The organism is Okeania sp. SIO2C2 (genome assembly GCF_010692625.1).
GTDB classification, from domain to species: domain Bacteria; phylum Cyanobacteriota; class Cyanobacteriia; order Cyanobacteriales; family Microcoleaceae; genus Okeania; species Okeania hirsuta.
The window spans coordinates 1-115,343 of record NZ_JAAHGM010000014.1 but is presented as its reverse complement, the minus strand read 5'-3'; the positions used below and the strand labels follow the sequence as shown (position 1 = coordinate 115,343).

84 protein-coding genes and 1 tRNA gene (1 of these 85 running past the window's edge) are annotated in these 115,343 nt (G+C 36.1%); 39 read left to right on the top strand and 46 right to left on the bottom strand.

Translation table 11 applies throughout. From position 1 onward, the window contains the following. Positions 1-1,756: part of a DUF4912 domain-containing protein coding region (locus F6K18_RS14180; protein WP_287521699.1), annotated on the top strand (this coding region is incomplete at its 5' end). The annotated region extends 225 nt beyond the left edge of the window; the window shows 1,756 of its 1,981 annotated nt. 550 nt (positions 1,757-2,306) lie between these two features. Beyond that, entirely contained in the window at positions 2,307-2,921 is a 615-nt protein-coding gene (locus tag F6K18_RS14175; protein WP_287521697.1) for a hypothetical protein, read from the top strand. 229 nt (positions 2,922-3,150) lie between these two features. Here F6K18_RS14175 and F6K18_RS14170 read toward each other — a convergent pair whose 3' ends face one another. Further along, positions 3,151-3,954 carry a calcium-binding protein gene (locus tag F6K18_RS14170; protein WP_287521695.1) on the bottom strand — a complete coding sequence of 268 codons (804 nt, stop codon included), beginning with the start codon at positions 3,952-3,954 and terminating at the stop codon, positions 3,151-3,153. Between the two features lie 90 nt (positions 3,955-4,044). Between F6K18_RS14170 and F6K18_RS14165 the strand changes: the two genes are divergently transcribed. The 5 genes from F6K18_RS14165 (at position 4,045) to F6K18_RS14145 (ending at position 7,532) form a co-directional block, all read left to right on the top strand. Next, on the top strand, positions 4,045-5,043 hold the full coding sequence (locus F6K18_RS14165; protein WP_287521693.1) for an ATP-binding cassette domain-containing protein: 999 nt from the start codon (positions 4,045-4,047) through the stop codon (positions 5,041-5,043). Positions 5,044-5,660: 617 nt separating this feature from the next. After that, complete coding sequence (locus F6K18_RS14160; RefSeq protein ID WP_275670379.1) at positions 5,661-5,786, top strand: hypothetical protein; 126 nt, start codon at positions 5,661-5,663, stop codon at positions 5,784-5,786. Beyond that, positions 5,755-6,384, top strand: a complete 630-nt coding sequence (locus F6K18_RS14155; protein ID WP_287521690.1) for a DUF1963 domain-containing protein — start codon at positions 5,755-5,757, stop codon at positions 6,382-6,384. Before F6K18_RS14160 ends, F6K18_RS14155 begins: the two co-directional genes overlap by 32 nt. A gap of 140 nt (positions 6,385-6,524) precedes the next feature. Further along, positions 6,525-7,313 carry an ABC-2 family transporter protein gene (locus tag F6K18_RS14150; RefSeq protein WP_287521688.1) on the top strand — a complete coding sequence of 263 codons (789 nt, stop codon included), beginning with the start codon at positions 6,525-6,527 and terminating at the stop codon, positions 7,311-7,313. 30 nt (positions 7,314-7,343) lie between these two features. Continuing rightward, positions 7,344-7,532, top strand: a complete 189-nt coding sequence (locus tag F6K18_RS14145) for a hypothetical protein (RefSeq protein WP_287239447.1) — start codon at positions 7,344-7,346, stop codon at positions 7,530-7,532. Positions 7,533-8,066: 534 nt separating this feature from the next. Here F6K18_RS14145 and F6K18_RS36615 read toward each other — a convergent pair. From F6K18_RS36615 to F6K18_RS14130, 4 genes are all read right to left on the bottom strand, one after another. Further along, the gene (locus F6K18_RS36615; RefSeq protein ID WP_353735078.1) at positions 8,067-8,330 is read right to left on the bottom strand and encodes a Uma2 family endonuclease; all 264 of its coding nucleotides are present in this window, start codon (positions 8,328-8,330) and stop codon (positions 8,067-8,069) included. After that, positions 8,305-8,532, bottom strand: a complete 228-nt coding sequence (locus tag F6K18_RS36610; RefSeq protein ID WP_353735077.1) for a hypothetical protein — start codon at positions 8,530-8,532, stop codon at positions 8,305-8,307. The genes F6K18_RS36615 and F6K18_RS36610 overlap by 26 nt, the downstream gene beginning before the upstream one ends. Before the next feature lie 615 nt (positions 8,533-9,147). Then, a complete protein-coding gene (locus tag F6K18_RS14135; protein ID WP_287521685.1) occupies positions 9,148-9,582 on the bottom strand; it encodes a hypothetical protein in 435 nt (144 codons plus the stop codon). A gap of 3 nt (positions 9,583-9,585) precedes the next feature. Further along, a complete protein-coding gene (locus F6K18_RS14130; RefSeq protein ID WP_287521683.1) occupies positions 9,586-11,013 on the bottom strand; it encodes a DASS family sodium-coupled anion symporter in 1,428 nt (475 codons plus the stop codon). A 244-nt stretch (positions 11,014-11,257) separates the two neighbouring features. On the opposite strand from F6K18_RS14130, the gene cysC reads away from it, so the two are divergent. Continuing rightward, on the top strand, positions 11,258-11,839 hold the full coding sequence (gene cysC, locus F6K18_RS14125) for an adenylyl-sulfate kinase (RefSeq protein ID WP_375341323.1): 582 nt from the start codon (positions 11,258-11,260) through the stop codon (positions 11,837-11,839). A gap of 668 nt (positions 11,840-12,507) precedes the next feature. Here the strand turns inward: cysC and F6K18_RS14120 are convergent. Further along, positions 12,508-13,677, bottom strand: a complete 1,170-nt coding sequence (locus F6K18_RS14120; protein WP_287521680.1) for a phytanoyl-CoA dioxygenase family protein — start codon at positions 13,675-13,677, stop codon at positions 12,508-12,510. Positions 13,678-14,564: 887 nt separating this feature from the next. Then, positions 14,565-15,683, bottom strand: coding sequence for a RuBisCO accumulation factor 1 (locus F6K18_RS14115; protein ID WP_287521678.1), 1,119 nt, complete (start codon positions 15,681-15,683; stop codon positions 14,565-14,567). A 622-nt stretch (positions 15,684-16,305) separates the two neighbouring features. On the opposite strand from F6K18_RS14115, the gene F6K18_RS14110 reads away from it, so the two are divergent. The 4 genes from F6K18_RS14110 (at position 16,306) to F6K18_RS14095 (ending at position 19,998) form a co-directional block, all read left to right on the top strand. Then, the gene (locus tag F6K18_RS14110; RefSeq protein ID WP_287521676.1) at positions 16,306-17,244 is read left to right on the top strand and encodes a response regulator; all 939 of its coding nucleotides are present in this window, start codon (positions 16,306-16,308) and stop codon (positions 17,242-17,244) included. 199 nt (positions 17,245-17,443) lie between these two features. Then, positions 17,444-18,145 carry a bifunctional demethylmenaquinone methyltransferase/2-methoxy-6-polyprenyl-1,4-benzoquinol methylase UbiE gene (ubiE, locus tag F6K18_RS14105; RefSeq protein ID WP_287521674.1) on the top strand — a complete coding sequence of 234 codons (702 nt, stop codon included), beginning with the start codon at positions 17,444-17,446 and terminating at the stop codon, positions 18,143-18,145. A gap of 72 nt (positions 18,146-18,217) precedes the next feature. Further along, complete coding sequence (locus F6K18_RS14100) at positions 18,218-19,444, top strand: DUF445 domain-containing protein (protein ID WP_124145081.1); 1,227 nt, start codon at positions 18,218-18,220, stop codon at positions 19,442-19,444. A 257-nt stretch (positions 19,445-19,701) separates the two neighbouring features. Next, positions 19,702-19,998, top strand: a complete 297-nt coding sequence (locus F6K18_RS14095) for a DUF3493 domain-containing protein (RefSeq protein ID WP_287521671.1) — start codon at positions 19,702-19,704, stop codon at positions 19,996-19,998. A gap of 522 nt (positions 19,999-20,520) precedes the next feature. Here the strand turns inward: F6K18_RS14095 and F6K18_RS14090 are convergent. The 3 genes from F6K18_RS14090 to F6K18_RS14080 form a co-directional block, all read right to left on the bottom strand. Next, the gene (locus F6K18_RS14090) at positions 20,521-20,751 is read right to left on the bottom strand and encodes a hypothetical protein (RefSeq protein WP_192901126.1); all 231 of its coding nucleotides are present in this window, start codon (positions 20,749-20,751) and stop codon (positions 20,521-20,523) included. Between the two features lie 230 nt (positions 20,752-20,981). After that, entirely contained in the window at positions 20,982-21,872 is an 891-nt protein-coding gene (locus F6K18_RS14085) for a hypothetical protein (protein WP_287521669.1), read from the bottom strand. Next, entirely contained in the window at positions 21,865-22,071 is a 207-nt protein-coding gene (locus F6K18_RS14080; RefSeq protein ID WP_287521667.1) for a hypothetical protein, read from the bottom strand. Before F6K18_RS14080 ends, F6K18_RS14085 begins: the two co-directional genes overlap by 8 nt. Before the next feature lie 164 nt (positions 22,072-22,235). Between F6K18_RS14080 and F6K18_RS14075 the strand changes: the two genes are divergently transcribed. Genes F6K18_RS14075 through F6K18_RS14060 form a run of 4 tightly spaced genes read left to right on the top strand, consistent with a single transcriptional unit; the run spans position 22,236 to position 23,120 of the window. Beyond that, positions 22,236-22,409, top strand: a complete 174-nt coding sequence (locus tag F6K18_RS14075; RefSeq protein WP_287521664.1) for a hypothetical protein — start codon at positions 22,236-22,238, stop codon at positions 22,407-22,409. Positions 22,410-22,451: 42 nt separating this feature from the next. Beyond that, entirely contained in the window at positions 22,452-22,697 is a 246-nt protein-coding gene (locus tag F6K18_RS14070) for a hypothetical protein (RefSeq protein ID WP_287521661.1), read from the top strand. Then, a complete protein-coding gene (locus F6K18_RS14065; protein WP_287521659.1) occupies positions 22,666-22,896 on the top strand; it encodes a hypothetical protein in 231 nt (76 codons plus the stop codon). The genes F6K18_RS14070 and F6K18_RS14065 overlap by 32 nt, the downstream gene beginning before the upstream one ends. Next, positions 22,881-23,120 carry a hypothetical protein gene (locus tag F6K18_RS14060; RefSeq protein ID WP_287521657.1) on the top strand — a complete coding sequence of 80 codons (240 nt, stop codon included), beginning with the start codon at positions 22,881-22,883 and terminating at the stop codon, positions 23,118-23,120. The genes F6K18_RS14065 and F6K18_RS14060 overlap by 16 nt, the downstream gene beginning before the upstream one ends. Positions 23,121-23,288: 168 nt before the next feature. Here the strand turns inward: F6K18_RS14060 and infB are convergent, their stop codons facing one another. The 8 genes from infB to F6K18_RS14020 form a co-directional block, all read right to left on the bottom strand. Beyond that, complete coding sequence (gene infB / locus F6K18_RS14055) at positions 23,289-26,408, bottom strand: translation initiation factor IF-2 (protein WP_287521654.1); 3,120 nt, start codon at positions 26,406-26,408, stop codon at positions 23,289-23,291. Between the two features lie 714 nt (positions 26,409-27,122). Continuing rightward, positions 27,123-27,386, bottom strand: a complete 264-nt coding sequence (locus F6K18_RS14050) for a YlxR family protein (RefSeq protein ID WP_124145084.1) — start codon at positions 27,384-27,386, stop codon at positions 27,123-27,125. A 1,016-nt stretch (positions 27,387-28,402) separates the two neighbouring features. Then, a complete protein-coding gene (gene nusA / locus F6K18_RS14045) occupies positions 28,403-29,731 on the bottom strand; it encodes a transcription termination factor NusA (RefSeq protein WP_287521651.1) in 1,329 nt (442 codons plus the stop codon). A gap of 215 nt (positions 29,732-29,946) precedes the next feature. Next, positions 29,947-30,105 (bottom strand): hypothetical protein, encoded by a 159-nt coding sequence (locus F6K18_RS14040; RefSeq protein WP_287521649.1) that lies wholly within the window; start codon positions 30,103-30,105, stop codon positions 29,947-29,949. Positions 30,106-30,112: 7 nt separating this feature from the next. After that, positions 30,113-30,574, bottom strand: coding sequence for a ribosome maturation factor RimP (gene rimP, locus F6K18_RS14035; RefSeq protein ID WP_124145086.1), 462 nt, complete (start codon positions 30,572-30,574; stop codon positions 30,113-30,115). 488 nt (positions 30,575-31,062) lie between these two features. Next, on the bottom strand, positions 31,063-32,511 hold the full coding sequence (locus tag F6K18_RS14030; RefSeq protein ID WP_287521648.1) for a hypothetical protein: 1,449 nt from the start codon (positions 32,509-32,511) through the stop codon (positions 31,063-31,065). A gap of 547 nt (positions 32,512-33,058) precedes the next feature. Beyond that, positions 33,059-34,447 (bottom strand): malic enzyme-like NAD(P)-binding protein, encoded by a 1,389-nt coding sequence (locus F6K18_RS14025; protein ID WP_287521647.1) that lies wholly within the window; start codon positions 34,445-34,447, stop codon positions 33,059-33,061. Positions 34,448-35,488: 1,041 nt separating this feature from the next. Next, positions 35,489-35,902 (bottom strand): hypothetical protein, encoded by a 414-nt coding sequence (locus F6K18_RS14020; protein ID WP_287521646.1) that lies wholly within the window; start codon positions 35,900-35,902, stop codon positions 35,489-35,491. Between the two features lie 521 nt (positions 35,903-36,423). Between F6K18_RS14020 and argS the strand changes: the two genes are divergently transcribed. Then, positions 36,424-38,181, top strand: coding sequence for an arginine--tRNA ligase (argS, locus tag F6K18_RS14015; RefSeq protein ID WP_287521856.1), 1,758 nt, complete (start codon positions 36,424-36,426; stop codon positions 38,179-38,181). 1,162 nt (positions 38,182-39,343) lie between these two features. After that, complete coding sequence (locus F6K18_RS14010) at positions 39,344-39,826, top strand: PleD family two-component system response regulator (RefSeq protein WP_287521645.1); 483 nt, start codon at positions 39,344-39,346, stop codon at positions 39,824-39,826. A 517-nt stretch (positions 39,827-40,343) separates the two neighbouring features. Here the strand turns inward: F6K18_RS14010 and F6K18_RS14005 are convergent. The 3 genes from F6K18_RS14005 to F6K18_RS13995 form a co-directional block, all read right to left on the bottom strand. Beyond that, a complete protein-coding gene (locus tag F6K18_RS14005) occupies positions 40,344-40,508 on the bottom strand; it encodes a hypothetical protein (protein WP_287521643.1) in 165 nt (54 codons plus the stop codon). Between the two features lie 465 nt (positions 40,509-40,973). Continuing rightward, positions 40,974-41,879 (bottom strand): glutaminase, encoded by a 906-nt coding sequence (locus F6K18_RS14000; RefSeq protein ID WP_287521641.1) that lies wholly within the window; start codon positions 41,877-41,879, stop codon positions 40,974-40,976. Positions 41,880-42,234: 355 nt separating this feature from the next. Further along, positions 42,235-42,384: a hypothetical protein gene (locus F6K18_RS13995; RefSeq protein ID WP_287521639.1), complete on the bottom strand. Its 150-nt coding sequence runs from the start codon at positions 42,382-42,384 to the stop codon at positions 42,235-42,237. A 321-nt stretch (positions 42,385-42,705) separates the two neighbouring features. Here F6K18_RS13995 and F6K18_RS13990 point away from each other — a divergent pair, with 321 nt between their 5' ends. Next, positions 42,706-43,386, top strand: a complete 681-nt coding sequence (locus F6K18_RS13990; RefSeq protein ID WP_287521637.1) for an SDR family oxidoreductase — start codon at positions 42,706-42,708, stop codon at positions 43,384-43,386. Positions 43,387-43,558: 172 nt separating this feature from the next. Here F6K18_RS13990 and F6K18_RS13985 read toward each other — a convergent pair. From F6K18_RS13985 to F6K18_RS13930, 12 genes are all read right to left on the bottom strand, one after another. Beyond that, positions 43,559-43,640, bottom strand: a tRNA-Leu gene (locus tag F6K18_RS13985). 493 nt (positions 43,641-44,133) lie between these two features. Further along, positions 44,134-44,304, bottom strand: coding sequence for a hypothetical protein (locus F6K18_RS13980; protein ID WP_287521635.1), 171 nt, complete (start codon positions 44,302-44,304; stop codon positions 44,134-44,136). 53 nt (positions 44,305-44,357) lie between these two features. Beyond that, positions 44,358-47,948, bottom strand: a complete 3,591-nt coding sequence (amt, locus tag F6K18_RS13975) for an ammonium transporter (protein ID WP_353735076.1) — start codon at positions 47,946-47,948, stop codon at positions 44,358-44,360. A 1,047-nt stretch (positions 47,949-48,995) separates the two neighbouring features. After that, a complete protein-coding gene (locus F6K18_RS13970; protein WP_287521634.1) occupies positions 48,996-49,793 on the bottom strand; it encodes a peptidoglycan-binding protein in 798 nt (265 codons plus the stop codon). 1,194 nt (positions 49,794-50,987) lie between these two features. Continuing rightward, positions 50,988-52,526, bottom strand: a complete 1,539-nt coding sequence (locus F6K18_RS13965; protein WP_287521632.1) for a carboxypeptidase M32 — start codon at positions 52,524-52,526, stop codon at positions 50,988-50,990. Between the two features lie 522 nt (positions 52,527-53,048). Further along, complete coding sequence (locus tag F6K18_RS13960; RefSeq protein ID WP_287521630.1) at positions 53,049-53,282, bottom strand: hypothetical protein; 234 nt, start codon at positions 53,280-53,282, stop codon at positions 53,049-53,051. A 688-nt stretch (positions 53,283-53,970) separates the two neighbouring features. Beyond that, complete coding sequence (locus F6K18_RS13955) at positions 53,971-56,571, bottom strand: tetratricopeptide repeat protein (RefSeq protein ID WP_287521628.1); 2,601 nt, start codon at positions 56,569-56,571, stop codon at positions 53,971-53,973. Between the two features lie 671 nt (positions 56,572-57,242). Beyond that, positions 57,243-58,556: an AAA family ATPase gene (locus F6K18_RS13950; protein ID WP_287521626.1), complete on the bottom strand. Its 1,314-nt coding sequence runs from the start codon at positions 58,554-58,556 to the stop codon at positions 57,243-57,245. Positions 58,557-59,192: 636 nt separating this feature from the next. Next, positions 59,193-59,720, bottom strand: coding sequence for a Ycf51 family protein (locus F6K18_RS13945; protein WP_124155654.1), 528 nt, complete (start codon positions 59,718-59,720; stop codon positions 59,193-59,195). Between the two features lie 570 nt (positions 59,721-60,290). Continuing rightward, on the bottom strand, positions 60,291-61,349 hold the full coding sequence (locus F6K18_RS13940) for an adenylate/guanylate cyclase domain-containing protein (RefSeq protein WP_287521624.1): 1,059 nt from the start codon (positions 61,347-61,349) through the stop codon (positions 60,291-60,293). Beyond that, complete coding sequence (locus F6K18_RS13935; protein ID WP_124145811.1) at positions 61,346-61,723, bottom strand: response regulator; 378 nt, start codon at positions 61,721-61,723, stop codon at positions 61,346-61,348. Before F6K18_RS13935 ends, F6K18_RS13940 begins: the two co-directional genes overlap by 4 nt. A 1,155-nt stretch (positions 61,724-62,878) precedes the next feature. Continuing rightward, entirely contained in the window at positions 62,879-63,988 is a 1,110-nt protein-coding gene (locus tag F6K18_RS13930) for an AI-2E family transporter (protein WP_287521622.1), read from the bottom strand. 24 nt (positions 63,989-64,012) lie between these two features. Between F6K18_RS13930 and F6K18_RS13925 the strand changes: the two genes are divergently transcribed. Beyond that, positions 64,013-64,258 (top strand): hypothetical protein, encoded by a 246-nt coding sequence (locus tag F6K18_RS13925; RefSeq protein ID WP_287521620.1) that lies wholly within the window; start codon positions 64,013-64,015, stop codon positions 64,256-64,258. 219 nt (positions 64,259-64,477) lie between these two features. Here F6K18_RS13925 and cysS read toward each other — a convergent pair whose 3' ends face one another. Together cysS and F6K18_RS13915 are read right to left on the bottom strand one after the other, a co-directional pair. Then, on the bottom strand, positions 64,478-65,947 hold the full coding sequence (gene cysS, locus F6K18_RS13920; RefSeq protein ID WP_287521619.1) for a cysteine--tRNA ligase: 1,470 nt from the start codon (positions 65,945-65,947) through the stop codon (positions 64,478-64,480). Between the two features lie 1,030 nt (positions 65,948-66,977). Beyond that, positions 66,978-67,154 carry a hypothetical protein gene (locus F6K18_RS13915; RefSeq protein ID WP_287521617.1) on the bottom strand — a complete coding sequence of 59 codons (177 nt, stop codon included), beginning with the start codon at positions 67,152-67,154 and terminating at the stop codon, positions 66,978-66,980. 490 nt (positions 67,155-67,644) lie between these two features. On the opposite strand from F6K18_RS13915, the gene F6K18_RS13910 reads away from it, so the two are divergent. The 4 genes from F6K18_RS13910 (at position 67,645) to F6K18_RS13895 (ending at position 75,467) form a co-directional block, all read left to right on the top strand. Continuing rightward, entirely contained in the window at positions 67,645-68,460 is an 816-nt protein-coding gene (locus tag F6K18_RS13910) for a sulfotransferase (RefSeq protein ID WP_287521615.1), read from the top strand. Positions 68,461-69,703: 1,243 nt separating this feature from the next. After that, positions 69,704-70,012 carry a hypothetical protein gene (locus tag F6K18_RS13905; RefSeq protein WP_287521613.1) on the top strand — a complete coding sequence of 103 codons (309 nt, stop codon included), beginning with the start codon at positions 69,704-69,706 and terminating at the stop codon, positions 70,010-70,012. Positions 70,013-70,707: 695 nt separating this feature from the next. After that, complete coding sequence (locus tag F6K18_RS13900; RefSeq protein ID WP_287521612.1) at positions 70,708-73,260, top strand: M48 family metalloprotease; 2,553 nt, start codon at positions 70,708-70,710, stop codon at positions 73,258-73,260. 1,733 nt (positions 73,261-74,993) lie between these two features. Then, positions 74,994-75,467, top strand: a complete 474-nt coding sequence (locus F6K18_RS13895) for an RNA-binding protein (RefSeq protein WP_287521610.1) — start codon at positions 74,994-74,996, stop codon at positions 75,465-75,467. Between the two features lie 157 nt (positions 75,468-75,624). Here F6K18_RS13895 and F6K18_RS13890 read toward each other — a convergent pair whose 3' ends face one another. From F6K18_RS13890 to pds, 3 genes are all read right to left on the bottom strand, one after another. Next, positions 75,625-75,747: a hypothetical protein gene (locus tag F6K18_RS13890; RefSeq protein ID WP_287521608.1), complete on the bottom strand. Its 123-nt coding sequence runs from the start codon at positions 75,745-75,747 to the stop codon at positions 75,625-75,627. A gap of 159 nt (positions 75,748-75,906) precedes the next feature. After that, entirely contained in the window at positions 75,907-76,845 is a 939-nt protein-coding gene (gene crtB / locus F6K18_RS13885) for a 15-cis-phytoene synthase CrtB (protein ID WP_287521606.1), read from the bottom strand. After that, positions 76,829-78,286: a 15-cis-phytoene desaturase gene (pds, locus tag F6K18_RS13880; protein ID WP_287521604.1), complete on the bottom strand. Its 1,458-nt coding sequence runs from the start codon at positions 78,284-78,286 to the stop codon at positions 76,829-76,831. Before pds ends, crtB begins: the two co-directional genes overlap by 17 nt. Before the next feature lie 649 nt (positions 78,287-78,935). Between pds and dnaK the strand changes: the two genes are divergently transcribed. Both dnaK and F6K18_RS13870 read left to right on the top strand, forming a co-directional pair. After that, entirely contained in the window at positions 78,936-80,951 is a 2,016-nt protein-coding gene (gene dnaK, locus F6K18_RS13875; RefSeq protein WP_287521602.1) for a molecular chaperone DnaK, read from the top strand. A gap of 239 nt (positions 80,952-81,190) precedes the next feature. Beyond that, positions 81,191-82,189: a J domain-containing protein gene (locus F6K18_RS13870; RefSeq protein WP_287521600.1), complete on the top strand. Its 999-nt coding sequence runs from the start codon at positions 81,191-81,193 to the stop codon at positions 82,187-82,189. 878 nt (positions 82,190-83,067) lie between these two features. Here the strand turns inward: F6K18_RS13870 and F6K18_RS13865 are convergent. Both F6K18_RS13865 and F6K18_RS13860 read right to left on the bottom strand, forming a co-directional pair. Beyond that, entirely contained in the window at positions 83,068-83,517 is a 450-nt protein-coding gene (locus F6K18_RS13865) for a glutathione S-transferase N-terminal domain-containing protein (protein ID WP_287521598.1), read from the bottom strand. A gap of 580 nt (positions 83,518-84,097) precedes the next feature. Next, positions 84,098-84,799, bottom strand: a complete 702-nt coding sequence (locus F6K18_RS13860) for a glutathione S-transferase family protein (protein WP_287521596.1) — start codon at positions 84,797-84,799, stop codon at positions 84,098-84,100. 865 nt (positions 84,800-85,664) lie between these two features. On the opposite strand from F6K18_RS13860, the gene F6K18_RS13855 reads away from it, so the two are divergent. The 10 genes from F6K18_RS13855 (at position 85,665) to F6K18_RS13810 (ending at position 94,188) form a co-directional block, all read left to right on the top strand. Continuing rightward, positions 85,665-88,157, top strand: a complete 2,493-nt coding sequence (locus tag F6K18_RS13855) for a dynamin-like GTPase family protein (RefSeq protein WP_287521594.1) — start codon at positions 85,665-85,667, stop codon at positions 88,155-88,157. A gap of 1,418 nt (positions 88,158-89,575) precedes the next feature. Further along, entirely contained in the window at positions 89,576-89,821 is a 246-nt protein-coding gene (locus tag F6K18_RS13850; protein ID WP_287521592.1) for an HNH endonuclease, read from the top strand. Between the two features lie 78 nt (positions 89,822-89,899). Next, positions 89,900-90,145, top strand: a complete 246-nt coding sequence (locus F6K18_RS13845; protein WP_287521590.1) for a hypothetical protein — start codon at positions 89,900-89,902, stop codon at positions 90,143-90,145. Positions 90,146-90,179: 34 nt separating this feature from the next. Further along, positions 90,180-90,317, top strand: coding sequence for a hypothetical protein (locus F6K18_RS13840; RefSeq protein WP_287521591.1), 138 nt, complete (start codon positions 90,180-90,182; stop codon positions 90,315-90,317). 78 nt (positions 90,318-90,395) lie between these two features. Further along, positions 90,396-90,641 carry a hypothetical protein gene (locus F6K18_RS13835; protein ID WP_287521590.1) on the top strand — a complete coding sequence of 82 codons (246 nt, stop codon included), beginning with the start codon at positions 90,396-90,398 and terminating at the stop codon, positions 90,639-90,641. A gap of 34 nt (positions 90,642-90,675) precedes the next feature. Next, positions 90,676-90,933: a cytotoxic translational repressor of toxin-antitoxin stability system gene (locus F6K18_RS13830; protein WP_287521588.1), complete on the top strand. Its 258-nt coding sequence runs from the start codon at positions 90,676-90,678 to the stop codon at positions 90,931-90,933. Between the two features lie 53 nt (positions 90,934-90,986). After that, positions 90,987-92,573, top strand: coding sequence for a glucose-6-phosphate isomerase (locus F6K18_RS13825; RefSeq protein WP_287521586.1), 1,587 nt, complete (start codon positions 90,987-90,989; stop codon positions 92,571-92,573). Between the two features lie 364 nt (positions 92,574-92,937). Continuing rightward, on the top strand, positions 92,938-93,612 hold the full coding sequence (locus F6K18_RS13820) for a response regulator transcription factor (RefSeq protein WP_287521584.1): 675 nt from the start codon (positions 92,938-92,940) through the stop codon (positions 93,610-93,612). Positions 93,613-93,753: 141 nt separating this feature from the next. Continuing rightward, positions 93,754-93,948: a hypothetical protein gene (locus tag F6K18_RS13815; RefSeq protein ID WP_287521582.1), complete on the top strand. Its 195-nt coding sequence runs from the start codon at positions 93,754-93,756 to the stop codon at positions 93,946-93,948. 6 nt (positions 93,949-93,954) lie between these two features. Continuing rightward, the gene (locus F6K18_RS13810) at positions 93,955-94,188 is read left to right on the top strand and encodes a hypothetical protein (protein WP_287521580.1); all 234 of its coding nucleotides are present in this window, start codon (positions 93,955-93,957) and stop codon (positions 94,186-94,188) included. Between the two features lie 945 nt (positions 94,189-95,133). Here the strand turns inward: F6K18_RS13810 and F6K18_RS13805 are convergent. The 4 genes from F6K18_RS13805 to murC form a co-directional block, all read right to left on the bottom strand. After that, complete coding sequence (locus F6K18_RS13805) at positions 95,134-95,610, bottom strand: low molecular weight protein-tyrosine-phosphatase (RefSeq protein WP_287521578.1); 477 nt, start codon at positions 95,608-95,610, stop codon at positions 95,134-95,136. Between the two features lie 1,091 nt (positions 95,611-96,701). Further along, positions 96,702-97,052 (bottom strand): YbaB/EbfC family nucleoid-associated protein, encoded by a 351-nt coding sequence (locus F6K18_RS13800; RefSeq protein ID WP_287521576.1) that lies wholly within the window; start codon positions 97,050-97,052, stop codon positions 96,702-96,704. 577 nt (positions 97,053-97,629) lie between these two features. Then, on the bottom strand, positions 97,630-98,601 hold the full coding sequence (gene murB / locus F6K18_RS13795; protein WP_287521574.1) for a UDP-N-acetylmuramate dehydrogenase: 972 nt from the start codon (positions 98,599-98,601) through the stop codon (positions 97,630-97,632). Between the two features lie 74 nt (positions 98,602-98,675). Next, complete coding sequence (murC, locus tag F6K18_RS13790; RefSeq protein WP_287521572.1) at positions 98,676-100,304, bottom strand: UDP-N-acetylmuramate--L-alanine ligase; 1,629 nt, start codon at positions 100,302-100,304, stop codon at positions 98,676-98,678. Between the two features lie 1,217 nt (positions 100,305-101,521). On the opposite strand from murC, the gene F6K18_RS13785 reads away from it, so the two are divergent. Continuing rightward, a complete protein-coding gene (locus F6K18_RS13785; protein ID WP_287521570.1) occupies positions 101,522-102,541 on the top strand; it encodes a type I glyceraldehyde-3-phosphate dehydrogenase in 1,020 nt (339 codons plus the stop codon). Between the two features lie 58 nt (positions 102,542-102,599). On the opposite strand, the gene thiL is transcribed toward F6K18_RS13785, so the two are convergent. Then, a complete protein-coding gene (thiL, locus tag F6K18_RS13780; RefSeq protein ID WP_287521568.1) occupies positions 102,600-103,625 on the bottom strand; it encodes a thiamine-phosphate kinase in 1,026 nt (341 codons plus the stop codon). A gap of 934 nt (positions 103,626-104,559) precedes the next feature. On the opposite strand from thiL, the gene F6K18_RS13775 reads away from it, so the two are divergent. Further along, entirely contained in the window at positions 104,560-106,257 is a 1,698-nt protein-coding gene (locus tag F6K18_RS13775; RefSeq protein WP_287275667.1) for a TrkA family potassium uptake protein, read from the top strand. A gap of 623 nt (positions 106,258-106,880) precedes the next feature. Here the strand turns inward: F6K18_RS13775 and F6K18_RS13770 are convergent. Further along, positions 106,881-107,180: a hypothetical protein gene (locus tag F6K18_RS13770; RefSeq protein ID WP_124143570.1), complete on the bottom strand. Its 300-nt coding sequence runs from the start codon at positions 107,178-107,180 to the stop codon at positions 106,881-106,883. A gap of 1,190 nt (positions 107,181-108,370) precedes the next feature. Here F6K18_RS13770 and F6K18_RS13765 point away from each other — a divergent pair. Beyond that, on the top strand, positions 108,371-115,343 hold a 6,973-nt coding region (locus F6K18_RS13765; RefSeq protein ID WP_287521567.1), incomplete at its 3' end, for a non-ribosomal peptide synthetase.

Genomic DNA, 115,343 nt, shown 5'->3' with positions numbered 1-115,343 from the left:
TGGAAATCAAACAACTCCAACAGATGGTATCGGAATAGGTCAAATATTAGGAGGATTAGGAGTCGCAGGGTTATTAGCAGCATGGGCAAATCGAAAACGGGAACTAAATAGTGAAATAAACCTGACATCTCATCATAATAAAAGTGCATCAGTAACTTGGTCAGTTCCACAAGCAGACAAAGATGCAGCTAAATTATATGGAGGTCAGCAATATCAACTGCGGGTTTATGATGTCACAAATATCGACCTGGACTCACAACCAGCTCACAGTACCAAGTATTATGATTCCGAAGAGTCAAATCAGCAGTGGCAAGTAGGAAATTTACTAGATGATTGCGAATATCAAGCAGAAATAGGTTATGCTACTGATGATGGTCAGTGGCTACCATTGGCTCGCTCTAACCGAGTTCGGATATCAGAATATCCTGTGGATGAAAATATAGATGTAACAAAAGAACCAGAATTATTAGGTAAAACACCAGTAAAATGGGTATTACCTCCCTGTAAAATTACTATTACTCCTGAGAATGAAGAGAATATGATGGTGGTTTGGGAAGTTCCTCAAACTGCGAAAAATGCAATCAAAGAACAGGGGGGAGAACAATACCAGTTGCGAATTTATGATGTTACAGGTATTGACTTGGATACACAGCCAGCATACAATGTACAAGCCTACGATTGTGAGGAATCTACTCAGCAAATGCAAGCACCTGTTTTTGTAAAAGAACGCGAATATCAAGCAGAAATAGGCTATGTCACTGATGATGGTCAGTGGTTAAAATTGGCTCGTTCTCATCGTATCTGGATACCTGTACCTAACTTTACTGTAGACAGTGATGAAGTAAAAAGTACACAATTAGACACAACTCCCACCACAGTAACTATTCCAGAGGAAGCATTGAAATCCAGTTGGATTACTATAGTACCTAATGATAATCAGAGTGCTTGTGTTCATTTAGTAGTTTCTCAAGTTGCTAAAGATGCAGCAAAACAACAAGGTGGAAAGCAATACCAATTGCGGATTTATGATGTTACAGATGTTGATATAGACTCACAAAAAGCTCAAAAGATACAACAATACGATTGTGAGGAGTCTATCCAGAAACAGAAAATACCTATCAATGTTAGTTCTCTTAGTTATGTTGATTATTTAGCAGAGATTGGTTATGTCACTGATAATTTGCAGTGGCTAAGGATTGTTTGTTCTGACCCACTGCGAATACCTGTTTTGACTCGAACTGATGATATTGAGGCAGTAGGAACAGTTCTTCCTGGCGAAACAGCTATTGATACAGATGTAATATCTCAAGTATCAGAAAGTGAAGAAGAAACAGCGATCGTAGCAAGCAATATTACTCCTGGTGACTGTGAGATTCAGCATCTTGTTGTCCATAGTCATAACAATTGCTATTCACTAAATGATGCACAAATCAAGGGACTTCAAGAAACGGCCGTCTCTAAAACCCTTGAACCAGGGATTTATATTGTGCGGATTAAAAGTGGTACATTTGGTTACGGTTCTAATATTTGTCCCTCTGGTGAACCATTTGTTTTACTTTGGATTTTTGGTGGAAAAGTCAAGAATAAAAAGACAAATATTCCGGTTGAGCAAACCTGGTCAACTTTGAATGGGTATCACGAAACACTAACGTTAGAGGTTTTGGAGACCACTACTTTGTATGTCTTTTTTGTTGATACTTATCCTGATGACAATAACGGAGAGCTTACTGTTTCTGTAGCTAAGTTATATTCCTAAGTAATAGGGTGGGTAAATATCGCAATATTTATCCATCTACAATTATCTTATTAGGACTTACGCAGATACGCTATATATACTGTTCAAAACTATTGTCCAATAGTTAATTTACCCTATAAATAGTGCCTTTGCGTAAGTCCTGATTATATTAGATCATGTCCGGATGATCGCTAACAGCGGTTTTCATTTTGGTAGACCACAGTAGGAGCGAATGACCATAGGACTTACGCATGAACGCTATTGGTAGGGTGTGTTAGCGATAGCGTAACGCACAAAACCCTAAATCTATATGTCAGTGCGTAAGTCCTGGACCATTTGCTAACGTAGAAGCTCTTTGCTTTGCTCCGCGACCTGAAAAGTTAATGTACTCCCATGAAATTCACCATATCCGAAAACGTAATTATCAAGAAACCTCTCCCAGCAGCAGGTATTGTTTGCTCCAATCCTCAGCGCGCTCAACGTCTAGTCAACCGTTATTTTCCTTCAGCTCAATTACATACCGACAGTTGGGGCATAGTTATCTACACAGAGTAGTTACCAGGGGCACTATATGTTTGTTGCCAGTGTACCAATGGGTGCTGGTGGATCTGGCTTTGCTTTTCTGGAAATGTATGCTGCTGAAGCTAATTATATTGTTCGCTACGGGTCTAACGATCGATATGTAACTCCAGACAATCTTAGAGACATTAATATCATTGACGAAGCTAATAACCTTTATGGGTTGATGCGCGATTCGGGTCTTTCTGCTTCACAATTGGGTCAGAGTCTTTTTGCTTCTCCCTTGCTAGTAGACAGTCTTCGGCATCAGGCAGAATCACTGTTTTACCCAGTACAGTTAATGATTTGCCATCATGTTGAAGATTATCATGCTTATAATTACCCTGAGCTAATCGGAGAAAGGACTGATAATGTTAAAAGTCTGATTAATATCTTAGAAAGCAGTACCCAGAAAAATAGTGCCTGGGATATGGAAACTGGTGCTTTGTTTTGGCGAGCGACACAGTTTAAAAAACACGCAGTAACAGTTCTACAGTCCTTAATTAAGCATCGGGGTGAAACGACACCTTATGAAGGAGAGTATGGACGTATAGCAACAGAAATGGAACAAGTTTTTGGTCAGTTAATTTTAGACAGCTTAGTGGCAATCGTTTCTGTGGGAATTTAAGGCTGACAGAGACTTTAATGCTGCTGTCAACCTAGAAAACTATGTGCGTCTTCCTTGACATGCTCCCGACGCCCGTGCTTGAGCGACAACGCGGGATTCTTCAACCCGCAAAGGAGTTGCAGTTTATACAGAGGTGATGTCCTCCCCCTGTGTTCTTATATTATAACATGGTCGCTTTCCTATACGACGTTCCCTTGCACTAGAACGCGGGACTTCTCGCTATTTTTTGTTAAAAATTAACACTAATAAACTGTGACTCTGGCAACGCTGCTATTTCTGTCGAACTTGTGTTCAACACATATCCTAAAAGCTGATTTGTACCACTCATTTTAATCGCAGTACCCTCTAAAACACCATCATTATTTGGGTCTAAATCCTGTACTGAAATACCTGCTTTGGTTAATAGTTCAAGTTCATCACTGACAAATGGTAAAATCAAATTTGTATTAATCCCAAACTCCTCAAAACTATTAAAATCTTCAAATATCAAATCAGATTTTGTCATCCCTCCTGTTAATCCAATAACATCTTCAGTAGGATTAAAATCAGTAATAATTGCATTAGGCAATTCAACAGTACTGGGAATTCCTGGAAATAAAGAAGTAATACCACTTAAATCTTGTGTTACTCCTGCTAACTCCGTTCTGAAAACATATACATCACTTCCCAAACCACCTTTATAAATACCAACACCAGCATCACCAATCAGAATATCATTACCATCTCCACCATTTAATAGATCGGCACCCTTACCTCCATACAATGTGTCATCACCAAGGCCACCATTGAGCAAATCTGTATCCTTGTTACCATGCAAAATATCATTACCACCCTCTCCAGATAAATGATCTTTCCCTTTACCGCCAAAAATTAAGTCGTTGGCAGATGAACCAGTAATGATATCATCACCACTGAGAGCTAATACTCCCCCAGGAAAAGAAGTAGCTTGCTCTACTGTGAGAATCTCATTATCATCACCGTTTGTTCCCAATAAACGAGGAGAAGAGTCTGAAAAATCTGGAATAAGTACCATAACTTAGTATGCCTCCTAAAATATGCTAAATTTCTTGCTGTTCTATTTATGGCCAATGTTGCCTGTAACTCAAATTAATATTCAAAAGTTATGTCTATTATACTCGCTAAAAATCTGAGCAAAATCTACCCAGTAGCCATCAAAGAACCAGGAATTAAGGGAACATTAATTCATTTTATACGTCGCACCTACCAATATGTTAAGGCAGTTGAAGATATTACATTTGAAATAGACCCGGGGGAAGTAGTGGGATTTCTCGGGCCCAACGGTGCTGGCAAAACTACTACTCTGAAAATGCTCACAGGTTTAATTCATCCGTCTAAGGGTATAGTTAAAGTCGGAGATTATGTCCCCTTTGAACGCAAGAGAAAATTTTTAGAGCAAATTACCTTAGTCATGGGGCAAAAACAACAGTTAATCTGGGATTTACCAGTGTTAGATTCCCTGAAAATTAATGCTGCTGTTTATGGTCTTTCTGACAAAGAATATTACAGACGGTTGATGGAATTAACAGAGATGTTGTCCCTGGAGGGAAAGTTGAAGCAACCAGTCAGAAAATTATCTCTGGGGGAGCGGATGAAGGCAGAGTTGATGGCGGCGTTATTACATCAACCAAAAGTCTTATTTTTGGATGAACCAACTTTAGGTTTAGACGTAAATGCACAAGTGGCAGTGCGGGAGTTTTTGCAAGAGTATAATCAACGTTATCAGGCAACTGTGTTATTGACGAGTCATTATATGGCTGATATTACGGCTTTATGTAAGCGCGTGTTATTGATATATCAAGGTCAGTTAATTTATGATGGCAGTTTAGATGGTTTGCTTGATCGTTTTGCTCCTTATCGAGAGGTACAAATAGAATTACTTAATCCTGTGCCTACGGATGTAGATAATTTTGAGCAACATTTATCTAATTATGGGGAGGTGGAAATGCTGGAAGGTCAGTCAGTACATTTATTGGTACGCCGGGAAAATTTAACGGCAACTGTAGCTCAGATTTTGGCAGAATTAGAAGTGCAAGATTTAACGGTGACTGACCCACCTATTGAGGAGGTCATTGGTAGAGTTTTTCGTGCAGGAAAAGTTTAATTTAAGTCAAAAGTCAAAAGTCAAAAGTTTGAAAGGTTTCAATTTTTTAAATTAATTACTAAATATCAATTAGTATTTTCTTGGTTTAGCTTGTGAGGCGATCGCTAAACTACTAATTGATCAGCTAATGTAATAAATAATCTTAATCTTTACATTTTTTAAATTAATTAGGGTTTGCTGAAAAAGTCTTTTAGTAGGAGGAGACAGGAGACAGGAGACAGGAGAAATGGGAATTAAGAGGAGGTAGAAGTAAGAATTGTCAATTTGGGATTTTTCTGCCCAACTCTTACCTATGGTGCTTTCAAGGTGATTCTGCGTAAGTCCTGTTACTTATTAATTAGGGTTTGCGTATGGAAAGTATTTTGGTAGGGGTAGGAGACAGGAGACAGGAGAAATGGAAATTATAGAGGAGGTAGTCGTAAAAATTGTCCCAAGATTTTTCTGCCATAATCATCCCAAAATACTAGCTTTATGCAGCTGTTTAGACCGAAACAGGCGCACTTTTTTAGACAAAAAAAAGCTGAAACCCATATCTGTCAGTGCTTTGATATTTAATCAGCAAGCCCTAATTACTATCCTCCAAATAGTTGATTGAATTTTTTCTACAAATAAATATTATGACTAATATTCCGCTAGAAATTCAACCCTATAAACGTGAAGCTTGGAAACCAATAACTATCGATGGAGATGGTGCTTTAACTGCTTCTAAATTTGCTGGTAAACCAAGGTTTACCAAAAGATGAACAATGGCCGAAATATCCTCATTGCCAAAATCCTCTACAATTCTTTCTTCAGCTAAACCTTAATACCTTACCAGAAGCATTAAAAAATGAATTTGGTAGTGGTATTTTACAGATGTTTTATTGCACTAATGAAGAACTACTTTGTGATTGCGATTATGAAGAATGGGAACCATTTTCCGACATTCATTTAATTAGAATTGTTCAGCCAGAAACAGAAGCAAAAGATGTAAAAAATCCTGAAAATAAAAAAGTTTTTCCTCCTAAATTAATCGTCGATTGGCAACAACTAGAAGATTATCCTAACTATGCTGAAGCAGCAGAATTTGGTATAGAATTAGATGATGAATTATATGAAGATAATTTCTTAACTGAAGAGGATAGTTTCCCAATTGAAGGAGATAAATTATCCGGCTGGCCTTTCTGGATTCAGGGAATAGAATATCCTAATTGTCCGATTTGTGGTGAAAGAATGAGATTAGTTTTTCAGGTTGATTCTGACGATAATTTATCTTTTATGTTTGGGGATTCTGGTTGTGGTCATATTACTCAGTGCCAACATCATAAAAATCAAGTAGCATTTGCTTGGACTTGTTTATGATATAGCACTCAGCAGTTACCTTTTTGGTTTTTAAGTTATTATTTTACCTTACTCATCTACTGTTTTTTGATAGTATTATTTTTCCTGAAAACCAGTTAATCAAAGCTCCTGTTTAAATTAATAGTAAATAATTAAAAACAATGAAAAAAATTATCAAAATTGCTAAAGTTTTTCTATCTACTTACTACGCCTATATGTTAGAATATAGAGCTGAACTATTCTTATGGGTATTGTCATCTTCTTTGCCTTTTATTATGATGGGAGTCTGGATAAAAGCTTCAGTAGCAGGAGAATTTGCATTAGATAAATCACAGTTTTCTCATTATTTCTTAGCTGTATTTATTGCCCGTGCAATCACACCTGTTTGGGTGATTTGGGATTTTGAAAAAGAAGTAGTTCAGGGGAAATTATCTCCTAAATTATTACAACCGATAGATCCTGTTTGGCATCATTTCTTTGGTCATATTGGAGAAAGGCTTGCTAGAGGACCTTTTATTTTAGGTTTAATATTATTATTGTTGATTCTATATCCCCGGATATTTTGGTTGCCAAGTTTGGGTAATTTTTTGTTATTTTTAATTGTAGCAGTAATGGCATTTGCATTACGATTTTTAATTCAATATACAATGGCTTTGTTTGCCTTTTGGATAGAAAGAGCTAGCGCGCTTGAGCAGCTTTGGTTTTTACCTAATATGTTTTTATCGGGAATAACAGCTCCATTAGAAGTGTTTCCAGAATCAGTGTCTCAAATAGCATTATGGACTCCGTTTCCTTATATAATTTATTTTCCTGCTTCTATCTTAGTGGGATTGCCTGTGGATATTGGACGCGGGTTATTGATGATGTTTGCTTGGGGTGCGATATTTTTGGGATTAAATCGTTGGTTGTGGCGAAAGGGGTTAAAGCAATATTCGGGGATGGGTGCTTAATAATTAATAATTAGGGTTTGCTGAAAAAGTATGAGTGGTAGGGGTAGGAGACAGGAGACAGGAGACAGGAGACAGGATAAATTGGAATTTATAGGAGGTAGGAGCGGGCGTTTTGTAAGAATGATTTTTCTGCCCAACTATGCGCCTAAAATACGCTCCATGCATGAGCATAAAGAGGTGAAAAATTTGCACTGCAATTCGACTCCAAAAATTCTTTAGTCTTTATATGTCAATGCTTTTATATTTAATCAGCAAGCCCTAATTAATAATTAGTTATTAATTATTAGGGTTTGCTGAAAAAGTCTTTTAGTAGGGGTAGGAGACAGGAGACAGGAGACAGGAGAAACGGGGAATTATAGAGGAGATAGTAGGAAGAATAGTCCCTTAATTTTTCTGCCCAACTCTTGAGCAAAATCCGCTCCTAATTGAACCATTACCACCTAAAACCTCGCACTTTTTGATACTTAAAAAGGCTAAAACTTTTATCTGTAAAGACTTTTATATTTAATCAGCAAGCCCTAATTAATAATTAATAATTAATCATTACCTCTCCTTGAAAAGAAGATGATTGACGCTTATAGCGGTTTTCATTAACATAGAATACAACTATTTCTGTAGCTTATTAAACTTTAGGTATATCTATAATTTTTACTGTAGTCAACATCAGTGAAAACCGCTATAAGGAAAATGTTTTCTTCTCTTGGTTTTAACCAGAGGTGATTATCCATTATCAATTAATGAATCCTTCCTTCTTCAACCATCAAAAACTGTAGAAACTTTCAAATTAAGCCTTCTAAATCCAGGAGATAATACTAAATCATTACCAGAAAAACTACCTACTTCTGTATAACTTGTGCCGATTAATTTTAATATTAGAATAGTTTTAGTTTCAGGGTCAACAATCCAATATTCAGGAATACCACAATCTTGATATTGAATTCTCTTCGCAATATAGTTTCTTTCTCTTTGTATCTCTCCAGGATTAACGACTTCAACAACTAACAAAGGAGGAGACATAGAAAGGCGAATTATTCCGCTTTAATAATTGTTGAATATGTTCTTCTCGGATGATAGTCAAATCGGGATAGCGATTTTTCGGCTCTCCTCTAACCTCTAATTCTAATCCTTGACCCCGTACTCGACGATGACCTAAAAGTAAGGCAAATCTCAGCAACAAGAAAGTAGCAATTTCAACATTTAAACGTGATTCTGGAGGCATTTAAATTAATTCACAATTAAATAATTCACAGAGTTTTTCTGAATTGTTACTATATGATAAATATTCTTCAAAGCTTTGAAATTTATGTTTAACTTGTACCATCAGATTCACTTCTTTTGTCAAGATTGTGTGTCTGCCAGGAATCAGGAAAAAAAAATAGGAAAATATATATTTTGTCGCTTGATTCAGATAAATAAGTTTATCTAAAATAGTAAGTAATAGAAAATCCGGAGGGAGATTATTTATCAGCAAGAAGCTATGTTTTTTGATATAGCAGTTGAAGTAAAAGGCACAGACATCTCAAAAGCTTAAAACTAAAACAACGCCAGATTTTTCCTTCTTCCTTCTTTCTTCTGATATAACTGATTATGCAAATATAATATTATTGACCGAAAATTTTTAGTCTCAAGCCTCCCCTTTTAAGGGGATAAAAAAAGAGAATATTCCATATTTCAAGCCTCCTTATTGCAGAGGTACTGTTAACGCAGTTCCTCCGTTAGGAGGCTAACTGATAACTGAAATGACCTACACCAATTTTTAACTTGATGAGATAGATATTTTTAGAGCTTCATTGAACAAATAAATAAAATACTATAGGAATTAATTACATTGTTTTTAATCTTCCTCAATATACTCTGCTATACTTGGTAAATTTGCAACTCTAGTAGTCAGTAACTGAGGACCAGCAACAATAATTTTTATTGCATCTTGCTCTACAAGTTCAAACAGATATTTTTCTAAACTAGGTCTTTCTATTACTTCTTGAATGTCTAATTCTACTTCTTTTTCTTTAGCTTTACGCTTTACCCGCTTCAAAACATCACTAGCTAGAGCGCGATAACCCTCTAACATAGAGTCTTGAAGTTTATGCAAAGGATTAGACCCTAACCACCCAGTCTGCCCCAGTTCACCAATAACATCATTAATAGAGTTATTATTAATAAAAAACACAACTCTCAATTTAGCTTGATTTTGTTGAGCTTCTGAGATTCCTTTCCACATTGCTTTATCGTAAGCATAGGGATTTGCAACCACCAACCAAATATTCATATTTTACACCCCTAGCCCAAATAAAGGCCAATAAAATTTCGCCATTGCCAAGAAGATCAAAGTCCCCACTAATTTTAGCAATAAGCCACGCTTAAAAGCTTCAGCAGGCGACACATAACCACTACCAATGATAATGGCCATTACCGGGGTACTTACTGGCAACAGAAAAGCCAGACCTGATGGCAGAGTGATACCCAGTGTCATTGCTCTAGGGTCGATTCCATATTTAGCTGCTAAAGCAAGTCCAACTGGCATCAAAACTGCCACAGCAGCAGCATTACTCATTCCTTCTGTCAAGATAGTAATAATCAAAACCATTGCCACAAAACAAATTAAACCAGAATTAATCCACGATCCCAATAAAATTTCTGCTAATGCTTGTGCTGCCCCTGTATCTCTTAACACTGCACTTAGAGCAATAGCACTACCATACATTAAAAAAATACCCCAGTTAACATCTTCTTCTACTTCTTGCCAACTTGCCAACCCAAAAATGAAGCTACACATCACCCCAAAGAAAGCTATTGTATCTAGTCCCCAAGCTGTTCCTCGAAAAATCCACAATAAAACTATCCCTGCCACTAATACTAATGTACCAATTTCTCTTGGTGAAATTCCTCCCAGACTTTTTGACCTAATTTTGAGAAATTTTAGGGCATTTGGTAAAGACACAACTGTACCTTTTCCTATTTGGAGTAAGATAAAATAAGCTACTGTTAACAGTAATACGACTAAAGGAATAGACCAAATAAACCATTCCACAAAACTGACATCGTATTCTCCGTTAGTGGTGCTGCGAAGAACTCCTAATGCTAGTGGTGCTCTGGCACCTCCAAGTAAAGTTGCGATACCACCAATACCGCAACCCCAACCTAAAGCTAAAAATGCTGCTAGTCCAAAACGTCCACCGGGTTTAGCTCCTGCTGCTTGTATAACTTCTATCACTACTGGAAATAACATTGCCGTAACAGCGTAGGAACTAATAACAAAAGACATTATGGCTGAAAGAATTAAAATAGAGGCAATTAAAGTATTCTGGGTATTACCAAAACGGGAAACTACTGTTAATGCTAGACGGGTACTCAGTCCTGAGCGTTGAATAGGACTAGCTAAAATAAATGCTCCTAATACAAAAAATACTGCTTTGTTGCCGAAATAAGCATAAGTTTCTGTGGGAGACATACTACCACTGAGGGGGATTAAAAATAAGACCATTAAACCTGTGACTGCTACTGGTAAGGTATTAGTTGCCCACAGAAAAGCTGTTACCCCAAATACTGCTAAAGCTCCTTTTGCCTCTTTTTCTATTCCTGCCATTGGAAACAGGAGAATACTTACATAGATCAGTGCTGCGGCTACAAACCAAAGCCAACGATACTGAGGTTGACGAGATATGCGTAACCAACTACGAAGATGTCTAATATTTTCCATTTATATGAGTTAAATTGTGGAGATGTCTAATTAGCGATGCTATGAGGAAATTCAAATAATTTTTACTATATGGCTTTGATAACTAACTGAGATATTACATTTTACACTATTTTAACTTGTAGCAAGCTAAACAATTATGATATCATAGTAAACATCTTAAGTCAAGAAAATGATGAAACTTTAAATTCCTAAAATTCATATTTTTATTCGGGATTTAAACTTTGTTTTTTATAGGATGTTGTGAATGGAAAAAATCAATCAAACTGGTCTAACAGTATGGTTTACTGGTTTAAGTTGTGCTGGTAAAACTACTCTGAGTTTAGCTGTGGCAGAAGAGTTGCGATCGCTTGGTTATACGGTAGAAGTTCTTGATAGTACTGTTGTTCGTCAAGACCTTGGTAAAAGTTTGGGTTTTAGTAAAGTTGACCGAGATGAAAATATCCGCAGAATTGGGTTTTTAGCCCATCTTTTAACTCGTAATGGTGTGATTGTTTTAGTATCTGCTATTTCTCCTTATAATCAAGTTCGAGCTGAGGTTAGAAAAAGAATTGGCAATTTTATGGAAATATATGTTAATGCACCTTTAGAAGTTTGCGAAGCGCGGGATAAAAAAGGACTTTATCAACTTGCCAGAGCTGGAGGAATTAAAGAATTTACTGGCATTGATTCACCTTATGAAGCACCTCCTCATCCTGAAGTTGAATGTCTAACTGACTTAGAAACAGTTGCTGAAAGTAAGGATAAAGTTATACAGAAGATGAAGAATTTAGGTTATTTAGAACCGAGCGATCGCTCCCATATTAACGGTAATTTTGTGCGAATTTAGGAAATTTATTTAACTCAGTTTTATGACCAGAAAATTGATTTATTTGAACCATAAAACTGAGTTTTTTTACCAGACTGTATTAGATATCTCCAGAAAAGAGGGAATAGGGAATAGGGAATAGGCGAAAATAATTGATAATTTCTGTACGATAATTGATTTAATTTTTGATTTTTGGAGATGTCTATTGTTTACAGAAGATTCGATAGATTGTAAGCATTCAGCTATTAGCATTTCCTACGGAATGCTCCACAAACAACATTTCCGTTTGTCATGGTACGCAAAAAGATGCATAAACCTACAAGAAAGACTACAGATTTTCATTAATGGATAATTACCTTTCCCTAAAAGGGAGAGGATTGACTAAAAGGAAAAAATTTATTTTTTCCCCCTTGAAAGGGGAGGATTTTAACCTGAATTATTTAATTATTAATTACGGTTTGCTAATTCAATATAAAAGTCTTTACAGATAAAGGTTTTAGCCTTTTTAAGTATCAAAAACTGTGAGGTTTTAGGTGGTAATAGTTCAAAAATTTAGGATTTTGGTCAAGAGTTGGGCAGAAAAATCAAGGGATGATTCTTCCTACTATCTCCTCTATAATTCCCATTTCTCCTGTCTCCTGTCTCCTGTCTCCTACCCTTACCAATAATACTTTTTCAGCAAACCCTAATTAAGATTGATATAACTGAGTTCTTAACCTTTCTAATTCTGCCTCAATTAGCTGATTTTTAGCTTCTGATAATTGAAATTTTGTTTGATAATCATATAACTGAATACGTAACTTTTCTAGTTCTGACTCAACTGTTTGAAGTTGAGGTTTTAATACAGTCAGTTCATCCTGAAATTGCATTGCCATAGGTCGTAATTTTTCTAATTCCTCCTGAAATTGTAACAGTTGATATTTTAATCTTTCTACTTCATACTGTTCGGGATTAACCTCAATTTTCTCACCATTATAAATATGATCGACGACTTTTCCTGTCATAATATTTATCACTTCTTTCAGATGAATTCTATGTAAAAATGGATCTGAAAGTAAAGGAATATAATACATACAATCAGAGAAATAATAATGTGTTACTTGACTATATCTGGTGCGTTTTTTATCTATAACTGGACTACCCCCATGTAGTAAATTTGCAGCCCAAATTAAAGCTTGCCCTTTCTTGACATAAAGTTCTACTTTTTTTAAACCATTATGTTCAATTAATGACTGTAAAAACTCTTCATATATAGGATAAACATCATAAGGTTTATTTTGATAACTACCTGTAATTCCTAAGTCGTTTAAATCAAACATTGATAATTTATGACTGCCAGGATAATAATGTAGCGGACCGTTATTTGCGTCTATATCTTCAAGAGCTACCCAAACTCCACACATAAACCTAGCTGGCATTGAACTAAAATGTATACTGTCACTATGAGTAGATTGTTGAGTACCAAACTTAAAATTTAAGGTTTGAAATGGGATTGGTTCTCGCTGATAAAGTATTTTTAATAGGTTAATAATTTTGGGAGAAGTGGCAATTTTTTTTACATCTTGATTGAATGTCCAAGCATCCTGAATTCGATCGTGATAAATCCAAGCTGATTCTACTTTGCCTTTGTCTCCATATATGGGAGTTAAGTCTTTAACTATTCTATCTGTAGTTTCTGTAATATTTTCTATACCTAAGTCGTCTATGATTACATATCCTTGTTCGGCAAATTGTTTGACAAGTTTTTTTGTGTCTTTGTCTAAAGTTAACTGGCTAAAAATTTGTTCAAAAAATGGCGAATCTACTAAAGGTAAATTCATCAGAGAAGGAATAAACTTTTTATCTGTTGTTTTGCTCATAATTTGTGAATAAAGAAATAAGTAAGGAGGAGCAAAAGATTATAGCAATTTTCATTAGATATCTCCAGAAAAGAGAGAGTAGGGAGTAGGGGAAAATAATTGATAATTTTTGTGCGATAATTGATTTTATTTTTGATTCTTGGAGATGTCTATTTATAGCAGGGAACAGAGAATAGGGAATAGCGGGAAAAACATTTCCCCTGATTCAGATCATCATCCACATAAGTCCTAAACTGCCTGTCTTTTGGAATAGATAGTACCAAATTCACGCCAAGGTCGTTACATTTTAATCTGTATTTTCTGCCTTAAGTAGAGTAGAATAAAAAGTTTTCTCGCGCGCAGATATTGTAAATATCCGGACTTTAGTCAAAAACATCTGAAAAATACTATCAAAAGTTTACTTATGAAAAGTTTAACGTCAAATCAGCTTGTTTTTGATAGGTGTAGCTTTTAACTATTTTACCCTTTTGATGTATTTTCCTTGCTCTGTCTGTATAATTTTCAGCTATTTTTGTCCTCAAAAATATCAAAGTCTCGATATTTAACCTTTTTTTCTACTCTTCTAGAACCCTTATATAGTTATTCTGAATAAGACTGGAACACTTTTTTAGCTAAAACTCTTTCCAGGTAAGAAACCCTTGTCTCAATCTTAACTGGAATGACCATAGTATCTTTGCAGGCGGTATGTGCTTTTGGCATAGAAGTAGAGGTGAATGGCAGCTTCCCCCCCTACAGAATTCAGGAAATTTAGAAATAGAATAGGGGAAAAAGCGGATGCGACCCCGCGACGGTTAGTCGCATCTGGTAGCGCACCAAGCAAGTAGAGAAATACTCCCCACTCCCCTACTCCCCTACTCCCCTACTTCCCAATTCCTTTCAGTGAATTATTATTCCTCAAATTGCAAAAGGTCTTTCACAAATTCTTGATCGAGAATCTTTTTAGGTCTTAATACTAACAAAACCCGTCCAAGTAAAGGTATATTAGGTAATTCATCAAAGCACTGCATCTCTATCTTCCCAGCTTGGTCTATGATAAAATAACCATCCTCATACCATTCACGTTGAGACCTATCTATAATTAACAAAACTTCCTCAGTTGCTCCTGGTATTGGAGTAGGCAAGCGATCGCTATTTTCAATAACTGCTACAGGATCTTCTGCTTGCATGACAACTCGCCATCCAGGTATCCCTACCCAAGCACCTGCTCCACCAGAAAACTTTACTATTCCATGAGACCCCACTTCCTCCACCAGGGGTACAGCTTTTAAATCTTCTGTGTTCAGGGGTAATTTTCCAACTACTGGTAAGACACGGGGTAATTCTTCTTCTGACTCCATTCGATAAATTGGCAGACGGGGTGCTGGTCTCTGGGAAACAATAGTAAAATCAGTTAATAACTGTTCAAGTTGTTTTCTAGCTGTTTGAGAATCAGCTAATTTAAGACCTTTAGCAATGAGACGAGATCTTTGTTGTAAGTCGTTTTGTTGCCTAGCTAGTTTCCAACATTGATAAGCTACTATATCTCCAGGGCGATCGGAAAATCCTTCTGGTATTGTTTTCATCCGAGCAAAATCCTTAATGGCCTTTGCTAAGTCTTTAGCATCATCAACATCAAGATTATGCTCAACTATAAACTCAGTTGCTATAATTCTTTGCTCTTGAGTTAAAATTCTCAATTCGTAAAGAATATCACTGCCCGATCTCTCAAAGCGCGATAAAAAATCTGTTCCACTTTGCGACTGTACATTTTTTGCGGTTTTGGCATTGACAATACTTGTATATACTTGAGATCCTACTATCACCTGATTTTGCTGTACAGGTTCAAATCCTGTTGCTTCAAATATTTGCTGAGAAGTATATCCAGCTTTTTGTAGTTTTGCACAAGCTTGTCCCCACTCTACCCAGTTACTTTCTTTGCGACGTAGCAAACCAATTAAGTTTTCTATCTCTACTGGGTTTGTTGATTTTTCTTGAGAGTTGGGGGAATTTTCTGGTGTTTCGATCATAGTTGAGGGCGCACTTTTTTTATTTAAAATGAATGGATAAGCCTTTGACCATGCTACCTAAAAATATATCAGCTACGGATATAAGGCCATAAGTTAATTTATTTCTGAGATATAACACCAAAAATCAAGTGGAATAATTTTTGGCTATACAAGGTTTCGGTTGAATATTGACAACTTCTAAGATAGATAGTTGTTAGATGATACCAATTCACATTTAAAGTTTGTGACATCTTTAAAATGTGAAATAATTTCCTGCTTCTGAACCTATAAAATCTTACTTTTGACTTTTGACTTTTGACTTTTGACTTCCGTGAAACGGTATAAAGTAGTATTTCATGGATAATGCCTATTCCCAAAACAACACCACAATCTGTTAATATTATGGCACTTGGTGGACATTAAACAAATTGCTTCTAATGAGAGTTGGGCTTTTCTTATGCCTGGCCTAGTGTAAGACTGGATAAGATAATAAAATTAACAGGAAACTCTTAAGCATCCAATCACATCAGCTTTCCGTTTAACCTATCCTTGGCATCAATAAGTATTAAAAGTTTGGGGAAGATGTCGAAAATTGAATTAGTATTATGTTATTTTTGGGTTACAATTGCGGAGGTTTGTTTTAATGGAAGCAATTCCTCAACAGTTAGATAGCATAAAAAGCCAACTGATGAGCTTAACTAGAAGAAAAAAGCCTAAAATGCTAGTGGTAGATGATGAACCAGATAACTTGGACTTGCTCTACCGTACCTTCAGACGAGATTTTAGCGTACTAAAAGCTGAAAGTGGTATTCAGGCTTTGGAAATTTTGGCATCAGAGGGAGAGGTGGCTGTCATTATCTCCGATCAACGAATGCCAGAAATGAAGGGTACAGAATTTTTAAGTAAAACATTGCCCCAATTTCCTAATACTATCAGAATTATTCTCACAGGATTTACTGATATTGAAGATTTGGTGGAAGCAATTAATTCTGGACAAGTACATAAGTATATTACTAAGCCTTGGAACCCCAATGAACTAAAAGGAGTTGTACAAAAGGCAGCACATACTTATGAACTTTTGAATCAACGTACTGAAGAATTGCTAAAAGCTCAAAATCAATTGGAATTGTTGAGCAATGTGGTTAATATATCTCAAAATTCTGACAGAATAGAGCAAGCTTTAGAGGAAATTGCATCTGTCTACAGAGAGGCTTTTTCTTCTGATGTATGTATTTTGCAATTGATTGAGGATAATGCTCTAACTTCGATTCAAGGAGTTAGTAGTAATTTGGGTAAGGTGGACAATTGGTTGGCTAACGATCCTCTGGCAATTGAAGCGATCGCTTCTCAAAAGTTACAAGTTGTGATGGATGTATCAGAAGATATTGAGCTTTCTAATGTGGCAAATTATCAAATTTCAGGAATAAAGACTCATATTGTCATTCCAATTTCCTATCGGCAAAAACTTGTGGCCTTGATATCCTTACAATGGCAACAACCAAGCAAAATACGTCCAGAAGAACTTGATACAATTAATATCTGTACTCAACTACTGGCATTGGCTTTGAATAGTTTTGCATAGCTTCAGGCATACTATAAGCTTTACTTATAAAAATTAGGTAGGCCAAATATTTGTATTCCCATAAATTTATGTTCCTAGCTCCGCTTCTCTCTAACGACCCTATAAAGTGGAACACATAATCTCTATACTTAGCATAGCTGCCTCCTACCATTCAGCAAAAGTATCTATCAACTTACTATAAAAATGAAAACTACTACTTATGATTAATAATTCCACAGAAGTTCAGGCCATATTTAACAGAATTGCCCCAGTTTATGACCAACTTAATGATGCACTAAGTCTGGGACTACATAAAATCTGGAAGCAAATGGCTGTAATGTGGAGTGAAGCTAATGATGGCAATACCTGCTTGGATTTATGTTGTGGTAGTGGAGATTTGGCTTGGATGCTGGCCAAATGTGCGGGTAGTCAAGGTATAGTGTATGGAGTAGATTTTTCTGTACAACAATTGGCGATCGCTCGTAACCGCAAATCAACTTTATTTGGTCAGGTTAGTCCTATTAATTGGGTAGAAGCAGATGCCTTGAATTTACCCTTTGCAGATAATTATTTCGATTGTGCTACAATGGGATATGGTTTGCGTAATGTCTTGGATATTCCTCATTGTTTACAAGAGTTATATCGAGTCCTCAAGCCCAATTCTAAGGCAGCCATTCTCGATATGCACCGTCCTAGTGCTTCTTTAGTAAGAAGTTTTCAACAGTGGTATCTGGATAAAGTAGTAGTTCCTGTGGCTCGTAATTTGGAGCTAACTCAGGAATACGCCTATATTAGTCCAAGTCTGACAAAATTTCCCACTGGGGGAGAGCAAGTACTAATAGCACATAAAGCCGGATTTGTCAATGCAAAACATTACCCTATTGCTGGGGGTATGATGGGAATATTAGTAATTACAAAATAATTTTTCAACTGATAATCTTATATATAATTGTTATTAGTCTTGTCAAAAGTAGATAGTCTGAAATAATTAAAGTTGTCTAATATCTGGCTTTATTTTGTACCACCAATCGCAGGTGGAATTATTGGGTATTTCACTAATGATATAGCGATTAAAATGCTATTTCGCCCTTATCGTCCTTACTATGCTTTTGGGCAAAAGCTACCCTTTACTCCTGGATTAATTCCTGCGAACCAAGAACGTTTAGCAAAGCGAGTTGCTGATACTATAATGGGTTCTTTGTTAACTCCTTCAGAGTTGCAGAATTTAGCACGTCGTTTGTTGCAAACGGAGCGAATGGAGGCAGCTATTCTTTGGCTGTTACAAATGTCTTTAGAACAATTTAAAATCGATACAAGTAAGAAAACTGCTAAAATTCTAGCAAATATTCTACGGGATCTATTAGGTCAATCTTTACCAAGACTTCTCAAAGTTTGGGCAAAAAAAGAAGATTTTTTGGAAGCTCAACTCAACCAAATTTTTGACCAAGTCTTGCTAGAGTTTCAACTAACAGAAATGCAGGCAACTCAACTATCAGATTGGTTGCTTAAAATTGTACTACCACCAGATATATTAAGGCAGACTTTAATTGATTTTCTCACAGATCAAAATATTTCAATTATTGATGAAGATTTTCGCGAAAAAGCTAGTGGTACTTATTGGGTAGTAGCTAATTTGTTTGGGTTGCGTAATACTTTGATTAGATTAAGAACTTTCTGTTTAGATGATAAAGAATTAACTAATCAGCGTTTAAAAGAATTAATCAGAGCATTAGGTGTTAGAGAAAGAATTCAGGAATGGTTACAAAATCTTTCCATGCAAAATTTACCTGTTTCTACGGTACGCCAGTTAAGAAATACAATGGGTGATAGTGTACGTCTATACTTGCAAGAACGTGGTGCTGATTTAATTCAAGGTTTAAGTTTATCTATAGATTGGGAGCATATTGCCGATTTAATTATTAATCGCTTACAAGCTTCATCAATAATGAATAGTTCTCTAGAGTTGGTGAGTCAAGAATTAGCTTTGGTTTTAGAACGCTATTTAGAACGGGATTTAGAAAATATTGTGGCTCAAGCAATTCCAATTTTAAACATTGACCAAGTAATTATTGACCGTGTTAAGGGTACTTCTCCTGAAGAATTGGAAGTTGCTGTTAATGTAATTGTCAAAAATGAGTTGCAAGCTATTGTTAATTTGGGGGGTGTTTTAGGTGTTGTGGTTGGTTTATTTCAGACAATATTGTTGTTGCTACAAAGGTAAGTTCAAAATTATTGTTAATGTTTTTAATATATAGGTTTTTATTAATTGAATAAGTTGTAAATATTTGGCTGGAATTAATTTATTTTTGTAAATATTAACTACTAATTATGAACTAAGTAGTTAGGCACGAAAAAACCAAAGTATGTAATGAACAGTAAAGTTGCTCAAAAACTTCTTCTATTCCGTTTCCTGCCTGATCGTCACTATAATTTTTAATACTGACCTACTTACTTCTTCAAGTTTGTATCTAAAATACTATGTCAACTCCACACTCAAATAATAATTCCTCTCAAACTAAACTTAGCCCAGAAAAATATGCTCGCCTCAAAGGTGAACTGGATGCACCTTATCGAGGACTACGGCAATTTATATATATAGCTTTCGGAGCTTCTGGTTTCACCGGAGCTTTTATTTTTTTAGCAAAAATTATTGCCGGCCAAAATATTGCTTCTACTTTACCTAATTTTGCTTTACAAGTCGGAATTGTCATCCTGATGATTTTCCTATTTCGTTTGGAGCAAAAGGCCAGTAATCGGTCCTCTTCGTCTAAGTAACAAAAGTTTAAATTTTGTAATGTGGATATATATTTGGCCATAAAAATACAAAAAAATAAATAAAATATTACGAAATCCTTGATCCCTGTCAAGTTGTTGTTAAATAGTAAATGACTATAAATTGAGGTCAGCTAAAAATAAAGACCTTAAATATTTAAGTGGGGTCAGCTAAGATAAAGGCCCTAAATCTAAATCTAAATATAAAAAACCCTTTTTAAAAGCAAAACGCCTACTTCTAAATATATTAGGATTAGGCGTTTTGTAATTTGAGTTGTTTTCAGAATTATGGTATAGCAGAAGTGAAGAAGGAAAAATCTTACGTTGTCTGAGTTTTAAGCTTTTGATTTGTCCTAGCCTTTCCTTAGACTGCTATAGAACTAGAATACTTTTTGTGATGGTATAAGATAAAGTTAAATCTTACTATCTGTTTCCTGTCTGTAAGAGCAATGAAACCTTGTCTCTTATCAAGTAGAAAACTACTGTAAAAAATGAACAAGAAGATTTGTAATATAGACAACTGTTTTAATAAGCTAGTGTTTCTAAAGTTTCCCGTAAATATATACTAACTTGCCGATCTAAGGATATATTTTGCTGCTGACCTTCATTAATCTTACGCTCTAATTGCCATCTCTGAAAACCTGAACTTACAGCGATCGCTTGCTTCAAACTATCCCACATTCTAGATTCTGATTCATTTTTTGTAATTACTTTGGCTGAATTATTATTCCAAGAGGTAACATTAAATTTATTCATAATACTTACCTGAGTTAGTGATAAAGTTACTGAGATTTACAGCTTCTACTTCTTTAAAGATAGCTCACTATTCATAAACCAGGTATTAGTATGACTATATATGTCATCAAATCTTGACTTGTAGATATCATCTTTGGCATTGCTGAATCAAGTTATGAAAATAAAAACTGAAGAATCTCAAATATTTGTCATTCAATAGTTTACTGGACAGTACAAAGTTTTTGTATTCATCAAACAGTTGGTTTCATGTGACAAAATGCTCCAGATTCGACCGTCTCATGAATGGCGATCGAGTAGTTAAGAATTTTGTCACTCAGTAGACCCGATGTACTTTTAGCTAAAATACGCTTCCTCTGTTCGGCGAGTGTCAGTAGAACGATCTGTTCACTCGGATAACCATTGCAGGGTAGAGTACGAAACCAATGAGGAAAGTCCTTCCATATTGTCATGGGCATCTCTAAACTAACCAGTTGTAAAACAGCTAGGGCCATAGCAAGTATGAGTACAAACCTCTCCATTGCTTCGACTTTTGTTTGAACTTGTTGCTGATGTTTCTTTGGATATCGACTGAGAATTAAGTCTTTCGGCCACCCCTGAGTCGGGGTCATATCTTTGATCCAAAACCGATAGCTAAAACCAGACAATAGTTGAATTAAATTGCGGAAAGTGACTTCAATCTGAAAAAGCCAACTGTAAGCGGTTAAAATCTCTGTTGCGGATAGAGTGACATCAGTTGAAAGTAGAATTATTTGTTTGCCCTCCGGCCACACAGCGAGTACAAAGCGCACCCTTTGAAGGGGGCAATCCCAATGCAAATCTATGGCGCGATATCTGAGTGTCACCATCTTACCGTAAAGTAGTAGAGTTTCTTTCGTGAAGCAGTCTTTCTCGTCAAACAAATCGCGCAATTTGACTGATTTACCCCAGATGCGAGGTCTGCCACGACTGCGTTTGAGCGGTGGTGTTGGTAAAGGATGTTTGCCGAGTGGACTGATTCGTACTCTTGTAATTAATCGGAGATTGTGCTTCCTCAACTCTTCAATCAACTCTTTAGAGGCAAAGTAAGCATCAAGGATAATATAGCTACCAGCATCGATAAGTTCTACGCACAAACTAGACATTCGCTCTACTATTTACTATTGTAGTTTCATCATTCTCAGTCGTTTTGATACCATCTTGCCACCCCAAAGTCACAGGAACCGCTTTCAAACAAGAGCCTGCTTCTAACAGTAAAGTGAGCACTCCAAAATAATGACCTCGTATCCACTCTAACTTGGTCACGTTTTCTGATTCATTGTGTAGTTTTTTCACCGCAGGCATTTTTTTTCCTTCCTTACCGACTTTAATACCATCCCCTACATAAACTGCTTGACCTCTAAGACGATGGACTTTTGGGTGAGTAATTAACCATTCATATAGAATCCGGTTATTATTATATAGTGTATGTATATGTATGTGAGTAGGGATGAGCAGGCATTAAAGTAATGGGAAAGCGTTTAAGTATCAAAGAGCATATTTCTGTGCAAGAAATGGAGAAGCTCTATGGAGGCGCTAGGGATGTGGTAGAACGCTCTCAGTGGCAGATTATCTGGCTTTTGGCCAAAGCCTTGAAGAGTGAAGAAGTAGCTATAGTGACAGGGTATGGCTGGCAATGGTAAGAAGCGCTCGCCCAAGGGTTCAACTTTGGAGGACCAGCAGCAATGGGAGATGGTCGTCATCAGAATCCAGGAGCCAAGCCCTTGCTAGATGAACAGCAGCAAGCTCTACTTGTGCAAGCTTTAGAAGGAGAACCCCCAGGTGGAGGTAGATGGAGTGGCCCGAAAGTAGGGGTCTGGATGAGTGAGTTGCTCGGAGGTCCTGTGTCTTCCCAGGGAGGATGGGAAGATCTACGAGGGCTAGAATACGCTCATCAAAGTGCCTCGCCCCGCTCATGCTTTAGCTTCTGAGTTGGAACAGCAAGAATGGAAAAAAAAACTCCAACAGCGACTTCAGGAATTAGAAATCAAACTAGGTAAATCTGTACGACTGTGGACTATGGATGAACATCGTATAGGACTTAAGCCTGTAATTCGTCGAGATTGGTTCCCTTGGTGGGAAGTACCTATAGCACCAGTTTACTGGCGATTTGAATGGTGCTGGGTGTAGGTGCGAGAGTTGAACCTAGTAGTGGCCAGAGTGAATGGTGGCTGTTTGACAGAGTGGAAACACAAATAATGAGTCTGATTCTTGAAGCTTTTGCCCTACCCGAGGGAATCGATCAGGAGCATCCAGCATTACTGGTACTTGATAGAGCCGGATGGCAGATTACAAATAACTTAGAAATCCCAGGGGGTCTGTTTTTAGAGTTCCTACCTGCTCCCGCCTCCTGAACTACAGCCTGCCGAGAGGCTGTGGCCATTACTAGCTGTTAAATTGCCAAAATTCGATCGTCAAACTTTGTATTTCTTGTTATAGCTCCTTTCGGTGGAAGTTCAAATCATAGAAAAAACCGGAGAGTAACAAAAGAGGGATATTACTTCTGCCTGATAATGAGTATTTTAAATAGACAGTTTCCGGCGCTTAGTTACCATTTGGTAGCCTTCAACTATATCACCTTCAGCCCAATCACTAAAGTTGTCTAAGCTAATGCCACATTCATAACCTGCGTTGACTTCTTTTACATCATCCTTGATACGCCTTAGTGAGTCCAGTACACCTTGGTGAATAACTTCTCCTTTGCGACGTATTCGCACCTTACAATTACGGATAACTTTGCCAGAAAGCACATAGCAACCTGCAACAGCACCACGATTAATCGTAAACACAGCACGTACTTCTACTTCACCTAACGGTTCCTCTACTAGCTCAGGGTCTAATAGACCTTCCATTGCCCCTTGAACATCATCCAACAGTTTGTATATGACGTTGTACTCCCGCACATCTACTCCTGCCGCATCCGCTGCTTGACGTGCTCCTGATGCCATCGTTGTATTAAAGCCAATAATCACAGCTTCACTAGCAGCTGCTAAGTCAATATCTGTTTCTGTCACTTCTCCAGCTCCAGAGAATAAAAGCCTTAGTTGGACTTCTTTTTGAGGTAGTTGTCGCAGAGCTGCAACAATAGCCTCAACAGAACCTTGAACATCTGCTTTTAGTATCAAGTTTAGTTCTTTGAGGTCTCCTGCTTGGGCACGAGCTGAAACAGCACCAAGAGTTGTCCTACGCATAATCCGAGATTCTCTTTGAGCATCTGCTCTATCTGTAGCAATTGATGAAGCATCTTTTTCATTTTCAAATACATCAAACTCATCACCAGCTTGAGGCACGTCTCTGAGACCAAGAACTTCTACTGCAAAAGATGGACTTGCTTTTTCCACCCGGTCGCCTCGGTCATCAATCATTGCCCGCACTTTTCCGTAGACAGAGCCAGCAACTACAATATCTCCCACTTTCAAAGTCCCATTTTGTACTAACAAACTAGCTACTGGTCCTCTAGCTTTATCTAAGTGAGCTTCAATTATGGTGCCTTTGGCCAAACGTTCTGGGTTGGCTTGCAAGTCTTCTACCTCGGACACTAAAAGAATCATTTCTAGTAAGCTATCCAGATTCTGTTTCTTGATCGCACTAACTGGAACCATAATAGCATCACCACCCCATTCTTCAGGAACTAAGCCATGTTCCATCAATTCTTGCTTAACACGATCTGGGTTTGCTTCTTCCTTATCAACCTTGTTAATTGCTACTATAAGTGGTACTCCTGCAGCTTTCGCATGGCTGATAGCTTCTATCGTCTGTGGTTGTACCCCATCATCTGCTGCCACAACTAGCACTGCGACATCTGTAACTCTTGTTCCTCTAGCTCGCATTGCAGTGAAAGCTTCGTGACCAGGAGTATCTAAGAATACTACTTGTTGCATCTTACCTTCATGTTCAACATCAACATGATAGGCTCCAATATGTTGAGTAATACCGCCTGCTTCTCCTGCTGCTACTTTAGTTGCACGGATTGAGTCTAGAAGACTGGTTTTTCCATGATCGACGTGCCCCATAATTGTTACTACTGGTGGACGACGTTCCAGTTTTTCTAGATCGGCATCTTCTAGCATTTCAGTGGTTTTCTTCGCTGCTGATTCTTCTTCTAGGGCTTCTACAGGAATTCCTTCTTCTTCTGCTACCATTTCTATGGTGGCAATATCTAAGCTTTCTGTAATATTGACTGCTATACCTTTCATAAACAGTCTTTTAATAATCTCTGTTTCTGATACTGCCAAAGCTGTTGCTAATTCTTGAACTGTCATGCTCGAATTAATTACTAGCTTTTCTACAGGTTGAGCTTCAACAGATTGATTTTGTTCAGCAATTTCAGACTTGACAGGTTGCTGTGATTTACTAGATTTCTTTTTGATGCTGGGAGCGTTGTTACCAGAATTGGATTTAGTTTTGCCAGGACTACTGTTTGGTTTTGGTGGGCGAGCTAAAGATAAGCTCATTGTCACTGGTTCTGGCTTATTTAAAAGTTCTTCTAAATCTTCATCATCTTCTTCTAGGAGTGGTTTTGGACGAAGACGTTTAGCTTTTGCACTAGCTTTAGCATTTTTCTGAGCAATTTCGCTTGAATCTTCTTCTTCTTCTTCCCAAGTTGGACCTTTCTTTAATTTTGCAGATGGAGGCTTACTTGGAGATATTATTTTTCTTCTTGGTTTTTCTACCTCATTATAATCTAATTCTATTACTTTTTCTTCTGGCTCTTTTTCTTCTGTTATATCTAAATCAATATCTGTATCTTTTGGAGAATCAACTGATATTTTTAGTCTCGGTTTTGGTGCAAGTTGAGGTTTTTGTAATTCTTGAACTTGCTTTGGTTTAACCGTAGATCTATCTCGATGTTTTTGCTTTGACTGACTTGAAGTTTCAGGGCTGAGAATAGGTGGTCTTACACTTTCTTTTTGAGAAGTATCTTTGTTTTCCTTTTTATTAACAATTGCAGGCTTTTGAGAAGGTTTTTCTTCTCTATCTTTTCTTTTTTTACCTTCCTGCTTTGTTTTTTTATTTTTTTGATTAGGCTTTGTTATGGAGGGACTTTGTAGATTTCGATTTATGCTAGGAGGTGCTGGTCTTACAGGTGGTCTTACTAACTGGGGAACTTCTGTGACAGTTTTTTCTAATGATCTGTCTGGAGCTATATCTGTAGACTTTTTATCTACTGCTGATACAGATTTACCTTTTTCTCCCTCTAGCTTTAGGGACAGGTTTGGCCTTGGTTTACTGAGAGGTTGAATTTGCCGATCTAATGCTTCCGGTGCTGGAGGTTTTGGAGGAGTTGCCACTAATTGAACGTTATTATTATGGGTTTGGGTTTGATTTTTGAGTTTAGTTCTTTCTTCTAATGGTTTTGGTCTTGGTTTGCGTATTTCTAATATCTGCTGTTTTTTACCCTCGTTATGATTGAAAGTTGACTCTTGATTTTGAGAGTTACTTTTTTCTGGAACAGCAGACCTACTGGGAGAGTGGGGTAAGCTTTCTGCTGTTTTGCGGATTAGTTCTGCTTCTGGTTCTGTAATAGTACTGCTGTGACTCTTCACAGATATGTTGAGCTGTTCACAAACTGCTAGTATATCTTTGTTATCCAAATTCAATTCCTTTGATAATTCGTAAATTCTTACTTTTCCGTTGTTCATCCACTCTACCCTCTCTTTTACAAATCTATAATTTTACATTGTTATAATGTTTATTTAACGACTACACTACAATCATACTAGCTTTAGGCTCAGTTTAGCTACTTAAAAGCTTTTTTTTTATTTTCACTGCTTTCAGTTTATGAATTGTTTAGCTACTGTCTCGATTAAGTTTATATTTTACTTAAAACCCATCACTATTTAGATTGGAGAAATGAGTATTTCAGAGTAGTTCCCTGAAAGTCTACTTGCTCCATTTATTAACTAGACTTGATTTTTTGGTATAGGTTAAAAATTATACATAATAAGTTAAAGTTTTAAGCAATTTTATTGATTGCAATTTCACAATTTCAGTTTGTTATTTTTTATACATATAATCTTTGTGGTACTTGAGTCAAGGGTTTGACTTTTATAGATATATTGATTTCAATCATAGTTTAAGTTTCCTAAGACATTTATTGTCCTCGGAATATCTATCTATCTTAGCAGGATTTATAATTTTTCTGCGGTCTCAATGCTGTCTTAAGCTGTTCAGCTATCTAAAATTAAAATGCACCATAGCTCAGTAACTTATAGGTATATATTAATTTAGAAATGAAATATCTAACTGCTAGAGAAGATACACAAAATTAGTTGTGGTATTCGATTTATTTAGTAATTCAGAGTTAATTTGTGGATAATGCAAATCTTATTCTGTTGTACAACTATTTTCAGCGATCATTTTTTGGATGAAGAATTTTTCAATCTTTGCCATAATGCTTGATATATTTCTGGTGATACATGGGTTTTAAGTGAACGGCTTAATTTATTCTTTTTACGAGCAATTTGAAAACATTCTGTTTGTGGACAAATGTAAGCTGAACGTCCTTCTCCTTCATCTAATCTAATGGTAGAAGATTTTTTAATACGAATAACTCGCCAAAAATCTTCTTTAGGAGCAAGTTTTTTACAGCTAACACACCGACGGTAATTTGGCTTCATTTTTACTTTTTCGTTGATTAAAACTTTACTCAATTACTTTTTGTTTTTTTCAAAACAAATTGGCAAATATTAACCAATATATTTATAGATATTTTCCCTAATGTTTTTACTTAAAATTTTGATTTTCTCATACTTCAAAATTCCAATTAAAGTTATAAAAATCATTCACTTTACTCTTCATTAAATCCCATTGATTAATTAAAAATAATGACATTGTGCTGAAAACCTCTAATTTTGATATCTGCCAATAAATTATTGCACAAATTAATACTAAGAGTAGCTACTTTTATCAATCTAAAGTCAACAGTTTATCTGAATAAAAGCTTTCAATTATTTAATTCTATGATAGTAGATTAAATGAATTGTAATCATAACGGTTTGCGGATAAATTAATTATGAAAATTGGTACAATACCAATTTTCATTATGAATGCTATAGCAGTCGAAGGAAAGGGGGCGGACATATCAAAAGTTTAAAACTCAGATAACGAAGATTTTTCGGCCTTTAGGTCTTTTCTTCTTCCTTCTGCTATACAAACAATCAAAGTGAAGTAAGAACTTTACCCATAATGTATTAAAGAGCTAAAAATCAAGCCTCATTCCAAGAAATGCTTAAGACCTAACCTCGGTAACTACTGATTACTATCAACATTAAGTATTTGTAACAAACAAACATTGATCGCGCCTGGTATAGCAAAATCCAGATAACTTCTTAATTAGCAATAGTTAACAACTTACACCAATTTTATGTTATGTTGCACAAAATGAGGTTTTAGGTTTTATACCAATTTTATGTTATGTTGCACAGAATTATGAAATTTATTAATTCGTCTGTCTTAATCTATAGTCAACTCTGATTAAAATATTATTCTATGCAACTTCATATTAATTTTGTTTACAGTTTTATTTTTTTAATGCCATACAACTCTATGAATACTTGCTTTTTTTAAGTTGCAAACCGATATGATTTTGATTGTAAATAATTAACTCTATCTCTGAAATTATAATCTTTAATATTTAAGTTAATTCCACAGGATATTCAGTTTCATCAACTTCAGAATAATTATCTGGATCGTCAAAATCTGTATTTTCTAACTCTAATTCCTCAGTATTGTTTTCTTCTTGTTCAGCTTCTTCTTGTTCAGCTTCTTCTTGTTCAGCTAATGCTTGCCGATGAGAAACTTCAACTGCAATTTTGCTATCTTCTTCAGCATGATCGTATTTATAAGTGTCCTTAATATCAATTTTCCAGCCAGTGAGGCGAGCGGCCAGACGCACATTTTGTCCTTCCTTACCTATAGCCAAACTAAGTTGATCCTCAGATACCAAAATATGTGCTCTCCTTTCCTCTGGATCTATTAAACGAACTTCGTCTACTCTAGCTGGACTAAGGGAATTGGCAATATAAGTTGCAGGATCTGGAGACCAGCGAATCACATCTATTTTTTCTCCCCTCAGTTCATTCACAACTACCTGAATTCTCGATCCCCTCGCACCAATGCACGCTCCGACAGGATCTACATCTCTTTCTAGAGTATCAACTGCAATTTTAGTCCTCGGGCCAACATATCGGGATGGCGGATTTGCTTCCCTGGCTACTGCTACAATTCTCACTATCTCATCTTCTATTTCTGGGACTTCATTGGCAAATAAATAAACCACTAAACCAGCATCAGCTCTGGATACAAGTAACTGAGGCCCACGAGTTGAGCCTTCACATACTCGCTTGAGATAAACTTTGAATGTGGCATTAGCACGGTAGTTATCGTTGGGTAATTGTTCTCTCTTAGGTAGTTCAGCTTCTACTTCTGGTCTACCAAAACCACTACTTGCAGATAAGATAATTGATTGTCTTTCAAATCTTAGGACTTTTGCTTGAAGAACTTCGCCTTCTAAATCTTGAAATTCTTCTTGAATCATCTTGCGCTGCTGATCCCGTAGTTTTTGAGCTAATACTTGTTTGGTCTGGATAGCGGCCATACGACCAAATTCATTTTGTTCTGGTGTGACATCTAAGAATACGGTATCATTTAACTGGGCCTCTGGAGCTACTTCTATAACTTCTTTCAGAGCTATGTGGTGGTCTTGATTAGTTACTTCTTCAACAATGGTTTTAGTGGCCAATACTCGAAATCCTTCTTCTTCTACATCCAACTCTACTTCAAAGTTGTCAAAGTAATCATCTGTGAAATGAATTCCATCTAGACGTTGAGTGCGTCGGTAGCGTTCATATCCTTTTAGTAAAGCTTCACGTAAAGCAGCTTGAACTGCTTGTTTTGGTAAATTGCGCTCTTTACTAATACCTTCGATCATATCTTTAAGTCCAGGCAAATTAACCATTGACATAATTTTTATCCTCTATTATTTTTCTAAGTTTTTGTACTATGAGGCGAGTTTTTTTTTCATCCTTGTGAGATTAGGATATTTATTATTTGGGTATTCAAGTGAAGTATTTTTTGTTTTTTCGAGAGCTTAAACTTTGAGAATTGAAAAAACAAGAAAAGAAGAACAAGTACAGATAAAAGCTTCAGCCTTTTTATACTGAAAAAAAGTGCAACTTTTTAAGCTTGAGCTACCAAAAAGTTAGGATTTTGGGCAGACAAGGGTAGAAAAATCAAGGGAAAATTATTCCGACTACCTCCTCTATAATTCCAATTTATTCTGACTCCTGAGGACTTACTCCTGACTCCTACCCTTAACAAAAGACTAGTGAAGCGCAAACCCTAATTACCTTCCTTCCTGTAATTCAACAGTCATAATTAGAGAGCGTGGAATAGTTACTTGTCGTCCTTTTTGGTTAATGTAAATTGCTGTTTGATCGCGACCAACCAGTTGCCCTATCCACTGATTTTTACCTTTATAGGGTTCGGAAGTATTAACCGTAACGCTAAACCCTTTAAAGGCAATGAAATCTCGGTCATTATCCAAAAATTTAGAAATACCAGGACTGGATATTTCTAGTAAATATGGTTCAGAAATAATATTTGCTGCGTCTAGTGATTCTTCTATGGCATAGCTCATACGTTCACAATCATCTAAACCTGTGTCTTGATGAAAGTTCCGAATGTCCAAACGCAGCACTGGAGGATGCTGATTTGTATGAAATACTGCTCCTACTAATTCCAATCCTAGGGACTCGGCAATAGGGGTAGCAAAATTGATGATTTGTGGTATTAATGGATGACTCATAGGACAAATGCAACAAAAAAAGTGGGCTTCACCCACTCCCCGTTAACAATTGTTAACATTAACTTAAATCCTTTACAGATTATACAAATTTTGCTTAGACGAGGCTTTCTTGATTTTGCCTTGTCGAATAGCAACAACTGCTTTGTTAACTTTAAATTCTATTTCCTGCAAGAGTTATGATATTTTTTCATTACTCATTTTACAAGTTGAGAATTGGGATAGGTTTTCCCTACTAAATTAGCTCTATTAAACTATTAATTCATTAGTATATCATATTTTTTGTTGAGAAGCAAGTTAATTTTTTCTCCGATTGCAATTAACTTTTTATACCATTTCACTTTAAGGATGTCACAAATAGTTTCAAAGTTATCATGTCAAATAATACGTTTCAATACTTTAAACGTCAAAGTTTTCTGTCTATTAAATCTTACTTTTAACTTTTGACTTTTAACTTTTGACTTTTGACTTTTGACTTCCGTGAAACGGTATTAGCTTATATTATTTTGGGGTTGATTAGCTTTAAGCTGTAGTTGTCTGGTTTGTTCTAGAATTTTTTCGACATCTTCCTCGCTCATTCGCATCACATAGTTAATTTTTACTTCTTCAAGAAAAGCTGATGCTAAGGATTGAAGTTCTTCTAATGTGTGTTCTTGTTGTAATTCTGTACTTAGTGCTTTACCGAAGTTTTGAACTAGCTGGTTAGATAATTTTGTTCCTACTGGATCTGCCATTGCTATTTTAATTGTTTCATAAGCATTTTGGGGTCCTTCGGTAGCAATATTGGATAATTCTTTAATTAATCTTTCTGATAGTTGGTTTGCTAAATTTTCAGCTCCTGGTATTTGCTGAAATCTATGAAAAACTGGTAATTCTTCAATTATTTTTTCTACATTGTAACGAATTAGAGCTTCTATATCTGCTTGTAATTGAGGTATTACTTTGCAGACAGTTACTTGCACTAATCTAGTAGCGATCGCTTCGATTTCATTAATGTTATTTAGATCGATATAAGTTTTTTGTTGAGAGGAAAATATTTGCTTTGCTAATTCTCCTGTTTTGACATCTTTTTGCACTTGATTAATTACTTGTATTATTACTACTTCTGTTAGTTCTTGAGCAATAGAAGCAAGAAAACCTCGACTAGCTTGTGCCCTAATTGTTTCTAGGTCTATAATTTGAGCATCATTGAGGCGAATTGTTAGAGAAATTATCCGTAAAAACTGTAGAAATGGTAATAGTAGAAAAATATCGTACCAACGCCAGAGCATCGCTTCTGGCCAATTCACGCTAGGATAACGACGACTAATTAAAAATGTTCTGCCTAGAAATTCAATACCAAATATAATTATAAATGGTAGGTCGATTATGCCAAAATAATCAGCTAGTCCTCCACTTTCACCGATGCCACGATAATAGTTTTTAGCAATTAATGGTTTGATTTCTGTTTCAAACCATTCCAGTTCTTCAATCCATCCATTTTTTGTTAAGTATTCTTGACTCCAGAAGGTTTGAAATGATTCTTTTGCAGAATCTTCTGAATTAGGAATTCTATCCCTTATTCTATTTTTTATTTTTTCTAAAGAGCCACTTTTGTGGGCAACTGCGAAAGGATTTTGATCGATCATTTCTATGCTAAGTTCTCGTAATTCTGCCAACTCTTCTTGTACTATTAAAGAATCAGCACCTTGAGGTATTTTCGTTTCCAGTTCTTCCAAATGATCTAAGTATTTTTCTGTATCTCTATTAGATTCAATTCCCTTTATTGGGTCGTATCTTTTTGTGAGCATTGGGATTTGCTCAAAATAAAAATCACGAAAGGTAATATAGCTGATGTTAAATAGCACTAGAATAAAATTTACTAGGGCTAAAAATGCCATCATTCTTTCAAATATTGGAACTTTACGAGTTTTCCGACGAATCTTTTTTGTAGTTACCATTGATGATTTGATTTATTTATTTTGATATATAGCAAGCAATAAACAGGTAGGTTAGGGCATAGAGTGATGATGAGATGAATCGAAATAAGGGGAAATGTTTTTCCCACTGTTCCCTGTTATATTTTATATTTTTTCAGATTGGGATAGGTTTGAAACTGTTCTACAATATTTAATTTTTTGATAAATCACACTTTATATCAAGGGTGGAAAAAGAATGTTATGAATAATCAGAGCAGTTAAAAGACTTGACAGGAGATGTCCTTTGGAATACAAAGATAAATTCTGACCTAGTAAATGGTATCAAAGCTATTCATTCTGTACGTCGCCAATCCGACGGTTCCCCTACCACTGATTCCTCAAAAATAACCTAGTTATTTGCAGCAAATATTGATCAAATTGGTACTACTATTGGTAACTTTCTGAAAAAAAATAATCAAAAAAAATTCAAGAAAAAATGAGACCCTGGGGTCTCACTACTCACTATTTGGCACAGATAGCGATATGTTTAGTTCTTAAAGATATTTATATTTTAAAAATCCAAAAGCTTTTAAATGCTTACTCCTTCTTGGCGAGCAGCATGGGCAACTGCTCCTGCTACAGCAGTAGCTACCCTAGTATCAAAGACCGAAGGAATAATATGTTCTCTGTCTAGATCTGAAGCTTTGACTAATGAGGCGATCGCTCTAGCAGCTTCTAAATACATTGTAGATGTTAGAGTAGTGGCTCGACAGTCTAAAGCACCGCGAAATATACCGGGAAATGCCAAAACATTATTAATTTGATTTGGGTAATCACTGCGACCTGTGGCCATGACTGCCACATCCCCTGTAATTAATTCTGGTTGTATTTCCGGAATAGGATTAGCCATAGCAAATACTATAGGGTCTTTAGCCATAGAGCGGACCATTTCTGGAGTAACAACCCCTGGAGCACTCACACCTAAAAATACATCAGCGTCTACTAAAGCATCTGCTAGAGTACCTGAAGACTCAACAGCAAATTCTTGTTTTTCTGGGTTTAAACCTGTACGACCTTTTGATACTATACCTTTAGAGTCACATAACCAGATTGTCTTAGTTCCTGCTTTGCGTAACAAACGAGCGATCGCTATTCCTGCAGCACCAGCTCCATTAATTACAATACGAATATCTTCTATAGATTTTTTGACCAACTTTAAAGCATTAATCAATGCAGCTAAACTAACTATTGCAGTACCGTGTTGGTCATCATGAAATACTGGAATGTCTAATATTTGGCGTAGTTTGGCTTCTATTTCAAAACAACGGGGGGCAGCAATATCTTCTAAGTTTACTCCTCCAAATACAGGAGCAATATTTTTAACTGTTTCGATAATAGCATCAGTGTCTTGAGTAGCGAGACAGACCGGAAAAGCATCTACTCCAGCAAATTCTTTAAATAGCATTGCCTTACCTTCCATTACTGGTAAAGCTCCTCCTGGGCCTAAATTACCTAATCCTAAAACTGCACTACCATCTGTAACAATGGCAACTGTATTTTGTTTAATAGTGAGTTTATAGATTTGTTCGGGGTCTTCTGCAATTGCTTTAGATATTCTGCCTACTCCTGGGGTATAGGCCATTGATAGGTCAGATTGAGACTTTAATGGTATCTTACCTTGAACTGTTATTTTACCACCACGATGTAAATTGAAGGTGCGGTCGTAGACATCAACTACTTTTATTTCTGTTAATGCTTTAACCGCTTGGACGATTTTCTCCGAATGTTCGGTACTATAGGCATCGACTGTAATTTCTCTGAGTGTAATTTGGCGACTTTGCTCTAGTAAGTTAATGTGGCCTATATTGCCTCCTTCTGATGCGATGGCTTGGGTAACGCTGGCCAACATTCCGGTGTGGTTAGGAGTTTCGAGGCGAATTGTTAGACTAAATGAAGGATTAGGTGTTAGTTCTACCATGTTAGGTTTGTTCTAAGTTTTGAGTTCTAGATTTTAGTGTCATCGTAGTTAATATTAAGTTTTCAATGAGCATTTCTAGGCTTTAGGAAGGAATTTCTTTATGTCTTAGTTTTTTAATAGTTTTTTGGCAAGGGAAGAGGGAAAAAGGAGGACTCCATAGAAAAAAATACTACTCTTATTCTGTATTGATAGGTAGATTATTTTTTTTTATTGCTCTGATGTGAATATCGTTTCTATCAACTATTTTTTTGTTGGTTAAGAGTTTTGAATAATCCTTCTGGAAATTATTGATCGAGGTCGTAGAAAAAACTTATGCTTAAGTCTTGACTCAGAAATATTTATCAAAAATTATTCTTCTTTATTTCTCTTTATTTATTTATTTATTTCTTTCTTTCTTTTGAGATTTTTGATTGAATTTGATTTTGGATTTGAGAATTGCTGGAATGATTAATATTAGGTTTTTTTAGTCAAAGTCTAAACTAATTTTTGGCAATATCATTCGATAATGTGCAACCTCATTTCCCTAATTACTACTCCCTACTCCCTAAAACCAAAGAATTTTGTAAATCACGCTTCTTGGAAATTGCGATAATAATAAATAGTAATATGAAATATGACAAAATTTTTAACTACTCCCTCAGAGAAAATTATACTCAATCCAGTTTTTCGTATGCTAGTTATGAAGCTAAGGAACAGAGTATGTATAGGAAAATATATAAATTTTTTTCTTTGATCAAATGGATAGGGAATTATCTGTCATAAAATGATGTATTAAGAAAATACATTGTTGGCTCTAAATCAATTTTCACGATTAACTAAGCGTTTAATTAAATTATGATGCAGTTTTTTCTGTGGATAATTTTGTTGATTTAGAACCACTGTTTTAACAACATTACTTGTTGCTTATTCTTAGACCATTTCTCCATAAAGCAACACTTAATTTTTCAAATATAAATACAGTGCGTTTCTGTAGAAGAGGTTTCAAGTGTACTTACAAAAAAGAAAAATAAATGGTATGAAGTATGAAGATGGATAGAAAAATCAATCTAGATTTTTATCAATAGGAAAAATTTTACACATCATATACTGTGGTAAAAATTCTTGGGTTTGATCAAGACAGTCTCCAAATGTTTCCTCTTCGTGATTCTGAGAATTAGTATCTTCTTGCTCTTTCAATGGATTGACACAAATAGCAAGTTTGCCTACTCCTCCCATTAAAGAAATTACTCGATTTTTGATACTGTCAATATCTTGAATTAGTCGATCTGCATCTAATATAGAAGGAGCGATAACAAAAAAAGTTTTGACTCCAAGGGAGTCGGGAGCAAAGCCAAAACTACATTCACCTAATAAGGATTGAGTGGAAAGACTTAAAGATTCATAGAAATGATTAATGAGTGCTTGATAAAAAGATTCGCTTAGGGAATGATCGTCAAAAGTCGGCTTAGATAACATAATTAATGTCCTCAAGTATTATTACCTACCATCTTAACATTTCTTAAAATGGTACGCTTATAATTTTTTTATATTCATTATTAAAATTACAAAACTATAAGATAATTATTGCTAATCTAAATATCTCAAGTCAAATTGGAGATTCTACATCCAGAATCCATATAGATTTAATAACTACACTTATGCTACATCTGAAATACTAGCTGCCAAGAAAAATTAATTGGATTAGATAAGTCTCTGTGCCAAATTAATTTAACATTTAATCGAGGTATAAAATACTAAATCTGGGAACAGAAAATATATCTGAATACTAAATCTATTTATTATCCCCTAATTACCTAAATTTCAATTTTTTTGAAAATCACCCTAGTCTGGCATATTTTGTATGAGTAGTAAATCTACAAATGATTTTACCTACCTACTTAAATATTCAGAATGAGTCTATCAGATATCAGTACTTTTTTCCACAGCAGAAAGTTATTATCTATAAAAGTTTAAAATCTTCAACATTAAACATAATGATTAACTCTACTCTTGAACAACTCAAAAGTAAATTCGACAAAGCTATAGTTGCTGCTTTTGGTCAAGATTTAGCCAATACAGATCCAATGGTCGTTCCAGCTAGTAATCCCAAATTTGGAGATTATCAATGTAACGTAGCAATGTCTTTAGCTAAGAAATTAAAGGATAAACCAAGGGCGATCGCTACTAAAATTATCGAAAAGCTTGATATTACCGATATATGTAAGCCTCCAGAAATTGCTGGACCAGGATTTATCAATATTACCCTCAAACCAGAATATATAGAAGTTAATTTACAACAGATTATCAAAAATGAACGACTTAATATTCCCCCGACAAAAAATCCACAGCGAGTTGTCATTGATTTTTCTAGTCCCAATATTGCGAAAGAAATGCACGTTGGACATTTACGTTCAACAATTATTGGAGATTCTTTGGCAAGGGTTCTAGAATTTCAGGGACATGATGTACTTAGGTTAAATCATGTGGGAGACTGGGGTACTCAGTTTGGAATGTTAATTACTTATTTACGAGAAGCTTTTCCAGAAGCTTTAAAAACTGCTGATGTTTTAGATATAGGAGATTTAGTTGCTTTTTATCGGAAGGCAAAAAAAAGGTTTGATGAGGATGAAATTTTTAAGGAAAAATCGAGGGAAGAAGTAGTAAATTTGCAAGCGGGTGCAGAGGATAGTCGTTATGCTTGGCAACTTTTATGTAATCAATCTCGCCGGGAATTTCAAGTTATTTATGACTTACTTGATATTGAGTTAAATGAGCGGGGAGAATCTTTTTATAATTCTATGTTGCCTGGGGTTGTGGAAGAATTAAATAAGTTAAGTTTATTGGAGGAAAATAATGGTGCTCAATGTGTATTTTTGGAGGGATTTACTAATAAGGAAGGCGAGCGTTTACCATTAATTGTACAAAAATCTGATGGTGGTTATAATTATGCAACTACTGATTTAGCTGCTTTATGTCATCGGATTGAAAAAGAGGGTGCAAAGCGATTAATTTACGTTACGGATGCTGGTCAAGCTAATCATTTTGCTCAAGTTTGGCAAGTGGCAAAACGTGCTGGTTGGATTCCAGAAAATGTGGAAGTTGTTCATGTTTCTTTTGGTTTGGTATTAGGAGAAGATGGGAAGAAGTTAAAGACTCGTTCTGGGGAAACTGTCAGGTTAAAAGAGTTATTAGATGAGGCTATAAATCGGGCGCGGAATGATTTAAAAAAGAGGCTGGAAGAGGAGAATCGTTCGGAGAGTGATGAGTTTATTGAAAATATAGCTAAAGTTGTTGGTTTAAGTGCGGTTAAGTATGCAGATTTGAGTCAAAATCGGAATAGTAATTATGTTTTTAGTTTCGATAAAATGTTGGCTTTGAATGGAAATACTGCTCCTTATTTATTATATGCTTATGTGCGGGTTCAAGGAATTGCTCGGAAGGGAGAAATTGAGTTTGAAAAGTTGAGACAGAATGGCAAAATTATCTTGAAATATGAGCAAGAACTAGTGCTAGGAAAACATCTATTGTTGTTGAATGAAGTGTTAAATATGGTAGCTGTTGAACTGTTGCCTAATCGTCTTTGTGAATATTTATATGAATTGAGTGGAAAGTTTAATCAATTTTTTGAGAATTGCCCAGTGTTAACTTCAGAAGAACCTTTGCGTACTTCTAGATTATTGTTGTGTTACTTGACAGCCAGAACTCTAAAGTTGGGATTATCTTTGCTGGGAATTTCTGTTTTAGAAAGAATGTAATTTATCGGTATTCAGCTATCATTATTTCTGTTTTAGAAAGAATGTAATTTATCGGTATTTAGCTATCATTTATTAACTCTTAACTGATGATAGCTTTTGGCGAAATTAAGTTTAAATCAGTATTCAGAGACTGAATGATAATTGAAAGTCTGGATAAAAATACATCAAACTATAACAGGGAACAGGGAAAACCGAATCTGAGAACAGTGGGAAAAACATTGCCTAGTTTAAGATTCATCAGTCTATGTCTTAACCGCTCTGGCTATTGCTATAAATAATACCTATAGGACTACCTCTATATTTTTTCACCAAGAATTATATTGACTAATGTGCCAAATTCGTCTTTCATTTTTATGGCTGACTTCTAATATAGCGCTGTGCGCAGGCAACAGCTCATCTGGCAACAGCTCATCTGGCAACAGCTCATCTGGGGGAATAAAAAACCGATAATATCAGGCTTTTAGCTATTGGACAGTTACTGTAATTTGTAAATATGCCAGCGCACATTGCTATAACTGAATGCTGAATGCTTACTGTACTTCACAAACTTCGGTAAGATCTGATTTATTAACTGAGGTATTTGCGCAGCATAGCGCTGTGCGCAGGCAACAGCTCATCTGGCAACAGCTCATCTGGGGGAATAAAAAACCGATAATATCAGGCTTTTAGCTATTGGACAGTTACTGTAATTTGTAAATATGCCAGCGCACATTGCTATAACTGAATGCTGAATGCTTACTGTACTTCACAAACTTCGGTAAGACCTGATTTATTAACTGAGCTGTTTGCGCAGCATTCCGCAGGAAAACTCTTATGCTATCTAGGTCTCATAAATTTCTACTTTACTGGCCTACAATCAGAAATTCAGCTTCTTAATATTTACTTTATAAATCAGTTCTAAAACTTCTGATTTTCTATCTAAAAGGTGTATTATAATTACAGGTAGATACGATTGTATGCTCTACCAAAAAATCATGAAACTAGGTTAATAATATTAATCTTCTCTTAGTTAAAAGTTTCATTATTAACTGAATCGATTAATTTAACATTCTGCAATTGGGAAAACAGTCAGGAGTGCAAGTATTAAATAACCCTATTCATGGGTGCTAAATCTACACCTCAATTAAGTTTGGTAACTATACATTAGCTTCACTATATAATCATGGTAAAAAAAACAGTCTTAATCGTAGATGACTGCGAAATTGTCAGAAAACTCGGTTCACACTTTCTTACTAAGATGGGATTAAATATTATACTGGCAAGTGATGGTTTAGAAGCACTAGAAAAAATCAAACTAGAACATCCTGATTTAGTGCTTTTAGACATTATTATGCCAAAAATGAATGGCTATTCAGTTTGTCGTCAAATTAAATCAGAACCTAAAATTATGAATATACCTGTAGTTTTTTTATCTAGTAAAAACAAAGAAGTTGATGTATATTGGGCAATGAAACAAGGGGATAATGGCTATATAAGCAAACCTATAAAAAAATCTGAGTTAATGGCAATAATGGCAAGGTTTAATATCATTGCCAATGTGAATCCTAAATATAGTGACCAGTTTCTTTATAAACAGGGTTGTATCAGAATTTTATCCCCAGAAATAGAATCTAACTCTAATTGTTATGAATTTTGTACCACTTAATTTGCCAATAAGTTGCTCGAAAAATTGAAAGTTAATCAATTAAGCAAAGATTTATTCAGGATTTAGATTGAAAATATTAACAGTGAATTAAATCCTTGAGGGCATAAGAAACAAAGTAAGATAATTGGAGAGTTTTTATTGTTGAAAAATTATTTGATTACAGGGAGCGTCTCAAGATGAATATTCAAACTCTAAATTAATTGATATACAGCAATTAGCACTTTAAGTATAAGCTTTTTCGCTTTTCTAGACCGGGCTTGTTGGAGTGAGTTGGTTGATATACAGCAATCTTATTTGAGTTGTGAGATATTGTAGACTTTAGGGAATGAGAAACACCGAAGCAATAAAATTATTTTTTTTCTTTTGGGTTTAATACCCTGCCTTCTACACAGTGTTTATAATAGAGTTGTTGGGAATTAAGCTAAAAAAATGGCTAAAACCCTTATTAGTCAAAGTTTATAGCGTTTTTCAGTCCTAAGATACTGAAAACCTTATAGAATAAGCCTTTGAGCATTGTTCAATTTTTATTTCCCAACAACTCTAATTGCTTGGAGTTTGAGTCCCCATCTACTTTTTCCTTTTTCCTTCTTGCTTCTTGCCTCTTCAACAAGAATGATTTACAGCGCTTTTCATATTGATGAACCACATCGTCATAATCACGCGCTCTGTAGAGATGTTCCATGGAACGTCTCTACTGTGGTCTACCGTGCAGGAAAACCGCTGTAGGATTGCTATATATAGTCTTTTTCAGTTCAATGAGAGACAAAACTTAGAGTTTTAGGTAATAAAAATTTACTCCTCTACCTGCATGATATATTTCGATGAAACTTACTGTCAAAAAATGTACTGATATTTTAGTCGAAAAAAGCTTATAGAATAAAGCTTTAAGATTGAATATAATTTGGTCTTTTATCTATATATTGAAATTAGATAAAAGCAAAATTATACTAGATTAATAAGGTACTCGGTCATAAATAGATTCATTTTTTTATTTACGAAAAACTAATTAACCTGAATTCAGGATAAATTAAAAGCCTGATTCTATAGTTGCTAATTCTACCGATTCGCTCAACATTATTATATAGTTTCAGATTATTCCAGGTTAAATAACTGCTCTTAATCCGAACTGACATTAATTACACTTTTATTAGTAAAAGACACTTAAATGTAAATTTTGAGAAATTAGCTCTAAGAGAAATAAACCTACTACAGAATTTCCTTGTTTATCTAGAGGAGGACTATAGCAAACAATTATTCCTGTACTAGGAACTACTCCCAAAACAATTCCACTTACACCAGACTTAATTGGAATTCCTATTTTTACAGCATAACAACTTGATGCTTCATACAAACCACAGGTAGTCATTAGCGCTTTAACTGCACAACAGTGTTTTTTCCACTTAGAGTAAGGATATTTTACTAACAACATTCCTAGATTAGCAAAATCAAAAATTGTGCCAGATAAACAACAAATTTGATTATAAGTATCTAGAGCAATTTTCGAGTTTTGAATATAACCCGCTTCTACCAATTTTTCAGCTATAGCTTGATTATTATGATTAGGTAAAGACCTAACAGAAGTTAATATATTTGTATCTAAAAATAATTGACATTTTCCATACTTGTTAAGCCAAGAACAAAAATTTTCACAGCGCTCTTGAGCAGTATTTCCTGGTAGTAACGATGATAAAGCGATCGCTCCACTATTAATCATTGGATTTCTTGGCCATCCCCCATCAATTTCCAGTTGTTCTAAAGAATTGAAATGCTTTTCTGAAGGTTCTATTCCCACTCTTTTAAATACAAAATCACTACCAAACTCACATAATAAATACAAGAGTAAAAAAGGTTTAATTGTACTCATTAGAGGCAATTTTATTTCTACATTACCTAATGAGATAATCGGATTTTCAATACTTTGTAAAACTATGGCAAAATTATTAGGGTTAGCTTCAGCAAGTGAAGGAATATAAGTAGGTAAAGTACCTAATTTTGTTTGAGTTAATGCTGTTTCTATCCAGGCTGATAATTGTTGTTCGTCAATGGCTAACATTATAAAATTATTATCTAGTTTTATTATTGTTATTTTTTTATTTTGGGTGCATCTCAATATTTGTAAAAATACTTTTTTCTTATCTATTCCCTGTTGCCTGTTGCCTTTCGGAGCTGTTGCCTAAAAGCGATAATTTTTTGGCTTTATTCAAAATTGAGATGCACCCTTTATTTTGGGTTGAATTACCGAATAATTAAGGTTTAAAGCCTCTCCTTTAAAGAAAAAAAAAAGAACAAAAATTCCTTTTATTCAATCCTCTCCTTGAAAATAAGAGGTAATTTTTAATTGTTAATTATCATTTTCTTTGTGGGTTTAATACCCCACCGTCAACGGGGGTGTTCAAAATTACTTGGGGTTAGAATCCCCATGTAATTTTCCTCCTGTCTCCTGTCTCCTGTCTCCTGTCTCCTTCTTCAATAATTGTTGAACCGCAGTCTACACCGTGTTTGCAATTGGTTGGGGTTTGTAGACAGGAAGTGGCGTGTCGAAGACTATCCCTATACATTTTTTCCTTCTTGCTTCTTACTTCTTCCTTCTTACCGAATAATTAATAATTAATAATTGAATAATTCTGGTTTAAAGCCGACCCTTTTAAGGGTAAAAAAGCGGTCGATATTCGGAGCTTCCCGAAGGGTGGGATGGATGGGTTTCCTAAGCATATCCAATCGCCCAAAATAAGAAATAATATTTCCTTATGTTCAATTCCGTAACGGTTTTAACCAGAGGTAATTATCAATTATCCATTATCAATTAATGAATTCTTCCTTCTTCAATTAGAACAGAATTTAATTATAATAAGAGCTAAGTAAAAAAATATATATACCCGATGAAAAAGGTCATTGTTATTACAGGAGTTAGTCGTGGTTTAGGTAGAGCTATGACCGATGAATTTATTAGATTAGGTCATACTATTATTGGTTGTGCTCGTTCTGCATCTGCTGTTGAAAAATTAACTACTAAATATGGTAATCCACATCAGTTTACTTCTGTGAATGTAGCAGATGAAAATTATGTGCGAGAGTGGGTAACTAAAACATTAAGTCATTATTCACCGCCAGATTTATTAATAAATAATGCCGCTATAATTAATCAACCAGGGTCTGTTTGGGAAGTTGATAGTGAGGAATTTTCCCAATTAATTGATATTAATATTAAGGGTGTGGCAAATGTGATGCGTCATTTTCTCCCCGCTATGATTTCTAGAAAGAGTGGAATAATTGTTAATTTTAGTTCTGGGTGGGGACGTTCTACTTCTCCACAAATGGGACCTTATTGTGCTTCAAAATGGGCAATTGAAGGTTTGACCCGTAGTTTAGCCCAAGAATTACCGTCAGGAATGGCCGCTATTCCTCTCAACCCTGGAGTTATTCATACTGAGATGTTAGATATTTGTTTTGGGGAGGCAGCAAACTCCTGTACTCCTGTGCAGTCTTGGGTAAAGAAAGCTGTTCCTTTTTTGTTGAAGCTCAAACCTAGTGATAATGGAGCATCTTTAACAGTATCTTAAGTCTGATATTTCTAGAAAGTGACGTAGAGTTATTTCTGTACCTGAATTTTCTATAATTAATTAGCAGGTTCGTTTTTCTCAACTTAGATTAAACATGAGGAAATCCAAGTTTTTTTTCAGACTTTTCAGCCTTCTTCCTTCTTACTTCTTCCTTCTTACTTCTTAAATTCAATGCGGATGAAGGGACTTGAACCCCCACTTCCGAAGAAACTAGAACCTAAATCTAGCGCGTCTACCAATTCCGCCACATCCGCATAATTTTAATATAACACACAAATCAGAAATTTTTACAATGACTGACAATTTTTTATTATAGAACCCAAATGGGTTCTTTTCTTGAAATACAAAGGCTGACAGAAAGCCGTTTTCACCCAGCCTAACAACTATAAGGGTTGCTGGAAACTGAAAAATTATGAACTTAGGACTATAAAAGCCTGTCGCAACTTATTACTCTATTAACTTGTTCTCTGTCAATAGCCATAAAAACTTTAAGCATTTCTGCTTGTCTAAAATTTATCGTTTTGAGATTATTCACCAATGCCAAAAATGTAAATATTCTGGATGATATTAACGTAAATACTTGCTTGTAGCTTGATTCAATCCAGAATCTTTTACTTTTAAACACAATATTGGCACAATACTTTATGTACAAACTATGATACCAAATGCCTGAAATAACGCAAGTGCGTGAAATATTTTGTAATAATTTGGGGAAAATCGGAACTTGTTTGATTAAAATAAATAATTTTAATTACTAAGGTGATAAGTTAAATCTATAGTTTTCCCTTCTTGTCTAATTTTGAGGGGTGAAACTACTTTTGGATGATTGGCGATCGCCTGACTGACAAAAAAGAGAAAATTTAAAGATACACTTAGGGGTTCTATAAAGGAGGGAACAGGGAACAGTGGAAAAAGCATTTCTGGCGTCTCAGGTTCATTATCAATCTCTGTCCTAAGCAACTCTTTCCTTGCTATAACTTTTTTTTCTCCCGCAAAATATAAGCCTTCATGTAACCTTTGCCCTTAATATTAATAAGTCCCCGTTCCTTAAATAAAAATTTGTGCTGTAAAATCTGATAAGTTTCTTGTGTTACTTGAATCAAACCTGGTATACCGTGAGACTCCATACGACTAGCAATATTTACAGTATCACCCCATAAATCGTATATAAATTTTTTACGTCCAATGACACCAGCGACGACTGGGCCAGTATTTATACCAATACGAATATTAAAGTTTTGTTCCTGTTCATCAGCAAAATGGGCTACTTCCTCTAACATATCTATAGCCATTAGAGCGATCGCCTCAGCATGATTTTCCATTGGGTCTGGCAACCCACCCACGACCATATAAGCATCTCCAATAGTTTTAATTTTCTCCAAACCATATTTTTCTGCGAGTAAATCAAACCTAGAAAAAATCTCATTCAACCAATAAACTAATCTTTGAGGAGTAGCACGACCTGCTAATTCAGTAAACCCCACTAAATCTGCAAATAAAACTGTAACTTCTGCGAATCCTTCTGCAATTGTACTATCACCTTCTTTCAATCTATCAGCAATAGGTTTCGGCAGAATATTTAACAACAATTTTTCTGACTTTTCCTGTTCTAGGAGCAAAGCTGCTTCTGCTTTTTTACGCTCAGTTATATCACGACAAAGAGCCAATATTAATTTACCATTCCCTGCTTTTAATAAACCCAAACGTATCTCTACTGGAAAAGTTGTACGATTTTTGCGACGATGAATTCCCTCTATAGTCATTGGTGTACCAGGAATTAAATTTTGCCACTTTTCAGACATCTTTTCTGATAAAAAATTTACCTCAATATCTTCTATATATAAATTCAATAATTCTTCACGTTTATATCCCAAACTTTTACAGGTACTTTGATTAACATCAACAATTTTGCCATTCATTTCATAGATAATAAAAGCATCTGCAGCTTGTTCCATTACAGATCTAAATCTTTCCTCACTTTCCCGCAATGCTGCCTCTGCTAGTTTCCTTTCAGTAATATCTCTTAAGGCCGCTACTCTATTTTTATTACCACGATAAAAAAATATTTTAGCCTCTATTTCTAAAGGAAAAGTAGACTCATCCTTTCTTACTCCAACTACTTCATAAGGTTTTTCATATCCAGAAGCAATTTTTTCTAATACGAAATCCTGATATTCTGGGGTTATTAAATCAAAGGTATTCATTCCAATCATTTCTGATAATTCATATCTAAACATTTGGGCAGCAGCGATATTTATTTCTACAATTTTTCCTTGTTCCTGAATCATAATCCCTTCAAAGGTAGCTCTAGATAAACTCCGAAATCTTTGCTCATTTTCCTTGAGCTTTATTTCTGATTCCTTTCTATCTGTAATATCTCTAAAAGTTCCTGTGTAGAAAGTTTTTTGATTAAATTTTGCTTCTCTGAGTGCAATTTCCATGGGAAATAGGGAACCATCTGCACGGATACCAACTAATTCGTAAAGGTTCCCACTGTCAGCAATTTTAGATATCAGTTGTTCTATATAATAATGTTGTTTATCGCTTTTTTTTTGTAGCTCCGACTCTGTTTGAATATCTACTAAATTTTCCTCTAGTAAATGCAAAAAGCTAGGGAAAAAAGATTGCCAATTTTCCGGTTGAATATCTTGCAAATCAAACACATAACAATAATTTTTAATTTCTAAACTTTGATAAAATATCAAATCTGGATTAATCCATAGTTTTAATGTTTCTACAGTTAATTCTTCTACTTCAGTTAATAAATGTTTGGTATCCATTTTTTCCATAGTCAATGGATTAATAGTAAAGTCAAATATTTGATAAATAGACCTCCCTATTAAGTCTTGATTTTCATAGCCAAAAATTGCCGAGGCACTAGGATTTATACTAATAATCTCAAGCTCTGGGTTAGTAAAAGTAATAATTGCATCTGTTGCTACTTTGATAATGGCATCATTTCTCGCAGTAACTTCCTCCAAAATATCCATTACCTGATTGTAACGATTTGCAATTTGACCTACTTCTGTAAAAGGTTCTACAGGCACTCGCAAACTTAAATCTTGTGTACGAGCTTGAGAATCCATTACTCTAAATAAATCTAATATTTCTGTTTTAGCCCGATGCTCCGAAACATTTAAACCGATATGTTCATCTGCTTGTGAAACTCGGAATGAATGAAGTTTATTTGTAATGAATAAAATTGGATATACCAAACAAAATCCTAATAGAAAAGCTGAAAAAATTCCTAATAACTGAACAGTCAATTGTTGGCTAAAACCAAGACCAGTATCTAAAACCTCCGCCTTCCCAAAAAAAGCTACTGCTAATGTTCCCCAAATACCTCCACCAAGGTGAACTGGAATAGCTCCAACAGCATCATCGACTCGAATTTTTTCTAAAGCTTGCTCTACCAACATAGTGACTATGGCAGCAATAACACCAATGAAAATGGCAGAAAAAGCTGTAACAGCATGACAAGCTGCTGTAATGCCAACTAAACCAGAAAGAGTACCATTAATCAGTCCCTCAACACTGGGTATTGTCCTGATATACCAAGTTATACCAAGAGTAGTTAACATTCCTCCTACACTCGCAAGAACTGTATTAACAATAACCCCTGCTACTTGTTCGTTGAATTCCAGGGTACTACCACCATTAAACCCAAACCAACCAAACCAAATCAGCATTGCTCCCAAAACTGATAGGGGTAAATTAGAACCATGAATTTTTTCTGGTGGACGACCAGGAGGAAATCTACCTGTTCGAGGACCAATGATTAATATAGTCGCGAGAGACACCCACCCACCAATACTATGGACAACACTCGAACCTGCGAAGTCCACAAAACCATTACGTCCAAGCCAACCTGTTAATATACCAGTGTCAACTCCATTCCAAACCCAATGACCAAATATGGGATAGACCAGACCTGAAACTAGGAAGGCGACAAATAGATAGGAGGCAAACTTCATGCGTTCAGCTACTGCACCAGAAACGATAGTCGTAGCTGTGCCACAAAACATTGCTTGAAATAAAAAGAAGGCTGCGTCAAAAGGTTGTAGATTGGTTGCCAGGAAAAATTTACTATGGCCAATTATTCCAGAAGATGAAGACCCAAACATGAAGGCAAATCCAAAACTCCAAAAGCAGGCAACTGAAATACCAAAATCAGTGAAGTTTTTAATAGCAACATTAATACTATTTTTTGACCTGGTGAGTCCTGACTCTAAACACATAAATCCAGGTTGCATGATAAATACTAACCCAGAGCAAAGTAATATCCACAAGATGTCAATTATTTCATAGGTAGGTTGAGATGGGGAAGTTGATATATTTTTCAGTCTGGATTGATTTTTTCTAGGAATAACAGTTTGAGTATTATGGAAATTTTGGGGTTCTATAAACTGTAATTCTGGGGATTGATAAAAGTAAGAATTTTCTAAGTCTAAATTAGAAATTTGCTGTATTGTACCTTTTTTTATCTGATTTGATAATTGATGATTTTGTATATATTTATCTGTTAGTGACCCATGTAAAATAGTTAATGTCAGGGTCAGCAAGAATAAAATAATCCCTAAAATGGATTTTCCATGCATGACTTCGGGTTTTAGAGCTGATTTATCAAGTAAATATTAAGAGGCTGAATTCCTTGCAATACAAAGGTTTTTGGAGTTATAGCCCAATCATACCTAAATCCCTGAGAGTTAGATGAAATAAGGGTTTTAGCTAAGTTTAAAAATCAGCTCTTACAGAGTAGCGGGACTTTGATATTGTTGACGGTGAAAATGGCTTCAAATTCAACATTAGCAAGGAAAATACATCAACAGGTTAAAAATGGCTCTTTGCGTAGCATTCCGCAGGAAAACTTAGATATATCAATAAATAGGCTATTTTGACGTTAAAGAATTACACAGTAAGGATTCAAGGCTATTTTTAATTGATTTTTTGCTAAAGTCCCAGTAGCTAAAGCGATCGCCGACATATTTGGCTAGCATGACCTAGGAAAAAGCGGAGCTGCTCTACACTCTTCGGGTCTCCTCGCCATATCCAATCGACCAAGAGAACAGAAAAAAATCATTTTATTCAATTCTATAGTTTTCATGTTAAGGTAATTGTTAATTGTGAATTATTAATTGTTTACCACTAATTTAGAACAGAAAAAGTAAGTACTTGTGCCAAATGAATTTAATATTTGTAAGTAGGGAACAGAAAATAAAATACAGTACTTTTCAAGTAAGTAATGTCTAACGGTAGAATAATAATATTCATTTATTAAAATCATAATTGGATAATCTGTACATCATAAACCTGCAATATATTGTATTTTTGATGTAAAATTCAGTTATTAGCTACTAATTATTTCTATACTCAAGTCCTCTCTAGGCACATACCTTAATTTTTTAAAATATTGCTTTAGTAAATACGATTTGGTATTAGTTGTAAATATAAAAATCATTTTACCTACCTACTTAATAAATTCATACATAAAACAAAGCAATCAGCAATTTTTAGTTTTTCGCTGATTGCTTTATATAAAGTGGGCATATTTTTGATAAAATTATGGTTAGATAAGCAGTCTATTGCAAGACAGTAAAAGTTTGAGTATTTTACTTCTCGCTGAAAGCTTCCCAAGTCTTTCGATCCACTATACCACTAACCTTAATTCCTTTATATTTTTGAAATTCTTTAACTGCCCCTGCGGTTTTTCTTCCAAAAAAACCATCAATTGGACCCGGGTTAAAACCCATTGTTTCTAGACGAATTTGTAAGGTTTTAACTTTAGACCCCTTGTCTCCTTTTGCTAATATCTTTTCTATTTGGATGGGTGGGTTTTGCCTTGAGATTGATGGTTTTTCTCTTTGAGTGGGTTGACGAGAGGCAAATGAGGGTTTACCCAGAGATGTCCAAGTAGCTTGATTAACTATACCTGTTACACTTAAACCCACAGACTTTTGAAAAGCTTTTACTGCTTCTTTAGTGCGAGTACCAAACACACTATCTACAGCTCCAGGGTCGAAACCTCTAGCTTGCAAACGTCTTTGTACTGCCCAGACTTCTGCACCTCGAGAACCCTGTGATATATTCTTTTGATTATTCTGTTTTTGAGGTGCACCTGAATAGAATGGTTTAGAGAATAATTCAGGTTGAGCAGGTTTACCTAAAAATCTGATATTTCCACCAATAAAGGGTATCCGAAAGTTGTGATTTTTCTGTCTTTGCCACAGTTTATTTTTGTTAGTATTTTTTTCACCAGAAGTGGAAGTCTCTAAATTAGAGTTGCTAGTTAAATCTTCTTCTTTTTCTGTTACTAAAGATTCTGTTTTCTTGGAAGCAACAGCTTTGCCTTGAGTAAAAGTAAACAGAGCTACTAAACTTAATAGAGCAGTAATAGTAGGGATACGCATAATAATATTATTGTGATGATTACTTAGTTTTGGTTTGAAAATCCTGGTCTCTCTCCAATAACTTTGCTGATGTTTGCGGTTCTAGTTTTAGCTGAAATTGAGCGGGAATAAAAATTTAATCATAACTCTATAATTAGGGTTTGCTGAATAAAGTCTTTTTGGTGGGGTAGGAGACAGGAGACAGGAGACAGGAGAGAGGAGAAATGGGAATTTAGAAGAAGTAGGAGCTAAGTTTTGTCCCTTGATTTTTCGGCCCAACTATGCGCCTAAAATACTAACTTTTTGAGCGTTTTAGACGTGATACCAGGTACTTTTTAAAGACCCCAAAAAGGCACTTGTCTTTAATATGTCAATCCTTTTAGATTTAATCAGCAAGCCCTAAATAATATTAACATCTTTTATACTAATATCCAAAATTATTATTTCTTATTTGTATATAACAATTCCCATAAGGAGTGAGGTACAAAATTCGTTTGTGTTAGGGAGTAGGGAGTAGTAATTCGAGAAAAAGGGGACGGAAAAAAAGAAAAACAACTGTATCTCACTAATTTGAGAAACGCTATAGCAATTCCCAAGAAGCGCGAGGTACGCGCATTCGTTGTTTTTAGGGAACACCGGATCTGGGAACAGAGAACAGGAAACAGAAGACAAATTAAAGATAGGTGCACCTCATTAGGCTGAGAAACGCTATATTTTTTTGAACAAAAAATAACATCTCAAGTCTCCCCTTCCCTCGGGTCCCGAAGGGAACGCCATATCCATGAGACCAAGAGAAAAGAGAATTCCGTATTTTCAAGCCTTCCTATTACAGGAGATACTGATAATTGATAACTGATAATTGAAGTGGCAACAAGGAACTGTAGAAAATATAGCGTTTCTCAGTAAGCGTGAGGTACTTTTATCATTTTCTTTGTGGGTTTAATACCCCACCGTCAACGGGGGTGTTCACGCATTACTTGGGGGAGCGTAGACGCGGAGCGGCAGGTCGTTGACTATCCCCATGTAATTTTCCTCCTGTCTCCTGTCTCCTGTCTCCTGTCTCCTTCTTCAACTTTCTTCCCTGTTGCCTGTTGCCTGTTGCCTGTTGCCTAAAGCAAACGAATGCGCGTACCTCACTCTTTTTGGGAATTGCTATATTTCGATTATTTCCAAAATAATTTTAACTTCAATTCCTTATTTTAAATTTGCTTTCCCTCAAGCAACAAGAGCTAATTTAACAGAATATATATCACTATACTTATTTTGAATGTAACGAATAAATGGGTCAATACTTAAAGGTTTACCTGTTACTCTGTCAATTAATTCTTTCGCAGTATATTTGCGACCATGTTGATAAATATTATGCTTTAACCATTGATGTAAAAGAGTAAAATTACCCCGTTCAATAGCAACAGTAACTTCTGGATTAAATTTCACTGCAGTTTCATAAACTTGAGCCGCAATTAAATTACCTAAAGTATAGCCTTGAAACATTCCGCCAATCATTTCACCATACCAATGCACATCTTGCATAACTCCCTCACTATCATTAGCAGGAACTATACCTAAATCTTTTTTATAGCGTTCATTCCAGGCTTCGGGAAGGTCACAAACAGCTAATTTCCCTTCTAACATGGCCAACTCTAGATCGAATCGAATCATTACATGGAGATTGTAGGTTACTTCGTCAGCATCAGTACGAATGAGTGACTTAACAACCTTATTAATAGCCTGATAAAATTCTGAAACAGAAACACAACTAAGCTGTTTGAGAAAAATACCCTGTAGTTGGGGATAAAAACATTCCCAAAAGCATCGACTACGAGCTACCATATTTTCCCATAATCGGGATTGACTTTCATGGATACCGCTTGAGGTTCCTTCAGCAAGGGGCGTTCCCTCTAATTCTAGGGCAATACCTTGCTCATAGAGAGCATGGCCTACTTCGTGGACTGTACTGAATAGAGCTTCGGTACAGTTATTTTCATACACGCGAGTGGTAATACGAACATCCCCAATTGAAAAGCTAGAAGTAAAGGGGTGGGGCGTTTCGTCTTGTCGGCCTCTTTGAAAGTCGAAGCCAATATGCTTTGTCACAGTACGTCCAAATTTAAGTTGTTGTTCTTTTGGATAATATTGGCGGAGGTAAAAATCATTGATAGGTGGGCCGGAGGTAATGGCTTCTACTATGGGTAATAATTTTTGGCGTAGTTCGCGAAACAGAGGGCGAAGTATGGAAACTGTCATGCCTTCGTCTACAAAGTCAATGAGAGGATCGGCAATATGTTTGTGAGGGAAAAAGCAAGCTAGTTCTCGACTTAGGTCTAATGTTTTTTCTAAATATGGTTGTACTAGGGAAAAGTTTTTGAGAGATTTGGCTTTGACCCATGCTTCGTAGGCGGTAGCTTGATGTTGGCAAAATTTGGCCATGAATTCTGAAGGGACTCGGATGGCGCGCTCGTAGTCTCGGCGAGTAACACGGATCAGGCTAGCTTCGGTGGAGTCGTAGGGGAGGCTTTGTTCGTAAGGGCGGAGGTCTTGGAGGAGTTGACCTATGGATGGGTCGGTAAATTTTTCATGGGCAAGTTCTTTGAGAGTGGCTATTTGTCGTCCTCTGGCAGAAGTGCCTCCGGTGGGCATATAGGTGGTTTGGTCCCAGTTTAGTATGGAGACGGCGGCTTCTAGGTCTCGTATTTGGATTAGACTGTTTTTGAGTTCTAGATATTTTGGTTCACAAGGACTGAGGGTTGACATGATGACTAGATGATATTAAAATTTTATATCTATTTAATGTTTTTACTTATTCGGTGGGGTATTATATATTAGCCAATCATCAGGAGTCTTTTAGTTAATTCTACTTAAGTATATGCAAGTTTTTAACAAAAAGCTTGGTCTAAAGCCTCCGTCATGCTCTTCACGGAAGTCAGAAGTTATAATTCATAAGTCAGAAGTTCAGTAGGGTGTGTGAGCGCGAGGGTAACGTACAATCCCACAGAAGGCGGTGGGTCATTTCAGTTATCAGTTAGCCTCCTAACGGAGGAACTGTGTTAACAGTAACTCTGCAATCAGGAGGTTTGGCATCAGGAATATTCTCTTTTTTTATCCCCTTAAAAGGGGAGACTTTAGACCACAATTTTTTGGTAAAGTTTTTATAGTGCTGCGCGCAGGCAACAGGTAACAGCTCCGGAAGGCAATAGAGGGAATAAATTGCCGATAATATAAGACTTTTAACTATTGGACACCTCCTGGAATTCGTAAATATGCCAGCGCACATTGCTATATCTGAGAATTTTCTAATAATTTTTCTGCATCTGCTAATAGTTTATTTCCCCACAGTTCTTTTTTGGGTAGTCCTGCATGGGTTTTGGTTGAAGATATATATTTTTTAATTTCTCCCATACTCCCCTCCAGGGAGGGGGAGGGGCGAGGGGTGGGTCCCCATCTCCCCACACACTCTCTACCATTACTATGCACCACCACCCTTTTTTGAGGCGTTGCAGATTTCCCCAACTTTTAGTAGGTTTGGTTGAGGTATGATATTCGGAACTTATCCGCAGCACAGAATATGTAGATAGAATTTTGTGTTGAGTTGCACTGTGGTTTAATACCAACTTGATCAATATTTGCTACAAATAACTAGGTTATTTCTTAGGAGTCAACCCACCCCTAACCCCTCCCAGGAGGGGAAGTTAGGAGGACCGAGTCAGAATAAATAGCTTTGATACTATTTATTAGGTAACAATTTATCTTTTTCATCCAATGGACATCTCCTATAAAGTCTTTTAATTGCTCTTATTATTCGTAACATTCTTTTCCCAAATTGGTTTAACCCAACCTACGACTACTTTTTCCTTTTTCAACAAGTAATATTGATCCCACATTCGGAACTTCAAGAGCGTATCATTAAAAGTAGTATATGAATCTGCAGCTTGGTAGGTATTTATACTATGCAAATCATCTCAATACTTTTTTCGTTCATCGATCTTCCGAGTAAAAAATTTACGCATAAATACTTGCTCTGATGATGACTCAATCACGGCAGCTATAATTTTCTTCTAAAATTCTGTCTCCAGTATAGCTGTCTCCTGACTCCTTCTTCGGTTGCTATATTTTGTGGTGCGGAATGTGGGATTGATGGTTTATTGTTGAGTTTTTGTTGCGGAATTATCTTTTGATTTTGAGTTTAATTCCCCGCCGTCTACAGGGTGTTTATAATTGGTTGGGGTTTGAGTTCCCATCCATTTTTTCTTCTTGCTTCTTTCTTCTTGCTTCTTTCTTCTTCAACTGTCTGAGATAGTAATATTTTTATCTGAGGATTTTCTAATAATTTTTCTGCATCTGCTAATAGTTTATCGCTCCAATTTTCTTTTTTGAGCCGTTGCAGGTTTCCCCAACTTTTGTCTAATTTTAATGCTGTTTCTGCTATTGTTAAACCTGCTGAAATTTCACCTTTTTTATACAATGCAACTCCTATTGCTAATTGAAGTTCTACATTTTGGTTATTTATTTCAATTGCAGTTTGCCAGTTTTTTATAGCTTCATCTATCTTTCCCATTTCATATTTAACTAAGCCAAGGTAAATAATATAATTTTCATCGTCTGGTTGAATTTCTAGAGCTTTTTCAAAAGCAGCTATTGCTTGTTGATACAGTTTTAATTGTAAAAAGGTATTACCCTTACCAGACCAAGCATAATGAAAGTCTGGTTGAATTTCTAGAGCTTTTTCAAAAGCAGCTAATGCCTGTTCATATCTTTCTAAATTTTCTAATGCAATGCCTTTATTATACCAAGCATAATGAGAGTCTGGTCGAATTTCTAGAGCTTTTTCGTAAGCAGCAACTGCCTGTTCATATCTTTCTAAATTTTCTAATGCAATGCCTTTATTATGCCAAGTATGATAATAGTCTGGTCGAATTTCTAGAGCTTTTTCGTAAGCAGCTAATGCCTGTTCATATCTTTCTAAATTTTCTAATGCAATGCCTTTATTATGCCAAGTATGATAATAGTCTGGTCGAATTTCTAGAGCTTTTTCGTAAGCAGCTAATGCCTGTTCATATCTTTCTAAATTTTCTAATGCAATGCCTTTACCATTCCAAGCATAATGAAAGTCTGGTCGAATTTCTAGAGCTTTTTCAAAAGCAGCAAGTGCCTGTTCATATCTTTCTAAATTTTCTAATGCAATGCCTTTGCCAGACCAAGCATGATAATAGTCTGGTCGAATTTCTAGAGCTTTTTCGTAAGCAGCAACTGCCTGTTCATATCTTTCTAAATTTTCTAATGCAATGCCTTTACCAGACCAAGCATGATAATAGTCTGGTCGAATTTCTAGAGCTTTTTCGTAAGCAGCAACTGCCTGTTCATATCTTTCTAAATTTCTCAGTGTATCACCTTTGTTTCTCCAAGCATGATAATAGTCTAGTCGAATTTCTAGAGCTTTTTCGTAAGCAGCAACTGCCTGTTCATATCTTTCTAAATTTCTCAGTGCAATGCCTTTATTATGCCAAGCATAATGAGAGTATGGTCGAATTTCTAGAGCTTTTTCGTAAGCAGCTAATGCCTGTTCATATCTTTCTAAATTTTCTAATGCAATGCCTTTGTTTCTCAAAGCATAATAATAGTCTGGTTGAATTTCTAGAGCTTTTTCAAAAGCAGCTAATGCCTGTTCATATTTTTCTAAATAAAACAGTGCAACGCCTTTACCATACCAAGCATAATAATAGTCTGGTCGAATTTCTAGAGCTTTTTCGTAAGCAGCAACTGCCTGTTCATATCTTTCTAAATTTCTCAGTGCATTGCCTTTACCATACCAAGCATAATAATAGTCTGGTTGAATTTCTAGAGCTTTTTCAAAAGCAGCTAATGCCTGTTCATATTTTTCTAAATAAAACATTGCAACGCCTTTACCATACCAAGTATAATAATAGTCTGGTTGAATTTCTAGAGCTTTTTCGTAAGCAGCTAATGCCTGTTCATATCTTTCTAAATTTCTCAGTGCATTGCCTTTATTATTCCAAGCTTCATAATTATTGGCTTGAATTTTTAATGCTTCATCACAAGCTAATATTGCTTCTTCATTGTGCTGAAACTTTCTATCCAATAAAGCCTTTCTAACTAACAAATTAGCTTTTTGTTCAACAGGAACTCTCTGATCATCAAGCAAACTTTTAATTCTCAACCATACATACTTACACTCTTGCCAGGTAAACTCTTTATAATCATCTAATTCTTTTGCACAAACTTCTAAACATTCCTGTCGTAAATATTCCTCATTCATAGGAAACAGAAATAACCCAGAACGCCAATCAAAAAAATCTGGGGCACGTTTAATCAAGTAATCTACAGCAAATCTTGGTAACAGAAACACAAAGCAAATATCAAAATCATCCCTAAATCTTTCTCGCTGCTGATTCAAATTAATCAAAACAGGAGGGACTCCCCTTCTACTAATAGAAATAATCTCATTACTATCCCAACCCCTTTCTTTCATCTCCTCCTCATATTGATAGAGAGAATATTCCAAACCAGTCACAAATAAAACATCAATCTCTGCTAAATTGGGCAAATCTTTTACCAGACTATAAAAATTATAAGTGGTCTTATCCAAACGCAAAACTTCTACCCTTTCTTGGGGAATATCCTGCCGAATTTTTTCAATAATTTCCGTTCCCTGTGGAGGCGAACATTCTACAAACAATAAACCAAAACCTTCAATAAACCCGACAACATTCAATAGGTCTTGATATTCCTCTGCAAAAGTTGACTGTAAATCTTCTTCCCAAACAACTTTTTCTCCTTTCATTGCAGCAACTCCTTATAGTAGTTTTCATTAACATAAAATATAGAGATTTTGGCTTAAAGGCAGAAGGCAGAAGGCAGAGGGCAGAAGTTTTGTAATCTACTTTTGTAAAAACCGCTATAAATTAGAGAAATCCTGTGATGAAAAATTCTCTGGTGGGTAAAAATTAATTTATTTGAGTATCGCATTTCTCATCAAGATGAAGTACATTTATGATCGCCCTAAATCCCCCTTGAAAAGCTATCCATTACCCACATCTTTCTTAACATAAAGCTTGACTTTAGAGACGAGTTATGGGTAAGTCTTGGCTCGGCTTTTTCGGGAGAAAAAATGTATTTTTCCATACTTTTTTTTGACAACTTCAGTAGTTTTACTTAGCTACTATGATTTTTTCTCCCTTCTCCCCTGCTCCCTGCTCCCCTGCTCCCCACAAGGGTTTCAAGACTTATGGGTAAGGGATAGCTTTTTAAGGGGGGCGAGGGAGGAATCTAAAACTGTACTTCATAAATTAGAGAAGTGCTATAACCTTTACCCATCCTAATTTTTTATCAAAATAATTATGTCTAAAACCCTGCCTTGATTGACTAAATATTTTTGGAGGATTGCTCAAAATCTCCATTACAAAAATAACTTCTAACTTCCGACTTCTGACTGCTGACTTCTTTAAAGCTTAATTACAACAACTCCTTAAATTCCCGAACTCCTTTAATTAAAGGATTAACATCATACCAAGTTTGCTTTTCTCCCTCTTCATCTAAGAAAGTATATTCCAGCAAACAACGATTAAACAATAAATCCCGGTGTTGCTGATTATTTAATATACTTTTAGAACGAAAAACATTAACTAATATTTGCCATTCTTCTTGTTGAACCGATCTTTTATAAGGAAGTCTTGCCTCCGTAATAGCTCTTTGTACTACTTTGGCAGAAATCGGTAATTTACCCCCGGCACGTTTAATTACACTTTGCATTAATAACATTAAATCCCGGACATGACCCCCACTCATTAAACAAAATCTATCTAAAACTTCTCGACTTTCAAATACATCCGTTTCTAAAGATAAATCTGGATTAACTTCACTAACTCGTCTATCAATAATTTCCCTAATTTTAGCGACTCCCAAATCGTAAACTTCCCCCTCTGGAGTCTCCACCATAATCATTGGTAAAACCTGTGGGTCGTCATATTCAATTTTGAGATTTGGTGCTTGATTAGAATAGACCATTGAAATAGGAATTGTATAAATTGTATGACAATCTAAACCCTTCAATTGAGCGCTGCGGTCTACAAAAATTTCATCGTGATTGCTACGTCCGTCCGGCTGAACAATTGGCACAATTCGGTCTAAACTATCAGCAATTATTACCAGTTCAGAACCAGAACTAAGTTTCTTTTTACCATCACGAATAAAACTATTCAGAGCCTCAATTAAACTTTCAGTATAAGGATTAATTTTGTCTCTAATTTTTCTTCTTAATGTTGGTTCCGCTCTAATATTTGCTGTAAGTTTAGCGTACTGACTAATTTGTGATTGAACTGCCAAACTTTCCAAAGATATTTCCGTATTTGCTAAATCTTTTAAATCTCCCCACCGCCCTTTTAACCAATCAAGTAAAGGCTGAGGATTAGCCTGTTTCAAATGTTCTAATAAGTGTCTTGTACAAGCCAACAAAATATCAGCATATTCTGTATCTTCTGGATTAATATCCTGTTCATCAGCAGCGAAATAAACAATAAAATATCCGTTATTTTCGAGATGTTCTTTCAATCGTAAAAGTTCCGTTGATTTACCTGCACCTCGATGTCCGGCATAAAGTTGATAGGTATTATTATCAGATAATTTAATATTTTCAGCTAAGTCTATAATAACATCTCCATCCCCGCGAACTTCCCGACAATCAACATATACTGGACTACCAGGTTTCAAAGGTTCAAAAGGCTTAAAAGCATTGAATAATCTTTTTAATAAATCTCCCTGTTTTACCATCTGTTAAAAATCTCCTTAAATTAGCAGAAAGAAGAAGGAAGAGGGAAGAGGGAAGAAGGAAGAAAGAAGAGGGAAGAGGGAAGAGGGAAGAGGGAAGAGGGAAGAGGGAAAAATCTTATATCAAATTCACTTTAAATATTTCACAAATAGTTTCAAACTTTAAATGTTAAATAATTTTATGAAATTACTGCATAATTAAAGTTTTGAGCTGATCAAATCTTACTTTTGACTTTTGACTTATAACTTCCATTAACTTCCTTGAAAGGGTATTACGTTATCTGAGTTTTAAGCTGTCTATCTGTCCTAACCTTTCCTTAGACTGTTAAGTTTTAGACAGCATTTTCCCCAACATTGATTGACAACTGTGGTTGAATAACCTTTTTAATAATTATTAGTTAGTAGTGTGTTAATTATTAATGTTTTTACTTCTCCCCACACTCCCCTACCTTTTAACTCTCACTTTCCAAATTTTGACTCTGATATAGCAATGTGCGCTGGCATATTTACACATTGCAGGAGGTGTCCAATAGCTAAAAGTATTATATGATAAGCTTTTTATTCCCCCTGTTGCCTGTTGCCTCTCTTGGTGCGCATTCCCTTGCGACTGGCGTCGTCGCGGGGTCGCACCGCTGTTGCCTATTGCCTGCGTGCAGCGCCATAACTTTCCAACTTTGCCAAAATTTCTGGAAATATTTTAATATCTAGATTTTCATCTTCCCGTTGAGAAAGAGAACGTTTGACTTCCCCTAAATAAAGCGGTTCTGAAACTCCCGCTTCAGGATGAATAATTGTTCTAATTCTAATAGTTAATTGACCACTTCCACCCAGGCGACCAGGAGAAAATAAATCTCCAGCAGCTTGCTTTATTGTTGCTGTTAATTCTGACTCTGTAATAGTATTAGGAACAGCTATTACCGTTTGAGTTGCGCCATTATCATAAACCAATGAATATGGAACTGCTCCCGGAATTTCTACACGAGTAAATAATCCTAAACTTAAACCAAATAAACCAGCAGTTAACACCCCCATAAAACCTGTTACTCCGACTAATCTAAATCTAAATCCCCATTTGGAAATAAAGCCAATAATTGTCAGAATAAAAAATCCAATAGTAGCAATACCAAACCATTTAGCACCAATCAGTATTTCTGTAGTTGATAACATTTTTTCTAGTTTATTTTTTGGTTGACAATTATATTTTATAGTAATTAGTCGCTAATTAGTAAGCTGCTCAATTTTTGATAGTATTTCTTAAATAGTCAGAAAGTAAAGCTTAATTTTAATTTCTGTTTCCTGTTATAGCAGAAGGAAGAAGGAAGAAAAAATAAGGAAGAAGTAAAAATCCTACGTTGTCTGAGTTTTAAGTTGTCGATCTGTCCTAACCTTTCCTTCGACTGGTATACCTAAAAGTCACAAACTACTGTCAACATTAATTGCCAATGCATAACAATTATCATGCATTAATGCTACACTCTAGATTAAACTTCAATTATTAAATAATTAATATAGGTTGAATAACCTTTTGAATAATTATTAGCTAGTGCCACTACGCGGAAGTTAAAAGCGAGTGCGTAATTCTGAGGAAACCTCAGAATGTAAGACGCACTCAAGACAGTCAAAAGTTAAAACTCAAAAGTATTTATTTGTAATTGTTTTTACTACTACCCATCACCCCATCTCCCCATCTCCCCATCTCCCCATCTTCCCATCTCAAGAAAATATTGTTGAACTATTTCACTCCTTTCTACCCAGAAGTATATAAGTCCTCATATTACCCTTACCCTTAATATCAATTACTCCTCGTTCCTCAAATCTGTATTTGTCAGCTAAACAATCATAAGTGGCCTGGGCAACTTGAATCACACCAGGTATACCGTGAGACTCCATCCGGTGGGCTGTATTTACTGTATCGCCCCAAAGGTCATAGGCAAATTTTTTTGTCCCAATAACTCCTGCTTCTACTGCTCCTGTATTAATACCAATACGAACTTGCAAAGACTTACCTTCTTTTGTAGAAATCTCCTGGATTTTGGTTAACATTTCAAGGGCCATATCTGCGATCGCCTCTGCATGGTCCTCTTTTGGAACTGGTAGTCCACCCACTATCATGTAGGCATCACCAATAGTTTTGATTTTCTCTAGTCCATACTTGTCCGCCAATTCATCAAAAGCAGAAAAAATACTATTGAGTAACTCTACCAGTTCGGCGGGAGATAAGTTGGCCGATATTTTGGTAAACCCTACCAAATCTGCAAATAAAACTGTTACTTCATTAAAGCTATCGGCGATAGTTTCCTCTCCCTGCTTTAAGCGTTGGGCAATTGCTTCAGGTAAAATATTTAATAGCAACCTTTCTGACTTTTGTTTTTCCTCAGCCAATTCCTTTAAATAGGCCCGTTCCTGGTCCCGAAATGTTTTCTTCTCTAAACAAGCATTAATTCTCGCCTTTAGCAGTGTAGGGTTAAAAGGCTTGGACAAATAATCTTCTGCTCCCAATTCGATACAACGGACTATACTATCAATATCGTCCACTGCTGAAATCATAATTACTGGGATATGCCGTAGTTTAGGGTCAGACTTAAGAGTTTCGAGGACTTCATAACCGTTCATTTGTGGCATCATAATATCTAGTAGTACCAAGTCAAACGGTTGGGACTGTATTATTTCTAGAGCTTGAAACCCATTAATCGCAGCAGTGACTAAATGCCTTTCTCGTTTAAGTCGTCGTACTAAAAGCTCTCGGTTGACTTGATTATCATCTACAACCAGTATCTTTCCCTGGCCATGCTTCATTTCCTTGGTTCTTTACCTGTAAGATTTTTGATCTTGTCTAATAATCTGGGAAGTTCTACTGGTTTTGTATCATAATCATTGCATCCAGCAGCAATACATTTTTCTCGGTCTCCTGCCATAGCATGGGCGGTCATTGCTATTATGGGAATATGGCTAGTTTCTGAGTTATCTTTAATTTTTTTTGCTGCTTGCCACCCATCTAAAACTGGCAAACTCATATCCATTAAAATTAAATCTGGTAATTTTGATTTAGACATCTCGACACCTTCAATTCCATCAACAGCAATAATTACCTCAAAACCTCTACGCGTTAGACGCCTAGACAACATGTCCCGGTTCATTTCATTGTCTTCAACTAAGAGAATCTTCACCATTTTTTTCCTTCTTTGTGAAATAATATCGGCATTCCACATGCCTCGAAATTTTCTTGAACAGAGTTACATTTTTTTTCTGCGGGAGAAGGATACCAAAAACTATTTATTACCCCTGATTTTCCCTAGTTAAGAGCTTTCTTGTTATCACAATATAGAACTATACATAATTATTCAGAGAGCAAAATACTTTCTTGACCACATCCTTGTCAATCTTTGCTACTTTTATATTATATTACTTGCTATACTTAAAATTTGTGGATTGATCGTCTTGACTATCTTCATAAATATGTTTAATACTATATGGCAAACAAAATATATAGTCATTTAAGTTTAGATTGAGAAAAGCATTTCTTGCCTTGAAAGACTTTCAGCCTAAAAAGTGTTTCATTTTTATTTGAAATTACTATAGTATTTCAATTATATAGCAATCCTAAATGATTTGTAAAACTTTCTTACTCTGTGTAAAAAGTATGAAAGTCTTACTCATATTTAAGGATCTACTAATTCTCAGATATTTTCTGCACAACCGCTACGAGGAGTGCTGGTATAGGAAGAGCTAAATTTATGGGTAGTCCGAAAGACTTAAGGATATTGGTTAGTATATTCCTTGAATTGAATTTTTAGGAGTAAAAATTCAAAAATTATTACTTGTTTAGCACTACCAATTTATGAATTTTAAATCCCCATAGTTAATATAGCAATTCCCAAAAAGCGTGAGGTACAAAATTCGTTTGTTTTAGGTAGGGACATTGCATGCAACGTCCGTAGGTTCTAGCAGGGTCATTTCATTCTAGATTTTGACAATGAATTTATTGATTTTCAGACAGCGAAAGATAAATTTCCTCAAGCTGTAAATAATGTGGTTTCGTCAATACATAAAATGGCACAGTTTAGAATAAAACAGCCCTGAGGTGCTAGGGAGTAGGGAGTAGTAATTCGGGAAACTAAGGAATAGCGGTAGGACCCCGGATCGGCGACAAATGTTACCAATTTTTTGGAAATATCAACTAAAGTTAAAAGTTAGCAGATTTTAGAAAGTTTGTTGATAGTTAATTTGCGCTCTTTTCAGATTGATTGTCTGAAAGAATCATCAGCTACAGCCATAATTTTTATCTATCAAACTACAACCTATTACTTAACACCTCAAAACTCAAATCAAGAAGTCATGGGTGGTGAATTATGATCGCCATTATTTGTAACTAGAGGCTGCATATTTTCTGCTTCTAATTTAGGTTTTAAATATAAATTTTCTACCAAAGCAGCACCTCCAGCGAACCAAGGTGGAACAATCAAAGCGCCGATAATTCCTAATAATTGAATCCCCACTAAAACTGATAGTAATTGATATAAAGGATGTACTCCAACAGAGGAACCAACCAGTAAAGGATCGAGTACATAAGTTTCCACATTTTGGATAATATAATACAAAATTATTACCCACAAAAATAACCATCCACCTTTAGCAATAGCAACAATTAAAGCCGGGATAGCACCTAAAAATGGACCAATAAAAGGTATTAAGTTTGTAACAGAAGCTATTGCTCCTAAACCTAGGGAAAAATCTTTCAATCCTAAAAATCCTAAACCAGTGGTAGTTGCTATACCTAAAATGGCAGAAACTATGATACGCCCTCTAATATAACCTCCCATTCTTTGACTAACAGGAAAAGCTTGATTTTCTAGTCTTTTATCCCAAGGTTGAGGAAAAAGTTTTACTAAACCATTAATCAAGGTTTTGCTATCTGCTAACATATAACCTGAAATAAATAAAGCTAATATTAAACTAACTACTCCTCCCAATACACCTTTAGTTAAACTATAAGAACGTAGTAATAATTGTTGACTAGAACGAATTACCCAACTGGCGACAGATTTAGTATCAAAAACTTGATTAATCCAATCAGGAGGACTTTGATTTAAAGAACTTACAAAATCCTCAAAAATATCGCTGATACTTTCAGAAAATAATGGTAATTGGCGTAAGAGTTTTTCTATTTGATCTAATACTGGTGGACCAATAGTTAAAGCTACACTTATCAATCCAGAAATGAGGGTTAAATAAACTATAATTACCCCTAACCAACGGGGGAATTTCATTTTTTCTGTGATGTTTACTAATGGTGAAATTGATGCAGCTAAAATTACTGCCACCATTAAAAGTACAATTAGACTTCGCACTTGCCATAGCAGAATTAGTAGTAAAAAACTGCTAATAATTAATACGATATTAGATAGGGAAATAGAAATCCTTTGTTCGGGTTTCATATTAATAATTTGTTGAGTAAAAATTTGACATTAGTCTGGCTTAGTTTTAGCTGTATAGCAGGCAACAGGCAACAGGCAACAGTGAGAAAAGTATTTCTCTGTCTTACGGTTCATCATCAACATCAGTCAAACACCAACTTGTTCCTTGTTGTAAATACAGTAGATTCCATATTCCATTTGAAGAAGGAGACAGGAGACAGGAGACAGGAGACAGGAGGAAAATTACATGGGGATTCGCTCCCCCAAGTAATGCGTGAACACCCCCGTTGACGGTGGGGTATTAAACCCACAAAGAAAATGATAAATGTGGAACAGTAGTTCAGAGTCCAAATAAATAATGAAAGCTGATTTAACAAGATACTCAGGATTAGAAAAACTATATTCTTTCCTACCCTACTCCCTACTCCCTACTCCCTACTCCCTACTCCCTACTCCCTACTCCCTAATCCCTACTGTATTTCATAAACCACCGAATAAGCTGTAAATTAACTAATTTCGATGCCAGCGCGTTACACCACCAGGTTGGTCTATTAGTTTAATACCTTGACTTTGCAGTTCATCTCTAATGCGGTCTGCTTCAGAATAATTCTTAGCTTTTTTTGCTGCTAAACGTTGCTGAATTAAAGACTCAATTTCAGCATCACTTAAACCTCCCATTTCACCATTAATTTCTGGATCTGGTTGAAATTCTAAACCTAATACTTGTGACAACTTTACAAGAGTTATCCATTGTTTTTGTAATTCCTCTAAAGATGTTTCAGTTTGACCTTCATGTACTAATATATTGCCCTCTCGACGTAACTCCTTAGCTAATTCAAATAAAACAGCTAAAGCACCAGGAGTATTAATATCATCATCCATTGCTTTCTGAAATTGTTCGACTTGAGAAATTAATAAATTTGTCTTTTCAGATAATACTTTTTCTGGCGTTTCCCATCCCAACTGAGAACCATATTGATAAGCAAATAATATACCTTCCTTAATCGTATTCCAACCATTTTCCGCAGAAGCGATCGCTTCAGGGGTAAAATCAATAGGTTTTCGATATTGGGCAGTCAAAACAAACATTCTTACAGCCATTGGGTCTACAGGTTTGTCTAACAAATCCCGAATCGTGGTAAAATTACCGAGGGACTTTGACATTTTTTCCCCATTAATTGTGACAAAGCCATTATGTAACCAATATTTAGCTAAAGACTTTCCAGTTACTGCTTCCGACTGGGCAACTTCATTTTCATGATGAGGAAAAATTAAGTCCGCCCCACCACCATGAATATCAATAGTCTCTCCTAAACACTCTCGCACCATTGCAGAACATTCAATATGCCAACCTGGTCTTCCTTGTCCCCAGGGAGAATTCCATGCAGGTTCCCCCGGTTTTGCTGCTTTCCATAAGGCAAAATCAAATGGGTCTTTCTTTTTAGAGGTCTCTAAATTTTCTCCTCCAACTCTGCCACTTGCACCAGCTTGCATTTCCTCCAAACGACGGCCAGATAATTTCCCATATTCGGTAAATTCCCGCACCTGATAATAGACATCCCCTCCCGCAGAATAGGCAAAACCTTTTTTTTCCAAGTCGTTGATTAACTGCTGAATTCCATCTATTGTCTGAGTTGCCCGAGGATATTCGTCTGCTTCTAGCACATTCAACCGTTTCATATCCTCAAAATAAGTCTCAGTGAAGCGATCGGCCACCGACTCCATAGAAGTACCTGTTTCTCTGGCCCGATTAAGGATTTTATCATCTATATCAGTAAAATTTTGCACATATCGTACCTGATAGCCCCGCCACATTAGATATCGACGTATTATGTCCCAGGCAATATACGAACGAGCATGGCCCAAATGGCAGTAGTCGTATACTGTAACACCACAGCAGTACATTTTAACTTTGCCTGGTTCTAGGGATTCAAAATTTTCTTGGCGACGAGTCAGGGTATTGTATAGTTTCAGGGTCATAAGGTAATTTCAACAAGTTTTTTCTAATTCTAAATTATCAGGAGAATAGCTGTTTTTGATTTTGGCGTTAATTTAATTATTAATTTTTAATCTTCACAATTATTTTCATGGTAAATCTGCCTGTCAAAAGATGTTTTTTTCAAGTATACTTAAATGTTCTGTTTTTCACCTTACTTGATGCATTGATTTGTTATTTGTAAAAATTAGATGATATGTAAGAACTGATTTGTAAACTTAGCTAAAACTCTTATGTCATCTAAATCTCAGAAATTTAGGTATGATTGGGCTATAACTTCAAAAACCTTTGTATTGCCAGGAATTCAGCCTGTTAATATTTACTTGATAAATTAGCTCTAAATAGTTGATAATAATATTCACTCAGATTAATAATTTTGAGAATAATTAGTTTAGTTGTAGTTCGGTTTCTACTTCTGACTTACCTTGGATTGCCTAGACAATTTAAGTGCTGAAGCAAAATTAATTAGCTAATTTTATTCTCTGTAATTTTTACAGCATCATATTTGGTAGTGCATCAGTAAAGTGTGGGATAAGTAATCAAGTCATTCCAGTTCCAAGGAGCGATGTAGTTATGCTAGGTTTCGATATGCACGAACATGGGCATTATGAATCAAATTTGTATTTTTTTGCACGTCCATAACAGCAGCAGAATTTCTTGTGCCAATTCATGCACATTATCGCTATTCATCCAGAAATCAACTGATAATAAGAATATGTTAAGAAGACAAAAAACAATACTCAATCAAGCAAAAAAACTCCCACATTTTCTTTATGCACAACCTCATATTTTTAGCTTTAGAGTATGTGTAATTAATTTTGTATGACTACTTTAATACTTAAAATATGATGACTATGGTAATAAGCATTCAGCTATCATACCAGTTTGATATCAGGTTGCATAGAATGATGAAATTCATTAATTGCTACTATCTTTATTTACGCGTATCTGCGGTCAATTCTGCTTGAAATATTATTCTATAGAACCCATTTGAGATCTATATAATTATGGTAGTCAAGTCTTTTCGCGCATCAATTTTGAGGAAAAATCATCAGCAAGGAGTTGAATTTTTTGTATTATCTCTGCCCACATCTTCCCTCTTCCCTCTTCCCTCTTCCCTTTTCCCTTTTCCCTTTTCCCTCTTGACTCCTGTCTCCTGACTCCTAGATAAAAAAACTTGGTATTTATCAAGATACCAAATGGGTTCTATACAGCTTCATTTCAATTTGGTATCAGCTATTGATGAGAGGAAGAGGTAAAAGTAATTGAAAAATTTAGAGAGAATTAAAAGTTACTGCCAAAGTATGCTACTTCAACTTTAGAAGGAATTATTTATTAGAGTTGTCGCTAAATAGATAGAAAAAATCGCTCAAATTAAGACACAGTAGTAATTCCATACGTTTTGCACTGGAAATTGCTAAAATCCTTACATGATAAGGGTTTAGCAGTTTTTTATAGTTATAAAGCGACAAGTCTATTATTTGCTGTTTGCGTAGCATCCCGCAGGGAAGTGCTGACTACTAAGAGCTATTTGCGCAGCATTCCGCAGGAAATACTTACCTATGGTATAGTCTTAATTTAATAATTTCACCGCTTGCATAGAATACTTTAAAAGTCTAGCTAGTCCATAGAAATTATCGACCTTTGACGATATTAATGTTTAGTTAAATATAATTCAAATATGATTTCACAATTTAAGTATCATCTCAGAAATACAATTACATTAAGATACTTTAGCCCAATATTTTCTGGGAATTTATTTTTTATTTTTGGTTGTCAAAGAAGTGGTACAACCTTATTACTATCCATTCTTAATGCACATCCTCAAATTACTTGTATAGACGAAACAGAATTTCCTAGTCCATATCCTTTTCCCTCAGCTCAAAGACTAGCAGTTAATCAGATTAACCATCATTATTCATGTTTTAAGATCCTAGAGCATTCTCATAAACTAGATTTCTTAAAAAGATTTTATCCTAATTCAAAAATAATATGGCCGATTAGAAATCCTCATAGCACTATTTCTTCGATGCTCAATCTAGTTAATTCACAAGGAGATTGGATCGATCGATGTGTTATAAAAGAAATAGAAAGACTCAAACCTTTTTTTGGTAAAGAGTTAGAAAATTGGTATCTATCTCAATTATCTAAAGTTGAATTAGCTGGAATTTATTGGTTATATAAAAACCAATACCCGATTTTGCTCAAGAATCATGGATTTGATGTTTTAGAGTCTAAATATGAAGATCTAATCCAAAATACAAAAGAAACATTAGCGAAAATAACTAATTTTTTGGAAATTGAATGGAGTGATGATTTACTGAATTTTTATCAAAAAAATCCTGGTAAATATTTGGCAGGAGGAACCAGGACTGACAGACCTATTAATACAACGAGAGCTAGCAATTTACAGGGAAAACTAAATGCTGAAGAAATACAGAAAATCAATGTAATTTGTCAGCCTGTAATGCAGAAATATAGCTATACAGAACTTTAAGAAAAATTTTCGATCTATAACTGGTGTCTAATTGCCAAAATTAGTAATATTGTTTTAAGTTGATTTGTTTTAATTTTAGGCTTTTTTTTATTGGCTTAACAAATATATTAATATCTACAATTAGACAGTAGTAATATTGTTTGGTAAATACCTTGATTTATCGGGATATAAACGTAATAATTCAGCTATTAGCGGTCGTCTATTACTATTGAATTTGACCTCAATTTATCAATGGCTTTTACCGACTACAAGGCAATAGCTGAATACTGAATGCTTACATATAAAAGTCAAGGGAGTGTACTTTAATAGTAAAGTTTAAGGCGTTGCTTAAATGTAAAAATGTAATGGTAAGTAGCTGAAGGTAAAATTGAAAAACTTATGTTTTGCGTTGATAGTTAATCTAAAAATTATGACCACTCAGCAACATCAAGTTTAATTTTGCCTCAATTTATCAATGGCTTTTACCGACTACAAAGCAATAGCTGAATGCTCAATGCTTACATATCAACTCTAAAAAATACTGCTTATTGAGGGCGACCCGGAAAAGTATTCACACATTTATGTTTTAATCAAATCAAATTAGGTTATAAGCTAATGACTAACTCAAATTCTGGCGTTTTTTACGTTGCTGCAGGCAAAAAAATATGTTGATGAAGCTTGGGATTCTGCTAAAAGTTTAAAAAAGATTAATCCATCTATAAAAATCTCTCTAGTGCAGGATGGCGGAAATAACTAACCAGTTAAAAAAGGTTCAAAAGCTTGTACAATAACCTTTCTTCCCTTCTGCCTTCTGCTATCCTAGATAACTAAAGCTATCCTAGATAACTAAAGCTATCCTGCCTTCTGCCTTTTTGCACTAGCTTGTAATCAAAACCCTGAAGATAAAGATTTATTCGACCAAATTATTCGAGTAGATAAACAAGTAACCTGTAAAAATGAAGGATTATTATTCAAGGTAAAACATTTATATTTTTTATCACCTTATGAAAAAACTATTTTTGCTGATACAGATACTTTTTTTGCCAGTGATTGTGAAAATGGATTTGACATTTTAGAATATTTCGATCTTGCCCTAGTTCCTGCTCCAGTTGATACTTTCTATCCAATTTTAGAATCAGGTCAAAAAGTTTCTTGTAAACCATTAAATACAGGGGTAATTCTTTTTAAAAAAAATGAAGCAAACGATCGGTTATTTAAAGAATGGATTGACCTCTATACAAGTAAGCTTTTATCTAATAGTAATTTGCGAGAAAGTGACCAAACATCTTTCGCACAAGTTTTACTCAATTCCTCTTCAAGAATGTACCCTTTGCCTAGTGAATGGAATGCTAGATTTTGTTTTATTAACGCCTTTGCTGAACCAGTTAAAATTCTTCATGGTTATTCCCGGAATATAGAAAATATTGCTTATTTAATTAACTTAAATGGTAATAAACATAGAGTTTGGATTCCCCATCTGAAAAGATGTATTGTCTTTAAACCTTATACTTGGAAACATTATTTAGGTCGGTTACTGGGAAAATTGGGAATAATGAAAACAAAAAAGGCGTGAATGTTTATAATTTCTCGTCAGCAAACTTAAATAATTGAAGAAGGCAGAAGGCATTTATGCTGAAGGCATAAGGTCTAATACCATTTCTCAAAAACTTTTCAACCCGTATCTTGAGTATGGGACCTACCCCTAGCCCCTCCCAGGAGGGGAAGTAAACACAAGAATAATTAACATTTAGCTTGGCTAAAATTAGTAAAAAAAATGTTCTATTTTTTTTAATTACTTAATAACTGAAGTGTTACCTAAGTATAGCATTAATGCATGGGAATTGGTATCATTCCTTATGGATATTCTTCCACAGGTCACGCCCCTATCTTATAACCCCAAACAATTTTAAGCACCCCTGTTAACTGTGGGGTATTAAACCCACAAAAGAAAATATAAATAATTAACACATTAAGTGGTTAATAATTATCAAAAAGGTCATTCTACCTGTATTAATTACTTACTTAATAATTTTCTCACCTAAGAAAAGCATTCTTTTTTCACCCTTAGTATAAGAGGCAGTATTCCATTTATGTTAGCTTTCCTTCAGAAAGAAAATGCTTATTACTAAAAAAGAGTGAGTAGAGCTAGCAAATTTTAAGTCAAATTTCAAATTAAAGAAAGACATAAAAATAATAAATGGGTAAAGTGGTTCTACTTTTTTGCAGGTGACTAATTAGTTATCAAAAATATTAATATCAAAAATTAAAATGATAGATAATACACCCTCTGCTACAGATAGTTATTTACCAGAAAAACCATCCCTAAAATCTGGCTTACTTGCTCTTAAACAAAAAAAATATTCACAGGCGATCGCTCATCTAGAAATAATTTCTCAACAAAAAACCCTGAAGCAAAAGTTAAAAGCAAAGATGGGTTTAATAGTAGCTTATGAACGAACTCAACAAATAGATAAAGCCATTACCCTATGCTGTAATTTAACAAAAATCTCTAATGATGAAATTCAAACTTTTGCTCATCGTAACCTCAAAGAATTATTAAAGCGATATCCGCAAAAAAATCCTAAAAAATTAACTATTCCTACTCCTAAAACCCCACCATTACCTCCCCCACATCAACAACAAAATATTAAAACAGGATTTGTTCCATTTAATCCCACTTCAGGGCAAAATGCCTCGGCAAAAAATCATCAAAAACAATCTCAAAAAAATATTAATTTATCGAACATAAATAACTCTGTAAAAAATTCTAGTCAACCCTCAGATATTGTCAAACATAATCAGTCAAATCAAAATGATATAGATACAGAAAAAAATCAAAAACAACCTTTATCAACAGAAATTAATAACTCCAATTCAAAACCCTCAAATCAACCCTATAAAAAATCAACAAATATTCCTACAGATACAGGCGATCGCTCATCGAAAATAATATGGCGTGAAGCTGGAAGAGCAAAAGGAGGTCGTCAACTTAAATATCCTAACTTAACACTTTTTTGGCTAGAAAAAATAGTTGTGGGTGCTAGTCTATATTGGCTAAGTCTGACTATATTAAAATTGACTTTAGATATTACTAATGATTTCCTAGTGTGGCTGCCTTATTTCCAACCAATTCAAATTTTTTACCGAGACCCAACTCGAAATTTTATAATTTTTATCACAGTATTATTTGTCTTCTCTCCCTGGTTAATTGATGGGTTATTAACCCTTGGTTATGGTCTCCAAAATTTACCAACAACAACTCTAATTAATTACAGTAAAGAAGCCAATAAACTACTCCGTAGCTTTTGTCAAAAACGAAAAATACAAAAAATTAAATTAAAGATTTTACCAATAGATGTTCCTATAGCATTCAGTTATGGATGGTTGCCTCGTTTTTTCAGAATAGTTGTTAGTCAGGGATTGTTAGATAAATTAGCAGAAGATGAAATTGCCACTATTTATGCCAGGGAAATTAGTCATGTTAAAAATGGAGATTTTTGGTTAATGTCTATAGCTACTTTGATGCTTCAAATTCCTTACACTATTTATTGGCAATTAACTTTTTGGGCAGATTGGGTATTAGATTTTGTTGAGCGCGGATTACCTGATTTTTTACCAGAATTCATCAAATCTTGTTTACCTATTTTAGTATCCGGTTTTAGAGTATTCGCTGCAATAATTTCTACTCCTAGTTATGGCTTATATTGGTTGCTAAAATTGCCGATTTTATGGTTATCTCGTCGAAGAGTCTATTATAGCGATCGCCTTGCTTGTAACTTAACAGGAAATCCTAATGGTCTGACACGAGCTATTCTTAAAATTACAATTGGAATGGCTAATGATATACAAAATCAAGGCAAAATTAGAAATTTATTAGAAAGTTTTGAACTCTTAATGCCAGTCGGAATAAATCAAACTATTACTTTTGGTAGTGTTTGTTCACATAGTAATTTTGAATCAATTTTTAACTGGGATATTGTCAACCCATATCGTCATTGGTTGGCAATTAATGATAGCCATCCTTTGCTTGGCGAGCGGTTAAAAATATTATCTTTATATGCTAATTTTTGGCAGCTAGAGACTGAGCTGAATTTAGAAAATATTAATGCTAATGCCATTGAAAAAAATCAGTTAAGTAGGAATCAACAAGAGAAATATTTAACTACACCAAGTTTTAATTTACAGAAACTTTTACTTCAGGGAGCGCCTTTTTTCGGAATGTTAATAGGTCTACTTTTTACTGGCTTATTTTGGTTAATAGGTGGAATTTCTTCTGCTGTTGGTCTTTGGAGACTTGATTGGTTATGGGGAGATATTTCGATTTTAGTTGGCTCTTTAGCCATAGGTTTTAGTATTGGTATTTTGATTAGGATTAATCACTTTTTCCCCGATATTAAACCAAGCAAAACTTTGTATAATCCTGATTTGTTAAAATTATTAACTGATTTAGAAGCTTTGCCATTAGATAGTCATTTAATTCAGTTTAAAGGTCAACTTCTTGGTAAGAGTGGCATGAGTAACTTCTTGGGACAAGATTTGATTCTACAAACAACACAAGGACTGATAAAGTTACATTATTCTTCTCAATTAGGTCCTGTTGGTAACTTATGGCCTACGATCACGAATCATGGAGATCTTGTTGGTAAGTCTATAACTGTTACTGGTTGGTGGAGGCGAGGGGCTATTCCTTGGATAGATATCCATAACTTAAAAGGCGATTCTGGTAAATCTCTTAATAATGGCCATCCAGTCTGGTCAACTATTGTAGCTTGTATTTTTTCTATATGGGGAGTTTATATGATATATGTAGGCAGATTTTAATTATCAGATTATGTAAAGAAAGGTTGCACTATTAAACAAACAATGTTAAATTTAGCTATAAGTTTAAATTTGCTTAACTAAAGTAACTTCAGGATGTAGGCTTGTATTAGTTTGTAGAGATATTACGTCTATTGAAATGTATAAACTTATCCTATTTAATAGTAAGTATAGTTTTAGTAGTATATATATAATGGTTTAGTTAATCAGCAGCAAAGTTCTAAAATTCATTGTCAGTTAAAATTCTTGCATGGTAAGTGTCAATCTCCCAACACAGTAATTTCTGCCAGCTAGTTATTGCGGCTGCTTTTTTTTTAATTAAGAACCTTCGCGATCTTATAAGTGGACATTGCTTAATAGTTTAGCTATTAGATTTTTCTTGACTTTCGCATACTTGCGGTATTATGTGTGATTATTCTAATTTAACTTGCCTTTTCCTTAGCTTGAGTTCTATTCTCATAATTGCCATGACAATATAACGTCATTTTTTCTCTAGCTTTTTAGCATTAGCGCTAGTGAATCTTATCTTGAACAGACAACTCCTATATAAAATATGTCAAGTATGTTTTTCTTGATTGCCACGATCAATAAATCTTGATGTATCTTTAGTCTAAGACTTTGGATTTTGGTATGTCAATCCTAATTTTAATATTAATGAAACACTCAGAAAATTCAAGCCATTCTTGATGATAATATAGAGCTTTTCTTTTAGGATAGGGCTTTAAACCGAATTTTTTGGTAAGAAAATATTGGTAGCCAAATTTTTCAAAAATATGTAGATTATTGACTTAGGGTTGTGATAAGTTTATACTAGTCAGATATAATGTTGTCTGTTAAAAAATCAAATATCTAATATGAACATTTCCGGTTTGCTTGGAAAATAAGGTAAATATTATGGTTAAGAGTTGGTCTTCAATAGTAGGGAGTATACTAAAAATAAATGTACTATGTAATAATTGAGTTGCTTGAATTTAGCAGGCTTTAAAGTTATATTTATAAGTTAGGGTTATAAGCGTTTAGCAAATCAATATCAAAAAGAAGTAATTTAGCAAGACCTATAGCCTTGTTGACTGAGTGGTGACTAAAAAGTTTAAAAACAACCTGATAAAATCAGATTATCTGCTAAAGTTAACCAAATTGGAAAATGGGAGATCATTTCACTTTTTATTAAGGGCTAACTACTGAAGTTAAATAATTTGGATAAATTTGGACAAATCTCAATAAATCTTGACAAAAAACTGATTGTCTGCTAGGGTACACAAAAGCAAAAATCAAGCTAATTTAATTTAGATTAAGGCTTGAAACCCTGTACAAAACTCTTAAGAATAGGTAGCTTGTAAAAAGGTGATTGAGAAATCCATTAACCTTAAGTGAATGTCCGGAAAATATCAAGTAGCAAAGTTTTCATAGTAGATTAATAGATTTTAGTAGGTGGAGTTCCCGCCGATTTTAAGCCTGCTCTCGAAGATAAGTTACAGACTGCGGTCAGTGGTATTCAATGTTCGCGCAGCATTGCGTCAGCAAAGCAGGAAGCTAGCTCTAAAACCCTTTTGGGTAAGTTTGGGTAAGTTTAGTAGAACGGTAAATAGTAATATTTGTCTCAGGTTTTTCGCACTTCAGAGTCAGGAGCAGTTTTTTTTGAGCGCCCTCTTCTTTTGTTTGTGTTCAGTCAATCTCAGTCAACAAAGTTTTTGTTTTATTGTCATTAAGCAAGTCAAAGTCTGGAGGAAATTGGTATGTCAATTCGTTTGTATATAGGTAATCTACCTAAAGAAGTAATGGAACGTCAAGAACTGCAAGAAGTTTTTGCCGAAGAAGGTGATAGTGTGAGCACTAAATTGATCACAGATCGTAAAACTGGTAAGTGCCGTGGTTTTGGCTTTGTAACAGTCAAAAATGATGAACAAGCTGACCAAATTATCGAAAAGTACAATGGTTATCAGTTTAAAGAAAGTCCTTTGAAAATTGAAAAGGCTTTGCCCCGCTCTAAGAATAAGAGCGAGTCAGAAAAAACTGAGGATGAGTCAAAACCTGCAAACAAAAGCAGTGGCAAGGCTAAAAAGTATCGTCGTGAAAAGGATAAAGGAGCATCAAAAACTACCAGCAGTAATCCTAATTCTAGCGGAAATGATGCAGTTCAGCCAGACCCCCGTTGGGCAGATGCGTTAACACAGTTGAAGCAGCGTTTAGCAGCTACCAGTAATTCTTAAGAAAACAAACAAGTAAAGTAAATTAGACTATCAAGTTAAAATGATTGTAGATATAGTTGTACAAGGAACTGTAGCTAGCTCTATAAAATCTTAATAAGTTTATAAAGTCACTTTGAAGCCTTCGATTTAATGATAAATCAAAGGCTCTTTTTATAGTTTAATTTTTGACTACAGCAATTTTCATTTCAGTAGACCACAGTAGAGGCGAATGGCCATTTCCCCTTAAACGATTTTTGTTATGATGATGTGGTTCATCAATCTGAAAAGCGCTGTAAGACAAGACAGATTTCAGTTAATTAGTTATAGGTTTCATGATTTTGATATTTAATTAAGCTTGGAACGACTATGTTTGTAGTTAAACTTAGCTCTACCTCATATTGCAATTCACTTATCTCTATGATTCAAACTAACTATATGTTATAAGAAAAAATTCAAAAACTTATAACACTTTCGATCTAAGTAATGCTATGGGTAAACATACTAACTTTCGAGGGGTAGAAACGTAAGCTCGACGGTTGAACACATCATATTGATTGCGCTCAATAGCATCTAAAATTTTACTGTAAAGCATAGAAGCTGACCAAACAGGCCAACGAATATCAGGATTCAAACGCCTAATACCTTTCTCTGCATCAACAAAAAACTTGCGTGCTCTGTTAATCTGAAATTTCATTAATTCTCGCCAGCGTCGATCGATTACACCATTCAATAAATCTTCTTCGGTATAATCAAACAAAGCTAATTCTTCTAGAGGAAGATAAATCCGACCCCGACGAGCATCTTCTCCTACATCTCGTAGAATATTGGTAAGTTGATTGGCAATTCCCAAAGCGATCGCCTCTGATGTGGGAGATTTCATATGTTGTTTTTTATTCCAGGGAGCAGCAAAACTAGAGCGATCGACTCCCATAACTGGCATAGTCATTAAACCAACTGTACCTGCCACTCGATAACAGTAAAGTTCAAGTTCTTCAAATGTTTCGTAGCGACTGCGGTACAGATCCATTTGCTGACCCGCGATCATATCTCGAAATGGTTGTATGTCTAAAGGAAACCTGGATAGAGTATCTACCAAAGCTACATCTGTATCTTCTAGTGGATAGCCAGCAAAGATAGATTCTAGATGCTTTTCCCACTCTTGGAGAGTTTCTGTAGTTGTAGTACTTGACATGGGTCCATCAACCAGTTCATCTGTACGACGACACCAGACATATATTGCCCATATCGCCTTACGTTTAGCTTCTGGCATTAACTGAGTACCCATATAAAAAGTTTTAGAATGGGTAGCTGTGACTTGACGACACAGCTCATAAGACTCTTCTAGTGATACCAGGGATGAACGAGTCATGCGCTGAGAAAATTTAGACCGTTGCAGCATTCTTTGCTGGCTTTGGAGTTGTTGGTTGCAGGTTTGCATGAGATTCAAGGTGAGTAGAAGCGTTAGCGGAGCTGGCCTGAGCAATCGCCTGCGCTGTCAGCTTTCCAGAAAGTACAGCTCCTTCCATGCTAGCTAGATAGCGCTGCATAGTATAGTCTCCTGTAAGGAAGAAATTTGCAATTGGTGTTACTTGGGAAGGGCGACAATCTTGGCGACCGGAGGTAGCTTTATATACAGAGCGGGGCGTTTTGACAACGTGAGATTTCAACAACTTAGCTGGAGAATTTCCTGTAAAGTGATGGGGAAATAATTTTTCCAACTCTGCCATTGTGGCTGCGATTATTTCTTGGTCGGATTTAGAAATCCAATCTTTGGCGGGTGCTAATACTAATTCCAACATGGAACGATCGGGATTAGCATATTCACGACATGTGTTACTCATATCTGCATAGACACTTAGTAGAGGTGAGCGTGAAAACAGTAGATGGTCTATATCTGTTAGTTTGCGATCGAACCATAGATGTAGATTAATTACTGGTACACCTTCAAGACCATTGAGCTTTTGGAAGTATTCCATCTGCTGCCAAGGTTTAGGTAACATTGTTTTGAGTGGATCGACTGGCATTGCTGATACATAAGCATCAGCAGTTATGACTCGATCTTCAGATCCATTTAATCCTCTGATTAGAAATCCACTGACTTTACCATCATCGTTCAGTAAAAATTCCTTTATCGGTGCATTTAACTCTACTTCTCCACCTCCCTTAGTAATATAATCTACCAGAGGTTGACATAATCGCTCTGTCGGCGAACCATCTAAAAAGGCCATTTTAGAGCCATTTTTTTCTTGGAGAAAACGGTTTAGAGCTGTGAGAATTACAGTTGAGGATATTTCCTCTGGTCCAATAAAATTCAACGCTTTTGACATAGCGATGAATACTTCTTTCTCTACTCTTGGAGGAACATTCTGTTTTTTCAACCATTCTGAGAAGGTGTATCTGTCCATTTTTTCCACATATTCCTGGCCTTGAAGCATAGCTGGAATCAGACCTATACCAAATCTAATTTTTTCTGGCCAGGTTAGCATATCATTATTGCGGAGAATAGCCACAACTCCATTCAAAGGTGCTGGAATATCAGGAAAATCAAATCTAGAGTATGTTCCTGGTTTTTCTGGCTGATTAAAAATCATCGTGTGCTGTTTCCATTGCAGTCTATCCTCTATATTTAGTTCTTTGAATAGCTGCAACATATTTGGATAGGCTCCAAAAAATATATGTAGACCAGTCTCGTACCAGTCTCCTTCCTCGTCTTTCCAGGCTGCTACCTTTCCTCCAAGAACGTCCCTTCTTTCTAGGACTATTGGAGTATGACCCATGTCTGTTAGATATTTGGCACAGGAAAGACCGGCTAGTCCCGCTCCCGCGATCGCAACTCGCATTTACTTGGTAAAAACCTCTTTAATTCAATTTACTTCTTTTTTATTATTATAACTTTACAAGTTGTTACAAATTTCAGCAACATCTCATTTGTTATTTTTAATTCCATTTGCCTCAATTTTTGTTATGTCTACCTTTTGACAAAAAGTAGATAAGTGTGGTAATGTTACAGCAAAATTAGTAATATAATCTAAGTATCTTAATAAAATTTAAAAATACATACTTAAATTTGCTCTTGAATATCGATAACAGATTAAGATTAACAGACTAAGGGTAAGAGGCGAGCACAAAAAAAATTAAATCTATAAATCTAAGTTAAGTATGTAGCTATAGAAAAAAAGGCCAAATAAGGAATAAGGAGCCAGAGAGGAGAATACAAACCCTATAAAATCAATAAATTTGAGGGTTTTAGCAAGGAATTCTTGAGCATAGTTGTTTCTCTAAAAAAATTAACCTTAGTCCATAATTCATAAATAAATTTAGTTGTTTTCAACTCTATAAGCAGACAGAAGGCAAAAATATATTTGATTATTCCTGTCTATTGCTTCTGGCCTTCTGCCTTCTTTTCAGAGGGTGAGGCTATCCTCAAAGCTTGAGAAATTTGACACGATAGAATAATCAACAAAAGGACAGAATAAAGAAAACTAAGGCATGGGCAAAGTAGTCGGCATAGACCTGGGTACAACAAACTCCGTAGTCTCCGTCATGGAAGGCGGAAAACCGATAGTGATAGCTAATTCAGAAGGAATGCGGACAACTCCATCTGTAGTTGGCTTCACTAAGGAAGGAGAACGAATAGTCGGACAAATGGCCAGAAGACAAACTGTTCTGAACCCTCAGAACACTTTCTATGGGGTCAAACGATACATTGGACGTAAATACTCTGAATTATCTCCAGAGTCAAAGCGGGTTCCCTATACAATTCGCCGGGATGAATATGGCAATGTCAAAATCAAATGTCCTCGGATGAAACGAGATTTTGCTCCGGAAGAGGTCTCAGCCATGATTTTGCGGAAGCTAGCAGATGAAGCAAGTCGCTATCTGGGAGAAGAAGTTACAGGAGCAGTAATTACCGTACCAGCCTATTTTAATGATTCTCAAAGACAGGCCACTCGTGATGCAGGGATGATTGCGGGTTTAGAAGTTAAAAGAATTCTGAATGAACCAACGGCTGCATCTTTGGCTTATGGATTAGAGAATACAGAGAATCAGGTAATTTTGGTGTTCGACTTGGGTGGAGGTACATTTGATGTATCAATACTAGAAGTAGGAGATGGAGTATTTGAAGTTAAATCTACGAGTGGAGATACCCAACTAGGGGGTAATGACTTTGACCAACGAATAGTAAATTGGTTGGCAGAACAATTTCTAGAGACAGAGGGAATAGATTTAAGGACGAGCGATCGCCAGGCATTACAACGGCTGATGGAGGCTGCGGAGAAAGCTAAAATAGAGTTATCTGGGGTTGGAGTGACTGAGATTAACCTACCCTTTATTACAGCCACAAAAGATGGCCCTAAACATTTAGAAACTAGGCTGACTAGGTCTCAATTTGAAGGACTTTGTGGGGATTTAATTCCCAGAATAGGACGCCCTGTGAAAATGGCATTAAAAGATGCGGGTATTAGTCCTTCTATGATTGATGAAGTAGTATTAGTGGGTGGTTCAACTCGGATTCCTTTTGTCCAAGATTTAGTTTACTCTCTGATAGATAGAGAACCAAATCAAGGGGTTAATCCTGATGAAGTTGTGGCTGTGGGAGCTGCTATTCAGGCCGGAATTTTAGCTGGTGATGTACGAGATGTTCTGCTGTTGGATGTTTCACCATTATCTTTTGGCTTAGAAACTATTGGTGGGGTGATGAAAAAACTTATTCCCCGAAATACTACTATCCCGGTGCGACGTTCTGATATCTTTTCTACTTCAGAAAATAACCAGACTGTTGTTGAGATTCATGTTATTCAGGGAGAACGAGAAATTGCGGCGGAGAATAAGTCTCTAGGGAAATTTAAGCTTACGGGTATTCCTCCTGCACCACGGGGTGTGCCACAGGTACAAGTGGCTTTTGATATTGATGCTAATGGTATTTTGCAGGTGACTGCAATGGACAAAACTACCGGTAGGGTTCAAAGTATTACGATTCAAGGGGCATCGACTTTGACTCAACAAGAAATTAATCAGATGATTCGGGATGCTGAAAATTTTGCTGAGACAGACCGACTAAGAAGGGAGCAAGTAGAAAAGCGCAATCGTGCAGAGGCTTTGGCCTTTCAAGCTGAACGACTACTCCGGGAAGTGGCCTTAGATTATGGTATGCAATTTGCTGCTAGGAGTCGTCAACGGATCGAGATGTTGATTAGAGAACTAAGGGATAGCCTGGAGAGGGATGATGAGCGGGGTATCGATCAGGTGGGAGTTGATTTACAGGATGCTCTGTACGATTTGAATCGTGAAGTTTCAATTTATACTTCTGAATCTGAGGATGATGATTTCTTTGGGTCTGTGCGTCGGAGTATTTCTGGAGAGGACCGCAAGGGCAAGGAACGCTATGATTATGATAATAGGATAGATCGTAGGTCTTCGGATAGAGTCAGTTATAACAGACCAAATAGACCTAATCGTTATTATCAGAGTGATGATTGGAATGATGATGATGATTGGTTGTAACTATTTTAGATTTTACGGGAGATAGTTTCTTGCTTAGTTGCAAGATATAGTTAAAATTAAAAGTGAATTTATTGTCGTGAATGAGTTATGAATATTGGAGAATTTCCTAAGTAAATTAGTGACTTTTTATTATTTTTCTCGAAAAGTGAGAAGGTAAGAAGTCTTAAGTATTCTACCGTTTTTCCTCAAAAAGTTATAGAAAATATTTATAGTTAAAACTTATAAGTTTAAGTTAGCAGATGCAAAATTTTCGGAATTATTATCAGATTTTAGATGTTTCTAAAGATGCTTCGGTGGATGAAATTAAGAAAGCATATAGGAGACTGGCACGACAGTTTCATCCAGATGTAAATCCTGGTGATAAAGAGTCAGAAGAAAAATTTAAAGATATTAATGAAGCTTATGATATTTTATCAGATATAGAAAAACGAACAGAATACGATAAGTTTATTCGATATTGGAAACCTAAAGGAATTGGGGGTAGGGTAGGGATACGAGTTCCTGATTTTAGGAATTGGGATAATCGTGATGAAAATGGGCGAAAAAATGAAAAAAATTCAGATGTTAGTGACTTTTCAGATTTTAATACTTTTGTAGACCAACTATTAGGTCGTCGCCGTGAAGTTAGAACTCCAGTTGAATCGACAATTCCAAAAACTCAGACTTCTAATGTTTATCGTTCTGGTCAGAAAAAGAATACTTATAAGGCAACAGAGCGGGAAGTAAAAAAGGATATTGAGGCTAGATTAACTTTACCTTTGGAAAAGGCTTATGTGGGAGGGGTTGAAAAAATCCGTTTGGAGGATGGGCGTTCGATAGAGGTGAATATGCCGATGGCTATGGTTAGTGGTCAAAAAATTCGTCTGAAAAATCAGGGTATTGGTGGGGGAGATTTGTATTTGAAGATTACGATCGCTCCTCATGATTTTTATCAGTTGGATGGACCGGATATTTTTTGTGAGTTGCCTATTACTCCTGTGGAGGCTGTTTTGGGTGGGGATATTGAGGTGCCTACTTTGGATGGTTGGGTGAAGATGAAGTTGCCGGCAGGGGTTTTTTCTGGTCAACGTTTACGGCTTGCGAGTAAGGGGTATCCTGATGGGAGGGGTGAGCGTGGGGACCAGTTGGTGGAGATTAAGATTGTGACTCCGAGGAACCCTAGTCAGGAGGAGTTGGATATTTATCAGAAGTTACGGGAGGTTGAGAAGTTTAAGCCGAGGAAGGATTTGCCTGTTTGATTTGAGTTTTAGCTGTGCGAAGGAATAAGCTTGCTTTGTCTGAGTTTTGAGCTTTTGATATGTTCTAACCTTACATATATAATTTATAATTTATATTTTATGGGTCGTAGTTGAATAAAAAATCATACATAGGGACGAGTAACTAAAACTTTATATACCTGATCACGATTTTTGAGAAGATGCAACCTCATTATCCTCTAATTTTTTTAGCTTCAGAAAATGAAAAAGTGCAATTTAAACTCAAGAAGGAGTCCTGCGCTTTATCTGCTGATTCAGGGTCATTTCAGTTATCAGTTATCAGTTATCAGTACCTCTGCCTGTTTGCGCAGCATTCCACAGGAAAGCATCGGAATTGAAATATTGAACTTGATTTTTTTTCATCCCATTGAAAGGGGAGGCTTGAGACCTTATTTTTTGGTCAGGAGGCATTTTTGAGAGCAAATAAAAATCTGTTTCACTTTTTTTAGTTGAATAAAAAGTCATGTGTAGGGGCGAACAACTCCCAACATGTATATCCTATCGCGGTTTTTGAGGGGATGCAACCTCATGATCCTCTAATTTTTTTGAGCTTCAGAAAATGACAAGGTTCAATATTTTGATTACCTATACTCATAGGGAGCGATCGGGCAATATTTCTATTATTGAGGATGATTTTTTTTTGCAGCGGAGGGAAGTTTTGGAAAAGAATTCAGACAACCTTTGAGAAAACGCATCTATGTTGATGGAGGTCTGGATTTTTCGGCTTATTTGTTTTGGCGTTGGTGAATCAGCATCAGAATTAAGATATTTGGACTAACCGTAATCAACATCAGAATTATGAATACCCCTTTCATTACTTGCTCCCAAACAAACCGTAAACGAAATAATCTGTAGGGACTTTAAATAGGGTTTCCATTTAATACTCCATATAAACGTGATGCTTCATTGGTGTATCTTTCAATTGCATAGGGAATTTTTTCGGGTGCATATTGACGAAAATGATGAGCTTGCCCTAACATTGGGCCAAGACCTCCCATTTGAAACATTAGCCACTGAATTACTGTGTAGCGATCGCTTGGGTTTTCAGGAATAAAGCTACTTGTTTTTTCAGCTAAATAAAGCAAAATAGCTCCTGACTCGAAGATAGAAATAGGGTTGCCATTGGGTCCATTGGGGTCAACAATGGCTGGCATTTTATTGTTAGGGCTAATTTTCAGATATTCTGGCTGAAATTGGTCTCCGGCGGTAATATTAACTGGAATTAAGTTATAGGGAGTTTCTGTTTCTTCTAACATGATAGAAACTTTCCAGCCATTAGGAGTTGGCCAGTAATATAAGTCGATAGTCATAGTTTAAAAAAGCTCCAATTTTTATTGAGTTTACTATTAGAAAGCATTCAGCACTTCAGCACTTCAGCAATCAGCTTTTTAGAAGGGGATTTAAACCTTTCCTAAAATTAAGCTATTTAATATAGGTTGGGGATTTAAATCCAAGCTTTTCTGTTCCGGAATGCTTGGCAAACAGATACCTAATTATATGCGTAAATTTTTAGGCTGATAGCTGATAACTAATAGCTGATAGCTAGTGCCACTACACGGAAGTTAAAAGTCAAAAGTTAAAAGCGAGTGTGTAATACCAATTTGAAAAAAGAATGTTACGAATAGTAAGAGCGATAAAAATAATTTACAGGAGATGTCTCTTTGAGAAAAAAAGATAATTTACGCCCTAAAAAATGGTATTAAAGCTATTCCCATACGACTCCTGACTCCTAAGAAATACTCTAGATATTTGTAGCAAAAATTTGTCAATTTGATATAATTATGAGGTTTCCTCAGAATGTAAGACACACTCAAGACAGTCAATCATTTTTGATTTGTAATTGTTTTAGGATTTTGTAACTGGTAAGTTATTTCTGCCATCCTGTACTAGCTAATTATAACCAAGACTTTGACGTGCCAGACTGTTAAATAAATCGAGCATTTTTTCCCGCCACATATTAACAGGGTCGTTGGTTTCTAGGAATTTAATGGGGGAAATAGAACGAGCAAATTGAAACCTAGCAAATATAATGTAATCGGCAAAGTTTGGTTTTTCTCCTGCTAAGAAAGGCTGTTGATTTAAAGTTTCTCTTAAAGGAGAGAGGATGGTTCTAAAATTATCAATTTGAGATTGTTTTACATCTTTAAATTCTTCTAGTGGTTTGCCTAATTTTTGTTCGCGAGTTTCTCTAAAATAAGTTTTGTCTTTGGCATCTATATGTTCAAATACATTGTAGATGAGCATTGGTAGTAAGGCTGGAATCAATACTTTTTCATCCCAATTTTTGATAAATAAAACTTGGGATTTTGCTTGAGAACAGCCGAATAAAGAAGGTTGGTTTGGATAAGTTTCCTCTAAATAATTAGCAATATTCCAAGAGTCAAAAACTACTTGATTTCCATCAACAATTACAGGTACTTTTTCTTGACCTGAGAAAGCGATCGCTTCTTTTTCTGTGAAGTGCCAAGGAATTCTTTGTACTTCTAGTTGTTTATGGGCTAGAGCCATACGAATTCTCCAGCAGTAAGGGCTAAAAGCTCTGTTATCTTCTGCTCCTACTAGGTCGTACATTTTGATTTTCATGGATGCCATAATACTTGCAACTCCTCTATCAAATATAACAGAGTTTTAGCTTGTTAATAAGTCATATTTTGTGTCAGTATCAAGCTATTCTTACAGCAATAATTAACTAATTTTTTCAATCTTTTATTTCTCTACTACTTAAAAAAATAGCCATAGCGATTAAGATATAGACTGACAATTATCTTTTTGAAATACCAAGATATTTCAAAGAAATATTAATACTGGACGAGATGCTATTCCCTTTTTCTAATAAGTATTCAATCAAAATTACAGTGATTTTTTATGGTTAGGTCAAACAGGAGGTAATTATTAATTGTTTAAGAATGGTAGTTGTATGGAATTTTCGTAAGTCAGAGGGAAGACAGAATTTGGAAGAAGAAAGAAGTATTGAATCAAAAAAGTAAAAACAATAAATATAGCAGGGAACAGGGAACAGTTAACTAGGAACAGGAGAAAAAAATTTCCCTGTCTGAAGCTCATCATCAACATAAGTCCTAAGCAACTTGTTCGTTGCTATATAACTATCTAAAATGAATTAGAGAAACTCTTTTTAAGTATCTCCAATTGAGATGCACCTTTTTATATCATTCTTTTTTTAAATTGGTTTGACAATTACTCACAGACATAGAAGTAGAAATTACAGATGCAAAGAATTTTTTGTGCCTTTTTTCAGAAATTTTCTTCTTTGTTGGCTACTTCTGCAAAAAGTCTATTCTTTTTCGGAGAAGTCTAATGATTTTTTTTTAATTTCTCCCTAAAATTACAGTCTTGTCCTGATTCAAGTGAAATATTAATCGGTGAAAATACTATTGTTGTGCATCAACAAATAATTAATAATAAAATAACAGACATTTACTCACACCATAAAATAGAAATGAATATAATTCCCACCCAATGTCAAGACTTACAAAATCAGGTAGAAAATTTACTGAAATTATTGCATCAAGAACCCACTCTTAGACAACAAGATACAACAGCAGTTCGTGCTTCTTTAAATAAAGTAATTTCTCCCAAATTTGAAATAGTATTTGCGGGAGCTTTTAGTGCGGGTAAGTCAATGTTAATTAATGCTTTATTAGGGCGAGAATTACTTTATAGTGCAGAGGGACACGCTACAGGAACAGAATGTTATATTGAATATGCCGAACCTGAAAAAGAAAGAGTAGTTTTAACATTTTTAAGCGGGGCAGAAATTCAAGAACAAGTAGCAATTTTACGAAAGGAATTAGGTTTAGACCCCAGTGCTAAAATTCAACAACCAGAAGTAATCGAAATTATTCGGGAACAATGCGACGCAATTATTAAAAATGAAGGTGGGGAAAATAAATCGGAGCGGGCTAAACAAGCAAAAGCATTGAAATTATTAGTAGATGGTTTTGAGGCGAATAAAGAATGTATTCATCCTGCTGAAAATGCTATTTATTCTATGGAGCAGTTTAACTTTTCTAACTTGAAAGAAGCAGCAAGTTATGCGCGACGAGGAATGAATAGTGCTGTGTTGAAGAAGGTGGAATATTATTGTCATCATCCTTTATTAGAAGACGGAAATATAATTATTGATACTCCAGGAATTGATGCTCCTGTAGAAAAGGATGCTCAAGTTACTTATGACAAAATAGAGAACCCAGAAACTTCGGCAGTTGTTTGTGTTTTAAAATCTGCTGCTGCGGGAGATATGACAACTGAGGAAACAGAATTATTGGAAAAAATGCGAGAAAATCCTGGTATTAGAGACCGGGTTTTTTATGTCTTTAATCGTATAGATGAAACTTGGTACAATTCTCAACTTAGGCAGCGATTAGAAAATTTGATTATTTCTGATTTTCGAGATACGGAAAAGATTTATAAAACTAGTGGATTGTTAGGTTTTTATGGCAGTTTAATTCAAGAGACAAGTCGGAGCGATCGCTTTGGTTTGGATAGTATATTTGTTAATAGTGTTAAAGGTTTGGATGGAGAGGAGGAAACGCCACAATTTGTCTATGCTTTTAATAATTATTGTGGAACTTCTCGCAAACTTCCTAGTAATTTTCGGGTAAGTATTAATGGTTTTGAGTCACCTAATGAAAATTATGTCAGGATTTTGGAGGAGTGGGGAAAACCGTTAATCGAACAATTAATTATTGATAGTGGAGTAGAAGAATTTCGGGATGGAATTACTCGCTATCTGAAGGAGGAAAAACGCCCGCAATTATTTGCAAATTTGGCAGATGACTTACAAAATATCTGTATACAATTACAGAAAAATTATTTAGCAACTCAACGATACTTGGCAAGTCAACCTCAAGAAATAGAGGCGATGAAAGCTCAGGAATTATCATTATTAAATTCTCAACTCCAGGAGGTGGGTGAAGGATTTAGTCAACATATTTCTGAGGAAGTAAATTTGCTAGTCACAAATAAATGTGATGGTTTTGAAGCAGATTTTAATCAACTCCAATCTCGAATGATTCGTCGTTTAGATGAACTGTTAGATACTTTTTCTGTAGAAGCTGCTTATAGTCGAGCAACTATTAATCATCCCCAGAATGCAACGGCTCCTTTATTAGCAGTTTTAGTCGAAGCTCTTTATTATTTAGCGAATCAATTAGAGGATATTTTAGTTGACTCTACTCAGTTAGTAATAACTGGATTTTTCCAAAGTTTAATTGATCGAGTTCGTAAGTCAGAATATTATCGACAACTCTATCGTTTGTTAGGCAATGATGGAGGAATTGAAAAACATTTAAAGGAAGTAGAAAAAACAGTTAGCACGGCATTAATAAGTGCAGCGCGAATAGAATGTGACAGATTTGTGCGAGAAAGTCCGCGTTTTTATGATGAAGGAACTTTTTCTATCTATCAGTTTCGGCAGACTTTATTACAAACTTCTCAAAGTTTTGACTGTAGCAGTATGGTAGAAGCGGAACCAGCAATTAGACAATTATTGAAGTTAGATTTTGAGCCAAAAGTTTCCAAGACTATTCGGCAAACTTTTCGACAAACTGTCAATCAAACTTTGAAGACTAATTTATTACCGATGGCTGAAAAACAAGGGGAAGATATTATGCAGCAATATAATCAAGCGCGAGAGTATTTAGAGCAAAGTTTGGAGACGGAAGCTGGGGATAAAATTCAACGAAATTTACGTTTACAAACTGAAGTTGAGGAGAAAATTGGGGTTTATAATCAGGTGGTTTCTAGTATTAATAGTTGTTTACGGACGATGTTATTGAATGAGCGGCAATTACCGATTATTTCTGGGTTTAATTTTGGGAAAGGTGAGGATAATTTGGATGTAGTAAGTGATGAAAATGAGAAATTATTGGAGAGTGAAGAAGTATCCCCACTTGATGATTTAAGACAGCAGATGAATTTGAATAGTTAGGGGTAGCTTTATTTCAGAAAAATGTAGGGTGTGTTGTTGAGGCATCCTACAGTTATAGCGCTCCGCGCAAGGCAAAAGTCAAAAGTCAAAAGTTAAAAGTAATACCAGTTTGATAAATATTTACTACAAATCAATAGGTTATTTCTTAGGAGTCAACCCACCCCTAACCCCTCCCAGGAGGGGAAGGACCGAGTCAGAGTAAATAGCTTTGATACCATTTATCAGGTCGGAATTTATCTTTTTAGTCCAAGAGACATCTTTAATAAAGTCTTTTAATTGCCCAAATTAATTCGTAAAATTCTTTTTCCAAATTGGTATAATCCCTGACTGAGTTTGAGCCTTTATAAATTTCCTAACCTTTGTTTCGACTGCTATACCCAGTAAATAATTTAAATTATTAGAAAAGTAAATATTACGAATAGTATAAAAAATCAACTATTTTATGATGATTATGATGGTCTAGAGTTAGAATTTTCCATTTAACTTTAAGGTTTTATTTCGCGACAAGTCTATTAATTATTAATTATTAATTGTTGAAGACCTAATAAATGATATTGAAGCTATTCATTCTGTACGTTGCTAATCCGACAGCTTCCCTACCTGACTCCTAAGAAATAAACTAGCTATTTGTAGCTAAGATTTATAAAATTCGTATTATTATCTAAAAGTCTAGGATATTTCAAAATTCAAATAAAATTGTTATAGTGGTTGCAAATTTCATCTGATTTATGAACTAATTCAAGAAAGAATAAGGTTTTAGTTATCTAGAAAAATCTGCCAATAGCGCAGTCAAGACATCCGGAGCTTCAATATTGTAGAAAATCAGAAGCGATTAGTGCAGGATGGCGGAAATAACTGACCAGTTAAAAAATCCTAAAAGCCTTACCAATCAATACTTTTGAATTTTGAATTTTGAATTTTGACTTCCGCGTAGCGGCACTAGAATAGTCAACCCATCTTTAATTCAAGCATTTAAAGCATTTTAACTGTATTCTTGTAAGTATCTTTTGCTAGCATTATTTGATCGATAAAATATTATGCTTCAAGATTTATTATAACTGAATATCCATAGTAAATTCAAGAAGTCAGAAATCAGAAGTGTGTTTGCGCAGCATTCGGAGCGAAAGTCAGAAGTTAAAATTAGTGGGAGATTGTTACTTACCACTAATTTTCAACCGTTAAAATAAAATTTATAGCGGGGGTTGCGTTACCCTATTTATCCGTCTAGAAATAGAGATTTTATTACCGAAATTATCACGGGGAAAAACTTCTGACTTGGTGACTTCCTATTTCTGACTTTCCGTTTATCATGCTGCACAAACGAGGGCAGGGATAATGTTAGTATTTTAATCAACTATTAACTGGTGATATAATCATGCTGAATTAACAAAAATTAGAGATTTAATCAGAAATAAATTATGAGCAAAACTCCCCGAATAAACATTCCTTTAGCAGTCAGAAAATATGTATTCGAGCGCGACCGCTACCATGGTAAAAGTTGTGGTAAAACTACTAGAAAAACACAACTTACTATAGACCATATTATTCCCCTAGCTAGTGGTGGTAGTAATGATATTAGTAACCTACAAACCCTCTGTAGTAAATGTAATCAAAAAAAGAAACATAACTTTGACCCACGATTCCAACGGAACTTCAGTAACTAAAGCCAAAAAAAATTATTCCATCCCCGAAAAATCTCAATTTTTGAGTAAAATGGAACCGGATTAAATCAGGATAAATATATGGTAAATTCAAAAAGAATTAACTTTCTTAAAAGTAAGTTGTACTCTCTAATAAGTAGAATGTCTGATCTAGACCTAGAAAGAGGTTGGGAATATTTACAAACACTTTATTATGATAGCTTAATGCTACAAGCTATTCAACAATCTAAAACAACTCATAAACCAGGAGATATATTAACCAAAGAAGAAGCCATACAAATATTGTATTTTGACCGAGAAGATAGTCAAACTAAAAATAACCAATAATAATAAATTAAGATATAGAAAAAATAATATTATTGTGAACCTAGAAGTGCGTTATGCTCGGTCTTTTGTCCAAGACCTAAAAACTTTAGAAACTGCCGCCTACCAAAAAATATATGATTTTGTTTTTCTCAAATTCAGTCAAATAAATTACTTACAAGACTTCAGTAACTAAAGCCAAAAAAAATTATTCCATCCCCGAAAAATCTCAATTTTTGAGTAAAATGGAACCGGATTAAATCAGGATAAATATATGGTAAATTCAAAAAGAATTAACTTTCTTAAAAGTAAGTTGTACTCTCTAATAAGTAGAATGTCTGATCTAGACCTAGAAAGAGGTTGGGAATATTTACAAACACTTTATTATGATAGCTTAATGCTACAAGCTATTCAACAATCTAAAACAACTCATAAACCAGGAGATATATTAACCAAAGAAGAAGCCATACAAATATTGTATTTTGACCGAGAAGATAGTCAAACTAAAAATAACCAATAATAATAAATTAAGATATAGAAAAAATAATATTATTGTGAACCTAGAAGTGCGTTATGCTCGGTCTTTTGTCCAAGACCTAAAAACTTTAGAAACTGCCGCCTACCAAAAAATATATGATTTTGTTTTTCTCAAATTCAGTCAAATAAATTACTTACAAGAACTACCAGAATTAAGACAACTTGGAACCAGCGCTATTTTCTACAGATTTACTGTGGACAAATATCTGATTGGTATAGAAGTAACAGGTCAAATTCTTAAATTTATCCGTATTTTACCAAAGCCACAAATTTAATATTCTAAACTATAGATAGCAGACTAAAAAAAACAAAAAATACAGTAATTTTTATGGAATCAAAAGCACTCTGGCAACGCTATATTAACTGGCTTTATTACCATGAAGGATTAAAATTTTATGTTGATATAAGTCGCATTAAATTTGACAATTCTTTTCTAGAAACAATCAAGCCAAAATTTGAAAAAGCTTTCCAAGATATAGAGCAATTAGAAAAAGGAGCGATCGCCAACCCAGACGAAAACCGGATGGTTGGCCACTACTGGCTGAGAGCGCCGGAACTTGCGCCCACCCCCGAAATCCAACAAGAAATTGTCCAGACTATCGAACAGATTGAGACTTTTGCCAAGAAAGTCCATAGTGGAGAAATTAAACCTCCCAATGCCCCCAAATTTACAGATATTCTCTCCATTGGTATCGGTGGTTCAGCTCTCGGTCCTCAATTTGTAGCCGAAGCTCTGAGTCCCAATGACCCACCAATGCAAATACATTTCATCGACAATACCGATCCTGCAGGTATTGACCGCGTACTCTACAAATTGAAGGGTCGCCTCAACAGTACCCTAGTCATAGTCATCTCCAAGTCAGGCGGCACCCCAGAACCTCGCAACGGAATGATAGAAGTCAAAGCAGCTTATGCTGCTCAAAATCTAGACTTTGCTTCCCACGCCGTCGCAACTACCACCCCCGATAGTAAACTAGGTAAAATTGCCAAATCTGAAGGATGGCTAAATATTACCCCCATGGCAGACTGGGTAGGGGGACGTACTTCTGAATTATCCTCCGTTGGTTTACTACCAGCAGCATTGCAAGGAATTGACATCCAGGCTATGTTAGATGGGGCAAAAGAAATGGACATAGCCACTCGCAAACATGATATTAAAGGCAACCCCTCTGCTTTATTAGCTTTGAGTTGGTATGCGGTAGGTAACGGACGAGGGGAAAAAGATATGGTAGTTCTCCCCTACAAAGACAGTCTGCTAATGTTCAGCCGTTATTTACAGCAGTTGGTCATGGAATCTTTAGGCAAAGAAAAAGACCTAGATGGTAATATAGTCAACCAAGGTATTGCAGTTTATGGTAATAAAGGTTCCACAGACCAACACGCTTATGTACAACAGTTGCGTGATGGTGTACCTAATTTCTTTCTTACCTTTATCGAAGTTCTAGAAGACCGTCAAGGTATTTCTCCTGAAGTAGAACCAGGAGTAACCTCTGGTGACTACTTATCTGGTTTTCTACAAGGTACTAGACAAGCACTTTATGAAAATCAGCGAGATTCTATTACAGTTACAATACCGAAAGTTAATCCTAAAAATGTAGGAGCTTTAATTGCTCTTTATGAGAGAGCTGTGAGTTTTTATGGCTCTCTAGTTAATATTAATGCCTATCACCAACCAGGAGTAGAAGCAGGTAAAAAAGCTGCGGCCACAGTGCTAGAGTTACAACAACAGGTAGTAAATGTCCTCAAGCAAGAGGTTTCTCCCCTGTCTTTAGAAGAAATTGCCCAAAAAGTAGGTGCTGATGACAAAATAGAAATCATCTATAAGATTTTGCGCCATTTGGCAGCTAACCAACAGAATATTGTTTTTCATGGAAATCTTGGGCAACCAGTTAATTTAGCTGTAAGCTATCAGTAGTATTAAGTATTATAGGTATTAATTTGGCCTAGAGCATTAGGGTTGGTTATTGGACTCATCCAGATTGTGCAGCAACAGATATAGTTTTTACTCATGGACTAGAGAATATAGTAACTCAAGGACTCTGGGACCCGGAAATAGCCTGTAAAGTAAGTTTGTGGGTGCTTTCTGACCTAAGATAATAAGTTGCGTTGGACAGCAACCCACATAATTATAATCTTGGGAAGTCTACGCCGTACATCCAGGTTCAGCACCATGAGAATGTCACTAGGAGATAACTTCACAAGCACAAAAATTTAGTTACTAATAGTCTGGGTATTTCCCTACTCCCAATGTTTATTTGTTCCCCTATTCCCATTAAACAATGCCCTTAACAATTCTTGTAGTTGATGATGATTTGGGAACTCGTTTGTGTGTTGGTGATTACCTGGAGATTTCTGGTTACTTGGTAATCAAAGCTGAAAATGGTCAACAAGCTTTAGATTTATTAGAGAAATCTCAGCCCCATCTGATTATTACTGATATTGTTATGCCAGAAATGGATGGTTATGACCTGATACGACAAGTTCGGTCGCGTCCAATTTTTCGTTTATTGCCTGTGATTTTTTTAACTGCTCGTACAAGTACAGAAGAACGAGTAAAAGGCTATAACTTGGGGTGTGATATTTATTTACCAAAACCTTTTGAATTACCAGAGTTAGGAGCAATAGTTCGGTCTTTGTTGGAGCGGTCTGCTCTTATTGCCCAAGTTTCACCTACATTTAACCAATGTCCTCAGACAGAAAAGCTATCCAAATCACATTATTCAGAGGCAGTATCTCAGTCAGTTATTACTAATGCTCAGATTAGTTTGACTGAGCGAGAACAACAAGTTTTGAGTCTTTTAGTTAATGGTCTTTCTAATGTTCAGATTGGCGATCGCCTACATTTAAGCCATAGAACTGTTGAAAAATATGTCAGCAGTTTATTTAGAAAAACCAATACCAATAATCGAGCTGAATTAGTTCGTTTTACTATGGAAAATTACTTGAATAATTAATTTTAAATTTAGTTAGTTTTAGTTGATTTTTGGCCTGGGGGGGCGACAAAAGGGTTAAAAAGCCTTCAAAATAAAGGATTGACCAAAACATGATAGAAAAAGATGAGCCTAGATATTGTTAACAAGGCTGATTTAATAATAATGAATAAACTACCCTCACTCTACCACAAACACATAGAAAATCAATTAACCTGGAATATCTGGGTCATGTTAAAAATTTTAATTGCCCTACTTCAAGAAGATAGATGGGTGCGTTTGGAAACTTTGGCTAATCAAGTACCAAAATATATTAAATTTGAGAGTCGTCGCCGGGGTTTACAAAGGTTTTTATCTTGAGAACGAATGAAGTTTGAAACTTTATGGTTTCCGGTTATAAAGGATTGGATTAATCAGAATTTTAAAGAAAGCGAACTGTTACATTTAGTTATAGATAGAACTCAATGGGGCGTGGTAAATTTGTTAGTTATCAGCCTGGTTGATCACCGTCGTAGCATACCAATTTACATCACCAACTTAGACAAAAAAGGTAACAGCAACTTCTCAGAGCAACAAAAAGTATTATTGAGAGTATTATAGCGGTTTTCAGATTATAGAAAAGTAATTTTAGGAGACCGATAATTTTGTAGCATGGAACTAGCTGAATGGTTAAAAGGTCAAAAAAAGACGTATTTTTGCTTGAGATTAAAAAAAAGCTTATACATATAAACAGAAAAATAATTGTGGATAGCTCTGAAAGAATTAGGAATAAAACCGGGTATTTCTATGTAGTTACAAGGAGTAAAAATAACTAAAGCTCGCGGGTTTGGAATAGTGAATGTTGTCGGTAAATGGAAAGGAAAATATTAAGGTAGTACAGTAAAAGAAGCCTGGTTTATTCTCACAAATTTTGCTGAATTAAATGCTCCAATAATAGCTTACCAAAAACGAATGGGCATCGAATAAATGTTCAGAGATTTTAAGAAAGGAGCCTATAACCTGGAAGAAAATTAAGTCCAAGGAGAACGATTAATTGCGATAAAATTATTAATTACTTTAGCTTATTTTCAATGCCTAATTGCAGGAGAAAGAATTACTAAAAAAGGAGTAGTTGATTATGTGAATCGCCGGACTGAAACTAAAAGAAAATACCGACGACACAGCCATTTTTATACAGGAAATATAGGTCAAGCTTGGCTGAATTCTTGAGAAATTTTTGCAGAAGAAGTAGAAGAAGTGATGACCAATTGTCTGAGGCATCGACTCAATTATCAGAGAGGAACAACAGCTGCAAACATTGTCAAATCAGCTTTTTCGCGTTTTATGTCACCCTCCCAGTTTTTGGCAAAAAATTCAGAGTAATACCACGTCCGGTTGAATACTTATAAATAAACTACGGAGTCCCCAGGACTCAGGCAGGGGAGCCGTCCGATTGGTGACGTACAGGAGTCAGGAGCAAAGAAAGAAGAAGAAAGAGGAGGAAAAGGAGAAAATTTTTTGATCACTAATTATGCGGACATGATATAATTAGGCGTTCATCCATAGCTATTTTTTTTGATTAATAATATACTCTAACAGTCCCTCACAAGCATCTAAAAGTATTTCAATCACATAGTCAAATCCATCCTGACCACCATAATAGGGATCGGGAACTTCCTGCACATCAAAATACCTACAAAAGCCACACATTAATTTGACTTTATCCTGATACTTACCAGCAGTATCTAAGCGTAGTACATCCCGATAATTATCCTTATCCATTGTTAAGATTAAGTCAAAATCATCAAAATCTTCTACTTGAAATTTACGAGCTGCACCTTTAAGGGTAATTCCTCGCATCTTAGCTGCATAAGTCATCCTAGAATCAGGTGGACTACCTATATGATAGCCTCCTGTACCAGCAGAATCACAAACTATACGACCGCTCAAATTAGCTTTTTCTATTAGATGATTCATGATATTTTCTGCTGATGGAGAACGGCAGATATTACCAAGACAAACAAATAATAATTTATATTCCATAAATTAATCAAAAATAGGTAATCTTGAAGAAGGAAAAAGGAAAAAGCAAGAAGGAAGAAGGAAGAGGATAAGAAAGTTTTTTATCGCTAATATCAAGCCTGATTAATTAATCATAAAAATTTATCTAAATGATTGAAATAATTACTTTAGCAGTAGTCTTCTGAAAGAAAAATTTTTGTTTCAAGCCTCCCTTTTTAAGGGTATAAAAAACGGTCGTTAGCGCAGCTTCCCGAAGGGTGGCATGGGGAGGAGACCCGCTCTTGCAGAGCCGCTCCGCTAACGCCATATCCAATCGACTAAAAGAAAGAGAATATTCCTTATTTGACATCTCCAGGGGTTGAAACACCCTGGATTCTGTAGTAAATCTACCGCAAATGGGATAAATCCACATTTGCTTAAGCCTGTCAACAGACTCCTAAACTCCTCGGCATAGACCGAAATCTAGCTGTGAGTTTACTTTTTTTTGTTAGCTTTCACGAGTGGTTTGACTCGCACTGGTTGGAGCAATCTTCTCGCTGCTTTAGCTGCCTGCTTGCTTTTCGGTGCCGAATGCGGAGCTAACAGCCGTCGTAGGAAATCAAGTCCCCGTCTCCTGTCCGCCGGAATTTCACCGCAAAGCGCGGTCTTTGGGGGCGACAAACCTTGTTCTTACTTGCTATTTCTAGTATACCAGGCTTTTACTCCGGGTTGAAACCCGCGTGTCGTTATTCAACCAGGGGATAAATCCGCCTGGCTAACTTCCTCCCGTTATTTTTTTAGGTTTTAAATAAGGTTTTCCTACGGAATGCTGCGCAAACAGCTAGAGGTACTGAAGTCCGAAGTCCCTCCGGAGGAGACTAACTGAAATGACAATTTTATAAATATGATTAAGACTAGGATACAGGTTAGTTATTAGTCTACGATACATTGGTTCTTAACTTAAACCTGCCCTAGCTATTAAGACTTAAATTATCAAAATAATTGGGTCGCGTAACCCCGCCTTTTAAGGCAAAATGTTTTTGGAGGCTTGCTCAAATACCCGTTACAAAAACAACTTCTGACTTCTGAGTTCTGGCTTCTGAGTTCTGACTTCTGACTTCTGACTTCTGACTTTATGAAAGTCCAGGTATATTTAAACCACCTGTCAAATCTTCCATGCGCTCGCGCATAGTAGCAGTAGACTTACTATAAGCGTCTTGCATTGCTACTGTCACCAATTCAGAAATTACTTCTGCCCCTTCTCCTAGTGCATCAGGTGAAATTTCGACTCGCCGTGGTTCTTGGTTTCCACTCAAAAAAACCTTGACTAAACCACCACCTGCTACCCCTTCAACCTCTAATTTATCGAGATCTTCTTGAAGTTGTTTAGCTCCTTCTTGAACCTGTTGAGCTTTTTTAAAAGCCTCTGTTAGTTCTTTCATTTTACCTAACCCGAAGCCAAAGCCTTTTCCTGATTGTGACATAATTATTACTCTTCTATGGTAAGTCTTATTTGTTATTTGTTTGTTGCCATTAAATTATTAGGTCTCTAATAATTTATGCAGCACATATTTTAATTCTTCTAGATTCTCAATATATTTATACAGAATCTAGTTAGATTTTGTGCTTTAGTAGGAGCCGATCAAAATGCGCACCTACCTTATATATAATATCATGGCATCTTTACATAAAAATCATAACACTGCAATAGATTTTTAGTACCTAATTAAATTAATAATTTGACGAACCTGCCATTTCAAGCCCTAATTTATTCAAGATTTCCCAATACCATAATTGGTAATAATATTAGTTAAAAGCTGTTTATAGACCATCGACTTCCTAAAATATAGTAATTAATTCAGAAGGTGGGGAATCTGAAAATCATACCAATTTTAGTGACTATTACTAATTGAAACCTGATAGTAATTTACTTGTAGTTAGAAATCTGAATAATTAACAGAAAAACTCAGTATTTAAAGTTGATTTATCCGTTTTGTGTACCTAATTTGCACTTAACTAGATTGTTTAACTAGCTAGAAGCACAGGTTAAGTGTACTGGTATTATAAAGTTGCTGCTCCTGAAAAATCTCCGATCATTTTTACCTCTGGTTTTAATAAAAAAGACCATTGCTTTTCCACCTGTTCTTGAACATGATATATCAATTGGAAAATATCGTTAGCCGTAGCTCCCCCACAATTAAGAATAAAGTTTGCATGACGGTGAGCTACCTGGGCCATACCTATTTGATAACCCTTAAGACCAGTTTGTTCAATTAACCAACCAGCAGCTTGTGGCCCAGGATTGCGAAAAACACTACCACAACTTGGTAAATGATAAGGTTGGCTAGTCTTGCGCTTGTTAAAATTTTCAGAAGTGATAGCTGTCACTAAAGCAGGACTTTCCCCTGATTGTAACTGAAAAGTAGCTTGAGCCACCAAAATAGACTTACCTTGTAGCCTAGAATGGCGATAGCTGTATTCCAAATCTTGAGGAGACAGAATTTCTATCCGACCATCAGGCAACATAACATGGGCATTAACTAATATATCAGCTATACATTTTCCTTGTGCCCCAGCATTCATTACCACAGCACCACCAACAGTACCAGGGATACCGACAACCCACTCCAAACCTTGCCAACCCATTCTAGCTGCCTTCCAAGCAATACGTGGTAATGATTCACCAGCACCTACAGTGAGAAGACCTGTTTCCTGTTCAAAGTTAATGTGACGGAGGTTGCGACTACTAATCACCAACCCCGATAAACCACGATCGCTCACTAACATATTGGAACCTGCTCCTAGCAAAGTAATTGGTAGTCCTTCAGAGTGAGCAAACTGAAAACTTGCTTGTAATTGATCTAATTTTTTTGGTGTGACATACCATTCAGCAGGTCCTCCAACTCGGAAAGAAGTCAGAGGAGCTAAAGGAACATTAGACCTAATTACACAATCTGTTCCCAGTAGTGGAATAGGTTTATATTGTGGCCTTTGAGCTGAACTAGCTATGTTATAAGGGAGAGTCATTGTCATAACTAATACTTGAATTATCGTAATTTTAAAGATAAAGATATTGTTTAAGAGTTAGCTAACTCAACTGAATGTTCCTATATATAAGCTGTTTCAATAGATACAACCTGATAGTGAGGTTTTTGATAATATGCCATAACCTCTGGAATAATTTTATTGAGGTTGCCAGCACCGAGAAATATTGCCAAATCTCCTGGTCTTAAGACTTCATTTAAAAATCTACTTACTGATTCTAAAGATGCTTGATAGTAAACCTGTTGATGATAACCAGAAATTGCTTCCGCTACTTGTTGGCCAGTAATTTTACCCAATGGCGATTCTCCTGCACTGTAGATATCAGTAACAATTACCATATCAGCATCATTAAATGACTTAGCAAACTCTGAAACAAAAGCTTGAGTACGACTATGACGATGAGGTTGGAATATAGCAACAACTCTTTGGATCGGTGATGAGTTATTTTGTTTTGTCAAAGATAAACTTGTTGTAGATATGTGAGATTTTGTAGTCACTTTTTGACTGTTTTTTCGTAAGCGAGCTGCAGCTAAAGTTACGCTAACTTCACTAGGATGATGAGCATAGTCATCAATGAATACAATACCATTGCACTCTCCGCGATGTTCAAATCGACGATGAGCACCTTCAAATTTAGCGATCGCCATAGCAATAGCAGGAAATTCTAAACCTAGTAACCTGCCTACTGCTACAGCAGCTAAAGCATTACTTAAGTTATGTTTACCCAATAACCCCAACTGTAACTCTCCCAGAATTTGGCCTCGCTCCCAAACACGAGCTAAGGTAAAATTAGATTGATAATCTACACAATCGACTGTATAATCTGCATTATTATCTGAGTTAAGACTATAGCTAATAGTTGGCTGGAGGAAGTTTTTGACTGTAGAACAATCTATACAACCTACCAAAGTTTGACAATTTTCTTTAAATACCTTGAAAGTTTCGACTACCTGTTCTAAACTTTTATAATGATCTGGATGGTCTAATTCAATATTTGTTACTACACCAATGTGTGCAGACAATTTAACCAGAGACCCATCTGATTCATCTGCTTCTGCGACTAGATAAGTACTGTTACCTAAACGAGCATTACCTTCCCAAGCATCTACTTCTCCACCAATAACAATAGTGGGGTCTAAACCAGTTTCTAGAAGCATAAATCCGATGAGACTGCTAGTTGTAGTTTTGCCATGAGTTCCTGCTACAGCTATGCTTTGATATTCTTGAATTAGAGCTGCTAATAGATCCGAGCGATGTAAAATGGGACATCCTAGTGCAATTGCAGCTTTATACTCAGAGTTTGTTGTATTAATTGCTGTTGAACAAATTACTTGTGGAAGTTGAGAAATTTCTTGGTTATCCTCCATCCTACTATTGTGTTTTTCCGTCATTAATCCTTCTGTATTTAGACAGAGATCGATAGGGGATAAATTTAAGTTTGAGTCGTTTGACGGAGATACATTTTTCTCTTGAGAAAAATGTTGAAATAATTCTAAATTTTTAGCATCTTGATCCCAAAATATATGGGTTCCTATTGCTTGCAAACGCTTTGTTATATGGCTTGATTTGAGATCCGATCCATAAGTTGGTAAATTGCGTTTGGCTAAAATGTAAGCCAAAGCTGACATTCCGATGCCTCCAATACCAATAAAATGAAACGGCCTACCACTGAAATCAACATATATAGACATTAATTACTCCTTATACACCACACTGCGCCCGTAACACGCGATATCATACCAGGATTTTTTTTTTTTAGATAGAGTCTAGCAGTAATTTACCAAAAATACTGGTTAGTTTAGTTAATCAGCTCTATTACTTGTACTTGTAATGGAGTTTGTTTTCTATCAAATCTTTACCCACTGGCCAGTCTTTTTCCGGATATACCTCGAAAAATTAATCAAGGATAAATTATCAGGATTTTTTACAAAAGAATAAGTATTTATAGAACCTAACTAGACAAAATAAATTATGAATTATCATTCACAGTTTAGATTGCTATTCAAGCATTAGTTGTTAGTCAGTAACTTGTTGTCCAATAACTAATGAGTTACTAATTCTGACTTACTTAAATTTAGAAGCAATGTTTTGGTAAAAATCACCCATATAGTTAGCACTCAAGCATAGACTATTGAGCCAACAAAATTTGTTATGAATAACTTACTATAAAACTATTTAACAAAAGTTTTTTATTCGCTTCTATATTTCCTTACTACTTAAACTGTCTCAGGACTGATTAGTGGAGCAGAAAAATTTTTCTACTTCAATATTGACTTTTGACTTTTATGTTTTTGACTTTTGACAAAAAAATCCTCACAAGTTCTATACCCCATCCACATAGGTTCCTTTATACAACAAGCTGTGAACAAAAACTTAAATTTAATGCCATAGCTAACTCGATTAATGGCAGGGATCGTAATTAACCTACAAAAAAATTATTAAATTACCATTTTGCTGTATGATAATGGTCAAGATTAATTTTCTTTTAAGCTCTCCTTATCTAAAATTCATATCACTTCTGAAAAAGTTAGGGATCTGAGATGAAGGTAAGGTAGAGTTTAAGCCTGAAATCAATATCTGGAACTACCAAAAAGCACCCAGTGGGGCAGCACGGGGCCTGGCTCAATTAAATAGCAGTCAGCAGTCAGCAGTCAGCAGTCAGCGGTCAGCATTAGGAGTTTTTTTACGCCCTAGTCGAGGATTTCAACCCCGACTCAACCATCCGGCGCATTAGTTGCCGGAGTATAAACCCAAGGTCAAAAAGCTGATAGCTGTTTGCGGAGCATTCCGGTACGGAAAATGCTGAAGCGCTGATAGCTAGTTAACACTGAAACTGGATTAATTCAGTATTTAAAACTGTCAAAAACTTTAATTATACATGATTATTGCTGTTGTTAGGAGGTAAAAAGTGATTAGAGTTGCTATAAATGGTTTTGGACGGATTGGACGAAATTTTTTACGTTGCTGGCTCACTCGTACAGATAGCCAACTTGATGTTATTGCTATCAATGATACTTCCGACCCCAAAACCAATGCTCACCTACTAAAGTACGATTCAATGTTGGGCACATTAAAGGGTGTAGATATTAGTGCGGATGAAAATTCCATCACAGTTAATGGTAAAACAATTAAGTGTGTATCTGACCGTAATCCTTTAAATTTACCATGGGCAGACTGGAATATCGATCTAATTATTGAGGCTACAGGTGTATTTGTAACTGAAGAAGGAGCCTCAAAGCATTTACAAGCTGGGGCAAAAAAGGTTTTAATTACTGCTCCTGGTAAAGGTGGAAAAGTTGGTACTTTCGTGGTAGGTGTTAATCATCAAGATTATGAGCATGATGATTACGATATTGTCAGTAATGCTAGTTGTACAACTAACTGTCTAGCTCCAGTGGTCAAAGTGATAAATGACAACTTTGGCATTATTAAAGGTACAATGACTACAACTCATAGTTACACTGGGGACCAACGTATTTTGGATGCTAGTCACAGAGATGTACGGCGGGCCAGAGCAGCGGCTGTAAATATTGTGCCAACTTCTACAGGTGCAGCTAAAGCAGTAGCTCTGGTAATTCCAGAAATGAAAGGTAAGTTAAATGGTATTGCTATGCGGGTACCTACTCCTAACGTTTCTGTTGTTGACCTTGTAGCTCAAGTTGAGAAAAATACTTTTACTGAACAAGTTAACGAAGTTATACAAGAAGCTGCTAATGGACCAATGAAGGGTATTATTGAATACTGCGATCTGCCTTTAGTTTCTTGTGATTTTCGTGGTCATGATTCATCTTCTATTGTAGATGCTAGTCTGACAATGGTTATGGGTGGTGATATGGTGAAAGTTATTGCTTGGTATGATAATGAATGGGGTTATAGTCAGCGTGTTGTAGACTTGGCTGAAGTTGTGGCACAGAAGTGGCCTGCTTAGTGTGTCTGAGTTTTCACTCTCTGGCAATTGAGTTAAAAACCCAAGATAAATAATTTTTTCAAAAATGTTGAAATGTTTGGCTAAGTGTAAGTTGCTCGTTTGGGTAAATTCCTTGGCTATCTATTAATAAGATGTCGGTGTCGTCTGTGGTTGTACCTACTATGGCTGCACCGACTCCAATTTTTTTGACTAATTCTTGGCCACAAATTGGAGGTAAGCATAATACTAGCTCGAAATCTTCTCCTCCATAGAGTGCCCACTTTAATGCTTGTTCGGGTGAGACAAGTTTAGTTAAAGAAGAAGGAATGGGAATTTGATTGCGATCGATCTTAGCTCCGACCTGAGATGCTTGACACATCTGAACGATCGCATCTGCTAGCCCATCACTACTGTCCATTCCTCCTACTAAGACCGAGTTTTGGTTCTTCTCTACACTATTAGAACTATTTAAAGATAAGCAATTCCATAAATTTGTTAAAAGATCGAGCCTTGGTCGAGGACGTTGATGAGCTAAAATTAGGGAAGAACGTTCTGCTTCTGTGAGAAATTCACCTAGTTCTGGATGCAGTAATAATTCTAACCCTGCTTTTGATGCTCCATGTACTCCAGTAGCAACGATCGCATTTTGGGGTTGACAGTTTGAGCGCAGAATAGTTTGTGAAGGTTCAATTTGTCCGAAAGCAGTAATTGAGATAGTACGGATAGGCGATCGCACAATGTCTCCACCGACTATAGGAGTATTATATGGTTGTAGACATTCAGAAATTCCTTGGTAAAGTTTTTCAACCCAAGTAACGGGAGTATCGCCAGTGAGACCGAGTGCGATCGTAATACCAATAGGGAATGCACCCATTGCTGCGAGGTCGGATAAGTTGGCAGCAGCGCTACGCCAACCGACATCTTCAGGGGAAGTGGTGCGATCGCTAAAATGTACTCCATCAACGAGTGTATCTGTTGTAACTACTAATGATTTGTGGGGTTGAATTGGCACAATAGCAGCATCATCCCCAACAACTTCTGTGGGGCAAAAACGGTGTAATACCTTTAAAAGTCCTTGTTCACTAATATCTTTAACTGTGGTCATGACAATCTATACTATACTGCAGTTATATTTATAATTCAAACCTACATATCTAATTACTTTTGAAAGTCTAAAATTTCTCAATTATTTGTTTTTATATCATGCTTGGATAATTACCGATAGAAAAATACTTTGTTTTTAGCTATAGGAGAATATGTATTCAGTAATTATCTGCAAACTTACTCTTTAAATCATCAGTATCATCAGTATCTGTAGTTAATTTACAAGTTTTACCTAAATCAAGGTTGTCAAGAATAAAGAGAGGATCTAAGTCTATTTCTCCAGAATTGAGAAATAGTAAAATAAAGTGTATTAAATCTATAGTTATTTATCTAAATTTCTAGAAACTAAAAGTTAGATTAAACAATAAGTTTTGCTACCTCTATACTGAAAATAGATTTCAGATAGCAATTTTGAATTATTAGCTTCTATTGCCTTTTTCCAGAATATTTTGTAAGTAACATAAAAAGGCTTTATATCAGCTACTTATATACTTTCAATCATGTGCATAATTTTGATAGTAATTATACACTATATTCTTCAAAAAATATAATCATTCAAAAAAAATTTTTTCTCGATGAAAAATCAATATTGCTTTGACATATTTGTTCTTTTTTTGTTAGAATATGAATTATTAGGGAGATTGATTAGTTTGAAAAATAGCTGAATTTAAACTAATTTTTGTAACTCACTAACTAAAAAGAATGATTGTCAAAATTGAATGATTGATAAAAATTAAAAAAAAACATTAATTTTTGTGTCAAAAAATCAAGATAAATCAATAAAAAGAATGACTATTGACAAAAATCAAAGATAAATATTAGCAAAAAAACAGTGTTGTAAGTTACATTTTTTTTAGTATAAATAATAAATGATAGTTTATAGTACAAACTAAAAGATGACTTCTTAACATTACTTTAATAAGTTTCCCGATCTAATGAAACCTAGAATAATAGTCTGTGGCTTGGGTCGTACCGGCTACAAAGTATTCCGTTTATTAAGACAGCAGGGTGCAACAGTTGTAGGTATAAGCGATCGCCCACTCCGTGGAGAGGGTACAGAGATTATTGTCGGCAACTTTCGTTCAGCATCTACCTTATTGGCAGCAGGCATTCAAAGCGCTCATACTCTGGTTTTAGCAGGGAAAGATGAGTCTGTTAATTTGGCCGTCTTAATGTTAGCAAGAATTCTCAATCCGAAAATTCGGATTATCAATCGCCTATTTAATACAAGTTTGGGCGATCGCTTAGACCACACTCTAACCGATCATACAACAATGAGTGTGTCAGCTTTAGCAGCTCCAGTGTTTGCTTTTGCAGCTTTAGGAAATCATGCTATTGGCCAGTTACACATATACAATCAGACCTGGCCAATGCGAGAAGAATTAATCGGTCATAATCATCCTTGGAAAGGTCGTAAACTGAGTTCTTTGTGGGACGACCGCTCTCTAATGTTGATCTACTATATACCAGTGGCAGATCCAATAGATTTAGTCTCTGCTGTAGTAGAAGAGCGGGAGTTACAGGTAGGAGATCGTCTGATTATTTCTAGCAAACCAAAGCTGCGAACTCGCAGACAAAATTTAGTTTATTACTTATTCAAGATATTTGGCAGACTCAGGCAATTTCAGCGACACAGTAAATCAGCAGTAATTCTCAACTTGGCTCTTTTAGTAACTGTGTTATTCTGCACTATTACTTATATTAGCATAAATCTGAATAACAGCTTTGTTGATTCTCTCTACTTTACAGTTGGGATGATTACAGGAGCAGGGGGAAATGAAAAAATAGCCGAACAAGCACCAGGCAGTATCAAAGTATTTACTTCGATAATGATGCTTGTAGGAACGGCGATCGTCGGTATTTGTTATGCGCTGCTGAATGATTTTGTATTAGGTACTCGCTTCCAAGAGTATTGGGATGCTGCCCGCATACCACTAAAACAGCATTATATTATCTGTGGGTTTGGTGGCATTGGTTTACATATTGCCGAGCAACTGATTGGTAGTGGGTATGAAGTAGTAGTGGTAGAGCGTAACCCTAGCTGTAGATTTCTCAGTACTGCCAGGTCTATGAAAATTCCTGTAATTGAGGGAGATGCCAGTTTATCTACGACTCTAGAAGTTGCCAATATTGAAAAAGCTGAAGCACTTTTAGCTGTAACTGGTAATGATATTGTTAATTTAGAAATTGCTCTGAGTGCCAAGGGACTTGTTCCTAAAATCACAGTTGTGGTGAGAAGTCAAGACCCGCACTTAGCTCTAATGGTGCAACAGGTTTTTGAGTTTGAGTCTGTACTTAGTCCCACAGAATTAGCTTCCCCTGCTTTTGCAGCAGCAGCTATCGGCGGTAGAATTCTTGGTAATGGGATTACAACAGATAGTTTGTGGGTAGCGTTAGCCACTTTAATTACACCGGGACATCCTTTTTGTGGAAAAATTGTTCAACAAGCAGCTAGCAGTGCTGATTTTGTACCTTTGTATATAGAAAGCAACGGTAAAGAAATTCATGGTTGGGAATTGCTAAATGCGACTCTGAATTCTGGTGATGTTTTGTACTTAACGATGCCAGCTAATAGATTAGACCAACTCTGGAGAGATGCACCTATACAACTAATAAGTAATGCTGTTAAATAGTTTAATTCTCCACCGAATAGATTGGGAGGTTTGCAAATATGTCATTTTTATTCTCCTGGGTTTTAACTCAGGAGTTTTCAACTTTTAGTAATTAATTAAGTGGGTAGGAAAAATTATAGCGCTGTGCGCAGGCAACAGCTCCGGAAAGCAATAGCTCCGGAAGGGGGAATAAATTGCCGATAATATAAGATTTTAGCTATTTGACCCCTCCTGCAATTTGTAAATATACCAGCGCTCATTGCTATACTTGTTTTGTATTATTTATAGAAGAAGGAAGAAAGAAGGAAAAGTCTTACTTTGTCTGAGTTTTAAACTTTTGAACTGTCTTAACTGTTCCTTCCACTACTATATTATATGCTCAGTATTCAAGTATATTTTCTGTTCCTTATTTCTAACTCTATTAAATGTTAAATTAATTTAACATATACATTAAAAGCGTTGGTGATGCGTGGCTATAACTGTGCTTTAATGGCAATTATCTAACTATTAACTGAAAAGCATTTTATATTTGGCGAAATTTAGGTTTCATAGCTTGATTCACCAACGCCACATTAAAAATCCCCGTGACTTTAGTCCTGGGGGTAGTCAAAAATACTCTGTAATTAGTTGTAGCTAAATATCAGTTATTTAAACTTAGAAACTGCACTATCAAAGGCGTTGTGCAAATCATTCCAAGCCTTTTCAAAACCAACTTTTACATCTCCCCATGCTTGTTCGCTTGAGTTTTGTAGTTCCTGAAATTTGGTTTTGACTGCATCACGCTTAGTAGACAATTCTTCTATCTTTTTGTGATAATTAATTGCAGCATCAGCTTTAGCTTGTTTTGCTTTGGCTTTCATTTCATCAATTTGAGCATTAAGTTTATCAATTTGAGCTTTGATTTTAGCTTCGTAGGCTTGTTTTGTTTCTGGTTTATTTGCCATAATTATGACTCGATATGGTTTAACTAACTATTAGCATTTTCCGTACCGGAATGCTCCGCAAACAGCATTCCGGACTGAAACACTTTTTGATTAAAAACTATTTTTTCTAAAAAAAATAGACTAATACTTTGACTTCTCAAACAGATTTAAAAGTTGGCTAATTGCCAGAACAACTAACTCTGATTAGTTAATTGGGCTACTAAGAATCTGAAAGAATATATATTGTCTATTTTATTTATGTATGATTGTAATAATTGCTCTGGTTGTTGTCAACAATACATCACAATATATAACGATATGTCAAGATTTATTTTATTCAACCTCTAAATAAATTAAATTGCCCGATATGAATATAGATTTAGTTATATCCCTAGAGGTAATGTGCTTTTCATGTTAACATAAAAAGCTAGGCTATTTTTAAATGTTTCCATAGTGATATTGGGCTAGAGTTTAACGAAGTTAGAAGTCAGAAGTCAGAAGTTATTTTTGTAACGGGGATTTGAGCTTCGCTCCAAAAATATTTCGCCAGTCAAGGCGGGGTTTTAAACCCATATTATTTTGATAAGTATATTTAGATAACATAAATCAGTCCTCTTGGGGTTCTGTAGAAAATATCCTAGAAAAAACAATATGGGTAAGATTTTGAAACTGTTTATCTGTTTTAATTGTGTTGATAAATGATTCATAATTGCGGTAAAACGGTTGACCAAGCGCTGAAAAATGAAGCTTAAAACCCACATTCCGCACTTCAATTTTTAACATAAAAATTAGTATAAAATCCGTAGCTTGCTTAGGTATTTATATTATCATTTTCTTTGTGGGTTTAATACCCCACCGTCTACACGGTGTTCAAAATTACTTGGGGTGAGAATCCCCATGTAATTTTCCTCCTGTCTCCTGTATCCTGTCTCCTGTCTCCTTCTTCAAATAAATTATCTTAATTTACCTTGATCGGGAGTCAAATTATCAGTTAAATATTAAGCATAAATACTTGCTGAATCCTTGACCCCTATTGACCACTATAATTTTCTTCTTACTTCTTATTTCTTATTTCTTATTTCTTACTTTTGACTTATTTTTTATCCTTTAAAGGAGAGGCATTAAATCTTAATTAATTATTCGGTAAAAAACTCAAAGTCCATTATAATCTCAAAAGAATATTGCTATTTTAACAATAAAAACCAGGGTCTATGGGATTGAGTCAATATCAAGAAAATTATAAGTTTTTAAGAGAGTGGAACAAGACTGCCGTAGATTACCCTCCAGATATTTGTCTGCATCAATTGTTTGAAGCGCAAGTAGAACAAACTCCGAATTCTGTAGCTGTTGTGTTTGAAGAGAACCAACTAACTTATGAAGGCTTAAATCAAAAAGCCAATCAACTAGCTCATTACTTGCAGCATCTGGGGATAGGTCCAAACGTATTAGTAGGAATTTGCCTTGAGCGATCGCTAGAGATGGTTATAAGTCTTTTGGCCATTCTCAAGGCTGGGGGAGCTTATATTCCCTTCGATCCGGGCTATCCTCAAGAACGTTTAGCCTATATGTTCTCTGATTCTCAAGTGTCAGTGGTTTTGACGAGTAAGACCTCAGCTCCAACATTGCCTGACAATCATGCTCGCCTCATTTACTTGGATAGTGATTGGTCAAACTTTGCTCAAAAATCTCAGAAAAATCCACTCAGCAAGGTCAATAGTGAAAATTTAGCTTATACTCTCTACACATCAGGCTCAACTGGAAAACCCAAAGGAGCGATGAACTCTCATCGTGGAATTGTCAATCGCTTGCTCTGGATGCAAGATACTTATCAATTGACCGACTCAGATCGAGTTCTTCAAAAGACCCCATTTAGTTTTGATGTATCAATTTGGGAATTTTTCTGGCCATTGTTAGCTGGGGCAAGATTAATAGTGGCTCGACCAGATGGTCATAAAGACACTGCTTATTTGGTTGGCCTCATTATCCAGGAATCGATTACCACATTGCACTTTGTCCCATCAATGCTGCAAATATTTCTGGAAGATCCTACCTTAGACCAATGCAACTCGATCAAGCGCGTGATTTGTAGTGGGGAAGTGTTGCCCGTTGCCACCAAGCAGCGATTTTTTGCTCGTCTGGAGGCAGAATTACATAATCTTTACGGTCCTACAGAAGCAGCTATTGATGTTACCTTTTGGAAATGTCAACCAGAGGGCAATAGGACTAGTGTTCCTATAGGTCGCCCCATTGCCAATACTCAGATTTATATCCTCGACTCCGAGCTGCAACCTGTTCCCATCGGTGAATCGGGAGAAATACATATTGGCGGAGTGGGGGTAGGGATCGGTTATCTCAACCGCCCTGAGCTAACGGCACAGAAGTTTATTGATCACCCTTTTAGCGATCGACCAGGGACCCGACTCTACAAGACTGGTGATTTAGGTCGTTACTTACCTGATGGCAATATTGAATATATTGGTCGTCTCGACCATCAAGTTAAGATTAGAGGATTGCGGATTGAACTCGGAGACATTGAAGCCGCACTTGCCCAACACCCTGATCTCCGGCAGGTTGCGGTGATTGTTCGAGAACACCAAGCAGGGGATCAGCGCTTAGTTGCTTATGTTTGCCCACAAAAAGGTAAAATCCTGACTTCAGTTGAACTGCGCCACTTTCTGAAACAGAAGTTACCAGACTACATGGTGCCTGGCAGTTTTGTGATGCTAGAAGCTTTACCCTTGACACCTAGTGGTAAACTTAATCGCCGTGCTTTACCTGTTCTTGGGGCTTCAAACTTAGTTCAGGAAACCCGTTTTGTTGCCCCCCGGGATGCAATGGAACAGCAACTAGCGCAAATCTGGTCAGAAGTTCTCGGTATATCTGCGATCGGAATCCATGACAAATTTATTGAGTTAGGTGGACATTCCTTGTTAGCCACCAAAATTATTGGGTTAGTGCGCGCACGTCTCCAAGTAGAATTACCCTTGAATCGCTTATTTGAGTGTCCCACAGTTGCTGAGTTAGCCAAGGAGGTTCTTCAGGAAGGAGGTTTAACTATTGTACCACCCCTACAACCGATTTCACGAGAGCAAACCATTCCTTTATCTTTTGCGCAAGAACAACTGTGGTTTCTTAATCAGTTAACGCCAGAAGAACCAGTATACAATGAAAGCTTGACCATTCATTTAGGTGGAGATATTGATATTCCGGCCTTGGAAATAGACGCGGGGACGGGGGGACACGGAGATGCGGAGACGGGGGGACATGGAGACGCGGGGACGGGGGGACATGGAGACGCGGAGACGGGGGGACATGGAGACGCGGAGACGGGGGGACACGGAGACACGGAGAGATTGATTTTCATCAATGGTGGTGAAAATTTTTTCATCAGGACTGCCTTGGAAAAAAGTTTAACGGAACTGATCCGCCGCCACGAAATTCTGCGAACTACCTATCCACTGGTTAATGGTCAACCCTGCCAGAAAATTCAGCCACCATCTACATTTACTTTACCAATAGTCGATTTGCGGCAATGGTCAGAAACCGTACGAGAAAGAGAAGCACTGCGTATCGCCACCGAACAGCTTCGTCAAAGATTTGACCTCAATCGAGGCCCCTTGCTGCGAGCGACTCTAATTCAGCTTACTTCAGACAGCTATCGACTCTACTTCGCTATTCATCATATTCTGATAGATGGCGAATCATTGAGCAAAATAGTACAAGAATTAGAAATTATTTATACGGCATTCTCTCAAGGTTTACCCTCACCTCTGCCAGAATTAACTATACAGTATGCTGATTTTGCGGTTTGGCAACGCCAGCGGTTACAGGGAGAAGTTCTCTCCCATCAGCTTGCCTACTGGGAGAAAAAACTGGAAAATTCACCTCAGTTGCAACTTCCCACAGACCGTCCCCACACCCCAGAAACCACTTTTGCCGGTTCGCGGGTTTGTTTTACACTCTCAAAAGATTTAACCGAAAAGCTCAAAGCTATAAGTCGCAAAGAAGGTGTCACTTTATTTATGACCCTAACGGCAGCCATCAAGGTCCTGCTTTATCGCTATTCGTCCCAAGAAGATATTGTTATTGGCACTGTCACCTCCCAACGCAACCGACCGGAGTTACTTGGGGTCATGGGAGACTTTCTTAATACTTTAGTTGTGCGTAGTGACCTTAGTGGGAATCCCAGTTTCCTAGAATTGTTAAAGCGAGTCCGAAATGTCATTTTATCTGCTTACGCCAATCAAGATGTGCCGTTTGAGCAGGTAGTCAATGCTGTTCATCCCGATCGCCAGGTCAGCAAAAATCCCCTGTTTCAGGTAATGTTTGTACTTCAGCCGCCTTTAACTGATGATCAAAGAAAGGCAGAAGGCAGAGAGCAGGAAGCATTCGGGATAAATCCCGATTCCGTTCGCGTAGCGTCTCCGCAGGAGAAAGGCACGAGCCTTCTGGCGACAAAAGGGAGCAAGGGTTTCAAACCCCCACTGAACTTCCGTTCAGTGGCTCCCGTTCATTCGGGGTCAGAATCCCCGACTGAAGGGAACCTTCTGCCTTCTGCCTCCTGCCTTCTGCCTTCTCAAAAGTTGGGATGGAAGGTCAGCCAGTTAGAGGTAGATTCGGGTTGCTCAAAGTTTGACCTCACTTTTAATTTAGAGGAACGACCAGAGGGAATGATCGGGGCGATCGAGTACAATACCGATTTGTTTGATGCTGCAAGTATTGAACGGGCGATCAGACATTTGATGACTTTACTAGAGGGAATTGTTGCTCATCCGGAAACTTCCATTGCTCAATTGCCTTTGTTGACTGAAACTGAACGTCATCAGTTATTAGTGGAGTGGAATGATACGGCTGTTAATTATCCCCATAAGTGCATCCATCAGTTATTTGAGGAACAGGTGGAAAAAACACCCGATGCAGTGGCAGTGGTATTTGAAGACCGACAATTAACTTATCGGGAATTGAATAGTCGGGCGAATCAATTAGCTCGTTATTTGCAAAAGTTGGGGATTAAACCAGAATCTTTGGTAGGGATTTGTGTAGAACGTTCTCTTGAGATGATAGTAGGATTACTGGGTATTCTGAAAGCTGGTGGTGCTTACATCCCCATTGACCCAACTTATCCCAGTGAGCGGATTTCCTATATGTTGGAAAATTCCCAAGTTCAGGTTTTATTGACTCAGAGTCATTTAAAAATTACTTTACCTGAGTACCCAGGGCGAGTGATTGCTTTAGATTCAGATTGGGATGTTATTGCAACTGAAAGTGAAGAAAATCCAATCAGTGGAGTAACGCCAGATAACTTAATTTATATCATTTACACTTCCGGTTCCACTGGTAAACCAAAAGGTGCTGGAGTTTATCATCGAGGATTTACTAACCTAGTCAATTGGTTCAGCACAGATTTAGAATTTACAAATAGCGATCGCGTTATGATTATCTCTTCTGTTAGTTTTGATTTAACCCAGAAGAACTTTTATGCCTCACTTATTGTGGGAGGGCAATTGCACTTATTACCATCGCCCTATTACGATACTCAGTTAGTTAGTAAACTCATAGAACGGCATAAAATCACCTGGATTAATTGCGCCCCTAGCGTATTTTATCCCCTCGTTGAATTAGAAAACGAATCGAACTTCCTAAACTTACAATCATTGCGCTATGTCGTTTTAGGAGGTGAACCGATTTCCGTATCACGACTCTGGAGTTTGTTACAGTCAGTTGATTTTCAAGCCCAAATTATCAACAGTTATGGTCCAACAGAATGTACCGATGTATCTACTGCTTATCGGTTAGAAGATCCAGCATCCTTTTTGGGAAAAGCAATACCCATCGGACGACCTATCTTTAATGTTGAGCATTTCATTTTAAGCGAATCTCTTCAATTGTTACCTGTTGGTGTGGTGGGGGAACTTTATATTGGCGGAGAGGGTGTTGGCGCAGGATACCTAAATCGCCCCGATCTCAATACGGAACGCTTTTTGAGCAATCCGTTTAAAGCGGGTGCGCGGATGTACAAAACTGGGGACTTAGCTCGTTATTTACCCGATGGGAATATTGAGTATTTAGGACGCATTGATAATCAAGTCAAAATTCGTGGTTTCCGCATTGAAATTGGGGAAATTGAAAACGTTTTAGAAAAACATCTCCAAGTCGAGCAAGGTGTGGTGATTGCACGAGAAGATACTCCTGGAGATAAACGTCTGGTGGCTTATATAGTTTCCGGTAAATCTCAACTAAGTATTAACGAACTACGAGAGTTTATTAATACTCAGTTACCCGATTATATGATTCCCAGTGCTTTTGTCTTCTTGGATGCCTTACCTTTAACTCCGAATGGAAAAATCGATCGCCGTGCTTTACCCGATCCCGAACCTTACAATTTCACCGATGAAAGCAATTTTGTTGCCCCGCGCAATCAGGTGGAGTTGCAACTGGCTGAAATCTGGTCAGAAGTTCTCAATATTTCTCCCGTTGGAGTTCGCGATAACTTTATTGAATTAGGGGGACATTCGCTGTTAGCTACCAAAATCATGGCACGAATGCGCGATCGCTTCGGGGTAGAATTACCGCTAAATTGCTTATTCGAGTGTCCTACAGTAGCAGAATTAGCCAAAATTGTTACCCAGGTAGCTCAAGAAGAGCGAGCGAATCCTTTGCCATCCCTGGAACCAATTTCACGAGAACAAACCATTCCTTTATCCTTTGGTCAAGAACAATTGTGGTTTCTCTCCCAATTAGCTCCCTCGGAACCGATCTACAACGAAACTTTTACCATTGATTTCGGTGGGGATATTAATATTCAGGCATTATCAAAAAGTTTGACAGAACTGATCCGCCGTCACGAAATTCTACGAACTACATTTAGAGTCGTCAACGGACAGCCAGTTCAGGAGATTCATCCGCCATCAGCTTTGACTTTACCCGTCGTTGATTTGCGCTCCTTGTCAAAAACAGAAGGAGAAACTCAAGCGTTGCGAATTGCCACCGAACAACTTCGTGATCCTTTTGATCTAGCCAAAAACTCCTTGCTGCGAGCCACTCTGATTCAGCTTGCGGAAACAGATTATCGGCTCTACTTGGCTGTGCATCATATTGTGGTGGATGGAGAATCTCTCACCAGTATATTTTTGCCGGAATTGGAAACCATTTATACTGCATTTTGTCAAGACTTACCGTCACCTCTAGCAGAGTTAACTATCCAATATGCAGACTTTGCAGTTGGGCAGCGACAGTGGTTACAGGGAGAAATGATTTCCAATCAGCTTGCTTACTGGGTGAAACAACTGGAAAATTTACCCCAACTGCAACTTCCTAGCGATCGTCCCCATACGCCAGAAACTACTTTTGCAGGTTCGCGGGTTTGTTTTATACTCCCAAAAGATTTAACTGAAAAGCTGAAAACTATAAGTCGCAAAGAAGGTGTCACATTATTTATGACCCTAGCGACGGCAATTAATATTCTTCTTTATCGCTATTCGTCTCAAGAAGATATTGTCATTGGTACTGTCACCTCCCAACGCAACCGACCGGAATTGCAAGGAGTCATGGGAGACTTTCTCAATACTTTAGTTTTGCGGAGCGACCTCAGTGGGAATCCCAGTTTTCGAGAGCTGTTAAAGCGAGTCCGAAATGTCATTTTATCTGCTTACGCCAATCAAGATGTGCCGTTTGAGCAGGTTGTCAATGCTGTTCATCCCGATCGCCACGTCAGCCAAAATCCCCTTTTTCAAGTAATGTTTGTGTTTCAACCACCTTTAACTGATGATAAGTTGGGATGGAAAGTCAGCCAGTTCGAGGTAGATTCGGGCAGCTCAAAGTTTGACCTCACTTTTAATTTAGAGGAACGACCAGAGGGAATGAGCGCGGCGATCGAGTATAATACCGATTTATTTGATGTCACAACTATTGAACGGGCGATCGGACATTTGATGAGTTTATTAGAGGGAATTGTTGCTAATCCAGAAACTTCTATTGCGCAACTGCCGTTGTTGACTGAAGCTGAACTTCATCAGTTATTAGTGGAATGGAATAATACTCAAGCTGAATATCCCAAGGATAAGTGCATTCATCAGTTGTTTGAAGAACAAGTAGAAAGAACACCGGATGCAGTGGCGGTAGTATTTGAAGACCGACAATTAACTTATCACCAGTTAAATTGTCAAGCTAATCAACTAGCGCATT

What these genes read in the sequence shown, in the direction of transcription:
- F6K18_RS14120 (WP_287521680.1), bottom strand. Translation starts at nt 13,677, where the DNA reads ATGAGCAAAACAACAGATAAAAAGTTTATTCCTTCTCTGATGAATTTA.
- F6K18_RS13955 (WP_287521628.1), bottom strand. Translation starts at nt 56,571, where the DNA reads ATGAAAGGAGAAAAAGTTGTTTGGGAAGAAGATTTACAGTCAACTTTT.
- F6K18_RS14130 (WP_287521683.1), bottom strand. Translation starts at nt 11,013, where the DNA reads ATGGAAAATATTAGACATCTTCGTAGTTGGTTACGCATATCTCGTCAA.
- cysC (WP_375341323.1), top strand. Translation starts at nt 11,258, where the DNA reads ATGGAAAAAATCAATCAAACTGGTCTAACAGTATGGTTTACTGGTTTA.
- F6K18_RS14090 (WP_192901126.1), bottom strand. Translation starts at nt 20,751, where the DNA reads ATGAATAAATTTAATGTTACCTCTTGGAATAATAATTCAGCCAAAGTA.
- F6K18_RS13810 (WP_287521580.1), top strand. Translation starts at nt 93,955, where the DNA reads ATGAAGTTTGAAACTTTATGGTTTCCGGTTATAAAGGATTGGATTAAT.
- F6K18_RS14115 (WP_287521678.1), bottom strand. Translation starts at nt 15,683, where the DNA reads ATGATCGAAACACCAGAAAATTCCCCCAACTCTCAAGAAAAATCAACA.
- F6K18_RS14145 (WP_287239447.1), top strand. Translation starts at nt 7,344, where the DNA reads ATGAGTGGTAGGGGTAGGAGACAGGAGACAGGAGACAGGAGACAGGAT.
- F6K18_RS14150 (WP_287521688.1), top strand. Translation starts at nt 6,525, where the DNA reads ATGAAAAAAATTATCAAAATTGCTAAAGTTTTTCTATCTACTTACTAC.
- infB (WP_287521654.1), bottom strand. Translation starts at nt 26,408, where the DNA reads ATGAACAACGGAAAAGTAAGAATTTACGAATTATCAAAGGAATTGAAT.
- F6K18_RS13970 (WP_287521634.1), bottom strand. Translation starts at nt 49,793, where the DNA reads ATGCGTATCCCTACTATTACTGCTCTATTAAGTTTAGTAGCTCTGTTT.
- F6K18_RS13815 (WP_287521582.1), top strand. Translation starts at nt 93,754, where the DNA reads ATGAATAAACTACCCTCACTCTACCACAAACACATAGAAAATCAATTA.
- F6K18_RS14080 (WP_287521667.1), bottom strand. Translation starts at nt 22,071, where the DNA reads ATGCCTGCGGTGAAAAAACTACACAATGAATCAGAAAACGTGACCAAG.
- thiL (WP_287521568.1), bottom strand. Translation starts at nt 103,625, where the DNA reads ATGACCACAGTTAAAGATATTAGTGAACAAGGACTTTTAAAGGTATTA.
- F6K18_RS36610 (WP_353735077.1), bottom strand. Translation starts at nt 8,532, where the DNA reads ATGCCTCCAGAATCACGTTTAAATGTTGAAATTGCTACTTTCTTGTTG.
- F6K18_RS14165 (WP_287521693.1), top strand. Translation starts at nt 4,045, where the DNA reads ATGTCTATTATACTCGCTAAAAATCTGAGCAAAATCTACCCAGTAGCC.
- F6K18_RS13845 (WP_287521590.1), top strand. Translation starts at nt 89,900, where the DNA reads ATGGTAAATTCAAAAAGAATTAACTTTCTTAAAAGTAAGTTGTACTCT.
- rimP (WP_124145086.1), bottom strand. Translation starts at nt 30,574, where the DNA reads ATGAGTCATCCATTAATACCACAAATCATCAATTTTGCTACCCCTATT.
- F6K18_RS14060 (WP_287521657.1), top strand. Translation starts at nt 22,881, where the DNA reads ATGGTGCTGGGTGTAGGTGCGAGAGTTGAACCTAGTAGTGGCCAGAGT.
- F6K18_RS13805 (WP_287521578.1), bottom strand. Translation starts at nt 95,610, where the DNA reads ATGGAATATAAATTATTATTTGTTTGTCTTGGTAATATCTGCCGTTCT.
- F6K18_RS36615 (WP_353735078.1), bottom strand. Translation starts at nt 8,330, where the DNA reads ATGTCTCCTCCTTTGTTAGTTGTTGAAGTCGTTAATCCTGGAGAGATA.
- F6K18_RS14030 (WP_287521648.1), bottom strand. Translation starts at nt 32,511, where the DNA reads ATGGTAACTACAAAAAAGATTCGTCGGAAAACTCGTAAAGTTCCAATA.
- F6K18_RS14000 (WP_287521641.1), bottom strand. Translation starts at nt 41,879, where the DNA reads ATGTTAGCCATTGACGAACAACAATTATCAGCCTGGATAGAAACAGCA.
- cysS (WP_287521619.1), bottom strand. Translation starts at nt 65,947, where the DNA reads ATGACCCTGAAACTATACAATACCCTGACTCGTCGCCAAGAAAATTTT.
- crtB (WP_287521606.1), bottom strand. Translation starts at nt 76,845, where the DNA reads ATGCTGCAACGGTCTAAATTTTCTCAGCGCATGACTCGTTCATCCCTG.
- F6K18_RS13940 (WP_287521624.1), bottom strand. Translation starts at nt 61,349, where the DNA reads ATGAAGCATGGCCAGGGAAAGATACTGGTTGTAGATGATAATCAAGTC.
- F6K18_RS13990 (WP_287521637.1), top strand. Translation starts at nt 42,706, where the DNA reads ATGAAAAAGGTCATTGTTATTACAGGAGTTAGTCGTGGTTTAGGTAGA.
- F6K18_RS14085 (WP_287521669.1), bottom strand. Translation starts at nt 21,872, where the DNA reads ATGTCTAGTTTGTGCGTAGAACTTATCGATGCTGGTAGCTATATTATC.
- F6K18_RS13910 (WP_287521615.1), top strand. Translation starts at nt 67,645, where the DNA reads ATGATTTCACAATTTAAGTATCATCTCAGAAATACAATTACATTAAGA.
- F6K18_RS13800 (WP_287521576.1), bottom strand. Translation starts at nt 97,052, where the DNA reads ATGTCACAATCAGGAAAAGGCTTTGGCTTCGGGTTAGGTAAAATGAAA.
- F6K18_RS13835 (WP_287521590.1), top strand. Translation starts at nt 90,396, where the DNA reads ATGGTAAATTCAAAAAGAATTAACTTTCTTAAAAGTAAGTTGTACTCT.
- F6K18_RS13950 (WP_287521626.1), bottom strand. Translation starts at nt 58,556, where the DNA reads ATGGTAAAACAGGGAGATTTATTAAAAAGATTATTCAATGCTTTTAAG.
- F6K18_RS14110 (WP_287521676.1), top strand. Translation starts at nt 16,306, where the DNA reads ATGGAAGCAATTCCTCAACAGTTAGATAGCATAAAAAGCCAACTGATG.
- F6K18_RS13825 (WP_287521586.1), top strand. Translation starts at nt 90,987, where the DNA reads ATGGAATCAAAAGCACTCTGGCAACGCTATATTAACTGGCTTTATTAC.
- F6K18_RS14160 (WP_275670379.1), top strand. Translation starts at nt 5,661, where the DNA reads ATGACTAATATTCCGCTAGAAATTCAACCCTATAAACGTGAAGCTTGG.
- murC (WP_287521572.1), bottom strand. Translation starts at nt 100,304, where the DNA reads ATGTCTATATATGTTGATTTCAGTGGTAGGCCGTTTCATTTTATTGGT.
- F6K18_RS13895 (WP_287521610.1), top strand. Translation starts at nt 74,994, where the DNA reads ATGTCAATTCGTTTGTATATAGGTAATCTACCTAAAGAAGTAATGGAA.
- F6K18_RS14095 (WP_287521671.1), top strand. Translation starts at nt 19,702, where the DNA reads ATGTCAACTCCACACTCAAATAATAATTCCTCTCAAACTAAACTTAGC.
- F6K18_RS14075 (WP_287521664.1), top strand. Translation starts at nt 22,236, where the DNA reads ATGGGAAAGCGTTTAAGTATCAAAGAGCATATTTCTGTGCAAGAAATG.
- F6K18_RS14135 (WP_287521685.1), bottom strand. Translation starts at nt 9,582, where the DNA reads ATGAATATTTGGTTGGTGGTTGCAAATCCCTATGCTTACGATAAAGCA.
- F6K18_RS14070 (WP_287521661.1), top strand. Translation starts at nt 22,452, where the DNA reads ATGGGAGATGGTCGTCATCAGAATCCAGGAGCCAAGCCCTTGCTAGAT.
- ubiE (WP_287521674.1), top strand. Translation starts at nt 17,444, where the DNA reads ATGATTAATAATTCCACAGAAGTTCAGGCCATATTTAACAGAATTGCC.
- F6K18_RS13965 (WP_287521632.1), bottom strand. Translation starts at nt 52,526, where the DNA reads ATGTCAACCCTCAGTCCTTGTGAACCAAAATATCTAGAACTCAAAAAC.
- F6K18_RS13870 (WP_287521600.1), top strand. Translation starts at nt 81,191, where the DNA reads ATGCAAAATTTTCGGAATTATTATCAGATTTTAGATGTTTCTAAAGAT.
- F6K18_RS14010 (WP_287521645.1), top strand. Translation starts at nt 39,344, where the DNA reads ATGGTAAAAAAAACAGTCTTAATCGTAGATGACTGCGAAATTGTCAGA.
- F6K18_RS13860 (WP_287521596.1), bottom strand. Translation starts at nt 84,799, where the DNA reads ATGGCATCCATGAAAATCAAAATGTACGACCTAGTAGGAGCAGAAGAT.
- F6K18_RS13945 (WP_124155654.1), bottom strand. Translation starts at nt 59,720, where the DNA reads ATGTTATCAACTACAGAAATACTGATTGGTGCTAAATGGTTTGGTATT.
- F6K18_RS13855 (WP_287521594.1), top strand. Translation starts at nt 85,665, where the DNA reads ATGAATATAATTCCCACCCAATGTCAAGACTTACAAAATCAGGTAGAA.
- F6K18_RS13770 (WP_124143570.1), bottom strand. Translation starts at nt 107,180, where the DNA reads ATGGCAAATAAACCAGAAACAAAACAAGCCTACGAAGCTAAAATCAAA.
- F6K18_RS14020 (WP_287521646.1), bottom strand. Translation starts at nt 35,902, where the DNA reads ATGTTATCTAAGCCGACTTTTGACGATCATTCCCTAAGCGAATCTTTT.
- F6K18_RS13935 (WP_124145811.1), bottom strand. Translation starts at nt 61,723, where the DNA reads ATGGTGAAGATTCTCTTAGTTGAAGACAATGAAATGAACCGGGACATG.
- F6K18_RS13865 (WP_287521598.1), bottom strand. Translation starts at nt 83,517, where the DNA reads ATGACTATCGACTTATATTACTGGCCAACTCCTAATGGCTGGAAAGTT.
- F6K18_RS13930 (WP_287521622.1), bottom strand. Translation starts at nt 63,988, where the DNA reads ATGAAACCCGAACAAAGGATTTCTATTTCCCTATCTAATATCGTATTA.
- F6K18_RS14005 (WP_287521643.1), bottom strand. Translation starts at nt 40,508, where the DNA reads ATGGAACATCTCTACAGAGCGCGTGATTATGACGATGTGGTTCATCAA.
- F6K18_RS13850 (WP_287521592.1), top strand. Translation starts at nt 89,576, where the DNA reads ATGAGCAAAACTCCCCGAATAAACATTCCTTTAGCAGTCAGAAAATAT.
- murB (WP_287521574.1), bottom strand. Translation starts at nt 98,601, where the DNA reads ATGACAATGACTCTCCCTTATAACATAGCTAGTTCAGCTCAAAGGCCA.
- F6K18_RS14050 (WP_124145084.1), bottom strand. Translation starts at nt 27,386, where the DNA reads ATGAAGCCAAATTACCGTCGGTGTGTTAGCTGTAAAAAACTTGCTCCT.
- F6K18_RS14025 (WP_287521647.1), bottom strand. Translation starts at nt 34,447, where the DNA reads ATGGTAGAACTAACACCTAATCCTTCATTTAGTCTAACAATTCGCCTC.
- dnaK (WP_287521602.1), top strand. Translation starts at nt 78,936, where the DNA reads ATGGGCAAAGTAGTCGGCATAGACCTGGGTACAACAAACTCCGTAGTC.
- nusA (WP_287521651.1), bottom strand. Translation starts at nt 29,731, where the DNA reads ATGTCAATGGTTAATTTGCCTGGACTTAAAGATATGATCGAAGGTATT.
- F6K18_RS13820 (WP_287521584.1), top strand. Translation starts at nt 92,938, where the DNA reads ATGCCCTTAACAATTCTTGTAGTTGATGATGATTTGGGAACTCGTTTG.
- F6K18_RS13980 (WP_287521635.1), bottom strand. Translation starts at nt 44,304, where the DNA reads ATGCTTTTTCCACTGTTCCCTGTTCCCTCCTTTATAGAACCCCTAAGT.
- F6K18_RS14170 (WP_287521695.1), bottom strand. Translation starts at nt 3,954, where the DNA reads ATGGTACTTATTCCAGATTTTTCAGACTCTTCTCCTCGTTTATTGGGA.
- F6K18_RS13995 (WP_287521639.1), bottom strand. Translation starts at nt 42,384, where the DNA reads ATGTATAGGGATAGTCTTCGACACGCCACTTCCTGTCTACAAACCCCA.
- pds (WP_287521604.1), bottom strand. Translation starts at nt 78,286, where the DNA reads ATGCGAGTTGCGATCGCGGGAGCGGGACTAGCCGGTCTTTCCTGTGCC.
- F6K18_RS14175 (WP_287521697.1), top strand. Translation starts at nt 2,307, where the DNA reads ATGTTTGTTGCCAGTGTACCAATGGGTGCTGGTGGATCTGGCTTTGCT.
- F6K18_RS13775 (WP_287275667.1), top strand. Translation starts at nt 104,560, where the DNA reads ATGAAACCTAGAATAATAGTCTGTGGCTTGGGTCGTACCGGCTACAAA.
- F6K18_RS13900 (WP_287521612.1), top strand. Translation starts at nt 70,708, where the DNA reads ATGATAGATAATACACCCTCTGCTACAGATAGTTATTTACCAGAAAAA.